The sequence below is a fragment of the Streptomyces filamentosus genome (assembly GCF_014654895.1).
GTDB lineage: Bacteria > Actinomycetota > Actinomycetes > Streptomycetales > Streptomycetaceae > Streptomyces > Streptomyces filamentosus.
On the sequence record NZ_BNBE01000001.1, the window covers coordinates 2,905,925 to 3,020,068 of the forward strand.

At 74.2% G+C, this 114,144-nt stretch carries 101 protein-coding genes and 2 tRNA genes (2 of these 103 only partly in view); 69 read left to right on the plus strand and 34 right to left on the minus strand.

What is annotated here, in order from left to right:
• Both clpB and IE326_RS13205 read left to right on the plus strand, forming a co-directional pair.
• Positions 1-2,530, plus strand: partial view of an ATP-dependent chaperone ClpB gene (clpB, locus tag IE326_RS13200; protein ID WP_150229295.1) — the 3' portion only. 56 nt of this gene lie to the left of the window's left edge; 2,530 of the gene's 2,586 nt are visible here — the last part of the coding sequence; the start codon falls outside the window, past its left edge; the stop codon is at positions 2,528-2,530.
• 106 nt (positions 2,531-2,636) lie between these two features.
• On the plus strand, positions 2,637-3,173 hold the full coding sequence (locus IE326_RS13205; RefSeq protein ID WP_150229293.1) for a YbjN domain-containing protein: 537 nt from the start codon (positions 2,637-2,639) through the stop codon (positions 3,171-3,173).
• A gap of 61 nt (positions 3,174-3,234) precedes the next feature.
• Here the strand turns inward: IE326_RS13205 and IE326_RS13210 are convergent, their stop codons facing one another.
• Positions 3,235-4,422: a pyridoxal phosphate-dependent aminotransferase gene (locus IE326_RS13210; protein WP_190041596.1), complete on the minus strand. Its 1,188-nt coding sequence runs from the start codon at positions 4,420-4,422 to the stop codon at positions 3,235-3,237.
• Between the two features lie 641 nt (positions 4,423-5,063).
• Between IE326_RS13210 and IE326_RS13215 the strand changes: the two genes are divergently transcribed.
• From IE326_RS13215 to IE326_RS13290, 16 genes are all read left to right on the plus strand, one after another.
• Positions 5,064-5,582 (plus strand): DUF2617 family protein, encoded by a 519-nt coding sequence (locus IE326_RS13215; protein WP_150229287.1) that lies wholly within the window; start codon positions 5,064-5,066, stop codon positions 5,580-5,582.
• Positions 5,583-5,657: 75 nt separating this feature from the next.
• Complete coding sequence (locus IE326_RS13220; RefSeq protein WP_229915317.1) at positions 5,658-7,451, plus strand: spermidine synthase; 1,794 nt, start codon at positions 5,658-5,660, stop codon at positions 7,449-7,451.
• Between the two features lie 74 nt (positions 7,452-7,525).
• Positions 7,526-8,407: an SRPBCC family protein gene (locus tag IE326_RS13225; protein WP_190041597.1), complete on the plus strand. Its 882-nt coding sequence runs from the start codon at positions 7,526-7,528 to the stop codon at positions 8,405-8,407.
• Positions 8,408-8,461: 54 nt separating this feature from the next.
• Positions 8,462-9,253, plus strand: a complete 792-nt coding sequence (locus tag IE326_RS13230) for an aldose epimerase family protein (RefSeq protein WP_190041598.1) — start codon at positions 8,462-8,464, stop codon at positions 9,251-9,253.
• A gap of 25 nt (positions 9,254-9,278) precedes the next feature.
• Positions 9,279-9,827: an orotate phosphoribosyltransferase gene (gene pyrE / locus IE326_RS13235; RefSeq protein WP_190041599.1), complete on the plus strand. Its 549-nt coding sequence runs from the start codon at positions 9,279-9,281 to the stop codon at positions 9,825-9,827.
• A gap of 347 nt (positions 9,828-10,174) precedes the next feature.
• Positions 10,175-11,197, plus strand: a complete 1,023-nt coding sequence (fbaA, locus tag IE326_RS13240) for a class II fructose-bisphosphate aldolase (RefSeq protein WP_150229279.1) — start codon at positions 10,175-10,177, stop codon at positions 11,195-11,197.
• 90 nt (positions 11,198-11,287) lie between these two features.
• The gene (locus IE326_RS13245) at positions 11,288-12,463 is read left to right on the plus strand and encodes a MalY/PatB family protein (RefSeq protein WP_190041600.1); all 1,176 of its coding nucleotides are present in this window, start codon (positions 11,288-11,290) and stop codon (positions 12,461-12,463) included.
• 37 nt (positions 12,464-12,500) lie between these two features.
• A complete protein-coding gene (locus IE326_RS13250; RefSeq protein WP_150229274.1) occupies positions 12,501-13,994 on the plus strand; it encodes an MFS transporter in 1,494 nt (497 codons plus the stop codon).
• A complete protein-coding gene (locus IE326_RS13255; RefSeq protein ID WP_190041601.1) occupies positions 13,981-14,451 on the plus strand; it encodes a DUF3151 domain-containing protein in 471 nt (156 codons plus the stop codon). Before IE326_RS13250 ends, IE326_RS13255 begins: the two co-directional genes overlap by 14 nt.
• A 95-nt stretch (positions 14,452-14,546) precedes the next feature.
• Entirely contained in the window at positions 14,547-15,377 is an 831-nt protein-coding gene (locus tag IE326_RS13260) for a DUF3152 domain-containing protein (RefSeq protein WP_229915318.1), read from the plus strand.
• Positions 15,378-15,498: 121 nt separating this feature from the next.
• Positions 15,499-16,359, plus strand: coding sequence for a tryptophan 2,3-dioxygenase family protein (locus IE326_RS13265; protein ID WP_030747537.1), 861 nt, complete (start codon positions 15,499-15,501; stop codon positions 16,357-16,359).
• On the plus strand, positions 16,352-17,620 hold the full coding sequence (kynU, locus tag IE326_RS13270; protein ID WP_190041603.1) for a kynureninase: 1,269 nt from the start codon (positions 16,352-16,354) through the stop codon (positions 17,618-17,620). Before IE326_RS13265 ends, kynU begins: the two co-directional genes overlap by 8 nt.
• 128 nt (positions 17,621-17,748) lie before the next feature.
• Positions 17,749-18,618, plus strand: a complete 870-nt coding sequence (locus IE326_RS13275; protein ID WP_190041604.1) for an alpha/beta hydrolase family protein — start codon at positions 17,749-17,751, stop codon at positions 18,616-18,618.
• Between the two features lie 151 nt (positions 18,619-18,769).
• Complete coding sequence (locus IE326_RS13280; RefSeq protein ID WP_190042234.1) at positions 18,770-20,032, plus strand: sensor histidine kinase; 1,263 nt, start codon at positions 18,770-18,772, stop codon at positions 20,030-20,032.
• Entirely contained in the window at positions 20,029-20,691 is a 663-nt protein-coding gene (locus IE326_RS13285; RefSeq protein ID WP_150229264.1) for a response regulator, read from the plus strand. Before IE326_RS13280 ends, IE326_RS13285 begins: the two co-directional genes overlap by 4 nt.
• A 28-nt stretch (positions 20,692-20,719) precedes the next feature.
• On the plus strand, positions 20,720-21,925 hold the full coding sequence (locus tag IE326_RS13290; protein WP_190041605.1) for a cytochrome P450: 1,206 nt from the start codon (positions 20,720-20,722) through the stop codon (positions 21,923-21,925).
• A 6-nt stretch (positions 21,926-21,931) separates the two neighbouring features.
• On the opposite strand, the gene IE326_RS13295 is transcribed toward IE326_RS13290, so the two are convergent.
• Together IE326_RS13295 and IE326_RS13300 are read right to left on the minus strand one after the other, a co-directional pair.
• Positions 21,932-23,500: an ABC transporter permease gene (locus IE326_RS13295; protein ID WP_190041606.1), complete on the minus strand. Its 1,569-nt coding sequence runs from the start codon at positions 23,498-23,500 to the stop codon at positions 21,932-21,934.
• On the minus strand, positions 23,497-24,396 hold the full coding sequence (locus IE326_RS13300; RefSeq protein ID WP_190041607.1) for an ABC transporter ATP-binding protein: 900 nt from the start codon (positions 24,394-24,396) through the stop codon (positions 23,497-23,499). Before IE326_RS13300 ends, IE326_RS13295 begins: the two co-directional genes overlap by 4 nt.
• 102 nt (positions 24,397-24,498) lie before the next feature.
• Here IE326_RS13300 and IE326_RS13305 point away from each other — a divergent pair, with 102 nt between their 5' ends.
• Entirely contained in the window at positions 24,499-24,981 is a 483-nt protein-coding gene (locus IE326_RS13305; protein ID WP_190041608.1) for a GbsR/MarR family transcriptional regulator, read from the plus strand.
• Here IE326_RS13305 and IE326_RS13310 read toward each other — a convergent pair.
• Positions 24,972-26,306: a hypothetical protein gene (locus IE326_RS13310; protein ID WP_190041609.1), complete on the minus strand. Its 1,335-nt coding sequence runs from the start codon at positions 26,304-26,306 to the stop codon at positions 24,972-24,974. The genes IE326_RS13305 and IE326_RS13310 overlap by 10 nt on opposite strands.
• Positions 26,307-26,437: 131 nt before the next feature.
• Complete coding sequence (locus IE326_RS13315) at positions 26,438-27,253, minus strand: diacylglycerol kinase family protein (protein WP_190041610.1); 816 nt, start codon at positions 27,251-27,253, stop codon at positions 26,438-26,440.
• Positions 27,254-27,395: 142 nt separating this feature from the next.
• Here IE326_RS13315 and IE326_RS13320 point away from each other — a divergent pair, with 142 nt between their 5' ends.
• From IE326_RS13320 to IE326_RS13330, 3 genes are all read left to right on the plus strand, one after another.
• A complete protein-coding gene (locus IE326_RS13320; RefSeq protein ID WP_030747509.1) occupies positions 27,396-28,679 on the plus strand; it encodes an adenylosuccinate synthase in 1,284 nt (427 codons plus the stop codon).
• A 166-nt stretch (positions 28,680-28,845) separates the two neighbouring features.
• A complete protein-coding gene (locus IE326_RS13325) occupies positions 28,846-29,616 on the plus strand; it encodes a DUF6232 family protein (RefSeq protein ID WP_229915319.1) in 771 nt (256 codons plus the stop codon).
• Entirely contained in the window at positions 29,613-29,951 is a 339-nt protein-coding gene (locus IE326_RS13330; protein ID WP_170313834.1) for a DUF5955 family protein, read from the plus strand. Before IE326_RS13325 ends, IE326_RS13330 begins: the two co-directional genes overlap by 4 nt.
• 36 nt (positions 29,952-29,987) lie before the next feature.
• Here the strand turns inward: IE326_RS13330 and IE326_RS13335 are convergent, their stop codons facing one another.
• Both IE326_RS13335 and IE326_RS13340 read right to left on the minus strand, forming a co-directional pair.
• On the minus strand, positions 29,988-31,895 hold the full coding sequence (locus tag IE326_RS13335) for a serine/threonine-protein kinase (protein WP_190041611.1): 1,908 nt from the start codon (positions 31,893-31,895) through the stop codon (positions 29,988-29,990).
• Positions 31,896-31,942: 47 nt separating this feature from the next.
• Positions 31,943-33,520, minus strand: coding sequence for a PstS family phosphate ABC transporter substrate-binding protein (locus IE326_RS13340; RefSeq protein ID WP_190041612.1), 1,578 nt, complete (start codon positions 33,518-33,520; stop codon positions 31,943-31,945).
• A 239-nt stretch (positions 33,521-33,759) separates the two neighbouring features.
• Between IE326_RS13340 and IE326_RS13345 the strand changes: the two genes are divergently transcribed.
• From IE326_RS13345 to IE326_RS13355, 3 genes are all read left to right on the plus strand, one after another.
• Positions 33,760-34,701: an NADP-dependent oxidoreductase gene (locus IE326_RS13345; protein WP_150229245.1), complete on the plus strand. Its 942-nt coding sequence runs from the start codon at positions 33,760-33,762 to the stop codon at positions 34,699-34,701.
• Between the two features lie 65 nt (positions 34,702-34,766).
• Positions 34,767-35,639, plus strand: coding sequence for an FG-GAP repeat domain-containing protein (locus tag IE326_RS13350; protein ID WP_190041613.1), 873 nt, complete (start codon positions 34,767-34,769; stop codon positions 35,637-35,639).
• Positions 35,640-35,764: 125 nt separating this feature from the next.
• On the plus strand, positions 35,765-36,649 hold the full coding sequence (locus IE326_RS13355) for a glycoside hydrolase family 19 protein (protein ID WP_190041614.1): 885 nt from the start codon (positions 35,765-35,767) through the stop codon (positions 36,647-36,649).
• Positions 36,650-36,665: 16 nt separating this feature from the next.
• Here IE326_RS13355 and IE326_RS13360 read toward each other — a convergent pair whose 3' ends face one another.
• From IE326_RS13360 to IE326_RS13370, 3 genes are read right to left on the minus strand one after another with little or no spacing between them, the layout of a single operon-like run.
• Positions 36,666-37,577, minus strand: coding sequence for a hypothetical protein (locus tag IE326_RS13360; protein WP_190041615.1), 912 nt, complete (start codon positions 37,575-37,577; stop codon positions 36,666-36,668).
• A gap of 35 nt (positions 37,578-37,612) precedes the next feature.
• Complete coding sequence (locus tag IE326_RS13365; protein WP_190041616.1) at positions 37,613-38,077, minus strand: MarR family winged helix-turn-helix transcriptional regulator; 465 nt, start codon at positions 38,075-38,077, stop codon at positions 37,613-37,615.
• A complete protein-coding gene (locus IE326_RS13370) occupies positions 38,074-38,667 on the minus strand; it encodes a DJ-1/PfpI family protein (RefSeq protein ID WP_190041617.1) in 594 nt (197 codons plus the stop codon). The genes IE326_RS13365 and IE326_RS13370 overlap by 4 nt, the downstream gene beginning before the upstream one ends.
• A 167-nt stretch (positions 38,668-38,834) precedes the next feature.
• Between IE326_RS13370 and IE326_RS13375 the strand changes: the two genes are divergently transcribed.
• The 3 genes from IE326_RS13375 to IE326_RS13385 all read left to right on the plus strand — a co-directional run bounded on the left by IE326_RS13375 (position 38,835) and on the right by IE326_RS13385 (position 41,829).
• Complete coding sequence (locus tag IE326_RS13375; RefSeq protein WP_150229233.1) at positions 38,835-40,196, plus strand: aspartate aminotransferase family protein; 1,362 nt, start codon at positions 38,835-38,837, stop codon at positions 40,194-40,196.
• Between the two features lie 166 nt (positions 40,197-40,362).
• The gene (locus IE326_RS13380) at positions 40,363-41,082 is read left to right on the plus strand and encodes a GntR family transcriptional regulator (protein WP_150229231.1); all 720 of its coding nucleotides are present in this window, start codon (positions 40,363-40,365) and stop codon (positions 41,080-41,082) included.
• A gap of 96 nt (positions 41,083-41,178) precedes the next feature.
• Entirely contained in the window at positions 41,179-41,829 is a 651-nt protein-coding gene (locus IE326_RS13385; protein WP_150229229.1) for a putative DNA-mimic protein, read from the plus strand.
• A 34-nt stretch (positions 41,830-41,863) separates the two neighbouring features.
• On the opposite strand, the gene IE326_RS13390 is transcribed toward IE326_RS13385, so the two are convergent.
• Complete coding sequence (locus tag IE326_RS13390) at positions 41,864-42,568, minus strand: SLATT domain-containing protein (RefSeq protein ID WP_229915457.1); 705 nt, start codon at positions 42,566-42,568, stop codon at positions 41,864-41,866.
• Positions 42,569-42,857: 289 nt separating this feature from the next.
• Here IE326_RS13390 and IE326_RS13395 point away from each other — a divergent pair, with 289 nt between their 5' ends.
• The 6 genes from IE326_RS13395 (at position 42,858) to IE326_RS13420 (ending at position 48,311) form a co-directional block, all read left to right on the plus strand.
• Complete coding sequence (locus tag IE326_RS13395) at positions 42,858-43,193, plus strand: YbaB/EbfC family nucleoid-associated protein (protein WP_150229225.1); 336 nt, start codon at positions 42,858-42,860, stop codon at positions 43,191-43,193.
• Positions 43,194-43,250: 57 nt separating this feature from the next.
• Positions 43,251-43,850: a recombination mediator RecR gene (gene recR / locus IE326_RS13400; protein ID WP_030747474.1), complete on the plus strand. Its 600-nt coding sequence runs from the start codon at positions 43,251-43,253 to the stop codon at positions 43,848-43,850.
• A gap of 35 nt (positions 43,851-43,885) precedes the next feature.
• Complete coding sequence (locus IE326_RS13405) at positions 43,886-44,542, plus strand: DUF5063 domain-containing protein (RefSeq protein WP_030747470.1); 657 nt, start codon at positions 43,886-43,888, stop codon at positions 44,540-44,542.
• A 147-nt stretch (positions 44,543-44,689) separates the two neighbouring features.
• The gene (locus tag IE326_RS13410) at positions 44,690-45,958 is read left to right on the plus strand and encodes an aspartate kinase (RefSeq protein ID WP_030747467.1); all 1,269 of its coding nucleotides are present in this window, start codon (positions 44,690-44,692) and stop codon (positions 45,956-45,958) included.
• 551 nt (positions 45,959-46,509) lie between these two features.
• Positions 46,510-47,043, plus strand: a complete 534-nt coding sequence (locus IE326_RS13415; RefSeq protein WP_373310230.1) for a SigE family RNA polymerase sigma factor — start codon at positions 46,510-46,512, stop codon at positions 47,041-47,043.
• Entirely contained in the window at positions 47,040-48,311 is a 1,272-nt protein-coding gene (locus IE326_RS13420) for a hypothetical protein (RefSeq protein ID WP_229915488.1), read from the plus strand. The genes IE326_RS13415 and IE326_RS13420 overlap by 4 nt, the downstream gene beginning before the upstream one ends.
• A gap of 91 nt (positions 48,312-48,402) precedes the next feature.
• Here the strand turns inward: IE326_RS13420 and IE326_RS13425 are convergent, their stop codons facing one another.
• Positions 48,403-49,152 (minus strand): SURF1 family protein, encoded by a 750-nt coding sequence (locus IE326_RS13425; protein ID WP_150229223.1) that lies wholly within the window; start codon positions 49,150-49,152, stop codon positions 48,403-48,405.
• A gap of 279 nt (positions 49,153-49,431) precedes the next feature.
• The gene (locus IE326_RS13430; protein ID WP_190041619.1) at positions 49,432-49,731 is read right to left on the minus strand and encodes a DUF6191 domain-containing protein; all 300 of its coding nucleotides are present in this window, start codon (positions 49,729-49,731) and stop codon (positions 49,432-49,434) included.
• A gap of 317 nt (positions 49,732-50,048) precedes the next feature.
• On the opposite strand from IE326_RS13430, the gene IE326_RS13435 reads away from it, so the two are divergent.
• The 3 genes from IE326_RS13435 to IE326_RS13445 all read left to right on the plus strand — a co-directional run bounded on the left by IE326_RS13435 (position 50,049) and on the right by IE326_RS13445 (position 53,135).
• Positions 50,049-51,434 (plus strand): tetratricopeptide repeat protein, encoded by a 1,386-nt coding sequence (locus IE326_RS13435; RefSeq protein ID WP_229915320.1) that lies wholly within the window; start codon positions 50,049-50,051, stop codon positions 51,432-51,434.
• 271 nt (positions 51,435-51,705) lie between these two features.
• Positions 51,706-52,719 carry a YdcF family protein gene (locus tag IE326_RS13440; RefSeq protein WP_150229217.1) on the plus strand — a complete coding sequence of 338 codons (1,014 nt, stop codon included), beginning with the start codon at positions 51,706-51,708 and terminating at the stop codon, positions 52,717-52,719.
• Between the two features lie 134 nt (positions 52,720-52,853).
• On the plus strand, positions 52,854-53,135 hold the full coding sequence (locus tag IE326_RS13445) for a hypothetical protein (protein WP_150229215.1): 282 nt from the start codon (positions 52,854-52,856) through the stop codon (positions 53,133-53,135).
• A 28-nt stretch (positions 53,136-53,163) separates the two neighbouring features.
• On the opposite strand, the gene IE326_RS13450 is transcribed toward IE326_RS13445, so the two are convergent.
• A complete protein-coding gene (locus tag IE326_RS13450) occupies positions 53,164-54,327 on the minus strand; it encodes a serine/threonine-protein kinase (RefSeq protein ID WP_150232833.1) in 1,164 nt (387 codons plus the stop codon).
• 410 nt (positions 54,328-54,737) lie between these two features.
• Here IE326_RS13450 and IE326_RS13455 point away from each other — a divergent pair, with 410 nt between their 5' ends.
• On the plus strand, positions 54,738-55,616 hold the full coding sequence (locus IE326_RS13455; RefSeq protein ID WP_150229214.1) for a glycosyltransferase family 2 protein: 879 nt from the start codon (positions 54,738-54,740) through the stop codon (positions 55,614-55,616).
• A gap of 42 nt (positions 55,617-55,658) precedes the next feature.
• Here the strand turns inward: IE326_RS13455 and IE326_RS13460 are convergent, their stop codons facing one another.
• The 7 genes from IE326_RS13460 to IE326_RS13490 form a co-directional block, all read right to left on the minus strand.
• Entirely contained in the window at positions 55,659-56,393 is a 735-nt protein-coding gene (locus tag IE326_RS13460) for an alpha/beta fold hydrolase (RefSeq protein WP_190041620.1), read from the minus strand.
• Positions 56,394-56,478: 85 nt separating this feature from the next.
• On the minus strand, positions 56,479-58,020 hold the full coding sequence (locus IE326_RS13465) for an SPFH domain-containing protein (RefSeq protein WP_150229209.1): 1,542 nt from the start codon (positions 58,018-58,020) through the stop codon (positions 56,479-56,481).
• Between the two features lie 59 nt (positions 58,021-58,079).
• A complete protein-coding gene (locus tag IE326_RS13470) occupies positions 58,080-58,583 on the minus strand; it encodes an NfeD C-terminal domain-containing protein (protein WP_150229207.1) in 504 nt (167 codons plus the stop codon).
• 140 nt (positions 58,584-58,723) lie between these two features.
• Entirely contained in the window at positions 58,724-59,740 is a 1,017-nt protein-coding gene (locus tag IE326_RS13475) for a PucR family transcriptional regulator (RefSeq protein WP_150232827.1), read from the minus strand.
• A 128-nt stretch (positions 59,741-59,868) separates the two neighbouring features.
• A tRNA-Pro gene (locus IE326_RS13480) sits at positions 59,869-59,942 on the minus strand.
• Positions 59,943-59,980: 38 nt separating this feature from the next.
• A complete protein-coding gene (locus IE326_RS13485; protein WP_190041621.1) occupies positions 59,981-60,664 on the minus strand; it encodes a Pr6Pr family membrane protein in 684 nt (227 codons plus the stop codon).
• Between the two features lie 89 nt (positions 60,665-60,753).
• On the minus strand, positions 60,754-61,692 hold the full coding sequence (locus IE326_RS13490; RefSeq protein WP_150229203.1) for a metallophosphoesterase: 939 nt from the start codon (positions 61,690-61,692) through the stop codon (positions 60,754-60,756).
• 74 nt (positions 61,693-61,766) lie between these two features.
• Here IE326_RS13490 and IE326_RS13495 point away from each other — a divergent pair, with 74 nt between their 5' ends.
• Positions 61,767-62,231, plus strand: coding sequence for a GatB/YqeY domain-containing protein (locus IE326_RS13495; protein ID WP_150229201.1), 465 nt, complete (start codon positions 61,767-61,769; stop codon positions 62,229-62,231).
• Positions 62,232-62,302: 71 nt separating this feature from the next.
• Here the strand turns inward: IE326_RS13495 and IE326_RS13500 are convergent, their stop codons facing one another.
• Positions 62,303-64,534 (minus strand): transglycosylase domain-containing protein, encoded by a 2,232-nt coding sequence (locus tag IE326_RS13500; protein ID WP_150229199.1) that lies wholly within the window; start codon positions 64,532-64,534, stop codon positions 62,303-62,305.
• 385 nt (positions 64,535-64,919) lie between these two features.
• On the opposite strand from IE326_RS13500, the gene IE326_RS13505 reads away from it, so the two are divergent.
• Positions 64,920-65,264, plus strand: coding sequence for a WhiB family transcriptional regulator (locus tag IE326_RS13505; protein WP_030749207.1), 345 nt, complete (start codon positions 64,920-64,922; stop codon positions 65,262-65,264).
• A gap of 27 nt (positions 65,265-65,291) precedes the next feature.
• Here IE326_RS13505 and bagB read toward each other — a convergent pair whose 3' ends face one another.
• Positions 65,292-66,746, minus strand: a complete 1,455-nt coding sequence (gene bagB, locus IE326_RS13510) for an ATPase BagB (RefSeq protein ID WP_190042236.1) — start codon at positions 66,744-66,746, stop codon at positions 65,292-65,294.
• A gap of 68 nt (positions 66,747-66,814) precedes the next feature.
• On the minus strand, positions 66,815-67,780 hold the full coding sequence (gene bagA / locus IE326_RS13515; RefSeq protein ID WP_190041622.1) for an ATPase BagA: 966 nt from the start codon (positions 67,778-67,780) through the stop codon (positions 66,815-66,817).
• A gap of 123 nt (positions 67,781-67,903) precedes the next feature.
• On the opposite strand from bagA, the gene sp36 reads away from it, so the two are divergent.
• The 5 genes from sp36 (at position 67,904) to IE326_RS13540 (ending at position 71,595) form a co-directional block, all read left to right on the plus strand.
• The gene (gene sp36, locus IE326_RS13520; protein ID WP_150229191.1) at positions 67,904-68,059 is read left to right on the plus strand and encodes a Sp36 family protein; all 156 of its coding nucleotides are present in this window, start codon (positions 67,904-67,906) and stop codon (positions 68,057-68,059) included.
• Positions 68,056-68,523 (plus strand): RidA family protein, encoded by a 468-nt coding sequence (locus tag IE326_RS13525; protein ID WP_150229190.1) that lies wholly within the window; start codon positions 68,056-68,058, stop codon positions 68,521-68,523. Before sp36 ends, IE326_RS13525 begins: the two co-directional genes overlap by 4 nt.
• 280 nt (positions 68,524-68,803) lie before the next feature.
• The gene (locus IE326_RS13530; protein WP_150229188.1) at positions 68,804-69,688 is read left to right on the plus strand and encodes an NUDIX hydrolase; all 885 of its coding nucleotides are present in this window, start codon (positions 68,804-68,806) and stop codon (positions 69,686-69,688) included.
• Positions 69,685-70,515: an MBL fold metallo-hydrolase gene (locus IE326_RS13535; protein ID WP_150229186.1), complete on the plus strand. Its 831-nt coding sequence runs from the start codon at positions 69,685-69,687 to the stop codon at positions 70,513-70,515. The genes IE326_RS13530 and IE326_RS13535 overlap by 4 nt, the downstream gene beginning before the upstream one ends.
• 192 nt (positions 70,516-70,707) lie before the next feature.
• On the plus strand, positions 70,708-71,595 hold the full coding sequence (locus IE326_RS13540) for a prohibitin family protein (protein WP_150229184.1): 888 nt from the start codon (positions 70,708-70,710) through the stop codon (positions 71,593-71,595).
• A 77-nt stretch (positions 71,596-71,672) separates the two neighbouring features.
• Here the strand turns inward: IE326_RS13540 and IE326_RS13545 are convergent, their stop codons facing one another.
• Positions 71,673-72,347: a Crp/Fnr family transcriptional regulator gene (locus IE326_RS13545; protein WP_030495802.1), complete on the minus strand. Its 675-nt coding sequence runs from the start codon at positions 72,345-72,347 to the stop codon at positions 71,673-71,675.
• A gap of 270 nt (positions 72,348-72,617) precedes the next feature.
• On the opposite strand from IE326_RS13545, the gene nth reads away from it, so the two are divergent.
• From nth to IE326_RS13560, 3 genes are all read left to right on the plus strand, one after another.
• Positions 72,618-73,700: an endonuclease III gene (gene nth, locus IE326_RS13550; RefSeq protein ID WP_190042237.1), complete on the plus strand. Its 1,083-nt coding sequence runs from the start codon at positions 72,618-72,620 to the stop codon at positions 73,698-73,700.
• A 136-nt stretch (positions 73,701-73,836) separates the two neighbouring features.
• Entirely contained in the window at positions 73,837-74,541 is a 705-nt protein-coding gene (locus IE326_RS13555; RefSeq protein WP_150229182.1) for an NUDIX hydrolase, read from the plus strand.
• Between the two features lie 72 nt (positions 74,542-74,613).
• Positions 74,614-75,813, plus strand: a complete 1,200-nt coding sequence (locus IE326_RS13560) for a MarP family serine protease (RefSeq protein ID WP_150229180.1) — start codon at positions 74,614-74,616, stop codon at positions 75,811-75,813.
• Positions 75,814-75,869: 56 nt separating this feature from the next.
• Here IE326_RS13560 and IE326_RS40630 read toward each other — a convergent pair whose 3' ends face one another.
• The 6 genes from IE326_RS40630 to IE326_RS13585 form a co-directional block, all read right to left on the minus strand.
• Complete coding sequence (locus IE326_RS40630) at positions 75,870-76,061, minus strand: hypothetical protein (RefSeq protein WP_150229178.1); 192 nt, start codon at positions 76,059-76,061, stop codon at positions 75,870-75,872.
• A gap of 119 nt (positions 76,062-76,180) precedes the next feature.
• Positions 76,181-77,116: an alpha/beta fold hydrolase gene (locus IE326_RS13565; RefSeq protein WP_150229176.1), complete on the minus strand. Its 936-nt coding sequence runs from the start codon at positions 77,114-77,116 to the stop codon at positions 76,181-76,183.
• A complete protein-coding gene (locus IE326_RS13570; RefSeq protein ID WP_150229174.1) occupies positions 77,113-77,610 on the minus strand; it encodes a phage holin family protein in 498 nt (165 codons plus the stop codon). Before IE326_RS13570 ends, IE326_RS13565 begins: the two co-directional genes overlap by 4 nt.
• A gap of 54 nt (positions 77,611-77,664) precedes the next feature.
• Positions 77,665-79,047 (minus strand): Na+/H+ antiporter NhaA, encoded by a 1,383-nt coding sequence (gene nhaA, locus IE326_RS13575; protein ID WP_229915322.1) that lies wholly within the window; start codon positions 79,045-79,047, stop codon positions 77,665-77,667.
• 310 nt (positions 79,048-79,357) lie between these two features.
• Entirely contained in the window at positions 79,358-81,370 is a 2,013-nt protein-coding gene (acs, locus tag IE326_RS13580; protein WP_190041624.1) for an acetate--CoA ligase, read from the minus strand.
• A 138-nt stretch (positions 81,371-81,508) separates the two neighbouring features.
• Positions 81,509-83,929 (minus strand): bifunctional SulP family inorganic anion transporter/carbonic anhydrase, encoded by a 2,421-nt coding sequence (locus IE326_RS13585; protein WP_190041625.1) that lies wholly within the window; start codon positions 83,927-83,929, stop codon positions 81,509-81,511.
• A gap of 258 nt (positions 83,930-84,187) precedes the next feature.
• Between IE326_RS13585 and IE326_RS13590 the strand changes: the two genes are divergently transcribed.
• Positions 84,188-85,510, plus strand: a complete 1,323-nt coding sequence (locus tag IE326_RS13590; RefSeq protein ID WP_150229167.1) for a polysaccharide deacetylase family protein — start codon at positions 84,188-84,190, stop codon at positions 85,508-85,510.
• A gap of 335 nt (positions 85,511-85,845) precedes the next feature.
• Here IE326_RS13590 and IE326_RS13595 read toward each other — a convergent pair whose 3' ends face one another.
• Positions 85,846-86,829, minus strand: coding sequence for an ATP-binding protein (locus IE326_RS13595; protein ID WP_150229165.1), 984 nt, complete (start codon positions 86,827-86,829; stop codon positions 85,846-85,848).
• Positions 86,830-86,931: 102 nt separating this feature from the next.
• On the opposite strand from IE326_RS13595, the gene IE326_RS13600 reads away from it, so the two are divergent.
• On the plus strand, positions 86,932-87,750 hold the full coding sequence (locus IE326_RS13600) for a Fic family protein (protein WP_150229163.1): 819 nt from the start codon (positions 86,932-86,934) through the stop codon (positions 87,748-87,750).
• A 332-nt stretch (positions 87,751-88,082) separates the two neighbouring features.
• Here IE326_RS13600 and IE326_RS13605 read toward each other — a convergent pair whose 3' ends face one another.
• Positions 88,083-88,940 (minus strand): HAD family hydrolase, encoded by an 858-nt coding sequence (locus tag IE326_RS13605; protein ID WP_150229161.1) that lies wholly within the window; start codon positions 88,938-88,940, stop codon positions 88,083-88,085.
• 447 nt (positions 88,941-89,387) lie between these two features.
• Here IE326_RS13605 and ssd point away from each other — a divergent pair, with 447 nt between their 5' ends.
• From ssd to IE326_RS13640, 7 genes are all read left to right on the plus strand, one after another.
• Positions 89,388-90,518: a septum site-determining protein Ssd gene (gene ssd, locus IE326_RS13610; RefSeq protein ID WP_190041626.1), complete on the plus strand. Its 1,131-nt coding sequence runs from the start codon at positions 89,388-89,390 to the stop codon at positions 90,516-90,518.
• Positions 90,515-91,711 carry a TadA family conjugal transfer-associated ATPase gene (locus IE326_RS13615; protein WP_229915323.1) on the plus strand — a complete coding sequence of 399 codons (1,197 nt, stop codon included), beginning with the start codon at positions 90,515-90,517 and terminating at the stop codon, positions 91,709-91,711. Before ssd ends, IE326_RS13615 begins: the two co-directional genes overlap by 4 nt.
• On the plus strand, positions 91,708-92,577 hold the full coding sequence (locus IE326_RS13620; RefSeq protein WP_229915324.1) for a type II secretion system F family protein: 870 nt from the start codon (positions 91,708-91,710) through the stop codon (positions 92,575-92,577). Before IE326_RS13615 ends, IE326_RS13620 begins: the two co-directional genes overlap by 4 nt.
• Positions 92,567-93,415: a type II secretion system F family protein gene (locus tag IE326_RS13625; RefSeq protein WP_373310189.1), complete on the plus strand. Its 849-nt coding sequence runs from the start codon at positions 92,567-92,569 to the stop codon at positions 93,413-93,415. Before IE326_RS13620 ends, IE326_RS13625 begins: the two co-directional genes overlap by 11 nt.
• A 116-nt stretch (positions 93,416-93,531) precedes the next feature.
• On the plus strand, positions 93,532-93,765 hold the full coding sequence (locus IE326_RS13630) for a DUF4244 domain-containing protein (RefSeq protein WP_150229157.1): 234 nt from the start codon (positions 93,532-93,534) through the stop codon (positions 93,763-93,765).
• On the plus strand, positions 93,752-94,351 hold the full coding sequence (locus IE326_RS41860; protein WP_190041627.1) for a TadE family type IV pilus minor pilin: 600 nt from the start codon (positions 93,752-93,754) through the stop codon (positions 94,349-94,351). Before IE326_RS13630 ends, IE326_RS41860 begins: the two co-directional genes overlap by 14 nt.
• Positions 94,352-94,400: 49 nt before the next feature.
• Positions 94,401-94,784 (plus strand): Rv3654c family TadE-like protein, encoded by a 384-nt coding sequence (locus IE326_RS13640; RefSeq protein ID WP_373310231.1) that lies wholly within the window; start codon positions 94,401-94,403, stop codon positions 94,782-94,784.
• Here the strand turns inward: IE326_RS13640 and sftH are convergent.
• Entirely contained in the window at positions 94,675-97,203 is a 2,529-nt protein-coding gene (sftH, locus tag IE326_RS13645; RefSeq protein ID WP_229915325.1) for a DEAD/DEAH box helicase, read from the minus strand. The genes IE326_RS13640 and sftH overlap by 110 nt on opposite strands.
• An 80-nt stretch (positions 97,204-97,283) precedes the next feature.
• Between sftH and IE326_RS13650 the strand changes: the two genes are divergently transcribed.
• The 12 genes from IE326_RS13650 to IE326_RS13705 form a co-directional block, all read left to right on the plus strand.
• Positions 97,284-97,637, plus strand: a complete 354-nt coding sequence (locus IE326_RS13650) for an STAS domain-containing protein (protein ID WP_030749286.1) — start codon at positions 97,284-97,286, stop codon at positions 97,635-97,637.
• Between the two features lie 12 nt (positions 97,638-97,649).
• Entirely contained in the window at positions 97,650-98,114 is a 465-nt protein-coding gene (locus tag IE326_RS13655) for an ATP-binding protein (protein WP_190041629.1), read from the plus strand.
• A gap of 227 nt (positions 98,115-98,341) precedes the next feature.
• Complete coding sequence (locus tag IE326_RS13660; RefSeq protein WP_190041630.1) at positions 98,342-100,678, plus strand: sodium-translocating pyrophosphatase; 2,337 nt, start codon at positions 98,342-98,344, stop codon at positions 100,676-100,678.
• Between the two features lie 162 nt (positions 100,679-100,840).
• Entirely contained in the window at positions 100,841-101,488 is a 648-nt protein-coding gene (locus IE326_RS13665; RefSeq protein ID WP_190041631.1) for a small secreted protein, read from the plus strand.
• Positions 101,489-101,671: 183 nt separating this feature from the next.
• Positions 101,672-103,219 (plus strand): DUF7059 domain-containing protein, encoded by a 1,548-nt coding sequence (locus IE326_RS13670; RefSeq protein ID WP_190041632.1) that lies wholly within the window; start codon positions 101,672-101,674, stop codon positions 103,217-103,219.
• Between the two features lie 201 nt (positions 103,220-103,420).
• Positions 103,421-103,618 (plus strand): hypothetical protein, encoded by a 198-nt coding sequence (locus IE326_RS13675; protein ID WP_150229145.1) that lies wholly within the window; start codon positions 103,421-103,423, stop codon positions 103,616-103,618.
• A gap of 312 nt (positions 103,619-103,930) precedes the next feature.
• Positions 103,931-106,774, plus strand: coding sequence for a type I DNA topoisomerase (gene topA, locus IE326_RS13680; RefSeq protein ID WP_190041633.1), 2,844 nt, complete (start codon positions 103,931-103,933; stop codon positions 106,772-106,774).
• A 109-nt stretch (positions 106,775-106,883) separates the two neighbouring features.
• Positions 106,884-110,264 (plus strand): dTMP kinase, encoded by a 3,381-nt coding sequence (gene tmk, locus IE326_RS13685; protein WP_190041634.1) that lies wholly within the window; start codon positions 106,884-106,886, stop codon positions 110,262-110,264.
• A 191-nt stretch (positions 110,265-110,455) separates the two neighbouring features.
• On the plus strand, positions 110,456-111,655 hold the full coding sequence (locus tag IE326_RS13690) for a DNA polymerase III subunit delta' (protein ID WP_150229138.1): 1,200 nt from the start codon (positions 110,456-110,458) through the stop codon (positions 111,653-111,655).
• 74 nt (positions 111,656-111,729) lie between these two features.
• A complete protein-coding gene (locus IE326_RS13695) occupies positions 111,730-113,289 on the plus strand; it encodes an alpha/beta hydrolase (protein WP_190041635.1) in 1,560 nt (519 codons plus the stop codon).
• A 96-nt stretch (positions 113,290-113,385) separates the two neighbouring features.
• Positions 113,386-113,459 (plus strand) — tRNA-Thr (locus IE326_RS13700).
• 80 nt (positions 113,460-113,539) lie between these two features.
• Positions 113,540-114,144, plus strand: partial view of a pyridoxamine 5'-phosphate oxidase family protein gene (locus tag IE326_RS13705; RefSeq protein WP_150229134.1) — the 5' portion only. It continues 82 nt past the right edge of the window; the window shows 605 of its 687 coding nt (coding positions 1-605); it begins with the start codon at positions 113,540-113,542; its stop codon lies off the right edge, out of view.

A 114,144-nucleotide genomic window follows, 5' to 3' on the forward strand; every position in this document is an offset into this window, starting at 1 on the left:
CGCCGTGTCCCAGGGGCACGCCGATCTGACCCCCGCGCACCTTCTCCTCGCGCTGCTGGAGGGTCAGGACAACGAGAACATCACCGACCTGCTCGCCGCCGTCGAGGCCGACCAGGCCGCCGTCCGCGCCGACGCGGAGCGGCTGCTCGCCGCCCTGCCCAGCGTGACCGGCTCCACCGTCGCCCCGCCGCAGCCGAACCGCGAGCTGCTCGCCGTCATCGCCGACGCCGCCGAGCGCGCGAAGAAGCTCGGCGACGAGTTCCTGTCCACGGAGCACCTGCTCATCGGCACCGCCGCCAAGGGCGGCCGGGCCGGCCAGGTCCTGGACCAGCAGGGCGCGACCGCCCGCCGGCTCCAGGACGCCTTCGAGAAGGCCCGGGGAGGCCGCCGCGTGACCACCGCAGACCCGGAGGGCTCGTACAAGGCCCTGGAGAAGTTCGGCACCGACTTCACCGCCGCCGCCCGCGAGGGCAGGCTCGACCCGGTGATCGGCCGCGACCACGAGATCCGGCGGGTCGTCCAGGTCCTCTCCCGGCGCACCAAGAACAACCCGGTCCTCATCGGCGAGCCCGGCGTCGGCAAGACCGCCGTCGTCGAGGGCCTCGCCCAGCGGATCGTGAAGGGCGACGTCCCCGAGTCGCTGCGGAACAAGCGGCTCGTCTCGCTGGACCTCGGCGCGATGGTCGCCGGCGCGAAGTACCGCGGCGAGTTCGAGGAGCGGCTCAAGACCGTCCTCTCCGAGATCAAGGAGAGCGACGGCCAGATCATCACCTTCATCGACGAGCTGCACACCGTCGTCGGCGCGGGCGCGGGCGGCGACTCCGCCATGGACGCCGGCAACATGCTGAAGCCCATGCTGGCCCGCGGCGAGCTCCGGATGGTCGGCGCCACCACCCTCGACGAGTACCGCGAGCGGATCGAGAAGGACCCCGCCCTGGAGCGCCGCTTCCAGCAGGTCCTGGTCGCCGAGCCGTCCGTCGAGGACACCGTCGCCATCCTCCGCGGCCTCAAGGGCCGGTACGAGGCCCACCACAAGGTGCAGATCAACGACTCCGCGCTGGTGGCCGCCGCGACCCTCTCCGACCGGTACATCACCTCCCGCTTCCTCCCCGACAAGGCCATCGACCTCGTCGACGAGGCCGCCTCCCGGCTCCGCATGGAGATCGACTCCTCCCCGGTCGAGATCGACGAGCTCCAGCGCTCCGTCGACCGGCTCCGCATGGAGGAGCTGGCCCTCGCCAAGGAGACCGACGCGGCGAGCCTCCAGCGCCTGGAGAAGCTCCGCCGCGACCTCGCCGACCGCGAGGAGGAGCTGCGCGGCCTCACCGCCCGCTGGGAGAAGGAGAAGCAGTCCCTCAACCGCGTCGGCGAGCTGAAGGAGCGCCTGGACGAGACCCGGGGCCGCGCCGAGCGCGCCCAGCGCGACGGCGACTTCGACACCGCCTCCAAGCTGCTCTACGGCGAGATCCCCACCCTGGAGCGCGAGCTGGCGGAGGCCACCGAGGCCGAGCGCGAGGTCCAGAAGGACACCATGGTCAAGGAGGAGGTCGGCCCCGACGACATCGCCGACGTCGTGGGCGCCTGGACCGGCATCCCCGCCGGCCGCCTCCTGGAGGGCGAGACGCAGAAGCTGCTCCGCATGGAGGACGAGCTGGGCCGCCGGCTCATCGGCCAGACCGAGGCCGTCCGCGCCGTCTCCGACGCCGTGCGCCGCACCCGCGCCGGGATCGCCGACCCCGACCGGCCCACCGGCTCCTTCCTCTTCCTCGGCCCCACCGGCGTCGGCAAGACGGAGCTGGCGAAGGCGCTCGCGGACTTCCTCTTCGACGACGAGCGGGCCATGGTCCGCATCGACATGTCGGAGTACTCCGAGAAGCACTCGGTGGCCCGGCTCGTCGGCGCGCCCCCCGGCTACGTCGGCTACGAGGAGGGCGGCCAGCTCACCGAGGCCGTCCGCCGCCGCCCGTACAGCGTCGTGCTCCTCGACGAGGTGGAGAAGGCGCACCCGGAGGTCTTCGACATCCTGCTCCAGGTCCTCGACGACGGCCGCCTCACCGACGGCCAGGGCCGGACGGTCGACTTCCGCAACACCATCCTGATCCTCACCTCGAACCTGGGCAGCCAGTACCTGGTCGAGCCGCTGACCAGCGACGAGGAGAAGAAGCAGCAGGTCCTGGAGGTCGTCCGGGCGAGCTTCAAGCCCGAGTTCCTGAACCGGCTCGACGACCTGGTGGTCTTCTCCGCGCTCGACCGCGCCGAGCTGGGCCGCATCGCCCGGCTCCAGATCGACCGCCTCGCCAGGCGGCTCGCCGACCGCCGGCTCACCCTGGACGTCACCCCGGAGGCCCTGGAGTGGCTGGCCGAGGAGGGCAACGACCCGGCGTACGGCGCCCGGCCGCTGCGCCGCCTCATCCAGACGGCCATCGGCGACCGGCTGGCCCGGGAGATCCTGGCCGGAGAGGTCCGCGACGGCGACACCGTCCGGGTGGACCGCGTCGGGGACGGCCTGATCGTGGGCGCGGCGCAGTAGGCGTGTCAGCCCGCAGCGGATCCCGCCGGTTCACACCCGGCGGGGCTTGCCACGGACCGGCCGGGATGGGGGAGGATGGCAACATCCGTACGAAGGGAAATACACGGTGAGCATCGACCCGTCCTCGATTCCGAATTTCGGGGGACAGCCCCAGCCGCAGGCAGGACCGGCGGGCCCCGTCGTCCCCGACCAGGACCTCGTCAAGCAGCTTCTGGAGCAGATGGAGCTGAAGTACGTCGTCGACGACGAGGGTGACCTCGCGGCGCCGTGGGAGGAATTCCGCACGTACTTCATGTTCCGCGGAGAGAACGAGCAGCAGGTGTTCTCCGTGCGCACGTTCTACGACCGTCCGCACTCCGCCGACGACCGCTCGAAGATCCTCGACGCGATCGACGACTGGAACCGCCGCACCCTGTGGCCCAAGGTCTACACCCACCTGCACGAGGAGGAGGACGGCTCCGCCACCCTCCGCCTCATCGGTGAGGCGCAGATGCTGATCGGCACCGGCGTCGCCCTGGAGCACTTCGTCTCCTCCACGGTGAGCTGGGTCCGCGCCTCCATCGAGTTCGACAAGTGGATCGTCGAGCAGTTCGGCCTCCAGTCCCCCGAGGACAAGGCCGAGGGCGAGGCCGACGAGGCCTGAGCCCCGTCCCGCACCGCGCGGAAGCCGGGCCCCCGCGACGGGGGCCCGGCTTCCGGCGTTCTCAGCCCAGCCGCTTGAGGCGGTCCACCGCCTCCTGGAGCACGTCGGTCCGCTTGCAGAAGGCGAAGCGGACGAAGGGGGCCCCGGCCTCGCGGTGGTCGTAGAAGACGGCGTTCGGGATGGCGACGACCCCGGCCCGCTCGGGCAGCGAGCGGCAGAAGGCGAAGCCGTCGCCGGAGCCGAGGGGGCGGATGTCGGTGGTGACGAAGTAGGTCCCCTGCGGACGGTAGACCTCGAAGCCGGCCTGGGCGAGGCCCTCGCCCAGCAGGTCCCGCTTGGCCTGGAGGTCGGCGCGCAGCCCCTCGTAGTAGGCGTCGGGGAGGCGCAGGGCCTCGGCGATCGCGTACTGGAAGGGGCCCGAGGAGACGTAGGTGAGGAACTGCTTCGCCGAGCGGACCGCCGCGGTCAGCTCCGGGCTCGCGGTGGTCCAGCCGACCTTCCAGCCGGTGAAGGAGTACGTCTTGCCGGCCGAGCCGATGGTGACGGTCCGCTCCCGCATGCCGGGGAGGGACGCGATCGGCACGTGCTCGGCGCCGTCGAAGACCAGGTGCTCGTAGACCTCGTCGGAGACGACGAGGAGGTCCCGCTCGACGGCCAGTTCGGCGATCGCGGTCAGTTCGGCGCGGCTGAGGACGGTGCCGGTGGGGTTGTGGGGGGTGTTGAGGAGGATGAGGCGGGTGCGGGGGGTGACGGCGGCGCGGAGCTCGTCGAGGTCGAGGACGTAGCGTCCGCCTCCGCCGCGGGGGTCCCGCTGCGGACGGAGGGTGACCGGCACGCGGGTGCCGCCGGCCATCGCCACGCAGGCGGCGTACGAGTCGTAGTACGGCTCCAGGGCGATCACCTCGTCGCCGGGCTCGACCAGCGCCAGCAGGCTCGCCGCGATGGCCTCGGTGGCGCCGGCCGTCACCAGGACCTCGGTGTCGGGGTCGTGGTCCAGGCCGTAGCGGGCGCGCTGGTGGTCGGCGATCGCGGTGCGCAGCTCGGGGACGCCGGGCCCGGGCGGGTACTGGTTGCCGCGGCCCTCGCGCAGGGCCCGCTCCGCCGCCTCGCGCACCTCCAGGGGGCCGTCGGTGTCGGGGAAGCCCTGGCCGAGGTTGATCGATCCGGTGCTGGTGGCGAGCGCGGACATCTCGGCGAAGATCGTCGTGCCGAACTCGGCCAGCCGGCGGTTGAGCGGTGTCCTGGTCATGACGGCCATCCTGGGGCGAAGCTCTGGACTTGCTCAAGTGCGCTTTGGCGGCGGAGCGGGCCGGGAATCCCCCGGGCAGAGGCGGCAGGAAGCCGCCGGACGGGGGGGAAAGACGATGGAAGCCCTGATCACCGTGGTCATCGCCGTCGCGTTCCTGGGCGTGTTCGTGGGCGTGGTCGTGTCGGCCGCCCGGCACGCCTCGGACGGCGGGAGCCGGCGGCGCCGGAGGGGCCGGCGGCGCGGCGGCTGGTCGGACGGCGGGAGCTCCTGCGGGTCGACGAGCTCCTGCGGATCGGCGAGCTCCTGTGGTTCCAGTTGCGGGGGCGGCTGCGGGGGCGGGGGTGACTAGCGGGTCAACGGGCCGGTGACGGTGCGGGATTGATGCTCTCTGGGGCGACTCTGTTCGCTCGGCGATCGATTCCGCTTGAACAAGTGAACTGTTGGGTCCCCGAAGGGGATGGAAACTACGGCAAGTTGGGTAAAAACGCTGCGAGTCGTCCGGCGCACGTGGTTCTCTCGCTCCTGTCAGAGACAGCCCTCGGACCGTGTGTGGACCCGAGCCGGCGATTCCCCACCCCCGTGGAAACCCTCTCCGGGGCGCCCCCGGCCCACCCGCCAAACCGTGTTTGCGGAGCCGACCCATGCTCACCACCCTGAAGACCTCCTACACCGACACGCGCGCGGCCGACCTGGCCTGGGCGCTGGGCCGCGAGCCGCTGCCCGCGCTCGCCGTGCTCGACCTCGAACTCTCGGGAGCCAAACTCCAGTTGCGGCTGCTCGGCGCCTCCCACCAGGTGATCCTGGAGGAGGGGGGCCGCAGTTGCTCCGAGACCGTCGCCTGCATGCCGGGCAGCAGCACCCCGCTGCCGCTCGGCGTCTCCAAGCGCTTCGACGAATGGGAATACGAATTCGCGGCGCGCGTCGAGACGCTCACGCAGGGCTCCTTCGCGGGCCGCGCGCAGGAGTTGCTCGCGCTGGTCGCCGACCATCCCCACGGCCTGGCCGGCACCTTCCCCGGCTCGCCGCACGCCTTCACGGCGATGCTGGCGCAGCGTCACGAGGGCCAGGTGCGCTGGCGGACCTGGCACGCCTACCCGCAGGAGGGCCAGCTCGTGGTCACCCGCACCAGGATCGGCGCCCGTATGCCCGCCGCGCTCTGACGCGACTCCCTTCCGCCCCAGGTGCACTCGTGTGGGTGACAAGGGGCGAGGGGGTCGTGACGTAGCGTTACGGGCATGATCGAGCCGACCGTGACCCTGCCACCCACGAGGGTGCGACGCCGGCCGCCGCCGCGGTCGCGCGACACGGTGCGGTGGCCGGTCCTCGCCGTCGTCTTCGTCTGCGCCGCCTGCGGTCTCGTCTACGAACTCGAACTCGTCGCCCTCGCCTCGTACTTGATCGGGGACTCGGTCACCCAGGCGTCCGTCGTGCTGTCCGTGATGGTCTTCGCGATGGGCCTGGGCTCGCTCCTCGCCAAGCGGCTGCGCTGCCGTGCCGCCGTGGGCTTCGGCCTGCTCGAAGGAGCGCTCGCGCTCATCGGCGGCACCTCGGCCCTGGTGCTGTACGCCTGCTTCGCCTGGCTGGGCGAGTCCCGCTGGGTCCTCGTGGCCTTCTCGCTCGCCGTCGGGGTGCTCATCGGCGCGGAGATCCCCCTGCTGATGTCGCTCATACAGCGGGCGCCCCGGCGGGTCGTCGCCGCGGGCGGGGGCGCCTCCCTCGACGGGGGCGGCGCCCTCGGTGGGGGAGGATCCACCGGCCCGGGGGCCTCCCTCGGCGCGGGCGGCAAAGGGGCGGGCGGCGTCGCCGCGGGCCGCCCCGGCCGGCCGGGACGGACGGTCCCGGCCGGCGACCCCGAGGACGCGGCCGGCACGGTCGCCGACCTCTTCGCCGCCGACTACGTGGGCGCGCTCGTCGGCGGCCTCGCCTTCCCCTTCCTGCTGCTGCCCTGGCTGGGCCAGCTGACCGGCGCCCTCGTCACCGGCGCGGTGAACGCGGTGGCGGGCGCCGTCCTCGTCCTGTGGTTCTTCCGCCGCGACCTCACGGCCCGTACCCGCGCCCTCGTCATCGGCGTCAACCTCGCCGTCCTCGGGGTGCTCGCCACCGCGACCGTCCTCGTCGACGACTTCGAGGAGGCCGCCCGCCGGGCCGTGTACGGGGAGCGGGTCCGGGTCGCCGTGCACACCGACCTCCAGGAGGTGGTGGTCACCGGCGGCGAGGAGGAGCCGCCCGACCTCTACCTCGACGGCCGGCTGCGGGTCTCCGGCGCGGACGAGTACCGCTACCACGAGGCGCTCGTCCACCCCGCGATGAACGGCCCGCACGCCCGCGTCCTCATCGTCGGCGGCGGCGACGGGCTCGCCGCCCGCGAGGCGCTGCGCTACGGGGACGTCCGCTCCGTCACCGTCGTCGAGCTCGACCCCGGCGTCGTCCGGCTCGCCCGCACCGACCCGGCGCTCGCGGAGCTCAACGGACAGGCGTTCCGCGACCCGCGCGTCCGGATCGTCCACGCCGACGCCTTCAACTGGCTGAGGGGCGTCGTCGACCAGGTGCAGGAACGGTACGACGTGGTGATCTCCGACCTGCCCGACCCCGGCATCACCTCCAGCACCAAGCTGTACGCACAGGAGTTCTACGGCCTCGCGGCCCGCGTCCTCGCCCCCGGAGGCCGGCTCGTCGTGCACGCGGGGCCCGCCACCGACCGGCCCCGCGCCTACTGGACCGCCGACGCCACCCTGCGCGCCGCCGGCTACGCCACCCGGCCCTACAGCGCCGAGGGCCGCGCCCCCGGCTTCGCCGCCGGACCGGACCGCGCCGACCGGGACAGCGGCACCCGCCACGAGCCCGACGACTGGGGCTTCCTGCTCGCCGTCCGCGGCGACCGGCCGCCCCTCCTCGGGCTCGCCGCCGACGTGCCCCGGCTCCGCTCCCTCGGCCGCCGCGACCTGGCCGCCGCCGCCCGCCGCGCCGAGCGCACCCGGATCCCGGGACTGCCGCCGTCGACGCTGGTCCACCCCCGGTACGGCGACTGAGCGGGCGATCCGGCGCGCGGTTCCCGTCGCGGACCGGGCGACGGAGGGCGCCCCGCTGAGTAGGCTCGGATCCCATGGAGCATGAGGTGTTCGTCCCGGTCCCGGCCGAGTCCCTGCGCGCCGTCCTCACCGACCCGGACCGGGTGGCGCGCTGCGTGCCCGGCCTCCAGCGCGACGCCGCCGGGGCGGGCGCGGGGGAGGACCTCGCCGGACGCCTCCGGCTCCGGGTCGGCGGCCACACCATCACGTACCGGGGCGGTCTGCGGATCGTCGAGCGGGACGGGGCCATCACCTACGAGGGCGAGGGCACCGAGGCCCGCGGCAAGGGCGCCGTCGAGGTCTCCCTGACCGTCGTCCTCACCCCGGCGGCCGAAGGCACCGGTCTCGGCTTCACCGGAGCCCTCACCGCCACCGGCCGGCTCGCCGAGGAGCCGGGCGAGGCCAGGGAGGTCGCCCGCGTCCGGCTCCTGGACGCCTTCGTGGAGGCCGCCGCCGGCCTCGCGGCGGATGCGGTGGAGGCGGAGGGGACCACCGGGGCCGGGACCGGGGTCGGGACCGACGCCGATGCCGGGGGCGCGGAGATCACCGGCGCGGACGACGCGGACGACGCGGACGGCACGGACGGCGCCGTCGGCACGAGCGGCGCGGACGGCACCGACCCTGCGAGCGGTGCGGACGGTGCGGAGCTCTGCGGGGACGAGGTCTTCCGCGAGGCCCCCGCGCCCGTGGAGCTGCCCTCCCCGCAGCCCGCCGCCGAGGCCGCCCACGCGCGCCGGACGATGATCGGCCGGAGCGCCGAGGAGGTCGACCACGCGCCGCCGCGCGGCCGGTACGCCCCCGTGCCCGCGCCCGAGCCGAGCGGCGCGGGCGCCACCCTCCGCTGGGTCGCCCCGGCCGCCGCCCTCGCCCTCGCCTCCGCGGTCATCGTCGGCCGGGCCCTGCGCCGCCGCCGCTGAACCCGCGGGTTGAAACGGTCCAATCCACCGGGCCCCAGGACTTAGGGTCGGGGCGTGAGCAACCTGACGCGACTGACGGCGGGCGACGCCGAGCTGATCATCAACCCCGGGCACGGCGGCCGGATCGAGAGCCTGCGCATCGCCGGCACCGAGGTCCTGAAGCAGGGCGAGCGCTACGGCAGCTTCCCGATGGTGCCGTGGTGCGGCCGGACCGCGTACGGCCGGTTCCGCGACGGGGCCGTCACCCACGAGCTGCCGGTCAACGCCGCCCCCCACGCCATCCACGGCACCGTCCGCGACCGGGCCTGGACGGTGGCCCGGGTCTCCGCCACCGAGGCCGTCCTCACCTGCGAGCTGGACGACCCGTGGCCGTACAAGGGCCGGGTCACCCAGGTCCTCGAACTGGCCGAGGACCGGCTGACGCTCAAGTTCGGGGTGGAGGCGTACGACGACTCCTTCCCGGCGCAGGCCGGCTGGCACCCCTGGTTCACGCGGAACCTCGGGCGGGGCGGCGAGGACGTCCGCATCGGCTTCGCGCCCGAGTGGCAGGAGGAGCGCGGCGACGACCACATGCCCACCGGCCGCCGGATCGCCCCCCTCCCCGGCCCCTGGGACGACTGCTTCGGCATGCCGGGGGGCGTCGACGTCACCCTCACCTGGCCGGGCGAGCTGGAGCTGAAGGTGACCAGCCGCGCCGAGTGGGTGGTGGTCTACGACGAGCCGGAGGACGCGGTCTGCGTCGAGCCCCAGTCCGGCCCGCCGAACGGCCTCAACACCCATCCGCGCCTGGTCACGCCCATCGACCCGCTGGAGGTCGAGAGCGTCTGGGCCTGGCGGCGGCCGTGACCTCCGCGCCCTTAAGCTCGGGGGCATGACTGACGTACGCGCTGAACTGCTCCAGCAGATCAAGGACAAGGCCGTGGTGCACGGCAAGGTGACCCTCTCCTCGGGTCTGGAAGCCGACTACTACGTGGACCTGCGCCGGATCACGCTGGACGGAGCGGCGTCGCCGCTGGTCGGCCGGGTCATGCTCGACCTGACCAAGGACCTCGACTTCGACGCGGTCGGCGGCCTCACCCTGGGCGCCGACCCGGTCGCCACCGCGATGCTGCACGCCTCCGCCGCGGACGGCGGGCGCCTGGACGCCTTCGTGGTCCGCAAGGCCGCGAAGGCCCACGGCATGCAGCGCCAGGTCGAGGGCCCGGACATCAAGGGCCGCCGGGTCCTGATCGTCGAGGACACCTCCACCACCGGCGGCTCCCCGCTGACCGCCGTCGAGGCGGCCCGCGCGGCCGGTGCCGAGGTCGTCGCCGTCGCCACGATCGTGGACCGCGCCACCGGCGCCGGCGAGAAGATCAGCGGCACGGCGGGCGTCCCGTACCTCTACGCCTACGCGCTCGACGAGCTCGGCCTGGCCTGAGGCCCGAAGCCCGAAGCCCGAGGCCCGGCTCCCGGGCCGCGGCGCCCGGTGCCCGGGGCCCGAGGTCCAGGGCCGGGTCGCGGGACCCGGGACGAGGGGCCCCGGGCGGGTCGAAACCGGGCTAACCGCCGCGAAGTCGTGACTTAGGTCCCGGACCTCGGTGGATACGGCTCTGACCTGGGCTTTTCCCGAAGGGCGGGGTGTTTCACGTGAAACACCCCGCCCTTCGGCGTGCCGTGCCCGTGGGAGCCCGCACAAGAGTCTGGAAAGATGGCACCGACGATGACGTCGCCCCTAGGTCAGGGACATAGCAACGCCCACACCCGCACATCACAAGGAGCGGACGAATGCCCATCGCAACCCCCGAGGTCTACGCCGAGATGCTGGACCGGGCGAAGGCCGGCAAGTTCGCCTACCCGGCCATCAACGTGACCTCGTCCCAGACCCTCCACGCGGCGCTGCGCGGGTTCGCCGAGGCCCAGAGCGACGGCATCATCCAGATCTCGACCGGTGGCGCCGAGTTCCTGGGCGGCCAGTACAGCAAGGACATGGTCACGGGCGCCGTCGCCCTGGCCGAGTTCGCGCACATCGTCGCCGCGAAGTACGACGTCACCGTCGCGCTGCACACGGACCACTGCCCGAAGGACAAGCTGGACGGCTACGTCCGCCCGCTGCTCGACGTCTCCGCCGAGCGCGTCGCCCGCGGCGAGAACCCGCTGTTCCAGTCCCACATGTGGGACGGCTCCGCCGAGACCCTCGCGGACAACCTGGCCATCGCCCAGGAGCTGCTCGCGAAGGCCCACGCCGCCAAGATCATCCTTGAGGTCGAGATCACCCCGACCGGCGGCGAGGAGGACGGCGTCAGCCACGAGATCAACGACGAGCTGTACACCACCGTCGAGGACGCGATCCGCACCGCCGAGGCCCTGGGCCTGGGCGAGAAGGGCCGCTACCTGCTCGCCGCCTCCTTCGGCAACGTGCACGGCGTCTACAAGCCGGGCAACGTCGTCCTGCGCCCGGAGCTCCTCAAGGACCTCCAGGCCGGCGTCGGCGAGAAGTTCGGCCAGGCGTCCCCGTTCGACTTCGTCTTCCACGGCGGCTCCGGCTCGACCGCCGAGGAGATCGCCACCGCCCTGGAGAACGGCGTGGTGAAGATGAACCTCGACACCGACACCCAGTACGCCTTCACCCGCCCGGTCGTGGACCACATGTTCCGCAACTACGACGGCGTCCTGAAGGTCGACGGCGAGGTCGGCACCAAGTCCACCTACGACCCGCGCACCTGGGGCAAGCTCGCCGAGGCGGGCATGGCCAAGCGCGTCACCGAGGCGTGCGAGGCGCTGCGCTCGGCCGGCAAGAAGCTGAAGTAACAGCCGCACGAGGGCTGACGTAGAGCACTGGGGAGGGCCCGGCACCCGCTGAGGGTGCCGGGCCCTTCGCGTACCCGGAGGAGAGTGGAGATGTACGACTTCGACGAGGTGAGGGACCGGCGGGGCACCTGGTCGGTCCAGTGGGACGGGATCGCGGACCGCTTCGGCGTCTCCGACCTGCTCCCCTTCACCATCTCCGACATGGACTTCGCCTCCCCTCCGGAGGTCCTCGACGCGCTGCGCGACCGGGTCGGGCACGGCGTCTTCGGCTACACCGACTGGCGGCTCGGCGGCGACGGCGGCTTCCGGGAGGCGATACGCCACTGGTACGCGACCCGGCACGGCACCGCGATCGACACCGACGCCCTGGTGTACGCCCCCTCGGTGCTCAACCAGCTCTCCCAGCTGCTCCGGATGTGGACGGAGCCCGGCGACGGCGTCGTCGTCCACACCCCCACCTACGACGGCTTCCGCAAGGCCGTCACCGGGCTCGGGCGCGAGCTGCGCGGGGTCCCGGTCGGGGACGCGGAGGCGCTGGAGCGGGAGCTGGCCCGTCCCGGCAGCCGGATGCTGCTGCTGTGCTCCCCGCACAACCCGACCGGCCGGGTGTGGACGGAGGCGGAGCTGACGGAGTTCGGCCGGCTCGCCCGCCGCCACGGCGTGCCCGTCGTCAGCGACGAGATCCACGCCGACCTGACCGCCGAGGGCCACCGGCACGTGCCGTGGATCCGGATCGCCGAGGCGGCCGGCGACCGGCGCTGGGCGCTCCTCACCTCCGGCACCAAGACCTTCAACTTCCCCGCGCTCTCCGGTTCGTACGGCATCGTCGGCGACCCCGGCGACCGCGCCGCGTTCGTGCGGCGGATGGAGACCGGCGAGGGGCTCGCCTCCCCGGCCGTCCTCTCGCTCACCGCGCACGTCGCCGCCTACCGCCGCGGCGCCCCCTGGCTCGACGCCCTGCGCGGCTACCTCGCGGGCACCATGGCGATGGTCGAGGAGCGGATCGCCGGGGGCCTGCCCGGCGTGGAGTGGCGGCCGCCGCAGGCCGGCTACCTCGCCTGGATCGACCTGCGGCCGCTCGGCATCGACGAGGACCGGCTCCAGGAGGAGCTGGTCGGCACCGAGAAGGTCGCGATCATGCCCGGCGGGACGTACGGCACCCCCGGCTTCGTCCGGCTCAACGTGGGCTGCCCCCGGGCCAAGGCCGAGCGGGGCGTGGACGCGCTGGTCAGGGCGGCCGGGCGGCTGCGGACCGACCGGGCCTGAGGAGGCGGCCCGCGCCCGGCCGGGGGACCATGCAGGCATGGCTGCGACCGGACCCGCGGTGCGGATGGACTCGGGCACCGGACGGTGGATCGTCCTCACGACCGTCCTCGGCTCGGGGATGGCCCTGCTCGACTCCACCGTCGTCAACGTCGCGCTGCCGCACATCGGCGAGGACCTCGGCGCCGACCTCGCCGTCCTCCAGTGGACCGTCAACGCCTACATGCTGACGCTGGCCGGGCTGATCCTGCTCGGCGGCTCCCTCGGCGACCGCTACGGCCGCCGGCGGGTCTTCGTCGTCGGCGTGGTGTGGTTCGCGCTCGCCTCGCTGCTGTGCGGGCTCGCGCCGAACGCCGGGGTGCTGGTCGCCGCCCGCGCCCTCCAGGGCGTCGGCGGGGCGCTGCTCACCCCCGGCTCCCTCGCCCTCATCCAGGCGAGCTTCCACCCGGACGACCGGGCCAGGGCGGTCGGCCTGTGGTCCGGCTTCGGCGGGGTCGGGGCGGCGGTCGGGCCGTTCGTCGGCGGCTGGCTGGTGGACGGGCCGGGCTGGCGCTGGGTCTTCCTGCTGAACGTGCCGCTGGCCGCGCTCTGCGTGCCGGTGGCGCTGCGGCACGTCCCCGAGTCCCGGGACGGGGCCGCGCGCGGACGCCGCTTCGACGTGCTCGGGGCGGTGCTCGGCGCGGCGGCCCTCGGCCTCGTCACGTACGCGCTGATCGGCGCCGTGTGGTGGGCGGGGGCGGCCGGCGTCCTGGCGGGGGCCGTCTTCGCGCGGGTGGAGCGGCGGCGCGGGGAGGCGGCGATGGTGCCGCCGTCGATCTTCCGCTCGCGGCTCTTCACGGCGGTGAACCTGGTGACGCTGTGCGTGTACGCGGCCTTCGGCGGCTTCTTCTTCCTCGCCGCGCTCCAGCTCCAGGTGGTCTCCGGCTACTCGGCGCTCGCCGCCGGCACGGCCCTGCTGCCGACGACCGTCCTGATGCTGCTGCTCTCGGCGCGCGCCGGCGAGCTGGGGGAGCGGATCGGGCCGCGGATCCCGCTGACCGTCGGCCCGCTGCTGTGCGCCGCGGGGATGCTGCTGATGCTGCGGGTCGGCGAGGACGCCCCGTACGTCCGGGACGTGCTGCCGGCGCTGCTGGTGCTTGGGCTCGGCATGGCCGCCCTGGTGGCCCCGCTGACCGCGACCGTCCTCGCCTCCGTCGACGTCTCCCGCGCCGGGCTGGCCAGCGGCGTCAACAACGCGGCGGCGCGGGCGGCCGGGCTGGTCGCGGTGGCGGCGCTGCCGCTGCTGACGGGCATGGGGCCGGAGGCGTACCGCTCGGCGGCGGAGTTCGACGCGACGTTCGGGCGGGCGATGCCGATCTGCGCGGGGGTGCTGGTGGCGGGCGCCGTCCTCGCCTGGACGACGATGCGGCCCCCGGCGGAGCCGGCCCGCCGGCCGGAGTGCGTCCGCCACTGCGCGGTGGCCGCCCCGCCCCTGGACCCGGGCACCGGTGGCGCCGCCCCGGGTGGGGCAGACTGGGGGGATGGCCATGCATGAGAACCTGCTGGGCGGTCCCGCGCCCACCCTGCTGCCCGACGACCCCGAGCCGCGCGAGCTGCTCGCGCAGGGCACCGCCCCGGCGGACGTCGCGGCGAAGTACCCGACGTCCTCGCTCGCCTGGGCGCAGCTCGCGGACGACGCATTCGAGGCGGGGCGGGTGGTGGAGTCGTACGCCTACGCCCGCACCGGCTACCACCGGGCGCTGGACGCGCTGCGCCGCAACGGCTGGAAGGGCCACGGCCCGGTGCCGTGGGAGCACGAGCCGAACCGCGGCTTCCTGCGGGCCCTGCACGCGCTGGCGCGGGCGGCGGGGGAGATCGGCGAGCAGGCCGAGTACGAGCGCTGCACGACCTTCCTGAGGGACTCCTCGGAGACGGCCGCCGAGACGCTGGGGCTGACCGCGGGCTCCCGGGCCCGGCGACCCCCGGCCGGTACGATCCCCGGACCGGCCTGAAACAGGGGGGAACTGTCGTGGGCTATCGGGGGGCGTCCGACCGGCGCCGTCGGACGCGGGGAGAACGAACCGGCGGGAGGGGCCGCCGCGAGCGGGTGCGGATCACCCGCCGGGGGCGGCTCCTCCTGACGTCGCTGGTCCTGGCGACGGTCTCGGTGGGCGGGGGCGCGGCCGTCGCCCACTTCCGGGGCGACGGCGGGGCGGCCCCCGCCGCCCGTGCCCCGGCGGCGCAGGCCCCGCCGGCGCCGGAACGGACGCCACGGCGGGAACCGGCGCCCACGGCGAAACCGAAGCCGGGACCCACGGCGAAGCCGAAGCCGGAACCGAAGCCCGGTGCGACCCGGAGGCCCGCCGCCGTGCCGCGGTCGGGCCCGGGCACCTTCACCACCGCCACCGGCACCGGCGAGGTCACCGGCACCGGCGGCACGCTGCGCCGCTACCGGGTGCAGATCGAGGAGGGGACCGGCCTCCCGGGCCGGGAGACCGCCGAGGAGATCGAGGCGATCCTCGCCCATCCGCGCAGCTGGGCCGCGCACGGCCGGGGCCGCTTCCAGCAGGTGGCCTCCGGCGCCGACTTCGTGATCCGGATCGCCACCCCCGACACCGCGGACGCGCTCTGCGCCCGGCAGGGCTTCGACACCCACGGCGAGCTGAACTGCGAGACCGCCGAGGGGGTCGTGGTGAACCTCAGGCGGTGGACGCTGGGCTCCCCGACCTTCGCGGGGCCGCCGGAGGAGTACCGGCACCTGATCATCAACCACGAGGTCGGGCACGAGATCGGGCTCCGGCGGCACCTGGGCTGCGGCGGGCCGGGGAAGGCCGCGCCCGCGATGATGCAGCAGATCAAGGGCCTCGACGGATGTCGTTCGAACGCTTTTCCGTACAGCGAAGAGGGGATCTACATCACCGGTCCGATCGTGTCATGATGCGCATGGGACGCGTGCGAGGAAGCACGCCTCCCGAGGGGACCGGAGCTCCCGTGGCACGCCGCAGAGCGCGCACGGTGGAGCGGACCGCTACCCGGTAGCCCGTACCGAGGAGACAGCAATGTCATCCACCCCTGTTTCCGCCGGCGCCTCCGGAGCAGGCCCGGCCGTGGACGCCCCGAACCTCGACTTCGCGGGCACGACGCCGTACGAGGACTACGTCCAGGCGGACGTCCTCACCCACCTCCAGCACCTCCGCTCGGACGACCCCGGCGAGATGGTCTTCCTGGTCACCACCCAGGTCATGGAGCTGTGGTTCACGGTCATCGTGCACGAGTGGGAGACCGCGGGCCGCGCCCTGCGCGAGGACCGCCTGCCCGTCGCCGTCGACGCCCTCAAGCGCTCCGTGCGCGAGCTGGAGGCGCTCAACCACTCCTGGCGGCCGCTGTCCCAGCTGACCCCCGCCCAGTTCAACTCCTACCGGGGCGCCCTCGGCGAGGGCTCCGGCTTCCAGTCGGCGATGTACCGCCGCATGGAGTTCCTGCTCGGCGAGAAGTCGGCGTCCATGCTCGTCCCGCACCGGGGCGCGCCCCGCGTCCACGCCGAGCTGGAGAAGGCCCTCCACGAGCCGAGCCTCTACGACGAGGTCCTCGCCCTCCTCGGCCGGCGCGGCCTGCCCGTGCCGCCGTCCGTCCTCGCCCGCGACCTCACCCAGCGCTACGAGCCCTCCCCGCAGGTCGAGGCCGTGTGGGCGGCGCTCTACGCGGCGCCCGAGGAGAACCCGGAGCTGGTCCGCCTCGGCGAGGCCCTCAGCGACGTCGCCGAACTGGTCTGGCGCTGGCGCAACGACCACCTGGTCGCCACCCGGCGCGCCATGGGCTCCAAGACCGGCACCGGCGGCTCGGCCGGCGTGGCCTGGCTGGAGAAGCGCGCCCAGAAGAACGTCTTCCCCGAGCTCTGGACGGCCCGCAGCCATGTCTGACACGTACGAGCGGGCCCAGGCGCCCGCCCCCGCCCTTCCCGGGGACGCCGGGCGCCCCGCCGCGTCCGCGCTCCGCGAGGAGGCCGCGCGCCTCGACGCCGCCGACCCGCTCGCCGGCCACCGCGCGAAGTTCGCCCTCGACGACGCCACCGTCTACCTCGACGGCAACTCCCTCGGCGCGCTCCCCGCGCACGTCCCCGCCCGCATGGCCGACGTCATCGGCCGCGAGTGGGGCGAGCTGCGGATCCGCTCCTGGGACGAGTCGGGCTGGTGGACCGCCCCCGAGCGGATCGGCGACCGGATCGCCCCCCTCGTCGGCGCCGCCGCGGGGCAGATCGTCGCCGGCGACTCCACCAGCGTCAACGTCTTCAAGGCGGTCGTCGCCGCGACCCGGCTCGCGGGGGAGGGACGCGACGAGATCCTCGTGGACGCGTCGACCTTTCCCACGGACGGGTACATCGCCGAGTCCGCCGCCCGGATGACCGGTCACCGGATCGTGGCCCTCGACCCGGCCGACGTCCCCGGCGCCGCGAACGACCGGACGGCCCTCGCGCTCGTCAACCACGTCGACTACCGCACCGGCCGGCTCCACGACCTGCCCGGCACCACCGCCGCCCTCCACGCGGCGGGCGCGCTGGCCGTCTGGGACCTGTGCCACAGCGCGGGCGCCCTGCCCGTGGGCCTCGACGCGCACGGCGTCGACCTGGCCGTCGGCTGCACCTACAAGTACCTGAACGGCGGCCCCGGTTCGCCCGCGTACCTGTACGTCGCCGAGCGCCACCAGGACCGCTTCGACTCGCCGCTGCCCGGCTGGACCTCGCACGCCGCGCCCTTCGGCATGGAGCCCGGCTACCGGGCCGCCGACGGCGCCGTCCGGGGCCGCGTCGGCACCCCGGACATCCTGTCCATGCTGGCCCTGGAGGCGGCGCTCGACGTGTGGGACGGGGTCGGGATCGAGGCCGTCCGCGCCAAGTCCCTCGCCCTCACGGACTTCTTCCTGGAGTGCGTGGCGGCGTACGTCCCCGCGGGCCGGGTCACCCCGATCACCCCCGCCGCGCACGCCGAACGCGGCAGCCAGGTCGCCCTGGCCTGCGAGGACGCGCCCGACGTCATGCCCGAGCTGATCCGGCGCGGGGTCGTCGGCGACCTCCGTCCCGGCCTGCTCCGCTTCGGCTTCACCCCGCTCTACGTCGGCTTCTCCGACGCCGAGCGGGCGGCCCGGGTCCTCGCCGACGTGCTGGCCGGACGGCCGTCCGACTGACCTGCCCGCAGCGGCCGGTGACCGGTCGTCAGGTCGGATCTTCACCTGAACTGCGGGGGCCGGGACCCTGATACGGTCCCCGCAGGTCAGGCCGATCAGGCCCCGTCACCGAGAGGTTGGAACACCCCATGCCGGACCCCGCCGCGCGCGACGCCGCCGAAGAGGCATCGGCCTTCTCGCACCCGGCCGTCCCTCCCGACGCCACCGCGGCGTACGGCGAACACCCGGACCAGATCGTCGACTTCCACGCCCCCCGGACCGGCGACGGGCGCGCCCCGCTCGTCGTCGTCCTGCACGGCGGCGCCTGGCGGGCGCCCTACGACCGCCTCCACATCAGCCCCTTCGCCGGCTTCCTCGCCCGCCGGGGATTCGCCGTCGCCAGCGTCGAGTACCGGCGCGGCCCCGGCCTGCCCCACCAGGGCGCCGCCGCCCCCGTCGCGGGCCGCTGGCCGGAGACCTTCGACGACGTCGCCGCCGCCCTCGACGCCCTGCCGGACCTCGCCGCCGCGCACCTGCCCCGCGCCGACCCGCACCGCACGGTCCTCACCGGGCACTCGGCCGGCGGCCAGCTCGCCCTCTGGGCCGCCGCCCGGCACGTGCTGCCCGCCGGCTCCCCCTGGCGGCTGCCCGCCCCGCCCCCGCTGCGCGGCGTCGTCGCCCTCGCCCCCATCGGCCACTTCGACCGGGCCCGCGAGCTCGACGTGTGCGGCGGGGCGGTGACGCAGCTCCTCGGCGGCGAGGCGGCGTACGAGGAGCGGGCCGCCGCCACCGACCCCGCCCGGCTGCTGCCCACCGGCATCGCCACCGCCCTCGTCCAGGGCCGCGCCGACCTCACCGTCCCCGCCGGGGTCGCGGACGCCTTCGTGGAGGCGGCGGCGAAGGCCGGCGAGACGGTCGGCCTGACGCTCCTGGAGGACGTCGGCCACTTCCCCCTGATCGACCCGGCGGCCGACGCGTGCGCGGTGGTCGCGGAGGAGATCGCCCAGCTCGCGTTCTGAGGGGGCCGGGCCCCCGTAGTACTCAAGGGGGACGGGCCGGGATCCGCATCCAGCGGGACGCGGGCTCCCGGCCCGGGTCCGTACCGTGTTCGACGTGAACCCGACACAGACCCCCGACACGGACAGCCGCAGTCCCGAGCTCCGCGTGACGATGGACGCGCTCGGCGGTCTGCGCGCCGACCTCCTGGACGACGCCTTCGCCTACCGTCCGCTGCCCGCCCTCGCGGCGGACAGCGCGGCCCTCCGCTTCCTGCCGAGGCGGCTGCGCCCGCGCGCCGGGCTGCTGCCGCACGCGGTGGTGGGCTTCTGGGCGCTGGTGACCTTCCTCCTCGGCTTCGAGTACGTCACGAGCGGCGCGGGTCCGGTCGCCCTCGTCTACTGCGCCGTCCCGGCCGCCGCCGTCCTGCTCACCCTGCTCCGGCCGGTGCTCGCCTTCTGGGTCTCGCTCGGCTCGACGCCGTTCATCGCCTACCTCGGCGGCTACGACGGCTGGCCCTGGTCGCCGAACTCCTTCCTCGCCCACCTCGTGGTGCTGGTGGTCGTCGCCCTGCGCACCCGGCCGCGCACCGCCGCCTGGATGTGGCTGCTCACCGCCGGATACGCGGGCTTCACCGCCTTCTTCCTCGGCATGGGGACCGGGTACGGCTTCAACGGCGCCGGACTGCTCTTCGTCTCCGCCCTCCTCCTGCTCGCCGTGGCGATCCTCCAGATCCGCCGCCAGGCGGCCCGGGACGTCACCGCCCAGCAGACCGTCACCGCCGTCGAACGCTCCCGGCGGACCCTCCTGGAGGAGCGGACGACCATCGCGCGCGAGCTGCACGACGTCGTCGCGCACCACATGTCGGTGGTCGCCATCCAGGCGGAGGCCGCGCCCTACCGGGTGGAGAACCCGCCGCCGGAGCTGGAGCAGGCCTTCCGCACCATCCGGGAGAACGCGGTCGCCGCGCTCACCGAGCTGCGCCGCATCCTCGGGGTCGTACGGGCCGAGGACTACGAGGCGCCCGACGCCCCGCAGCCCACCCTCGCCGACCTCGACGGGCTCGTCGGCAACGTCCGGGAGGCCGGCCTCGACGTGACCCTGACGGTCACCGGCGCGGTGCGGGAGCTGCCGCAGGGCGTGGAGCTGTCGGCGTACCGGATCGTGCAGGAGGCGCTGTCGAACGTGCTGCGGCACGCGCCCGGCGCCGGCGCGAAGGTCGAGCTCGGGTACGTGCTCGGCGGGCTCGGGCTCCGGATCGCCAACGGCCCGGCACGCGGCCTGGTCAAGCCGTCGCCGGGGGCGGGGCACGGTCTCACCGGCATGCGGGAGCGTGTCACGATGCTCGGCGGGGAGATGACGGCCGAGGTGGCCGGCGACGGCGGCTACGAGGTCACCGTCTTCGTCCCCGTCCAGCGCGAGGGGACCGACCAGTGATCAGGGTGCTGATCGTCGACGACCAGATCATGGTCCGCGAGGGCTTCTCCGTGCTGCTCGGCGCGATGCCCGATATCGAGGTCGTCGGCGAGGCCGTCAACGGCCGGGAGGCGGTCGCGCAGGTCGCGGCGCTCCGCCCCGACGTCGTCCTCATGGACATCCGGATGCCCGAGCTGAACGGCATCGACGCCACCCGGGAGATCGTCGCCGCCGACGCGGACGCGAAGGTGCTCGTCCTGACCACCTTCGACCTCGACGAGTACGTCTACCAGGCGCTGCGCGCCGGCGCCTCCGGCTTCCTCCTCAAGGACGCCTCGGCCCGGCAGCTCGCCGACGGCGTCCGGATCGTCGCGGCCGGGGAGGCGCTGCTCGCGCCGACCGTGACGAAGCGGCTCATCACCGAGTTCGCGAAGTCCGCCGACACCGCCCCCCGCCCGCCCGCGGTCGACCGGGTCGGCGACCTGACCGAACGCGAGACGGAGGTCCTCGTCCTCATCGCGCAGGGCCTGTCCAACCAGGAGATCGCCGACCACCTGGTCGTCGCCGAGTCCACCATCAAGACCCATGTCAGCCGCATCCTCGTCAAACTGGGCCTCCGCGACCGCACCCAGGCCGCGGTCTTCGCCTACGAGGCGCGCCTGGTGCAGGTCGGCCGCTAGACGGCCCGGCGGCGGTAGCGTCCGTGGCATGGACGCCGTCGCCGCTTTCGATCCCTCGTCCCCGGACTTCGTCGCCGACCCCTACCCGGTGTACGCCGCGCTGCGGGAGGCGGGGCGGGCGCACTGGTGCGGGCCGACCCGGCAGTGGCTGGTGCCGCACCACGCGGACGTGTCGGCGCTGCTGCGGGACCGGCGGCTGGGGCGGACGTACACGCACCGCTTCGGGCACGCCGAGTTCGGGCGGGAGGCGCCGGACCCGCTGCACGAGCCCTTCCACACGCTCAACGACCACGGGCTGCTCGACCTGGAGGGCGCCGACCACGCGCGGATCCGGCGGCTGGTGTCGAAGGCGTTCACGCCGAGGACGGTGGAGCGGCTCGCGCCGACGGTGCGGGGGCTGGCGGCCCGCCTGGTCGACGGGCTGGTCGGGGCGGGCGGCGGGGACCTCCAGGCGCTGGTCGCCGAACCCCTGCCGGTCGCGGTCATCGCGGAGATGCTGGGCGTTCCGGAGGGGGACGAGGAGCGGGCGATGCTGCGGCCCTGGTCGGCGGCGATCTGCGGCATGTTCGAGCTGAACCCCTCGGAGGAGACGGCCCGGCTCGCGGTCCGGGCGTCGATCGAGTTCTCCGGATACCTCCGGGAGCTGATCGCCCGCCGGCGGGCCGAGCCCGGCGACGACCTGGTCTCCGCGCTGGTCGCCGTCGAGGAGCTGACCGAGCAGGAGGTGGTCTCCACCTGCGTGCTGCTGCTGAACGCGGGGCACGAGGCGACCGTGAACACCACGGTCGGCGGGGTGTGGACCCTGCTGCGGCACGGGGCGTGGGGCGACGTGCCGGCGGATCCCGGGAAGTTGTCCACAGCTGTGGACGAACTCCTGCGGTACGACACCCCGCTCCAGATGTTCGAGCGCTGGGTGCTCGACGACATCGAGATCGGCGGCACGGTGATCCCCCGCGGCTCGGAGGTCGCCCTCCTCTTCGGCTCCGCCAACCGGGACCCGGCCCGCTTCGGCCCCACCGCCGACGTCCTCGACCTCGCCCGCGCGGACAACCCGCACGTCACCTTCGGCGCGGGCGTCCACTACTGCCTGGGCGCGCCGCTGGCCCGGCTCGAACTCGCCGCCGTCTTCGGCGAGCTGCGCCGCCGGGCCCCGGGCCTGCGGCTCGCCGCGGACCCCGTCCGGAGACCCGGGTACGTGATCCGCGGCTTCGAGTCCCTCCTCGTGGAGGTGTGAACCCCGTCAGAGCTGCGCGTCCCGGCGCCGCAGGGCCGTCAGGCCCGCCGCGGTCAGGGCGGCGGCCAGGGCCGTGAGGAGGAGGAGCGGGGTCCGGGCGACGTCGCCGCCGGGGAGCCTGGGGAGGTGGGCGTAGGGGGAGAGGTCCAGTACGGCCCGGGGGAGGTCCAGGGCGGGGCCGATCCAGCCGAGGGCCAGGCAGAGGCCCGCCGCGCCCCAGGCGGCTCCGGCGGCCCGGGGGACGGCGCCCCACAGCAGCACCGCCACCGAGGCGAGGGTCCAGACGGCGGGCAGCTGGGCGAGCGAGGCGCCCAGGACCGCGCCGGCGTCGTGGCCGTACGAGAGGGCGAGGCCGAGGCCGCTCAGGGCGAGGATCGCGGCGGAGCCGGCGAACGCGGGCACGAGGTGTCCGGCGGCCCACCGCAGCCGTCCGAGGGAGGCGGCGAGGAGGGGTTCGGCGCGGCCCGAGGTCTCCTCGGCGTGCGCCCGCAGCACCGCCCCGACCGCGTACAGCGCGGCGAGCATCCCGAAGAGGGAGACCATCGTGGCGAGGAAGGCGTCGGTCAGTGCTTCCTGGCCGCCCATCCGCTCGAAGATCTCGCGGGCCTTCGCGTTGTCGCCGACCAGGTCCGCCGCGCCCTCGACCATGCCGCCGAAGACGAGGCCGCCGAGGAGGAAGCCGAGCCCCCAGCCGAGCAGCGAGCCGCGCTGGAGCCGCCACGCCAGGGCCCCGGCTCCCGTGAGGCGGCCGGCGGCCGGTCCCGGCCGGGTGGCGAGGAAGGACGCGCCGACGTCGCGGCGGGCGGTGAGGGCGTACGCGAGGAGGGTCTGGGCGAGGACGGCGGCGGCGATCAGCAGCAGCACCCACCAGCGTTCGCCCGCGAAGGCGCGGACGTTCTCGGCCCAGCCGACGGGGGAGAGCCAGGTGAGGACGGAGTCCCCGGAGGCGTCCCCGGAGTCCCCGGCGGCGCGCAGCACGAAGGCGAGGCCGAGGACGCCGGCGGCGATGCCCCGGACGAGCCGGGCGCTCTCGGTGAGCTGGGCGGCGAGCGCGGTGACGGTCGCGAAGACCATGCCGGTGCCGCCGATCGCGAGGGCGAGGGCGAGCGCCCCGGCGAGGCCCTGCCCGGCGAGGCCGGCGAGGACGAGGAGCGCGGCGGCGGCGTTGACGGCGAGTGCGGCGAGGAGCGCGGCGGTGAGTGGCGCGCGGCGGCCCACCGCCCCGGCGGACAGCATTTCCTGACGGCCGGTCTCCTCCTCCTCGCGGGTGTGCCGGACGACGACGATCAGGCTCGCGACGGCGGCGAGGACGGCGCCGAAGGTGCCGAAGCGCCAGGCGACGAGCCCGCCGAGGGAGTCGGAGAAGACCGGTCCGTAGAGGGAGCGCATGGAGCTGTTGGCGGTCATGGAGGCGGCGAGTTCGGCGCGCGCGGCGGCGGTGTCGTACAGCCCGCCGAGGGAGCCGGGGCCGGAGGCGACGAGGCCGCCGGTGACGAGCGCCCACAGGGGGATGGCCAGCCGGTCGCGGCGGAGCGCGAGCCGGGTGAGGGTGCCGGTGCCGGCGAGGGCGGTCATGACGCCACCTCGGTGTCCGCGTAGTGGCGGAGGAAGAGCTCCTCCAGGGTGGGCGGGGTGCTGGTGAGCGAGCGGACGCCGGCCGCGAGGAGCGCGGCGAGGACCGGTTCGAGCTTGTCGGTGTCGACCTGGAGGCGGACCTTGGGGCCTTCGGCGCGCAGGCCGTGGACGCCGGGGAGGCGGTCGAGGCCCCCGGGCGTCCCGGCCAGTTCGGCGCTGACGCTGGTGCGGGTGAGGTGGCGCAGTTCGGCGAGCGAACCGGACTCCACGGTGCGGCCCTTGCGGACGATGCTGACCCGGTCGCAGAGGGTCTCGACCTCGCCGAGGATGTGGCTGGAGAGCAGCACGGTCCGGCCCCGGTCGCGGGCCTCGCGGACGCAGTCCCGGAAGACCTCCTCCATCAGCGGGTCGAGGCCGCTGGTGGGTTCGTCGAGGACGAGGAGTTCGGCGTCGGAGGCGAAGGCGGCGACGAGGGCGACCTTCTGCCGGTTGCCCTTGGAGTAGGTGCGGCCCTTCTTGGTGGGGTCGAGCTCGAAGCGCTCGATCAGCTCCGCGCGGCGGGCCGGGTCGGGGCCGGTGCCGCGCAGCCGCCCGTACAGGTCGATGACCTCGCCGCCGGAGAGGTTGCGCCAGAGGGTGACGTCGCCGGGGACGTAGGCGAGGCGGCGGTGGAGGGCGACGGCGTCGGCCCAGGGGTCGCCGCCGAGCAGCCGGACGGTGCCGGAGTCGGCGCGCAGCAGCCCGAGGAGGACGCGGATGGCGGTCGACTTCCCGGCGCCGTTGGGGCCGAGGAAGCCGTGGACCTCGCCGGTGGCGACGGTCAGGTCGAGTCCGTCGAGTGCGTGGGTGCGGCCGAAGGACTTGTGGAGTCCGGTGACGGCGAGAGCGTTCGTCATGCTTCGGAACGTACGCTCATTTCACAAACTTGTGAAGTTAAGGAAGCGTATAAAGTTGTCGGGACGGCGCGGAGGCGCCCGAGCGAGGGAGACGATGACGCCATGACCAGGAGCGACGAGGAAGCGGTGTCCCGGTTCGTGGAGCGCTTCGCCGCCGAGATGACCGAGGCCGGGATGCAGCGGATGGCCGCCCGCGTCTTCGCGGCGCTGCTCGCCTCCGAGAACGCCTCGCTGACCTCGGCGGAGCTCGCCGAACAGCTCGTGATCAGCCCCGCCGCCGTCTCCGGCGCGATCCGCTACCTCACCCAGGTCGGCATGGTCGCCCGCGAGCGCGAACCGGGCACCCGGCGCGAGCGGTACGTGCTCCACAACGAGATCTGGTACGAGACCTTCACCCGCCGCGACCAGATCCTGACCCGCTGGGAGAAGGTCCTGCGCGAGGGCGCCGACACCCTCGGCCCGGACACGGCGGCCGGCGCCCGCACCGCCGAGACCGCCGACTTCTTCGCCTTCCTCCAGGACGAGATGACCTCGATGCTGGACCGCTGGCGGGAGCGGAAGGAAGCCCGCGGGGCTCAGTCCTGAGCGGTGGGCTCCGGCGCGGGCTCGGCCTCCAGCAGGTCGGCCAGGGCCTCCAGGAGCGCCGCGCCGTCCGCCGAACCGGCCTCCAGGTACGGCCCCGAGGGCCACAGCGGCCGCCCGTCGCACCAGGCCACCACCACGGGGGCGCCGTCCGCGTCGCCGTCCTCCGCGTCCCGGTCCAGCCAGCCGCGCAGCTCCACCGTGCCGGTCGGACCCACCGGCCGGTCCGGCGGCAGCAGCGGCAGCACCGCCTCGGGCCGGTCGTCCGGGCCGCCGTGCGCGGGGAAGACCACCAGCGCGGTCCCCTCGCCGACCGGCGCGGGCACCAGCGCGTACCGCCGCTCGACGGGTACGGGGGCGAGCGCGGCCCGCACCAGGACCCGCACGACGGGCAGCCCCCGGTTCCACACCTGGAAGGAGGCCCAGAGGGTCCAGGCCGCGGCGGCCGTCAGCAGGAGCAGGGAGCCCGTGGGCACGCCGCCCTCCGCGCCCTCCTCCGGCCAGAGCACGTCCGTCGCCGTCAGGGCGCCGTAGAGCACGAGGACGGTCAGGCCGCCCCACACCTGCGCGAGCCCCGCCGTCCCCCGCAGCGCCCGCACCCGCCACCACGGCACCGCCCGCACGTCCGGCTCGGGGCGGCGCGGCCGCTTCCGGCGCCGGGGCGTCACCGCCCAGGACTCGGCGTGGGCGGCGAAGCGCGCGTAGGACGGGACGGAGACGGACGAAGGAGCGTGGGGGACGCCGGGCCCCGCCTGCGGCTGGGCCGGCACCGGAAGCCCCGCCAGACGCGCCTCCTCGGCGACGGCCAGCAGCCGCCGCCGCGCGGCCGTGCCCCGCACGGGCCTGGCCCGGAAGAGCGGGCCGCCGCCGGGCGCCGCGAGCACCCCGCCCCCGCGGGAGTCGCCGCACCACCACAGCACCCCGGTCGGGGCGGGCCGGGCCTCCTGCCAGCGCGCCCGGCTCGCGATCACCCGCAGCGGCAGCAGGCCCCCGCCGTCCACCGCCGCCAGGACGACGGCCTCGCCGCTCCAGTGGCGCGACACGACCGTCGCGGGGTGCGCCGACCAGGGACCGGAGGCGAGGATCCGCCGGAACCGGCGGACGTTCGGCAGCCGGACGAGGCCGAAGGCGCAGGCCGTCGCCCCGCCGACGCAGGCGAAACCGGCCAGGTCCTCCGCCCACGGGGGGTCTTCGGGGAGGAAGCCGAAGCAGACGAGGGCGAGGACCGCGAGCGCGAACCCTCCCGCCGCCAGCCGCAGCCCGCCGCGCCGGTACCGCTCCAGCTCCTCGGCCGTTCCCGGCAGATCCAGCGCCCGCGTCCCGCTCACTCCAGGCCCCCCGGCCACGCCACCACCCCTTGCCCCTCCGACGACAGGGGTGACCGTAGCCGCGCGGACCGCCCTTGACCAGGGCCGGAGGACCCCGAGGCCGGGGGAGGGGAGGAGGGGAGGGGGAGGGCTCAGACCGGAGGCACCGCCTCCCTGGGCAGCGTCAGCCCCCACGCCCCGGCCCGGACGGTCCAGGTGCGGCGGCGGACCGGACCCGCGATCCGGCCGTCCGCGCGGTAGCGGAAGTCCGGGCCGGAGACGGTGAGGCTGCCCGCGACGGCCCGCCGGGGCGGGTCGGCGGCGGCCGGATGCACGACCACCTCCGCCGTACCGACGCCGCCCTCTCTGGGCCGTGCCGTCACCGCGGCCACCGGCGCGTCCACGTCGGCCAGCAGCACCCCGTCCGCCTCCACCCGCAGCCGGTGCGTCCGGACCCCGGGCACCACCGGCGCGGGCCGCACCAGCGTGCGCACCAGGGAGCGGCAGGTCCCCCACACGGAGGGGGCCGTCCCGGCGGCGGGCACGGGCGCGGCCGGCACCCGCAGGTCGCCGAGGACCACCCCGTCGCTGTCGTCCACCAGCAGGTCCAGGCTCCGCACCGCCCCGTCCAGGACGGTCCGGGCGGCGGCCACGGCGCCGCGCGGCACGCCGAGGCCGTACGCGATCTCCAGGGCGCCCGGCGGGCCGATCGGGACCAGCGCGAGCGCCGCCCGGTCCCGCTGCAGCAGGGTCACCGCGCGCAGCAGCGACCGGTCGTCGCCGAGGACGACGGGGCGGCGGGAGCCGCGCCGGGACAGGGCCCGGGAGAATTCCTCGGGACAGTCCGGCAGGCAGATCTTCGCCTCCGCGCCCGCGGACAGCACATCCTTCGCGATCCGTACGGACTCGCCGTCGCTTCGGCGGGCGACCGGGTCGACGATGACCAGCAGCTGGTCGTGATCCGACACCTCGGTCCTTCCTCGGGTAGTCTCTTTGTGCAAGAGCCCCTTGCGCTATTGCGCCAGGGGCTTCGTCTATTCCGGGGCACACCGGTGAGGCGGCGTAGGCCCCCTGACCTTGGAATGCCCCCTCCGGAAGGGGTGTACGCCTGTGCCCGCACTTGTGCTGCTCGGTGCTCAGTGGGGTGACGAGGGCAAGGGGAAGGCCACCGACCTCCTCGGTGGATCCGTGGACTACGTGGTGCGCTACCAGGGCGGCAACAACGCCGGCCACACGGTCGTCGTCGGCGACCAGAAGTACGCGCTCCACCTGCTCCCCTCCGGCATCCTCTCGCCGGGGTGCACCCCGGTCATCGGCAACGGCGTCGTCGTCGACCCGGCGGTCCTGCTCTCCGAGCTGAGCGGGCTGAACGACCGCGGTGTCGACACGTCCAAGCTGCTGATCAGCGGCAACGCGCACCTGATCACCCCGTACAACGTCACCCTCGACAAGGTGACGGAACGGTTCCTCGGCAAGCGCAAGATCGGCACCACCGGTCGCGGCATCGGCCCCACCTACGCCGACAAGATCAACCGCACCGGCATCCGGGTCCAGGACCTCTACGACGAGTCGATCCTCACCCAGAAGGTCGAAGCCGCCCTGGAGCAGAAGAACCAGCTCCTCGCGAAGGTCTTCAACCGCCGCGCGATCGAGTCCGGCCGGATCGTCGAGGAGATGCTCCAGTACGCGGACCAGATCAAGCCGTTCGTCGCCGACACCACCCTGATCCTCAACAACGCCATCGACGAGGGCAAGGTCGTCCTCTTCGAGGGCGGCCAGGGCACCCTCCTGGACGTGGACCACGGCACGTACCCCTTCGTCACCTCCTCGAACCCGACCGCCGGCGGTGCCTGCACCGGCGCGGGCGTCGGCCCGACGAAGATCAACCGCGTCATCGGCATCCTCAAGGCGTACACCACCCGCGTCGGCGCCGGCCCGTTCCCGACCGAGCTCTTCGACGCGGACGGCGAGGCCCTGCGCCGCATCGGCGGCGAGCGCGGCGTCACCACCGGCCGTGACCGCCGCTGCGGCTGGTTCGACGCGGTCATCGCCCGCTACGCCACCCGCGTCAACGGCCTGACCGACTTCTTCCTCACCAAGCTGGACGTGCTGACCGGCTGGGAGGAGATCCCGGTCTGCGTCGCGTACGAGATCGACGGCAAGCGCGTCGAGGAACTCCCCTACTCCCAGACCGACTTCCACCACGCGAAGCCGATCTACGAGACCCTCCCCGGCTGGTCCGAGGACATCACGAAGGCCAAGACCTTCGCGGACCTCCCGAAGAACGCGCAGAACTACGTGAAGGCGCTGGAGGAGATGTCCGGCGCCCCGATCTCCGCCATCGGCGTCGGCCCCGGCCGCACCGAGACCATCGAGATCAACTCCTTCCTGTAGGACGCGCCCGCAGGGCACGACGAAGGGCCCGCGCCCCCTCGGGGGTGCGGGCCCTTCCTCGCGTCCGGCGGTCAGGAAGTCCTGAACTCGCCTTACGCGCAAGGCGAGTCGGACCGCTAATGGGTCTCTCCGCGCGCTCGCGTGCCGCCGCGTCACAGGGGGAGCCATGGACCAGAACGTTCCACCGACACCACCTGCCCCGCCACCGACACCACCGTCCGGGTCGTCCGGGCCGTCCGGGCCGGCCCCCGGTCCGCCGCCGACCCCGCCGCCCGGTCCGCCGTCCGCCCCGGCCTCCGGGCCGTCGCCCGACCGGCCGTGGAGGGCGGCGCCGTCCGCGCGGCCGGAGAAGGCCGCCCCCACCCACCTCCAGGGCAGCAGCCCCCTCGACCTGCGCGTGGACCGGAGGGTCCTCTGGGTCGGCGGGGCGGCCTATCCGCTGGAGAACATCGTCCGCGTCTACACCTTCGTCCTCCGGCCCCGCCGCGCCGACGCCGTGACGCGCTTCGGCAAGCGCCTCTCCTGGTTCGTGCTGGCCTTCCTCCTCCTCACCGTGGTCGACGAGCTGACCGGGTCCTCCCGCGGGTCCGACCCCTACGGGGGCGGCGGCTCGGACGCCGGCGTGCTGTTCGGCCTGATCCGGGGCGGTCTGGTCATCGCCCTGATCTACTTCTTCGCCGAGATGCTCGGGGTCGTCACCGCCCGCTCCCACCTCACCCTGGCCGTCGAGACGAACGGCCGCTCCACCGCGCTCGTGACGGGCCCGCCGGAGCTCCTCCACCGCCTCGTCCACGACATCGCCCACGCCATCGAGAACACGGACGCGGAGCTCCACGCACGCGTGGCCTCGCTGGCGATCGGCAACCCCGGCAACTACTACTTCGGCGACGTCGTGAACATGTACGGCGGCTCCGGGAACACGGGAGTCCTGAAATGAGCGGGGACCACCACCACTACTTCGGCGACGTCGTCAACATGCGCGACGGCCAGGGGAACCAGGGCATCGTGCACCACCACGCCCCCGCCGTCCCGGTCACCCGGGAACAGGCCCTCAGGGCCGTGCGGGAACTGGCCGAGGCGCTGCGGACGGAGCTGCCCGAGCCGGACCGGCAGGCGCTGGACGAGGAGCTCGCCGAACTCGGCGGGCCCGGCGAGGGCACCCCGCGGCGCCGGACCCTCCTCGCGATCGCCGGGATCGCGGCGAGCGTCGGCGCGCTCGGGCAGCCGCTGCTCGACTCGGTGCGGGCGGCCCTGGAGCTGCTGGGGTCCTGACACCCCCGTCGGTCCTCCGGGCTCCCGGGCCCCGCGTCAGTCCTCCCGGTGGTACTCGGCCGGTTCCGTGTCGACCATCGGGTACACCTGGAGGAGTTCCTCGCCCTTGTACGTGGTCAGCACGAGGTAGCTGCCGACGTCGTCGAGGACGCACTCCGGGTCCGCGCCGGGTTCGAGGGACATGGGACCGAGGACGTACGGGGGCGTGGTGCCGGCGAGGATGGCCGTCCAGGTGCAGTTGACGGCGTCGTTGAGGGTGTTGCCCTGCTCGTCGGTGCGGGGGTAGACGCTCAGGGAGCGCAGGACGGGGGAGCCGACGGCGCCCTGGGTGAGGGTGACCTCCTCGGTGTAGCGGTCGGCGTCGGGGCCCTCGACGAGCGGGTCCGCCTTCCAGCGGCCGAGGTACTTCGCGGGCAGGACCGCCGGGCCGGTGCGGGCCTTGTGGAAGGTGGCCTTCGCGGCGCCCGAGGTCCAGGCGAGGACCTCGGGGGAGCGCAGGGTGAGCGTCTGGTGGGCGGCGGCCATGCACCGCTGGGCGGGCACGCTGGTGGTGACGTCGGACTCGCCGAGGACGACCTTGTCCTCGTCGGCGGAGACGAGCCGCGAGCGGCCCATGCACAGCCGGCCGTCGCCGACGTGCGTGTAGACGGCGGTCTTGGTGCCGAGCGGGCCCTGCACGAGTTCGATGCGGACGGTCTCGCGCGGGTGCTCCCCGGTGCCCTGGAGGACGCCCTCCCAGGCGCCGAGGAAGGCGGCGGGCACGTCCCCGGCGGGCGCGGCGGAGGCGGAACCGGTCCGCTTCCCGTCGCCGCCGGGGACGCCGGAGCCGCCGTCGCCGCCGAGCGGCCAGAAGGCGTAGCCGGCGCCCGCCGCGGCGGCGACGGCGGCGGTCGCGAGCGCGGCGGCCGGCACCCGCCGCCGGGAGCGGGAGCGGGCCCGCACGGGCTCCGGCTCGGGCGCGGGACCGGCCGTGGGGTCGCCGGCCGCCGAGCCGCCCGCGGTGCCCGTGCCCTGTTCCGGGGCCCTCGCGCCCTCCGGGCCCTCCGGGCCCCCCTCCCCCTCCGCCTCCAGGAGCCGGGCCGCGTGCCGGCTGAGCCGGACCAGGACGTCGGCGGGCAGCCACGGGTCGGCGTCCGGCAGCGTCTCGGCGAGTTCGGCGGCGGTGGGCCGGGCCGCCGGGTCCTTGGCGAGGCAGGCCCGGATGAGGCCGGTCAGCTCGGGCGCCACGTCCGTCAGGTCCGGGTCGTCGTGGGCGATCCGGAACATCAGCGCGTGGACGCCGCTGTCGGAGGTGCCGAAGGGGGAGCGGCCGGTCGCCGCGTAGGCGAGGACGGAGCCCAGGCAGAAGACGTCGGAGGCGGGGCCGAGCTTCTCGCCGCGGACCTGCTCGGGCGACATGAAGCCGGGGGAGCCGACGACGGCGCCGGTGCTGGTGAGGCCGCCGTCGGTGACGGTGTCGACGGCGCGGGCGATGCCGAAGTCGATGATCCGGGGCCCGTCGACGGTCAGCAGCACGTTGGAGGGCTTGAGGTCGCGGTGGACGAGCCCGGCCCGGTGGACGTGGTCGAGGGCCCGGCCGAGCCCGGCGCCCAGCGCCCGGACGGTGGCGGGCGGCAGCGGCCCGTACTCGTCGCCGACGACGGTCCGCAGGGAGGGGCCCGGCACGTAGCCGATGGCCACCCAGGGGGCGGCGGCGGTGGTGTCGGAGCCGAGGACGGGTGCGGTGCCGGCGCCGCCGACCCGTTCCAGCGCCTCGACCTCGCGGGCGAAGCGCCGCCGGAACTCGTCCTGGGCGGCCAGTTCGGCGTGCACCACCTTGACGGCGACGGTCCGCCCGCCGGCCGAACGCGCGAGGAACACCCGGCCCATGCCGCCGACCCCGAGACGGCCGATGAGTCGGAACGGGCCGATGGCGACCGGGTCTTCCGCGTTCAATGGCTCCACGTCGCAAGAGGATGCCAGACCGGCGCGGGGCCCGGTCGCGGTGCGGGTCACGGTCCGGTGTCGGCGTCCCCGCAGATCCGCAGCCCCTTCGGGGTGGAGCAGGGCAGGTGGCCGTGGGCGCGGACGACGTCCTGGCCCCGGCCCCGGGCGAGGTAGGCGAGGAAGCTCGCGGTGAGGGAGTCGCTCGCGGGATCGCCCCAGGTGTAGGCGTACTCGATCTCCCGGTACGGGTACGGGGAGTGGCCGAGTTCCTCCAGGACCGGTTCGCGGCCGTCGAGGGCGACGCGGTGCACGCCCCGCGCGCCCGTGGCGGCGCCGAGTTCGGCGTAGCCGATGGCGCCGGGGAGGCGGGCGACGGTGGCCAGGACCTGGGCGGTGGAGTCGAGTTCGCAGCGGACGACCTTCGCCTCCGGATCGTCGACGACGGAGCAGTCGCGGGAGGAGTTGGCGGGTTCGTTGCGGCCGAGGACGCGGCGCTGGAAGACCTCCCGGCTGCCGGAGTCGGCGTCCCGGCTGACGAGGAGGACGGCCCGGTCGGGCAGGTCCGGGGGCAGTCCGGGGCCCTCCAGGCGGTTCCAGCGGGCGAGGTCGCCCCGGTAGAGGGAGCGGAGCTGGCCGAGGGTGAGGGAGCGGACGGGCACGGAGTCGTGGACGACGACGGTGAAGAGGGAGACGGCCACCATGTGCTCGCGCAGCTGGGGGTGGCCGCCGGGGCCGTGTCCGTCGGAGAGGGCGATGACGGCGGGGGAGCCCTCGGAGCGGGGGGTGCGGACGCCGGTGTCGGCGAGGTCGCGGACCCCGGCGGTGGAGCCGTCGGCGTCGACGGTGATGGTGGCGCCCGGGCAGTCCTTCTCGTACGCCTCCGCGACCGCCCGCACGACGGGGGCGAAGGCGGTGGAGCCGGTGACGGTGAGGCTGCCGCGGGCGCAGCCGATGGGCGGCGGGGTCCGCTCGCGGACGATGATCGCGGCGAGCGCGACCACGCAGGCGGTGAGGACGACGGTGACGGTCCGGGCGGCGGGGCTGAAGCGGCCGGCCTGGTCGTCGGGGGTGGTGGAGCGGTTGCGCCGGATGGAGCCGCCGGCGAGGGTGCCGTGGACCTTGATGTCGCGGTCGGCGACGGGGCCGGAGAGCTGGACGAGGAGCTTGAAGTACCGGCCGGTGTCGAGGGCGACCCGGGGGACGAGGACGGCGTTGCCCGCGCGGCCGAGTTTGGGGGCGCCGTCGAGGTCGTCGCGGACGGAGCTCCAGCCGGCCGGGACGGTGGCGACGACGCCCCGGACGGTCACCGCGGGGGTGCCGAAGGTGATGCGCAGGGCGTGTTCGGCGGGGGCGACGCCGTAGTCGTCGATGCTGATGTCGAGGTCGCGGTCGTTCTCGATGCGGAGCAGGACGAGGGTGGCGCCGGCGGCGGCGCTGTCGAGGACCTCGCCGTCGTGGAGGGTCATCACCCCGCCGTCCTGGTCGTCGGCCTCCTCGTGGAGCGGGGTGTTGAGCTGGACGCGGTAGCCGAGGCGCTTGCGCTGGGGCTTGAAGCGGTCGATCCAGACGGCGCCGAGCGAGACGAGGACGCCGAGGAGGGCCGTGGCGACGGCGATGACGTTCTCGGCGGTTATCCACTCCATGGCCGGGACGGTACGGACGGGTGTGCGAGTGCGGGGGTGGCGTAGCGGGCCGACACCCGGAGTTCGCCGTTCGTTCAGGGGCCCCGGGGAGGGGCGGGGGGCGGCTCCGGGAAGGGGCGGGGGCGGCCCCGGGGAGGGGTCCCGGCGGGGGGTCGTCCGGGTGGCCCGGCAGAGGTTGCCCGGGGCGGACGGCCGTGGGTGTAATGGCCACGAGGGGGCCCTTCCGGAGGAGGAACCCCATGCGTGTCGTCGAAGTGACCGCCTACGGCGGACCCGAGGTGCTCTGCTCCGCCCGCCGCCCCGAGCCCGATCCCGCGGACGCCCCGGGGCGGGTCCGCGTCCGGCTCAAGGCGGCCGGGGTCAACCAGACCGACCTCAAGATCCGCTCCGGCCGGTTCGCCGCCCTGCTCGGCGAGCTGGCGCCCCCCTTCGTGCTCGGCTACGACTTCGCGGGGACCCTGCTGGACCCGGCGCCGGGCCTGCCGGTGGGCACCCGGGTGGCCGGTTTCATTCCCTGGGTGCGGGAGGGGAGGGGGCAGGGCACCTACGCCGAGCTGGTCCTGGTGGACCCGGAGTGGCTGGCCCCGGTCCCGGACGAGGTGGACTTCACGGCGGCGGCCTCGCTGCCGCTGTCGGCGCTGACGGCGGCCCAGGCGCTGGACCTGATGGCGCTGCCGGAGGGCTCGACGCTGCTGGTCACGGGGGCGAGCGGGGTGGTCGGCCGGTTCGCGGTGCAGCTGGCGGCGCGGGCGGGCCACCGGGTGATCGCCCTCGGCGACGCCGACGACGCGAACGAGCTGCGGCTCCTCGGGGCGCACGGGGTGGTGCCGCGCGGCGCGCCGGAGGACGTGATCACCGGGGTCCTCGGCTTCGCGCCGGAGCGGGTGGACGGCGTCTTCGACGCGGCCCTGATCTCGGACCCGCTGCTGCCCGTGGTCAAGGACGGCGGGGTCTTCGTCCCGGCCTCGGGCGAGCGGATGCCGGTGGCCGAGCGGGACGTGCGGGTAGAGATGGTGGTGGGCCGCCCGGACGCGGCCCGGCTGAAGGAGCTGCTGGAGCTGGTCGGCAAGGGCGCCCTCGCGACCCGGGTGGCCGACGTGCTGCCGCTGGAGGCGGCGGCGGAGGCCCACCGGCGCGCGGAGGCGGGCCACCGGCCCGGCCGGATCGTGCTGATGATCTGAGGCAACCCTCCGGGGGTGCCGGCGGTCCAAGACGCGAGACCGCAACGACACGAGGGGGGCTCTCGATGGGGTTCGCACGACACGGGCGCGGGCCGGGGAGGGCGCTGGCCGCCGCCGTCGCGGTGGGCACGGCGGTGCTCGGCCTGCCCGGCACGGCCGCCGCCGCGCCGGGGGACGCCTCGGGGGCCGCCGCGACGGTGGCCCCCCGCTTCAACCTGTACGGCGTCCACAAGCGGACCCACGTGCTGTGGGAGTGGTACCACGACGGGCCGTACCTGGGCATCGACGCGCCCACGCCGGAGGACCGCTCGGACCTCGCCGACATCATCACCGTGGACAACAACGGCAACGGCTACGGCGAGGGCGCGTGGACCCTCCACAAGAACGGCCGGCTCGACTACGCGGGCAGCGTCGACGGCCGCCGGCAGACGGTGGGCCCCGTCGGCAAGGGCTGGAACATCTACGCCGAGGTCCTGTCGCCCGGCTCCCTCGGCGGGGCGAAGGAGGCCGATCTGATCGGCCGCGACACGGCCGGCGTGCTGTGGAGCTACCTGAGCCACCCGGACGGCCGCCTCACCCCCCGGATGCGGGTCGGCGGCGGCTGGGGCCGGTACGACCAGCTCGCGGGCCAGGGCGACCTGACCGGCGACGGCAGGCCCGACATCGTCGCCCGCGACCGGACCGGTGTCCTGTGGCTGTACCGGGGCACGGGCGACTACAAGGCGCCGTTCGCGAGCCGCACGCGGGTCGGCGGCGGGTGGAACGCGTACGACCGGCTGCTGTCGCTCGGCGACGACGACGGGGACGGCCGGGTGGACCTGCTGGCCCGGAAGCCCACGGGCCAGCTGCTCCGCTACCCGGGGACCGGCGACGCGGCGAAGCCGTTCAAGCCGCCGGTGGCGTACGCGAGCGGCATGGACAGGTTCAACCTCCTCTGACCCCGCGGGACTTCGTGACGGGGCTCCGGAACGGGCGTTTCCGTCACGAGTCCTGGTCTAGACCTTGACAGGTACAGACCAGTGCCGCTTCGCTGGCCTTCCCCCCACCGGAAGGACGACAGCGCATGCGACGTCTTATCGCCCTGTTCGCGGCCCTCTGTACGGCAGTCGGGCTCGCGATCCTCCTCCCCGCCACCGCCGGAGCGGCCCCCGCCTGCGTCGGCGCCTGGAACTCGGGCCAGGTCTACACCGGCGGCATGACCGCCTCGTACAACGGCCACAACTGGTACGCGAAGTGGTGGACGCAGAACGAGCGTCCCGGCTCCAGCGACGTCTGGCGCGACGAGGGCGCCTGCGGCACGGGCGGCGGCGGAGGCACCCCCGACCCCTCTGGATTCGTCGTCACCGAGGCCCAGTTCAACCAGATGTTCCCGAACCGGAACCCCTTCTACACGTACGCGGGCCTGGTCGCCGCCGCCAAGAAGTACCCGGCCTTCGCGGGCACCGGCAGCGACACCGTGAAGAAGCAGGAGGCCGCGGCCTTCCTCGCCAACGTCTCCCACGAGACCGGCGGCCTCTACTACATCGTCGAGCAGAACACCGCCAACTACCCCCACTACTGCGACGCGAACCAGCCCTACGGCTGCCCGGCCGGCCAGGCCGCCTACTACGGCCGCGGCCCGATCCAGCTCTCCTGGAACTTCAACTACAAGGCCGCCGGCGACGCCCTCGGCATCGACCTCCTGAACAACCCCTGGCGCGTCGAGCAGGACCCGGCCGTCGCCATGATGACGGGCCTCTGGTACTGGAACACCCAGAACGGCCCCGGCACCATGACCGCCCACAACGCCATGGTCAACGGCGCCGGCTTCGGCCAGACCATCTGGGCGATCAACGGCTCCCTGGAGTGCAACGGCGGCAACCCCGCCCAGGTCCAGAGCCGCGTCACCAAGTACCAGCAGTTCACCCAGATCCTCGGCGTCCCCGCCGGATCCAACCTCTCCTGCTGATCCCGCACCGCCCTCCTCAGCTCGCCCTGACCACCCAGGTCAGGGCGAGCGCGGGGGTGAACGAGGCGAGAAAGGCGGGCAGCTGGTCGTAGCCCGCCACCTGGAACCCCAGCGCCACCGGCAGCAGCAGCACGAGCCCGGCGAACAGGATCCCGAGCGCGGGCAGATGGACCGCAGGCCGGAAGCGGCGCAGCCAGTGCAGGTCGGGCGCCTCCATCTGCGACTTCAGGATCACCCCGGCGATGATCACCCACGGCCACACCCAGACGCCCAGGTCGACGCTGAGGAACAGCGCGCCCTCCTCCACCTGGTCGTGCTCGGTCACCGGCTCGTCCGGGAGCGCCGGCGCGTAGTACACCGCCACCTCCGCGCCCGGCGCGAGCGGCTCGGCCGCGGAGTACATCTCCTCCACCAGGACCTCGCGGGGCCCGGCGGAGAAGGGCACCCGCACCACGACGTCGGTGAGGTAGTACGCGTCGTTGTCCTGGCTCTGGGGCACGAACTCCGGCTCCCCGGAGACCCGTACGACCGGCACCTCGAACTCCCCGTACCCGGCGGCCAGCATCCGCTCCTCCCACTGCCCCCGGGCGGTGCTCGGCGTGAAGACCACCAGGAACGCGGCGACGGTGGCCAGCGCGATCCCGAAGCCGAAGACGTACGGCAGCGCCGGGTTGGGCCCACCGGACCCACGGCGCGCGCGGGGCTTGCGCGGCCGGTCGCCGAAGTGGTCCGGTTCCTCCGGCTTCCGGCACGAGGCCACCGCCCAGGCGACGGCGAAGAGCGCCGAGGCCCCCGCGAGCCCCACCTCCCACACCAGCGGCGGGTACGGCGAGACCCCGGCCAGCGAACACCCCACCGCCGCGCCCGCGCTGACGACCATCCCCCACCCGCAGATCCTGGTGGCGGCACTTCCCCCCGACGTGTACATGGCGCGCAGCATAGGCCGCCCGGGTGGCCGGAGGGCTACCCCTCGCGGTCGGCCGCCGCCTCGACGGCCTCCAGCGCCGCCGAGAGCCGGTCGAGGACCCGCACGGTCTCCTCGAAGGCGTCGGGGCCGCCGAGTTCGGCCGTCAGCCGGGCGGCCAGCTCCGCGTGCCCCGGGTCGATCCGGGCGATCGCCGCCCGGCCCGCCCCGGTGGGGGCGAGCAGCTTGGCGCGGCGGTGCGCCGGGTTCGGGGCGTAGACGGCCAGGCCGTCGCGGACCAGCAGGTCGGCGATCCGCTGGACGCTCTGCCGGGTGATGCCCATGACCCGGGCGATCCCCGCCACCGGCAGCGGCTCGGGCAGCACCGCCCCGAGCACCTGCCACCAGGCGGCGGTCAGCCCGGCGGGCTCGGCCAGCTTCTCCGCGACGGAGAGGAACTGCCCGTTGAGCCGGAAGACGCCGAGCGCGGTCCGGCTCAGGGCGTCCTGCTGGACCCGGCTCATCCGTTGAGCTCGGCGAAGGCCGCCGGGTCGGAGTCGTGGAAGAGCCGGTACCAGGCGTCCCGCTTCCCCTCGTACGCGCCGAGCCGGGCGAAGATCTCGCGGGCGAAGGCGACCGGCTCGGTCGGGCCCGCCGTGATCAGGTCCCCGTCGGTGACGGCGTCGGCCTCCACGTACCGCTCCGCGCCCGCGTAGCCGGTCGCGGCGAGGTAGAAGGAGACGGCAGAGGTGTGCGCCCGGTCGTCGAGCAGCCCCTCCCGGGCGAGCCCGGCGGTGGCCCCGCAGATGGCGGCGACCGGCACCCCGGCGTCGAGGAAGGTCCGCGCGGCGGCGGTGAAGGGGGCGAGCTCGTCGCCCTCGTCGTACTTCTCGGCCCCGGGCAGGATCAGCAGGGCGCTGTCCTCCGGGCGCAGCTCGTCCAGCGCGAGCTCGGGCACGATCCGGATCCCGGCGATCGTGGTGACGGGCTTCCCGGCCTCGGTCCCCACGGTCCGCACGGTGAACCCGGCGCGGGCGAGCCACGCGGTGGCGTGCCCCGTCTCCCAGTCGGCGAGGGTGTCGTACACGGCGAGGTGAACGGTCTTCGAGGTCATGACAGCAGACTGTCAAAACGACAGGATGCTGTCAATTGGAACTTCTCCGGAGCCCGCGACGAAATCCGCAGCGGCCCGCCCGGCAGAGCACAGTGTCGCGTCCGGCGCGTTCTCGGTGGACAAGATGGTGATGGCCGCCCCACCTGGGGTTCCTTACCCTTCGGTGCATGACCCCTCATGTCGTACCCGACCCCCAGGCCGGCGCCGCCGTCAAGGCCGCGGACCGCGCGCACGTCTTCCACAGCTGGTCCGCCCAGGGCCTGATCGACCCGCTCGCCGTGGCCGGCGCGGAGGGGTCGTACTTCTGGGACTACGACGGCAACCGCTACCTCGACTTCACCAGCGGCCTCGTCTACACCAACATCGGCTACCAGCACCCCAAGGTGGTCGCCGCCATCCAGGAGCAGGCCGCGAAGCTCGCCACCTTCGCGCCCGCCTTCGCCGTCGACGTCCGCTCCGAGGCCGCACGCCTCATCGCCGAGCGGACCCCCGGCGACCTGGACAAGATCTTCTTCACCAACGGCGGCGCCGAGGCCGTCGAGAACGCCGTCCGGATGGCCCGGCTGCACACCGGCCGCCACAAGGTGCTCTCCGCCTTCCGCTCGTACCACGGCGCCACCTCCACCGCGATCAACCTCACCGGCGACCCCCGCCGCTGGGCCTCCGACACCGGCTCGGCCGGCGTCGTGCGCTTCTGGGCGCCGTTCCTCTACCGCTCGCCCTTCTACGCGGAGACTGAGCAGCAGGAGTGCGAGCGGGCCCTCGCGCACCTGGAGGACACCATCGCCTTCGAGGGGCCCGGCACCATCGCCGCGATCATCCTGGAGACGATCCCCGGCACCGCCGGCATCATGACCCCGCCGCCCGGCTACCTCACCGGCGTCCGCGAGATCTGCGACAAGTACGGCATCGTCTTCGTCCTCGACGAGGTCATGGCCGGCTTCGGCCGCACCGGCAAGTGGTTCGCCGCCGAGCACTTCGACGTCGTCCCCGACCTGATGACCTTCGCCAAGGGCGTCAACTCCGGCTACGTGCCGCTCGGCGGCGTCGCCATCAGCGAGAGGATCGCGGCCACCTTCGAGACCCGCCCCTACCCCGGCGGCCTCACCTACTCCGGCCACCCGCTGGCCTGCGCCGCCGCCGTCGCCACCATCCAGGTGATGGAGGACGAGAAGGTCGTCGAGAACGCCGCCCGCATCGGCGAGACCGTCCTCGGCCCCGGCCTGCGCGAGCTCGCCGAGCGCCACCCGTCCGTCGGCGAGGTCCGCGGCACGGGCGTCTTCTGGGCGCTCGACCTGGTCAGGAACAAGGAGACGCGCGAGCCGCTCGTCCCGTACAACGCGGCCGGCGAGGCCAACGCCCCCATGGCCGCCTTCGGCGCCGCGGCCAAGAAGAACGGCCTGTGGCCCTTCGTCAACATGAACCGCACCCACGCCGTCCCGGCGTGCAACGTCACCGACGACGAGGTCAAGGAGGGCCTGGCGGCCCTCGACGCGGCCCTCACCGTCGCCGACGAGCACACGGTCTGAACCGGTCCGCGGCCGGGCCCCGGCCCGCGCCGCGCACCGCCGCACACGGTCCGGCGCCGTCCGCCGACGGCACGGCACGGCGTCACCCGGTGTGACGGGCGCCTCCTCCGGGAAACCGGGTCTCGACTAGAGTCTCCCGGAACCTCATGGAGGGGGCCCCGCCCGCATGCCCGGCACGTCCGCGAACAGCGCCGTCACCCGCAGCACCCTCAGCCGGCAGATCGCGGACGCGCTCCGTGACGAAGTCCTCGCGGGGCGTCTCCGGCCCGGGCAGGAGTTCACCGTCAAGCAGATCGCGGAGCAGTACGGCGTCTCCGCCACCCCGGTCCGCGAGGCCCTCGTCGACCTCTGCGCCCAGGGGCTGCTCGACGCCGACCAGCACCGCGGCTACCGGGTCCACGGCTTCACGCTCGCCGACTACCGGGACATGGCCGAGGCCCGGATGCTCGTCGTCGACGGCCTCTTCCGCCGCCACGCCCTGCGGGCCGCGGCCCCGCCGCCCGAGCCGGACCCCCACATCGGGGTCGTCCTGGTGTCGATACGCCGCCGGGCCGAGGCCGCGGCCCGCGCCGCCCGGACCGGCGACCTCGACGTCCTCATCGGCTACGACCTCCGCTACTGGCACGAGCTGGCCCGGCTGGTCGCCCGCAACGACCACCTCGCCGCCTTCCTGCACCGCCTCCGCGTCCAGAGCTGGGCCTTCTCCGTGCCCCACCTGCGGGCCGCGCGGGACCTCTCCGGCGGGCTCTGGGGCGGGCACGTGGAACTGGTCGACGCCGTCACCCGGGGCGACGCGGAGGCCGCCGCCGGAGTCGTACGGGACCACCACGCGCACTGCCTGGCGTGGGCCGACCGCCTGGAGGCGGGTGCCCGCCCGGCGGGTTGAGGCCCCGCTTCCCGGGGCAGGTCCTCCACGGGTGGGCGTCGTCGGCCCCGCCGACTACCCTGGCCCTCCCCGAAACTGACGGAGAGCGAGCCTCCCTTGGCCTGTGACCTGTGGCTGGTCCCCCTCGTCGACGTGCTGTGCCACAGCCCCGACAACCCCTTCGCCGAAGACCTCGCCGCCTACGACGCCGTGCTCAGCGCCTCGGGCCTGCCGACCGTGCCCGTGTACGCGTACATGCCGGGGCTCTCCGGCGACGTCGCGCCGGTCGCCGGCTTCGACTACGAGGCCCTGCACTTCCTGCGCCGCGCCTACCTGCTCGCGGTCTGCGGCCTGCCGGTCGAGCCGGTCGGCGAGCTCGGCGGGGACTACGAGCAGCTCCTGGAGATGTTCGAGGCCACCGCCCAGCAGTCGCACCTGGTCTGGCACTACGACCACGCGGGCGCCTACGTGCCGGTGGACTTCCCCGTGCCGCTCTCCAGCGACCGGCTCCTGGAAGGGGGCGGCCCGCTCGGCTCCTCGTACGGACTGCTGCGGGAGCTTGAATTCGTGGCCCCCGCCCTCGGCATCGACCCGATGAACCCCCCGGCCCCGCCCGCCCCGCCCGCCCGGCCCACCGAGCTGGAGGAGCCGGCCGCCCCCGTCCCGCACGACGACGGCCCCTTCGCCCGGGAGCGGCACGTCTGGCTGGGCCTCCACGCGGCGGCGACCCGCAGCCTCGCCCAGGGCTCGATGATCATGCTCAGCTGACCCCCGTCCCCGCCGCGGCGGCCCCGGAAGGCCCTCAGCGGGTCTCCGGGGGCCGCTGGCGCGGCATGTTCGGGCGGGTGCCCGGCGGCAGCGGGAAGCGGCCGGACGGGTACGCCGCCTCCTGCCTGGCCGGTACGACCCCGACCGACTGGAGCGCCAGCGGCGCCGGGCCCGAGCGGAACTCCACCATCCAGTCCGCCGTCTCCGCCCGCACCAGCTCCGTCACGTCCTCCGAGAAGCGCCGCAGCACCCCCAGGCACCGCTCGGCGGCCTCGCTGGCGGTGCCCTCCGTGGGCCCGAGGACCTCCCGCACGCTCTCCGAGGCCCAGTCGAACTGGAGGGCCTGGAGCCGCCGCTGCACGGCCTGGGCGGTGGCCACGTCCCTTATCCAGCCCGACGTCAGCCCGAAGTAGCGGTCGCAGGCCATGCAGGCCGCGCCCAGCAGCAGCGACAGATAGCCCCAGCCGGCCGTGCCCGCGGCGACCCCGGTCAGGTCGAGCAGCGGCAGCGCCGCCCCGGCGATCACGCCGAGCGCGGTCCCGACCCGCAGCACGCGGGCGGAGCGCCGCTTCCAGACCCGGTCCGAGAGGTACCACTCCGCGGTGCGCAGGGCGCCGGCCTCCACCCACCGGTAGAGCTCGTCGAGGCGCTCCGCGGGCTCGCCCCAGTCGCCCAGGGGGAAGGGCTTCCCCGTCAGATCTCCGTGGACGTCTTCCCCGGGCTGCCCCGGCGGCTGCATCTCCGGCTGGTGGCTCACCGGGGGACTCCTCTGTTCAGCCCAGCGTTCGTGTCGCTCGTGTCCTTCTGTGACGTGCGGTGCACGTGGTGCCTGCCCTTCCTACCGCCGAATGGTGGGCGGCGGGCCCGGAATCCCGGGATCTCCGCCCGCAAGAGGGTGTTGATCAGGTAGAGGAGCCCGCAGTTTCTCACCCGAAAGAGTTGTCGCGGCAGGGCGCTCCACGACCACGTAGGCTCGGAACACCGGCACCAGACGTGGCGGACCGAACCTTCAACCACGAGGAGTGACCGTGATCCCCGGTGGCGGCCAGCCCAACATGCAGCAGATCCTCCAGCAGGCCCAGAAGATGCAGCAGGACCTCGCCCGCGCCCAGCAGGAGCTCGCGGCGACCGAGGTCGACGGCCAGGCGGGCGGCGGCCTGGTGAAGGCCACCGTGACCGGCTCGGGCGAGCTGCGCGGCCTGGTCATCGACCCGAAGGCCGTGGACCCGGAGGACACCGAGACCCTGGCCGACCTGATCGTGGCCGCCGTGCAGGCCGCGAACGACAACGCGCAGCAGCTCCAGCAGGCCAAGCTGGGCCCGCTGGCGCAGGGCCTGGGCGGGATGCCGGGCCTGGGCTTCTGAGCGGGCCCCCAGCCACTAACGTAAGAAGACAAGAGCACTCCCCGGAAGGGCGTTCCGTTGTACGAAGGCGTGGTCCAGGACCTGATCGACGAGCTGGGCAGGCTGCCCGGCGTCGGTCCCAAGAGCGCGCAGCGGATCGCCTTCCACGTCCTCCAGGCGGAGCCGACGGACGTGCGGCGCCTCGCCCACGCGCTCCTGGAGGTCAAGGAGAAGGTCCGGTTCTGCGCGGTCTGCGGGAACGTGGCGCAGCAGGAGCAGTGCAACATCTGCCGCGACCCGCGCCGGGACCTGACCGTCATCTGCGTGGTCGAGGAGCCGAAGGACGTCGTCGCGATCGAGCGGACCCGCGAGTTCCGGGGGCGGTACCACGTCCTCGGCGGCGCGATCAGCCCGATCGAGGGCGTCGGCCCGGACGACCTGCGGATCCGGGAGCTGCTCGCCCGCCTCGCGGACGGGACGGTCACCGAGCTGATCCTGGCGACCGACCCCAACCTGGAGGGCGAGGCCACGGCCACCTACCTGGCGCGGATGATCAAGCCCATGGGGCTGAAGGTCACCCGGCTCGCGAGCGGTCTGCCGGTCGGCGGCGACCTGGAGTACGCCGACGAGGTGACGCTCGGCCGTGCCTTCGAGGGGCGGAGGCTGCTAGATGTATGACGACCGGGCCGGCGCGCTCCCAGGGAGGCTCCTCGATGTCTGACCCCACGCTGCACTCCATCACGCAGAGCCCCGACGACTTCGCGGTGCAGATCGCCGACTCCGTCGAGAGCTTCATCGTCGCCACGACCGAGGTCGCCAAGGGCGACGAGCCGGACAGCGCGGTGCCGTTCCTGCTCCTGGAGGTCTCCCAGCTGCTGCTGGCCGGCGGCCGGCTGGGCGCGCACGAGGACATCGTCCCGGACGAGCGGTACGAGCCGGACACGGGCCCGGAGCCGGACGTGGACGAGCTGCGGGAGCGGTTCGCCGTCATGCTGGACCCGGTCGACGTCTTCTCCGAGGTCTTCGACCCGTACGAGCCCCGCAAGGCGCCCGTCCCGGCCCGCATCTCGGACAGCCTCGCGGACATCGTCACCGACCTCCGGCACGGCCTCGCCCACTACCGCGCGGGCCGGGTCTCCGAGGCCCTGTGGTGGTGGCAGTTCTCCTACTTCTCCAACTGGGGCCCCACCGCCTCCGCCACCCTCCGCGCCCTCCAGTCCCTCGTCGCCCACGTCCGCCTCGACCAGCCCCTGGCCGCCCTCGACGGCCTCGACACGGACGAGGACCTGACCGAGGACGACCTCGCCGAGGAGGCGGGCCGGGTGATGGTCCAGGAGATCGCGGGACCGCTGGGGATGAAGGGGCGCTAGCCCCGCCCCGGACGTGCCGGGACCCGCTTTGATCATTACGTGAGCACGTCGTCTCACCATCCGGTACCACCCTGGCGTTTTCCGGCCGCTCGTTAGACTGAACCGACCGCAGCGCGGGCTGCGGCACCGACCGAGCGAGGAGCGCACGTGGGCCTTGTCGTGCAGAAGTACGGAGGCTCCTCCGTTGCCGATGCCGAGGGCATCAAGCGCGTCGCCAAGCGGATCGTGGAAGCCAAGAAGAACGGCCACCAGGTGGTCGTCGTGGTTTCCGCGATGGGCGACACGACGGACGAGCTGATCGATCTCGCCGAGCAGGTGTCTCCGATGCCTGCCGGACGCGAGTTCGACATGCTGCTGACCGCCGGGGAGCGGATCTCCATGGCCCTGCTGGCCATGGCGATCAAAAACCTGGGCCACGAGGCCCAGTCGTTCACCGGCAGCCAGGCGGGTGTCATCACCGACTCGGTCCACAACAAAGCGCGCATCATCGATGTCACGCCGGGCCGCATCCGCACCGCCCTCGACGAGGGCAACATCGCCATCGTCGCGGGCTTCCAGGGCGTGTCCCAGGACAAGAAGGACATCACCACGCTGGGCCGCGGCGGCTCGGACACGACGGCCGTGGCGCTCGCCGCCGCGCTCGACGCCGAGGTGTGCGAGATCTACACCGACGTGGACGGCGTCTTCACCGCCGACCCGCGCGTGGTGAAGAAGGCGAAGAAGATCGACTGGATCTCCTTCGAGGACATGCTGGAGCTCGCCGCCTCCGGCTCCAAGGTGCTGCTGCACCGCTGCGTGGAGTACGCGCGCCGCTACAACATCCCGATCCACGTCCGCTCGTCCTTCTCCGGACTCCAGGGCACGTGGGTCAGCAACGAACCGACAGGGGACAAGGTGGAGCAGGCCATCATCTCCGGTGTCGCCCACGACACCTCCGAGGCGAAGATCACCGTCGTCGGCGTCCCGGACAAGCCGGGCGAGGCCGCGGCCATCTTCCGTGCCGTCGCGGACGCCGAGATCAACATCGACATGATCGTGCAGAACGTGTCGGCGGCCTCCACCGGCCTCACCGACATCTCCTTCACCCTCCCCAAGGCCGAGGGCCGCAAGGCCATCGACGCCCTGGAGAAGGCGAAGGGCGACATCGGCTTCGACTCGCTGCGCTACGACGACCAGATCGGCAAGATCTCCCTCGTCGGCGCAGGCATGAAGACCAACCCCGGCGTGACCGCGGACTTCTTCCGCGCCCTGTCGGACGCGGGCGTCAACATCGAGCTCATCTCGACCTCCGAGATCCGCATCTCGGTCGTCACCCGCGCCGACGACGTCAACGAGGCCGTGCGCGCCGTCCACTCCGCCTTCGGCCTGGACAGCGACTCGGACGAGGCCGTCGTCTACGGCGGCACCGGGCGCTGACCCGCCCCGCCCCACCCGCTCCACCGCCCGCGCCCGGCCGTTCCCCACGGCCGGGCGCGGTCGTCGTATCCGATTGTGGTGGCTTCGTAGCATCTGTGAACATCCTGTGAGCAATTCGGCGGCGAATCCCCCTTGAACTGGGCTGATGCGGTGTCGGACGATGCTCTTCCCCCTTGCTGCAACTAGTGGTTGGACGGGGCGCGTCTCCGCGTTCACCCACGGACGTGACGTGGAGCTCGCGAGGGAACGGGCAATGGGGGAGAACGGTTACGGATGAGGACGATCTGCGCGACGCGGGGAACGGCGGGACACCCGTACAACCATTCCGGGGGAACACGAGTCCAACAGGCGTGGCAGACGTACTCGACATTCCCGCGCTCTCCCCGCTCCGCGGGGCACGCACGGCCGTGCTCCCCCTGCGGAGCCCCGGTGCCGTCGCCGTGCCCGGACGCGGCGCCGCGGTCCGCCCGCTCGGACGTCCGCGCTCCCTCGACGGCCCGCCGGTGAGCACCGTCGTGCCCACCGAATCCCGCACGCGCGGAGTCAGCGGCATCCCCGCCCCGCGCAGGACCGCAGAGGACACGGCCGGCGCCGGCACCACCGTCGACCACCTCACCGAGACCTACCGCGTCCACTACCGGTCGCTCCTCGGCCTCGCCGCGCTCCTCCTCGACGACACCGCGTCCTGCGAGGACGTCGTCCAGGAGGCGTTCATCCGCGTCCACTCGGCCCGCCGGCGCGTCCGCGAGCCCGAGAAGACCCTCGCCTACCTGCGCCAGACCGTGGTCAACCTCTCCCGGTCCGCGCTGCGCCGCCGCATCCTCGGCCTCAAGCTGCTGTCCAAGCCGATGCCGGACATGGCCAGCGCCGAGGAGGGGGCGTACGACCAGCTGGAGCGCGACGCCCTCATCAAGGCGATGAAGGGCCTCCAGCGCCGCCAGCGCGAGGTCCTCGTGCTGCGCTACTTCGCCGACATGACGGAGGCCCAGGTCGCCGAGACCCTCGGGATCTCCCTCGGCTCCGTGAAGGCGTACGGTTCCCGGGGCATCGCGGCCCTGCGCGTCGTCATGGAGGCCAAGGCGTGAGCCCCCGACGGGAGGACGAGGAGAAGAAGCGGGACGAGCGCGCCGGGGACGAGGGGCGCCACGACCCCGACGAACGCAGCGGACGCGTCGCGGAGCAGGGACGCGTCGGACGTGACGATCTGACGGGACGACTGATGACGGACTTCGAGCGCACCCCCGGCGAGGACGACGGGGAGGACGAGCTCGCGCTGCGGCGGCTGCTCCACGGCGCCGTCGCGGGGCTCGAACCCTCCACGGACGCCCTCGACCACCTGAGGCACGCCGTCCCCGCCCGCCGCGCACGCAAGCGGCAGGCCCTCGTCGGCGCCGCCGCCGCGGCGGTCCTCGTCGGCACCGCCGTCCCCGCCCTCGTCCACGTCGCGGGCTCCCCGGGGGTCACCGCCGCCCACCCGGTCAACGCCGTCCACGGACAGCAGGCCCAGGGCGGCACCGGCTCCGAGGCGGAGGCGGGCGGCCCCGCCGCCACCAAGGCGCCCGCCGACACGGTCTCTCCCACCAACGGCCCCACCCAGGGTCCCGGGGACAAGGACGGCACCGGGCCCGGCCCCTCCGCCGGCCGCCCCGAGAAGGACCCCGGCACCGGCTCCGGCACGGCCGCGCGGTGCGCCGCGGACGTGCTCCGGTCGGCCGGGGCGTACAACAGCGGCCCCGACGCCACCGGCGTCGTCTACGGCGGTTTCACCGTCGTCAACGGCTCCGCCGCCGGCTGCCTGGTCGACGGCGACGGCCTGGTCTCCGTCTCCACCCGCGGCGCCGCCGACCCGGGCCGGATCGGCGTGGTGCGGCACAGCAACGGCGACCCGGCGACCGGCCTGCCCGACCCCTCGGCGGAGTCCTCCTCGGTGTTCCTCGCCCCCGGCGGCTCGTACCAGGTGAAGTTCGCCTGGGTGCCGAGCGAGACCTGCCCGTCCTTCAAGCCCCCCGTGGCGCCGGTCATCCCGACCACGCCGACCCCGACGCCGACCCCGCCGACGCCGACGGACACGGCCACCCCGACGCCCACCCCCACCGGGGACGGCGGCGGCGCGGTGGAGCCCACCCAGCCCACCCAGCCCACCGAGCCCACGACCACCGCCAACCCCGAGACCGGCACCGACACCGGCACGGGCACCGACAGCGGCGTGGCCGCCCAGCTCCTGCACGCCGGACCGGCCAAGGGCAGCGTCTCCGTCAGCCACACCGCGGAGCCCGGCGGCCCCACCCTGACCACGCTGATCCCCGACGCCTGCGCCGGGACGGTCTACCGGACGGGCCTCCTCCAGGGCTGAGCCTTCGCCCGGGGCGTGTGCGTACGGCTGAGGGGCCGCGGATCTCCGGAGATCCGCGGCCCCTCAGCCGTACGCACACGCCCCGGGGCGGTCAGCGCTCCGTCAGGCCCAGCGCCTCGTCGCGGGCGGCCTCCGCCTCCCGGCGCACCAGCCGGAACCACATGAAGACGACGAAGCCCGCGAAGACGAACCACTCCGCCGTGTAGCCGAGGTTCTGGAACGCCTTCGCGTCCAGGCCCGTGCCCGCCGCCGCGACCGCCGGCACCGGCGTGAGGCCGGCGGGCGAGTCGGTGAGGGTGATCCACGCGTCGTAGACGTCGTCGTCCACCAGGTTCACCAGCGAGGCCGCGCTGATCATGCCGAGCTGCCCCTCGGGCAGGCCGCCCGCCGTGTGGACGCCCTTCGTGCCCTGGTTCTCCGACGCCTGGAGCGCGCCCACCGCCGTGACCTCGCCGGACGGCGGGGCCGGGGCCTCCGCGCCCGCCGGGAGCCAGCCCCGTACGACCGGCAGCGACCGGCCGCCGTCCGTCCGCAGCAGCGTCAGCACGTACGCGCCCGACTCGCCGTCCAGCGTGCGGTCCGGCACCAGGAACTGCTCCCCGTACCGCCCCCGGGCCTCGGCGACCCGGCCGGAGGTCTCCTTGTCCACCGGCAGCAGCGAGGCCAGCGGCGTGGCCCGCTGCGCGCTCGCGGCCGGCTTCCGCTCGGCCTCCTCGTGGGAGTCGACGCGATCCTCGAACTTGCCCAGCTGCCAGGTCCCCATGAAGACGCAGAAGGGGATGGCCAGCAGGACGAAGAGATTGATCCCCCACCAACGGGGGGTCCTCAGGAACCGGTACACGCCCCCCACGGTACGGTGCCGGGCCCCGGGCCCCGCCGGGAGGGGCCGGAACGTCCCCCGGGGCGCCCGGGGGCTTCGACCCGGCGGGGGCGTGCCGCGCCCCGGCTCGGGGGCGGTGTGCCGGACGCCGGGGCGTGCGCCGGGCGGTCAGGGCGTGGGCCGGGCCTCAGGGCGTGGGCCGGGCGGGTCAGGGCTCAGGGGCGTGCGCCGGGCGTCGGGGACGTGCCCCGCGCCTCAGGGGCGTGGGCCGCACTTCAGGGGTGTGTGCCGGGCATCGGCTCAGGCGCGCGCGTCGGGTCTCAGGCGGATCACCGCGCGCCCGCCCGCCAGGTCCACCGTGGTCCGGCGCGGCGGCGCCCCGTCCTCCTCGTCGTCACGGAGCAGGAGGGCGCTCTGCCGCTCCTTCAGCTCGCTCTGCTTGCCGGGCGAGAAGGTGGCGTGCAGCTGCTCGAAGCCGGTCGAGGAGACCGTGCCCCGGCGCTTCCCGCGCCCGGTCATGCGCAGGAACTGGTCGGCGAAGGCGATCGCGGTGAGCAGGATCACCAGACCGGGCAGCGTCACGAACACGGCGAACCCCATGCCCCCAGGAGAACACGCCGCACCGACGGGGCGGAAGGGACGGAGGGCCGGGACCGCCCGGACCTCCGGGCGCACGTGGACCGGCGACACGGCCGCCTCGCCCGGGACGGATGCCCCGGTGCTCGTTCCCCTCCTCGGCGGATCACCGGAAAACCTTGGTGATGGCCGCCGGAGCACCCCAGGATGTGGACCCAGGGCATGTGCCTTCACGCCGCCCTGGCACCGAATGACGGGGAGATCGGCCAGACGTCACCGCGCCCGGCGGCGGGTGGCGTCCGGGGAGCGGGAGACGTACGGGGATGAGGACCATGGGGCGAGTGGCGGGGGAGCCACCCGAGGACGAGGTGCTGTGGGGCGAGCCGGTCGGCGCCGGGCAGCTCGCCGCCGCCGAGGAGGGGTACCAGGCCGCCGGGCCCGCCGAACGGCTGCTGTGGGAGCGGCTGTCGGTCTTCGAGGGCGCCTTCGACCGGCGGGCGGCGGAGGAGGTCTGCGGGTACGGGGCGCTGGCCGGTGCCGTCGGGCCGGTCCTGGACCGGCTGGCGTCCCTGGCGCTGCTGCCGGTGGACGACCTCTTCGACGGGGAGGACGGCGGCCCGCGCTTCTGGATGCCGCACGCCGTGCGGGCCGTCGGCGCCCGGCGGCTCACCGCGCGGGGCGACCGCTGGGCCGTGGTCCTGCGGCACCGCGGGTGGTGCGTGCGGGTCGCCCGGCGGGCCGCCGAGTGGTGGCAGCGGGGCCGGCAGCTGGACGCCCGCGACCTGGCCCTGCGCGAACTCCCCGACCTGGCCGCCGGGATGGACCCGACGACGGCCCCGCTCTCGCCTTCCGACGAGACCGGCACGGCCCTGGAGATCGCGGTCTCGCTGTGGTTCCTGTGGGTGGCCTGCGGGCGGCTCGTCGAGGGCAGGACCCGGCTGCGGCACATCCTCTCCCTGCACCAGGGGCCGCCCCCCGCCCGGGCGCTGTGGCTCGCCGCCTTCCTGGAGCTGGAGATGGGCCGCCCGGAAGCCGCCGACCCGCTGCTCGTCCAGGCGTGGGCGGGCGCCGTGCGGGACGGCGACGACCACTGCCTGGGGCTCCTCGCCCATCTGCGCGGCGCCGTCGCCCTCTACCAGGGGCGGCCCCGGGCGGCGGCGGCCGAGTTCCGGGAGGCGCTGCGGCAGATCGGGGACGTGCCCGACTTCGGCCCCACCAGGGAGGCGTGCTGGGCGTCCCTTGCGCTCTGCTTCAGCCGCACCGACCCGGAGGCCGCGCAGGAGGCGCTGGACCGGCTGGAGCTGGAGGGGGCGGGGCGGCGGACCTGGGCGGGCCGCGACCTGTACGCCGACGCGTGGGCGCACCACGCCCGCGCCGAACTCCTCGCCTGGGACGGGGAACGGGCCCGCGCCGCCGAGCACGCCCGCCGGGCGCTCCGCGAGCACCTGCGGCTCGGCTCCGCGGTCGGCGCCGCCTGCGCGGCCGAACTCCTCGCCCAGATGCGGCTGCTCGACGGCCGCGCCGACCGGGCGGCCCATCTCCTGGGCGCCGTCGACCTGTTGCGCACCTCCGTCTTCGACACCTCCTACCGGCCGGGCAAGTACTGCACCGTGGCCCGGGCCCGCAGCGAGGAGGCGCTGCGGGAGCTGCTGGACGACCCGAAGCTGCGGGAGGCGTACGAAGAGGGCGCGCGGATCGGGCTGTTCGCGCTCTCGCGGGAGCGGTGACGGCGTGACGGCGCGACGGCTCCCGCGAGGGCGCGATGACGGCGTGACGGCGTGACGGCGTGACGGCGTGACGGCGGGTCGGCGGGTCGGCGTGACACCGCGACGACGGTGACAGCGATGACGACGGTGACGACGGTGACGACGGTGACGACGGGGTCCGGTCCGGGCCGCGTCACCCGTCCGGGGTGGGGAGGGACGGGCCGGGGGAGAGTTGTCCACAGCTTCGTCCGCGGGCCGTCCGGGGCCGGGGACGGATGCCTACGATGACGGCATGATCGCTTTCGGGGTGTCCGCCCTCTTCCTCCTGCTCTTCGGGGTCGGCCTGCTGCGCGACCGCCGCCGCTTCGGGAACGCGGTGTACCTCGGCCTCGCCGTCACCTTCCTCGGCCTCGGCCTGCTCTCGGCCGTCGACACCCTGCCGCCCGGCCTGACCGAGACGGTCCTCGTCCTCATCCTGCTGGTGCTGGGCCTGGGCCCGCTGGTCCTCGCCGGGCTGCTCTGCGCCAACGGCGTCAAGATGGTCCGCAAGGAGGGCAGACGCCCGGCCAACCTGCTGTCGCTGCTCGCCGGCCTCGGCATACTCGGCGTGTTCGCGCTGACGGTGGTCGCCGTCCTCCTGCGCTCCCGGGTGCTCGGCGTCGTCTCCGTCACCCTGCTCCTCGTCCTGGGCTACGTCTCCTTCCTCTTCGTCTGCTTCGTCGGGTACGCCTTCCTGTACGGCCGGATGCGGCTGCGCCGGGACGCGGACTTCGTGGTGGTCCTCGGCTCCGGCCTGATCGGCGGCCGGCGGGTGCCGCCGCTGCTCGCGAGCCGGCTCGACCGGGGCCGGCAGGTGTACGAGCGGCTGGCCGCGCGCGGCGGGGGCGCGCCGCCGCTCCTCGTCGCCTCCGGCGGCCAGGGGCCGGACGAGGAGCTGCCGGAGTCCCACGCCATGGCCGCGTACCTGGTCGAGCGGGGCTTCCCCGAGGAGCGGATCCGCCGCGAGGACCGCTCCCGCACCACCGAGGAGAACCTGCTGTTCAGCAAGGAGCTGATGGAGGCGGAGCGGCCGGGTGCCCACTGCGTGATCGTCACCAACAACTTCCACGCCTTCCGGGCCGCGCTGATGGCCCGGAAGGCGGGCGTGGACGGTCAGGTGGTGGGCTCGCCGACCGCCGCCTACTTCTGGCCGAGCGCCACGATCCGCGAGTTCGCCGCGGTCTTCCTGGAGTACCGCGCGGTCAACCTCACGGTCTGCGCGGTGCTCGTGGCCATCGGCTGCCTCGGCCTCGCCGTCACCGGGTGACGGCCGGGGAGCCCCCGGACCGGGGCGGCCGCGCTTCCGGGCCGCCCGCCGGGCGGGCAGGCCCTACGCTGGAGGGACGGAGGTGCCCGAAGGCGCCGGCGGAGGCGCCCGGAGGCATCCGCGGAGGTGACCCCATGAGGCGACGCCACCACTTCCACATCGACTACCGGGGCCATTCGGTCTCGGCGACCGTGGAGACCGGTCTGCGGCCCGTGGTCGAGGTCCTGGTCGACGGCAAGGAGACCGGGCACGCGACGACCCGGGACGATCGGCCGGTGGCGGTCCCGATCGAGCTGCCGACGGACCCGCCGACCCCCGCGACCGTGCGCGCCACCCCGGGCCCGGGGGTGCCCCGCTGCCTCCTGCTCGCCGAGGACGGCGCGGACCCGCACGTCATGCCGCCCCGCCTCTACTGAGGGCCCCGGGCCGGCGCGGGCGCCCGGCTCAGGAGAGCCAGGCCATGCCGATGAAGAGGAAGACGACGAAGGCGACGACTCCGGCGACGGCGGCCGTCTTGCGCGGCCTGCGGCGGGACAGCTCGGCGAGCGCGCCCCCGGTGGACGGGCCCCCGGAGCGCGGCTCGGGCGCCCGCCGCCGCCCCGCCCCGCCCGCCGGGGCGGCCACCGAGGTGGGCGCGGAGGGAGGCCCGGGGACCGGCGCGGCCATCGGGCCCGACCCGGGGCCGCGCGGCGCGGAGGAGGGCGCGGGGGCGCCGGGCCCGTGGCCGCCGGGCCGGAGTCCGCCGGCCGGGGGCGCGGAGGCCGGGGGCATGGCGGCCGCGGCGGGCCGGGGCGCGTACTCCCGCCAGGCTCCGGAACCGAACCAGTCGGCGATGGCCTGCGCGGGCGGGCGCTGCTCGGGCTGCTTGGCCAGCAGGCTCAGCAGGTACGCCTCGAAGGCGGGCGTGAGGACCACCCCGAGGCGGCTCGGCGGGGTCGGCGCGCTGTCGATGTGCTGGTACAGCAGGGCGGTGGCGGTGTCCGCGCGGAACGGCGGGTGCCCGGTGAGCAGCTGGTAGAGGACGCAGCCCAGCGAGTACACGTCGGAGGCGGGGGAGGCGGGCTTGCCGAGGGCCCGCTCCGGCGCCAGGTAGAGGCCGGTGCCGACGATCTGGCCGGTCGTCGTCAGTCCGGCGGACGGGTCGTCGACGAAGCGGGCGATGCCGAAGTCGGCCAGCTTGACCGTGCCCTCGGCGTCCATGAGCAGGTTGCCCGGCTTGATGTCGCGGTGGACCACGCCCTGCCGGTGGGCCGCGGCGAGCCCGGCGGCGGCGTGCGCGGCGACCACGGCGACCCGCTCGGCGGGCAGCACGAGGGGCTGGGCGGGGGAGGAGGCGAGGCTGTCGCCCTCGACCAGCTCCATCACCAGGAAGAGCTTGCCGTCCCAGGTGCCGAAGTCGAAGACGCCGACGACGTGCGGGTGGCTGAGCCGGGCGGCGGTCTGCGCCTCCAGCCGGAAGCGGTCGGCGCCGGAGGGGTCGGTGGACTGCGCGAGCATCAGCTTCACGGCGACGGCCCGGCCGAGCACCTCGTCGGTGGCCTGCCACACCTCGCCCATGCCGCCACGGCCGATACACCCGTGAAGCCGATATCGGTCCGCGACCAGCACCAGGAGACGCCCTTTCGACAATCGATCACTTGACGGCAGAGGACCAGGGTAGAGCCGCCACGCCTGCGTCCTCGCCGCGCTCCCCCCGAAGCGGAACCCCGAGCGGACGCCGAGCGGAACCCCGGCACGGTCACGGCACGACCACGCCGTGACCGCGAACCGGCCACGGCACGACCACGCCACGACCGCGAACCGGTCACGGCACGTCCGCGACGCAACCGCCGCCGTACGCACGGACGTCCGGGAGGCCCCCGGGGGTTCCGGATCCGGTGGCCCCGCCTTCCGGGCCCCCGCCCTTTCCCCTTCCGGGTTCCGCCAGGGTTCCGGGAGGGTGAACAATGGGTGGCGCGGGGCCGGTGGGAAACCGGCCCGTACGCGAGACCCGACCCCGACCTGGAACGGAGTGGACCGTGGCGCGACCGAGAGTGGGCGTGGCGGTACTGACGATGGGCACCCGCCCCGCGGAGCTGGGCGCGCTGCTCGACTCGGTGGCGATGCAGGACGAGCCCGCCGCCCGGATCGTCGTGGTCGGCAACGGCGCCGGCTCGCTGCCCGCGCTCCCCGAGGGCGTCACGGGCGTGGAGCTGGCCGAGAACCGCGGGGTGACCGGCGGCCGGAACGTGGCCATCGACACCCTCCGCTCCTTCGGCGACGTCGACGTCCTGGTCGACCTCGACGACGACGGCCTGCTGGTCGACCGGGACGTCTTCCGCCGCCTGGCCGACCTGTACGAGACGGAGCCGAAGCTCGGCGTCGTCTCCTTCCGGATCGCCGACGAGACGGGCGAGACCCAGCGGCGGCACGTCCCCCGGCTGGGCGCCAAGGACCCGATGCGCGGCGGCGAGGTCACCACCTTCCTCGGCGGCGGGCACGGACTGTCGATGCCGATGCTCGACCGGATCGGCGGCTGGCCGGAGGACTTCTTCTTCGCGCACGAGGAGACGGACCTGGCCTGGCGGGCGCTCGACGCGGGCTGGCGGATCCGGTACGCGCCGGAGCTGCTGCTCCAGCACCCGAAGACCAGCCCGGCCCGGCACGACGTCTACTACCGGATGACCGCCCGCAACCGCGTGTGGCTGGCCAAGCGGAACCTCCCGGCCCCCCTGGTCCCGCTCTACCTGCTGGTCTGGGTCCTCCTGACGGTCGCCCGCACCCGCTCGGTCCGGGGCCTGCGCTCCTGGTTCGCGGGCTTCGGCGAGGGCCTGCGGGCCCCGGCGGGCCCCCGCCGCCCGATGAGCTGGTCCACGGTGCTGCGCATGACGAAGCTGGGCCGCCCGCCGATCATCTGACCCGCCGGTCGCCGGGCCCGCCGGACCCCTCGGCCCCGCCGGTCACCCGGTCTTCGCGCCGAGGACGCCCCGCTCCGCCAGGAAGTCCTCGACGAGGTCCGCCCAGACCTCCGGCTCCTCCCAGAACGGCATGTGCCCGGTGGCGAGTTCGGCGGTCCGGGCGCCGGGGACGGCGGCGGCGAGCGCCCGCTGGGCGGCGGGTGCGACGAGCGGGTCCTCGGTGGTGACGACGACGAGCGCCGGCACCGCGAGCCGCCCGAGGTCCTCCCGTACGTCGACGAGCCCGGCGAGCTCCAGATGGGCCGGGGTCCCGGCGGGCGGGGCGGGCGCGAAGCCCAGCGAGAGCCGCAGCAGCTCGGGATCGACCGCCTCCAGGAACGACGTGCCGAGCCCGGTCAGCGCCAGGTGCTCGGCGAGCAGCCGGTGCTGCCCGCTCTCGTACAGCCCCCGCCAGAGGGAGGTCCCCAGCCGCATCCGGTGGTCGAGGCGCGGGAACGGCGCGGTCAGCACGAGGGCGGTGACCCGCTCCGGGTGCCGGACCGCGAGCCGTACGGCCAGCGGGGCGCCGAGCGAGTAGCCGCAGACGGCGAAGGACGGGACCCCGGCGGCGTCCGCTCGCGCCACGAAGCCGTCCACGACCTCGTCGACCCCGAGCCCGCCCCGTTCCGGCAACTCCCCCGGCACGCAGGTGATCCGGTCGCCCAGCCGTCCGGTCAGCCCCCCGAAGTGGCTCTCGACGTTCCCCCCGGCCCCGTGCACCAGCAGCAGCCCCGTCACTCCAACCCCCTCCGGTCACCGGACGATTCGGCCCCGCCCCTGCCTATCACGGAGGGACGGGGCCGCGGTGGGGCGGGTGGCCGGCTCAGCCGGTGATCTCCACCTTGCCGTCGGCCGGGGAGGCCGGGCCCGCGGGGGAGGCCGCCGGGGCCGGGACGGCCGCCTTCGCGGTGAACCCCTGGAGGAGGGAGGCGAGGTCGACGCCCGTGGTGGAGGAGAGCAGTTCCATGCCCTGGGCGACGTTGTCGGTGACCGTGCGGGTCAGCCGGCTGGCGCCGTCCGTGGAGACGACGGTCAGCTTGTCGACGGCGGCGAGCGGTTCGGCGGCCTTGCCGACGACCTGCGGCAGGACCTCGACGAGCATCTGGAGCACGGCCGCGTCGCCGTACCGCTCGAAGGCGTCGGCCCGCTTGTGCATGGCCTCGGCCTCGGCGGCGCCCTTCGCCGCGATGGCGCCTGCCTCCGCGTCGCCCTCCAGCCGGACGGCCTCCGCGATGGCGGCGCGCCGGGCCCGCTCGGCCTCGCCGCGCTTGGCGCCCTCGATGGCCTCCGCCTCGGCGAGGGCCTGACGGCGCTGCTTCTCGCCCTCACCGGTGAGCCGGGCCCGCTCGGCCTCGGCCTCGGCCGCCGCGATGGCCGCCATCCGCTCGGCCTCGGCCTGCTTCACGCGGGCGGTGCGCTGCGCCTCGGCCTGCTGCTCGGCCTCGTACCGCTTGGCATCGGCGGGCTTGCGGACCTGGGTGTCGAGCTGGCGGTCGGTCAGCGCGGCCTGCCGGGCGGCGACCTTCTCCTGCTCGGCGAGGATGTCCTGCTGGCGGGCGGCCTCGGCGAGCGGTCCCGCGGCGTTGGCCTGGGCGGCGGCCTCGTCGGTCTGCGCCTTGATCTCGGCCTGCTTCAGGTACAGGGTCCGCTGGGCGACCGCGATCTCCTCCTCGGCCTTCAGCCGGGCCTGCTCGGCCGCGCGCCGGGCCTCGGCCTCGGCGATGTCGGCCTCCTGCTTGGCGCGGGCGGCCTCGGGCCGGCCCAGGTCCTCCAGGTAGGAGCCCTCGGTGGTGATGTCCTGGATCTGGAAGGCGTCGAGGACGAGGCCCTGCCCGGAGAGGCTGGCCTCGGCCTCCTCGGCGACCTGCCCGGCGAAGGCGGCCCGGTCGCGGATGATGTCCTCGACCGACATCCGGCCGACGATGGACCGCAGCGCGCCGGACAGCACCTCCTGGGTGAAGCCGACGATGCCGTCCTGCTGCATCAGGAACCGCTGGGCGGCGGCGCGGATGGAGTCCTCGGTGCCGCCGACCTTGACGATGGCGACGCCCTCCAGGTTGGCCTTCACGCCGCGCAGGGTGACGGCGCCGCGGACGGCGATGGGGATGTGCCGGCTGGAGAGGTCGAGGGAGAACTTCTGCTGCACGAACGGCACGACGAAGACCCCGCCGCCGACCACGACCTTCTGGCCGCTGTTGTCCGTGTAGACGCGGCCGGTCGCCGGATCGGTGGCCTGCTTGCCGCGCCGGCCCGTGATGATGAACGCCTCGCTGGGGCCCGCGACCTTGTAGCGGGTGACGACGGCGAGGGCGAGCAGGACGACGAGGACGACGATGCCCACCACGGCGATGAGGACAGGGCTCATGACGAACCCCCTTCGTTCGGTTCCGACAGAGGGAAGGCGGGGGAGGGGAGGGACGGCGGTCAGCGGTCGACGGGGCGCACGAGGACGGAGGTGGCCGACAGGACCGCCTCGACCCACACCTCGGTGCCGCGCGGGACCGGCCGGTCCGCCCTGGCCGCGTACTTCACGGGCTGGCCGCCCAGGTGGAGCAGCACCTCGCCGTAGCCGTCCGCCGGCACGGCGGTGACCACGGAGCCGGAGGTGCCGGTCAGGTCCTCGCCGCGCGGTGCGGGTGCGGTCGCGTCACGCAGCAGGATCCGGCTGAACTTCCAGGTCAGCCAGCCCGCTCCGGTTCCCGCGACCGCCCCCGCACCGGTGGCGACCCCCGTTCCCGCCCCGCTCGCGCCGAGCACGAGCGCCCCCGTGAAGCCGAGTGCCGAAAGGAACCCGGCGACCACCGGCAGCGACAGGACCCCGTCCAGCCCCCCGAAGCCGTCGAGGAGTCCTTCCAGGACCCCGTCGAAGACCAGGCTCAGGACGAGCAGCAGCAGACCGCCGATGCCGAGACCGAGAAACCAGACCATGTCCCCGCTCCTTCGGCCGCCGTGCCCTGTCCGCCGTCCAGAGGATCGTTTCACCGCACAGGCATCCGCCGCATTGCCGGTGACCGGCAATCTTTACGCGTTCTTGATGCCGTCCCGAAACGGACGGGCCGCCCGGGGGCTCACAGCTCCTCCTCGGGCCAGCCGAGCAGCCGGGCCCCGATCGCGGCCGTCTGGAGCGTGTACCGCTGCGTCGGATCGCCGGGGTCCGCGCCGGTGAGCCGGTGGATGCGGTCCAGCCGGTACGTGACGGCCCGCACGCTCAGCGCGAGCCGGCGGGCGGCCTCGGTGGTGACGCAGCCCGCGTCGAAGTAGGCGTGCAGGGTGTCGAGCAGCGGCCGCGCCCCGCCCCGGGCGCCGGCGAGCGGCCCGAGCACGGTCCCGACGAGGTCGGCCATGGCCTGCCGGTCCCGCCCGAGGACCGGGTAGACCAGCAGGTCGGCGGCGTACAGCACCGGCCCGTCGAGCCCCATCCGGTCGGCGAGGTCCAGGGCGCCGAGCGCCTCCTCGTACGAGTGGACGACGCCGCCCGCGCCCGGGTGGGGGCGGCCGATCGCGACCAGCGCCTCGCCGTCGGCGGCGTACGCCCGCTTGGCGAAGTGGGTGAGGACCTCGGGTTCGTCGGCGGGGGCGACGCAGATCAGCCGCCCGTCCTTGGTGGTGAGCAGGATCCGGCGGGTGCCGAAGCGGGCGAGCAGCGAGGACTCCACGCTCCGCGAGACGGCCGCCCCGTCGCCGAAGGGCTCGGGCGCCTGCGCGACGGCCACCGCGTGGGCGTGCGAGAGCAGCAGCCCGAAGCGCTCGGCGCGCTCGGCGAGCCGCCCGAGGTCGCTGCGCCCGTACAGCAGGTCGTCCACGAACTCCCGCCGCGCGGCCTCCTCCTGGCGCACCGCCAGCCTCTGGGCCCGCTCGTGGCCCTCGGCGAAGGCGTCGACGGCCTGCTCGACCGCGCCGAGCAGCAGGTCGGGGTCGGTCCCCCGGGGCAGTCCGGCCCGCACGGTCCGCGCCGCCGCGAGATGCGCCCGGACCATCGCGCGCAGCCCGATCCCGGCCTCCGCGGCCCGCTCCCCGCGCTCCCGCAGCCCCTCCAGCTCGTCCCGCCCCAGCCGCCGCCCGGTGGCGCACACCCCCGCCAGCATCCCGGCGTACCCGTCGAGGTACGGCTCGTACGCCTCCCGCTCGCTCACGGTCCTCCCGCCCCCTGCTCCCTCGGAAACGACTCAGGGCCCGACCCGCTTCCGCGGATCAGGCCCTGAGTTCCTGGCTGTCGGGGTGGCGGGATTTGAACCCACGACCTCTTCGTCCCGAACGAAGCGCGCTGCCAAGCTGCGCTACACCCCGATGTCGCTGCTCTGATCTTCTCGTCGCGGCGACATCGATTACTCTAGCCCACCCGCGCCCAGAGACGAAATCCGGTTACGGCACCCCGCCACCGCAGGTCGGAAGCGGTCGGCGAGGACGAGGAGGAGGCCGAGGGCGTAGAAGGCGAGGCCGAGGACGAGGGCGTTGACCAGGACGCCGCCGTAGCCGTGGGCGGCGACGTCGACGAAGGGGTACGTGTACCGGGTGGGGTGGCCGGCGGGGAGCAGGGCGCCGCGGACCAGGGCGAAGACCAGGTAGGCGGCGGGGGCGGCGAGCCAGAGGGCCGCGAAGCGGGGGCGGAGGGCGCCGGGCCGGGTGAGCAGCAGCCAGTCCAGGACGACGCCGAGGGGGGTGACGGTGTGCAGGAGCTGGTTGGAGACGGCCCGGCCGCCGGTGAGGGCGTCGACGGCGGCGGCCTGGTTGAAGGAGCTCGACGGGTTGTCGAGGACCAGGTGGAAGACGAGCCCGACGACGCAGATGCAGAGCAGCACCCCGCCGGTGAGGACGGCGGGGAGCGGCGGCCGGCCGGTCCACGCCCTGGCCGCGCCGAGGCCGAGGACGACGGCGACGGCGGTGTTGGACCAGATGGTGAAGAAGCTGAAGGCGACGAGGGGGTCGCCCAGGGCGCAGTCGATCGTGATGCCGGTCGCCGCGGCGAGCGCGACCAGGGCACGGACGACGGCGGCGAAACGGTTCGGCATGGTCGTCACCGTACGGGGACGGGAGCGGTCCCGTCCCCGTACGGGCCCGGCGGCGTGCCGTTCCGGGCCGGGCGCGGCCGCCCCCGGCCTCAGCCGCGGGCCGTCAGCGTGAGCAGCGTCGCCTCGGGCGGGCAGGCGAAGCGGACCGGGGTGAAGCGGTTGGCGCCGCAGCCGGCCGACACGTGCAGGTAGGAGGTGTGGCCGCCGGCGGTGTGGGTGGAGAGGCCCTTCACGCGGTCGGTGTCCAGGTCGCAGTTGGTGACCAGCGCCCCGTAGAAGGGGACGCACAGCTGCCCGCCGTGGGTGTGCCCGGCGAGCAGCAGCTCGTAGCCGTCGGCGGTGAAGGCGTCCAGGGCCCGCAGGTAGGGGGCGTGGACGATGCCCAGCGAGAAGTCCGCCGACGCCTCGGGGCCGCCGGCCACCCGCTCGTACCGGTCCCGCTTGATGTGCGGGTCGTCGAGGCCGGTGAAGGCCAGGTCGGCCTGGGGCAGCTTGAGCCGGCCGCGGGTGTTGGTGAGGTCCACCCAGCCGGCCGCGTCGAAGGCGTCCTTGATGCCCTCCCACGGGTTGTGCACGGCGCCGACGACCGGCTTGTTGCCGTTGAGCCCGTGCCGGCCCTGCACCTTCTCCAGGAGGTAGCGGCCGGGGTTGCGGAAGCGGGGGCCGTAGTAGTCGTTGGAGCCGAAGACGTACACGCCGGGGAACTCCATCAGCGGGCCCAGCGCGTCGAGGAGCTCCGGCACGGCGTCGGTGTCGGAGAGGTTGTCGCCGGTGTTCACGACGAAGTCGGGGCGGAGCCCGGCGAGCTTCTGGAGCCAGGCCCGCTTCTTGTTCTGCCCGCACACCATGTGGATGTCGGAGACCTGGAGGACCCGCAGGTCGGCCATGCCCGGCGGGAGGACGGGGACCGTGACCCGGCGGAGCCGGAACGAGCGGGCCTCGAACCCGGCCGCGTAGACGACTCCCGCCGCGGCCGTCGCCGCGACGCCTGCCGTGACCTTCAGGGGGATCCCGTACCGTGCGCGCATCCTCCCATCGTTCCAGACGCGCGGCGCGGAAATGGACGGGCGGTCCCCGGCGGGCACCTGCCACACTTGATGCCATGACCACGCTCAAGGCACGACTGAAGGACGACCTCAACGCCGCGATCAAGGACCGCGACGAACTGCGCTCCTCGACCCTGCGGCTGACCATCGCCGCCATCACCAAGGAGGAGGTCGCGGGCAAGACCAAGCGCGAGCTCACCGAGGACGAGGTGCAGAAGGTGATCGCCAAGGAGGCGAAGAAGCGGCGCGAGGCCGCGGACGCCTTCGAGCAGGGCGGTCGCACCGAGTCGGCCGAGCGCGAGCGGGCGGAGGGCGTCCTGCTCGACGCGTACCTGCCGAAGCAGCTCTCCGACGAGGAGCTGGACGGCATCGTCGCCGAGGCGGTCGAGGAGGCCCGCGCCGCCGGCGCCGAGGGCCCGCGCGCCATGGGCGCCGTCATGAAGATCGTGAACCCGAAGGTGGCGGGTCTCGCCGAGGGCGGCCGCGTCGCCGCCGCGGTGAAGAAGCACCTGGCGGGCTGAGCCCGGGGACCCATGAGGAAGGGCCCCACCGGAGACCGGTGGGGCCCTTCCTCGTGCCGTGCCGTCGTGCGTCAGCGGTTGCCGCGGCCGTGGCCCGGCCGGGAGTCCCCGCCGCCGGTCAGGTCCGGCAGCGTGATGCCCGGGAGCGGGGAGACCGGCTTGTCGGCCGGCTTGTCGTCCCCGCGGGGCTTGTCGTCGGCGTCGGGCTTGTCCTTCTTCGGGTCCTTGGGCTTCTCCGCCCGCGGGACCTTGACGTCGACGAAGGACGGGGCGTCGTCGCCGAGCGCGCCGGTCATCGCGATCCGCCAGATCGGGCCGGGGAGGCAGCCGCCGCAGACCTTCTCGTAGTACTCGCCGCCGATGGTGATGTCGTACATCTCGTCGCGCTTGCCGACGTCGTCGCCGACCCAGACGGCGGTCGACAGGTCCGGGGTGTAGCCGACGAACCAGGCGTCCTTGCGGCCCTCGGTGGTACCGGTCTTGCCCGCGTTGTCCCGGTCGCTCAGACCGGCCCGGGTACCGGTGCCGTCCTCGACCACGCCCTTCAGCATCTGGTTGATGGTGTCGGCGGTGCGGTCGGACATCGCGCGGGTGCACTTGGTCTGCGGCACGTTCAGCTTGTCGCCGTTGGCGGCCTTGACCGAGTCGATGACGACCGGGACGCAGTAGATGCCGCGGTTGGCGAAGGTCGCGTACACGTTGGCCATGTCGAGCGGGGTGCTCTCCAGGGACCCGAGGGTGGCGGACGGGCTCTGCCGGATCGGCTTGCCCAGCTCGCGCTCGTAGCCGACCTTCTTCGCCATCGTCAGCGTCTCGCACAGGCCGGCCATCTGCTCCAGCTTGGCGAAGTACGTGTTGATGGATTTGCCGAGGGCGCTCGTCATGTCGAACGCGCCCTTCTCGGACTTGAGCTCGTTCTGCACCGACCACTCGGCGTAGCCGGACGGCTTGCCGTCGCAGCGGGTGAAGTCGCTCTCCTTCATGGAGATCTTCCACGGCGTGTCGAAGCTCTGCGCCGGGCTCAGGCCCTTCTCCAGGGCCGCCGCCGCCGTGATCGGCTTGAAGGTCGAGCCGACCGGGAAGCCGTACGTCGTGCCGCCCATCTTGCTGCCGACGGCGAGGTTGAGCGTGGTCTGGTGCTGCTTCTGGTCCAGGCCGTAGGGACGGGACTGGCTCATCGACAGGATCCGGCCGGTGCCCGGCTTGACCTGGACGACGGCGGTCGCGACCCCGTCGTCCTTGTTGACCTTGGCGACGGCGGCCTCGTTCGCCGCGGCCTGGGCCTTCGGGTCGAGCGTGGTCCGGATGGTCAGGCCGCCCAGGTTCCAGAGCTTCTGCCGCTCCTCGGAGGTCTTGCCGAAGACCGGGTCGTTGAGGACCGTCTTGCGGACGTAGTCGCAGAAGAAGCCGGCGCCGTCGACGGCGGTGATGCAGCCGTTCTTCGGCGTCTTCACCTTCAGCTTGATCTTGGTGGCCTTGGCCTCGTCGGCCTCCTGCTGGCTGATGTCGCCGACGTCGGCCATGCGCTGGAGGACCACGTTGCGCCGCTTGGTGGCCTCCTCGATGTCGTTGATGGGGTCGTAGCGGCTGGGCGACTGCACCAGGCCGGCCATCATCGCGGACTCGGGAAGGGTGAGCTTCGAGGCGGGCTTGGAGAAGTAGCGCTGCGCGGCGGCCTCGATGCCGTACGCCTGCTGCCCGAAGAACGTGATGTTGAGGTAGTTCTCCAGGATCTTCTTCTTGCCCAGCTCCTCCTCGACCTGGATCGCGTACTTCAGCTCGCGGACCTTGCGGCCGATCGTCTGCTGGGTGGCCTGCGCGACCTTCTCCGGGTCGTCACCGGCCTCCTCGACGAAGACGTTCTTCACGTACTGCTGGGTCAGCGTGGAGGCACCCTCCGAGACCCCGCCGGACTGCGCGTTCTTGTTGATCGCGCGCAGCACGCCCTTGAGGTCGATGGCCCCGTGCTCGTAGAAGCGTGCGTCCTCGATCGCGACGAGGGCCTTCTGCACGTAGGGGGAGATCTTGTCCAGCGGGACCACCTTGCGGTCCCGCGAGTAGACGGTGGCGATCAGCCCGCCCTCGGAGTCCAGGATGGTGGTGCGCTGACTGAGCGGCGGGGTCTTCAGGTTCGAGGGGATCTCGTCGAACCCCTCCACCGTCCCCTTCGCCGCCAGACCCAGCGCGCCGGCCGCGGGCAGGGCGATGCCCGCCAGCACGGCTCCGGAGAGCACGCTGACACCGAGGAACTTGGCGGCCTGCTGGGTCCCGGTCAGACCACCGCCCGAGCGCTTCTTTGCCATGGGGGCAGCCTACGTTCTCAATCGCCGGACACACGTATATGCCTTGGCCTAAGCTGCTCCCAACTGTCACAGGAGTGCGGTCCCGCATCAACCCCTCTGCGTGACATTCGCCTGATTTCCGGCACGAGTTCCGCGTCCCCGAATCCGCGGAGACCTCCTGTCCGATTCCGGTGCGTGTGTCAGGGGGTGTCCTTTAGCACACGCATGTCCTCCGCTCACTCCCCTGGGTGATCTGACGCATACGCATAGTCCGTTCGGACCATTCAAGATTGGGCCCGAAGGGGGTGTTGCGCTGTCCCCGCCTTCCGTAACGTCCCAACTGGCAGCGGTGAATATGCCGCTGCCGCCGTGGGGGAGCCTCGATTCGGGAGAGGACGGCGCCGGTATGGGCTGGGTAGCTGACTGGAGTGCGCAGGCGGCCTGCCGCACTACGGATCCGGATGAACTTTTCGTCCAGGGAGCGGCACAGAACAGGGCGAAGGCGGTGTGCACCGGCTGCCCGGTGCGCACCGAGTGCCTTGCCGATGCCCTGGACAACCGCGTGGAGTTCGGTGTGTGGGGCGGCATGACGGAGCGCGAGCGCCGTGCCCTGTTGCGCCGGCGTCCCACGGTCACTTCGTGGCGGCGGCTCCTGGAGACCGCGCGCACGGAGTACGAGCGCGGCGCGGGCCTGCTGCCCGTCGCCATGCAGGACGACGCGACGTACGAGGAGTACGCCGCGGTCGGATAGGCCCCGGCCGCCCCGCCTGAGGTCCCGTCAGGACCGGTCGCGCGGGGAGGAGAGGCGTTCACCGACGGCCCGCAGCCCGGCGAGGTCATGCACATCGCCGGGCAGGGCGGCCACCTCGGTCACCGGCACCTCCGGGTGGAGGGCCGTGAAGCGGTCCCGCGTGCGCTGCTCGCGCGCGAGCACCCGCATCCGCTCCGCATGCAGCCGGAGCAGCCCGGCCGTGAGCCGCGCGACGTCCGCCTCGGTGACGTCGGCGCCGGGCGCGGGGGATGCGCCGGACGTACCTGACGTGTCGAGCGCGCCGGAAGCCCCCGACGTGCCGGACGTGCGGGGCACACCGGAAGCGCCGGTCGCGCTGGAGGTGTGGTCGTTCTCGCTGTCGCTGTCGCTCGTGGTGCGCTCGTCGGTCGCTTCGGCCGTGGGGGCGGCCGGGGATGCGGCGGTGTCCGCGGAGGCGGGGCGTGCGGAAGGGGAGTCGGCGGCGGTGGCGGGGCGGGACGGCCCGGACGACGCGGCCGGGACGTCACTGCGTCCAGTCTTCCCGGCCCCCTGATCCACCATGCGGCCCTCGTCAAGATTTTCCGCGGCGGCCCGCGCCCGCTCGGCCGAGAGGCCCTCCGCGCCGCTGCCGTGCACCCGGTTGAGCACCAGCCCCGCGAGCGGCATGCCCTCGGCGGCCAGCCGCTCCACGAAGTACGCCGCCTCCCGCAGCGCGTCCCGCTCCGGCGCCGCGACCACCAGGAAGGCCGTGCCCGGGGCCTGGAGCAGCCGGTACGTGGCGTCCGCCCGTGTCCGGAAGCCGCCGAACATCGTGTCCATCGCGGCCACGAAGGTCTGCACGTCCCCCAGGAACTGGCCGCCGAGCAGCTTCCCCAGCGTCCCCGTCATCATCGACATGCCGACGTTGAGGAACTTCATCCCGGCCCGGCCGCCCACCTTCGCCGGCGCCATCAGCAGCTTGATGAACTTCCCGTCCAGGAAGGACCCCAGGCGCTTCGGCGCGTCCAGGAAGTCCAGCGCCGACCGGGACGGCGGGGTGTCGACGACGATCAGGTCCCACTCGTCCCGGGCCCGCAGCTGGCCCAGCTTCTCCATCGCCATGTACTCCTGCGTACCGGCGAAACCCGCCGACAGGGACTGGTAGAAGGGGTTCTCCAGGATCGCCCGCGCCCGCGCGGGCTCCGCGTGCGCCTCGACGATCTCGTCGAAGGTCCGCTTCATGTCCAGCATCATGGCGTGCAGTTCGCCGCCGTCGGGGCCTTTGACGCCGTCCACCCTGCGCGGGGTGTTGTCGAGCGCGTCGATGCCCATCGACTGGGCCAGCCGCCGGGCCGGGTCGATGGTGAGGACCACCACCCGCCGGCCCCGCTCGGCCGCCCGCACGCCCAGCGCCGCCGCCGTGGTCGTCTTGCCGACCCCGCCCGAGCCGCAGCAGACGATGATCCGGGTCCCCCGGTCGTCGAGGATCGGGTCGATCTCCAGGGCGGGCCCGGCGTCGAGCCCGCCCGCGGCGCCGTCCGGGGCCTTCTCCGGCCCGGGGATCCGCTCCGTCACGCCGCACCCACCCCTTGCCTCCGCAGTTCCCTCGCCAGGCGGTAGAGCCCCGCGATGTCCGCCCCCTCGCCCAGGTACGGCAGTTCGTACACGGGCAGGCCGACGCCGTCCAGGACGGCCCGCTGGGCGCGCTCCAGCTCCACCCGGCGGGCGTGCTCCGCCGCCTCGTCGAGCAGCGGCTCGACCAGCGCCCCGCCCCCCGGGACCCCGGCGGACACCAGCGCCCGCGCGATCGCCTCCCGGTGGTCGCCGGAGGCGGCCCGTACCGCCGCCTCGTCCAGGACCTGCGGACGGACCATGTTCACCACCACCCGGCCCACCGGCAGCCCCGCCGCGCGCAGCTCGGCGACGCCGTCCGCCGTCTCCTGGACCGGCATCTCCTCCAGCAGGGTCACCAGGTGCACCGCCGTCTCGGGGGACTTGAGGACCCCCATCACCGCCTGCGCCTGGTTGTGTATCGGGCCGATCCTGGCCAGCCCGGCCACCTCGTCGTTCACGTTGAGGAAGCGGGTGATGCGGCCGGTCGGCGGGGCGTCCATCACCACGTGGTCGTAGACCGGGCGGCCGTCGCGCTCCCGCCGCCGGACCGCCTCGCACGCCTTCCCGGTCAGCAGGACGTCCCGCACCCCCGGCGCGATCGTCGTCGCGAAGTCGATCGCCCCGAGCTTCTTCAGGGCCCGCCCCGCGCCGCCCAGTTTGTAGAACATCTGGAGGTAGTCGAGGAGGGCGCGCTCGGCGTCGATCGCCAGCGCGTACACCTCGCCGCCGCCCGGAGCCACGGCGATCTTGCGCTCCTCGTAGGGAAGCGCTTCCGTCTCGAAGAGCTGTGCGATGCCCTGTCTGCCTTCGACCTCGACGAGGAGCGTGCGCTTCCCCTCCGTCGCGAGGGCGAGGGCGAGGGCGGCGGCGACCGTCGTCTTACCGGTACCGCCCTTGCCGCTGACGACCTGGAGCCTGCTCACGCTGTCGAGCCTAACCACTGGCGGCCCCGCGCAATCAGGGGACCGCCCCGGAGAAGCCCCGGAGCCCGGACCCCAGGGGGAGCCTCGCCGGACCGCTCCGCCGCAGCGGCTACAGTCGGGCCCATGACCAAGTGGGAGTACGTCACGGTGCCGCTTCTGGTGCACGCGACCAAGCAGATTCTCGACAACTGGGGCCAGGACGGCTGGGAGCTCGTCCAGGTCGTGCCCGGGCCCAACCCGGAGCAGCTGGTGGCCTACATGAAGCGGCCGCAGCCGTGAGCGCCGTCGAGGCTCGGATCGCCGAGCTGGGCCTGAAGCTGCCCGAGGTCGTCCCGCCGCTCGCCGCGTACCAGCCGGCCGTGCAGTCCGGCGTGTACGTCTACACCTCGGGCCAGCTCCCGATGGTCGGCGGCGAGCTCCCGCTGACCGGCAAGGTCGGCGCCGAGGTGACCGCCGAGGAGGCCAAGAAGCTCGCCGCCACCTGCGCGCTGAACGCCCTCGCGGCCGTGAAGTCCGTCGCCGGTGACCTCGACCGGATCAAGCGCGTCGTGAAGGTCGTCGGCTTCGTCGCCTCCGCCGCCGACTTCACCGGCCAGCCCGGCGTCGTCAACGGCGCCAGCGAGCTGCTCGGCGAGATCCTCGGCGACAAGGGCGTCCACGCCCGCAGCGCCGTCGGCGTCACCGTCCTCCCCCTCGACGCCCCCGTCGAGGTCGAGGTCCAGGTCGAGCTGACCGGGGCCTGAGCCGCCCGTACGGCATCGGTCCGTCCCGTACGGCATCGGGCCGTCCCGGACGGCGGGCCGCGCCGCGTACGGCGTGAAGCCGCCTCGTACGGCGGGCCGTGCCTCGTACGCCGGGCCGCCGCTCGGTAGGGCGTGAAGCCGCCCCTTACGCCGGGCCGCGCCCCGTACGGCGGGCCGCCGCCCGGTACGGCGTCGAGCCGCCCCGTACGGCAGAGCCGGCCGCCCCCGCACGGGGCGGCCGGCTCTCGTGCATTCCGGTCGTTGCGCATAGCATCCGCCCATGTCGAATGGTCAGTGGTACCCGCCGGAATGGCCCGACCGCATCCGCGCCCTCGCCGCCGGCGAGCTGGTGCCGGTGACGCCCCGGCGCGCCGCCACCGTGCTCCTGCTGCGCGACGCGGACACCGGCCCCGAGGTCCACATGCTGCGCCGCCGCGCCTCCATGGCCTTCGCGGGCGGCGCGTACGCCTATCCCGGCGGCGGCGTCGACCCGCGCGACGAGCAGCCGGTGCGCTGGGCCGGGCCCCCGCTGGAGGAGTGGGCGGCGCGGCTCGGGCTCGACGAGCCCGCGCAGGCCCAGGCCGTGGTCTGCGCCGCCGTCCGCGAGACCTTCGAGGAGGCGGGCGTGCTGCTCGCCGGCGAGACCGCCGGCACCGTCGTCGGGGACACCACCGGCGAGGACTGGGAGCGGGACCGGCGGGCGCTGGTCGCCCACGAGCTGTCCTTCGCGGACTTCCTCGACCGCCGCGGGCTCGTGCTCCGCTCCGACCTGCTCGGCGCGTGGGCCCGCTGGATCACCCCCGCGTTCGAACAGCGGCGGTACGACACCTGGTTCTTCGTGGCCGCGCTGCCCGCCGGGCAGCGCACCCGGGACGTCTCCGGCGAGGCCGACCGCACGGTGTGGACGCGCCCGGCCGACGCCGCCGCCGGCTACGACCGGGGCGAGCTGACGATGATGCCGCCGACGATCGCGACCCTGCGCGCCCTCCAGCCCTGCGGCACCGCCGCGGAGGCCCTCGCGGCGGCCGGGAAGCAGGACCTGGCGCCGGTGCTCGCGCAGGCCCGGATGGAGGGCGACACGCTGGTCCTCAGCTGGCCGGGGCACGACGAGTTCACCAAGCGCGTGGGGAACGCCGCGGGCGACGGGACCGGGAGCGCCTCGTGACCGATGCCGCCGCCCTGCCCGGACAGCCGCGCGGGGTCGTCGCCTCCGGGCCGGCCACCGCCCGCGCCGTGAACGTGCTCGCGCCCAACCCGTCCGCGATGACCCTGGACGGCACCAACACCTGGCTGCTCTCCGAGCCGGACTCGGACCTGGCCGTCGTCGTCGACCCGGGCCCGCTCGACGAGGGCCACCTGCGGCACGTCGTCGCCACCGCCGAGAAGCTGGGCAAGCGGGTCGCGCTGACCCTGCTGACCCACGGTCACCCGGACCACGCCGAGGGCGCGGGCCGCTTCGCCGAGCTGACCGGGACGGCCGTCCGCGCGCTCGACCCGGCGCTCCGCCTCGGCGACGAGGGCCTCGGCGAGGGCGACGCGGTGACGGTCGGCGGCCTGGAGCTGCGGGTGGTGGCGACGCCCGGCCACACCTCCGACTCGCTCTCCTTCCACCTCCCCGCCGACCGCGCGGTGCTCACCGGGGACACGGTCCTCGGGCGCGGCACGACGATGGTGGCGCATCCGGACGGGCGCCTCGGCGACTACCTGGACTCGCTGCGGCGGCTGCGCTCGCTGACCGTCGACGACGGCGTGCACACCGTCCTGCCGGGCCACGGCCCGGTCCTGGAGGACGCCCAGGGGGCCGTGGACTTCTACCTGCGGCACCGGGCGGACCGGCTCGCGCAGGTGGAGGCTGCGGTCGCGCGCGGCCGGCGGACGGCGCCGGAGGTCGTGGCGGACGTCTACGCGGACGTGCACCGCTCGCTGTGGCCGGCCGCCGAGCTGTCGGTCCGGGCGCAGCTGGAGTACCTGCGGGAGCGCGGCGCGATCTGACCACGCGCCCGGCCCCGGCCCCGGACCCGGCGCCGATCCCCCTCCGGACCGCGACTCCGACCGTGATTCCGACCGTGATTCCGACCACGGTCCGGTCACGGTTCGGTCCGGTGCCCGTTCCGGGAACCCTCCGGCCTCCCCGCGTGTCTTACGCTCCGCTTACATCAGACCGCAGCTCTCGGGGGGAAGCCCGTGTTCGTCATAGCCATCCTGCTGGTCATCGCCGCGGTGGTGCTCTACTTCGTCGGCCGGTCGCAGGACTCGACCGGCTGGAAGCTGGGCGCCGTCGGCGCGCTGCTGGCCGGCGTCTTCTCGCTGATCGTGAGCATGACGTACGTGATCAGCGCGTACGAGGTCGGCGTCCCGGTCGCCTTCGGCAAGGTCGGTACGCCGATGACCTCCGGCATGCACGTGAAGTCGCCGTTCACCGACGTCACCACCTTCTCCACCCGCCCCGTCGACCTCAACCTCTCCGACAAGGACGTGGTCGAGGTCCGCTCCTCGCAGGGCGGCGTCATGTACGCCGAGGTCACGGTGAAGTGGGCCGTGGTCCCCGCCAAGGCCGTCGAGCTCTACAAGCTCGCGGGCAGCGAGGACGCCATCCAGCAGCGGCTGGTCTACCCGGACAGCCGTGAGATCGTCCGGAACGTCTTCGCCCGCTACAGCAGCGAGCAGGGGTACGCCTCCGACCGCGAGAAGATCAACGCCGAGATCGCCGAGCTCATCACGGAGCGCCTGGAGCCGCGCGGCATCGTCGTCACCACGGTCAACCTGCGGAACGTGAAGCCCTCCGACGCGCTCCAGGGCCAGATCGACCGCAAGATCCAGCAGCAGCAGGCCACCGAGCGCGCCCTGGAGGCCGCCCGCACCGCCAAGGCCGAGTCGGACCGGCGCCGGATCGAGGCGGAGGGCATCGCCCGCGCCAACAAGATCCTCAACGACTCGCTGACCGACAAGGTCCTGGCGAACCAGTGCATCGACGCCTTCAAGGAGGCCGCGGCCAAGAACCCGGTCTACGCGGTGCCCTGCGGCTCCGGCGGCGGCTCCGCCCCGGTGATCGTGGACGGCACGAAGCGCTAGGCCGCGCCTTCCGGTACGCGAGAGGGGGCTGCCCGGTCGACCGGGCGGCCCCCTTCCGCGTGTCTGCGCGGGCGTGGTCAGCGCGAGCGCTTCGCGAGGCGCTCCACGTCCAGCAGGATCACGGCGCGGGCCTCCAGGCGCAGCCAGCCGCGCTGGGCGAAGTCGGCGAGGGCCTTGTTCACGGTCTCGCGGGAGGCGCCGACGAGCTGGGCCAGCTCCTCCTGGGTGAGGTCGTGGACGACGTGGATGCCCTCCTCCGACTGCACGCCGAAGCGGCGCGACAGGTCGAGGAGCGCGCGGGCGACACGGCCCGGCACGTCGGAGAAGACCAGGTCGGACATCTGGTCGTTGGTCTTGCGCAGCCGGCGGGCGACGGCCCGCAGCAGGGCGCCGGCCACCTCGGGCCGGGCGTTCAGCCAGGGCTGGAGGTCGCCGTGGCCGAGGCCGAGCAGCTTGACCTCGGTCAGCGCCGTCGCGGTCGCGGTGCGCGGGCCCGGGTCGAAGAGGGACAGCTCGCCGATGAGCTCGCCGGGGCCGAGGACCGCCAGCATGTTCTCGCGGCCGTCGGGGGAGGTGCGGTGCAGCTTCACCTTGCCCTCGGTGACCACGTACAGGCGGTCACCGGGGTCGCCCTCGTGGAAGAGCGCGTCGCCACGGGCGAGCGTCACCTCACTCATCGAGGCGCGCAGCTCGGCGGCCTGCTCGTCATCGAGCGCCGCGAAGAGCGGGGCGCGCCGCAGAACGTCGTCCACGAGTTCACTCCTACTGTCGACCTGCTCACGGGAACCTGCCTCCCATGATGCCGGACGTGCAAAACAGTGCGATCAATCACAACAAGTTTGACGCACCGGACGCCATTGCCGAACGTCAGGGGCCCGATCGGGGTCCGATCGGTGGCGGGCGGGGCGGATGTCGGCCGCGGCCCCTAGGCTGGTCGGGTGTCCAACTCGCCGGTGAGAACGCAGGCCAAGGGGGCTGTAAGAGTGTCGGCCGAAGGTAATTCCGCTGTGGGCGAACGCGGCGTGTCGAAACGGTCGAAAGCCGCTGATCGGGATGATTCGCCCCCGGTCGAGCGCGCCGCGAAGACCCCTGCGGCGAAGAAGACCCCCGCGGCGAAGAAGACCCCCGCGGCGAAGAAGGCCACCGCCCGGAAGAAGGCCGTGGTCCCGGCGGAGACCGCCGCCCCGAGGAAGGCCGCCGAGGCGAGGAAGGCCGCCGCCCCCAAGAGGACGGCTTCCGCGGCGAAGAGGACGGCCGCCCCGAAGAAGGCCGTGGCGACCGTCGCGCCCGCCGGGGCCCGCAAGGCCGAGTCGCGGCTCGGCATGGTGCGGAGGGCCCGGCGGATCAACCGGGAGCTCGCGGAGGTGTACCCGTACGCCCATCCCGAGCTGGACTTCCGCAACCCCTTCGAGCTGCTGGTCGCGACGGTCCTCTCCGCGCAGACCACCGACCTGAGGGTGAACCAGACGACGCCCGCCCTCTTCGCGCGGTACCCGACCCCCGAGGACCTGGCCGCCGCCGTCCCCGAGGAGGTCGAGGAGCTGATCCGCCCGACCGGCTTCTTCCGTGCCAAGACCAAGTCGATCATGGGTCTGGCCGCCGCCCTCCGGGACGACTTCGGCGGCGAGGTCCCCGGCCGCCTGGAGGACCTGGTCAAGCTCCCCGGCGTCGGCCGCAAGACCGCCTTCGTCGTCCTCGGGAACGTCTTCGGCGTCCCCGGGATCACCGTCGACACCCACTTCATGCGCCTCGCCCGCCGCTTCGGCTGGACGGAGTCCGACGACCCGGTCAAGATCGAGGCCGAGGTCGCGGAGATCTTCCCGAAGAGCGACTGGACCATGCTCTCGCACCGGGTGATCTTCCACGGCCGCCGCATCTGCCACGCCCGCAAGCCCGCCTGCGGCGCCTGTCCGATCACCCCCCTCTGCCCCGCCTACGGCGAGGGCGAGACGGACCCGGAGAAGGCCCGCAAGCTGCTCAAGTACGAGAAGGGCGGCTTCCCCGGCCAGCGGCTCAACCCGCCCGCGGACTACCCCGGCCGCCCCGCGCCGCCCGCGCCCGGCGTGGCCCCCGGCGCCGCCCGGAACGACACGGGGGCCGCGTGAGCACCACAGGGACCACGGGCCTCGTGGGCACCGCCAGGATCACGGGTCTCCCGAGCACCATCAGGACCACGGACCTCGTGGGCGCCGGCGGGAACGGCCGGGCGGGGCGACGGCGTTGGACGACAGGGGGGTGCCCATGACGCGCACGGACGAAGAGACCCACGACCCCGGCACCGGCGGCCTGCTGGACCGGACCGGGCTGCCCGGCTGGCTCGCGCCGGTCGACCGGGCCGCGCGCACCGTCGCGCCCGAGCAGCTGAGCCGCTTCCTGCCGCCCGAGAGCGGCGCCGGCCGCCAGTCCGCCGTGCTCGTGCTCTTCGGCGAGGGCGAGCGCGGACCCGAGCTGCTGCTCATGGAGCGGGCCGGCAGCCTCCGCTCGCACGCCGGGCAGCCCTCCTTCCCCGGCGGCGCCCTCGACCCCGAGGACGGCGACCCGGCCGACGGAGGGCTGCTGCGGGCCGCCCTGCGCGAGGCCGAGGAGGAGACCGGCCTCGACCCGGCCGGCGTCCAGCTCTTCGGCGTCCTGCCCCGGCTCTACATCCCGGTCAGCGGCTTCGTCGTCACCCCAGTCCTCGGCTGGTGGCGCGAGCCGAGCCCGGTCGGGGTCGTCGACCCCGCCGAGACGGCCCGGGTCTTCACGGTCCCCGTGGCGGATCTCACGGACCCGGCGAACCGCGCCACGGCCGTCCACCCGGCCGGCCACGCGGGCCCCGCCTTCCTCGTCGCGTCCGCCCTGGTCTGGGGTTTCACCGCCGGAGTGATCGACCGGCTGCTGCACTTCGCGGGCTGGGAGCGGCCCTGGGATTCCGGCCGGCAGGTCCCGATCGACTGGCGGTCATGACAGGCTGATCCCTCCGGGACGACCGGACCGACCGCCGGGACGACCGGAAAAGGAACTGCGAGGCTGACGACGGTGAACGTGCTGGACATCCTGCTGCTGCTCGCTGCCGTGTGGTTCGCGATCATCGGTTACCGCCAGGGCTTCGTGGTCGGCATCCTCTCGGTGACCGGCTTCCTCGGCGGCGGACTCGTCGCCATGTGGCTGCTGCCGGTCCTGTGGGACCAGCTCACCGACAAGAGCGAGGTCTCCACCTCGGTGACCGTGATCTTCGTGATGGCGGTCATCGTCTGCGCCTCCGTCGGCCAGGCGTTCACCACCCACCTCGGCAACAAGCTCCGCCGCCACATCACCTGGTCGCCGGCCCGCGCCCTCGACGCCACCGGCGGCGCCCTGGTCAACGTCGTCGCGATGCTCCTGGTGGCCTGGCTGATCGGCTCGGCGCTCGCCGGCACCTCGCTGCCCACCCTGGGCAAGGAGGTGCGCGGCTCCCGCGTGCTCCAGGGCGTCTCGCGCGTGATGCCCGATCAGGTGGGCGTCTGGTTCGCCGACTTCAGCTCCACCCTGGCCCGCAGCGGCTTCCCGCAGGTCTTCAGCCCCTTCGCCAACGAGCCCATCACCGAGGTCCTCCCGCCCGACCCGGCGCTCGCCGGCAGCCCCGTCGCGACCCTCGCCCAGCGCTCCATCGTCAAGGTCGTCGGCACGGCCCCGAGCTGCGGCAAGGTCCTGGAGGGCACCGGCTTCGTCTTCTCCGACCGGCGCGTGATGACCAACGCGCACGTGGTCGGCGGCGTCGACGAGCCCACCGTGCAGATCGGCGGCGAGGGACGGCTGTACGACGCGAAGGTCGTGCTCTACGACTGGCGCCGCGACATCGCCGTCCTCGACGTGCCGGACCTCCGGGTCACCCCGCTGCGCTTCACCGACGAGGAGGCGCGCAGCGGGGACGACGCCATCGTCGCCGGATTCCCCGAGAACGGCTCGTACGACGTCCGCTCGGCCCGCGTCCGGGGCCGGATCAGCGCCGACGGACCCGACATCTACCACCGGGGCGAGGTGCGCAGGGAGGTCTACTCGCTGTACACGACGGTCCGTCAGGGCAACTCCGGCGGTCCGCTGCTCACCGAGGACGGCAAGGTCTCCGGAGTGATCTTCGCCCGCTCCCGGGACGACGCCGACACCGGCTACGCGCTGACGGTCGAGGAGATCCGCGAGGACATCGAGCTCGGCCGGGCGGCGAACCAGCAGGTGGACACCGAGGGCTGCGCCCTCTGACCCCGGCGGGGGCTAGGCCGTGCCTTCCGGATCGGGCCGGGCCGGGGAGCCGCGGCTCAAGCCGTGTCGCGGGGGTGCCGCAGCCGGGCCGAGACCCAGCGGGCCCGCCGCCTGAGGATGCGGGAGATCCCGACCTGTCCGCCGGGAGCGCGGCCCTGGTCCGGCGGACCTCCCCGCTCGCGGGAGCCCGGCCCGGAGGCGGAGCGGCGGTCGCGTGCCGTGTCACCGTAGTCGTACGTCCAGCCCATACCGGGACGTCTGCCCGGGGGCCGGGGCCCGTAACCGCCCGGGGGCCCGCCAATCGGAGTATGCGCCGGGCACATGGCCGTTCGCCGCACGCCCGTGCGGCCGCGGTCGCGCCCCGTGTTCAGCGGTCGGGCTCGGGGTCCTTCAGCCAGTTGACGAGCTCCGCCGTGAAGGCGGCCGGGTCCTCCTCGTGCGGGAAGTGCCCGAGGCCGTCGAAGAGCCGCCAGCGGTACGGCGCCTCCACGTACTCGCCCGAACCGGCCGCGCTGCGGGTGCGCATCACCGGGTCCAGCGACCCGTGCAGGTGCAGCGTCGGCACCCGGACCGGCCGCTTCATGCGCCGGTTGAACTGCACGCCGTCGGGGCGGGCCAGCGAGCGGACCAGCCAGCGGTACGGCTCGATCGAGCAGTGCGCCGTGGACGGCACGAGCATCGCCCGCCGGTACGCGTCGACCGCCTCCTCCTCCACGGGGCGCGGGCCCGACCAGTCCCGGATCAGACGCCCCACCAGCTCGGCGTCTTCGGCGACCAGCTGACGCTCCGGCAGCCACGGCCGCTGGAAGCCCCAGATGTGCGAGCCGGCCCGGGACTGGGCGAAGTCGGAGAGCATCGCCGAGCGCCAGCGGCGCGGGTGCGGCATCGAGGAGACCACGAGCCGGCGGACCAGTTTGGGCCGCATGACCGCGGCCGTCCAGGCGAGGTAGCCGCCCAGGTCGTGGCCGACGAGCGCGGCGTCCGGCTCGCCGAGCGAGCGGACCACGCCGGTGATGTCGAGGGCCAGGTTGGCGGGGTCGTAGCCCCGGGGGGTGCGGTCGCTGCCGCCGACCCCGCGCAGGTCCATCGCGACCGCCCGGAAGCCGGCCTCGGCGAGCGCCGGCAGCTGGTGGCGCCAGGTCCACCAGAACTGCGGGAAGCCGTGCAGCAGCAGCACCAGGGGGCCGTCGCCCATCTCGGCGATGTGGAAGCGGGCGCCGTTGGCCGCGACGTCACGGTGGGTCCACGGACCGTCGAGGCGTACGGGCCCGCCGCCGGGGGTGCTGCTCTCGGGGAGGGTCATACGGACGAGCGTGCCACAGTCTGGGCCTTCGCCATCGTCGCGTCGGCGGCGGAGATGCCCTCCGGGCGGGGGTGCGGCTTGACGTTCTGCATGATCGCCGCGGTCTGCTTCGCGGAGGCGATGGACTTCTCCGGGGGCTTGACCTTCTTGAACTTCGAGACGGCGATCGCGCCGAGGAGACCGGCGACGATCACGTTGAAGGTGAAGGACAGCAGGAAGCACCAGACCATGTTCCAGCCGCCGTTGCCGTTGTGGCCGCCGGTCCAGGTGTTGATGGCGTAGGCGAGCGCGAAGCTCAGCAGCGGCAGCGAGAACAGCAGCACGACGGCGGCGGCGATGCCCGCGGCCCCGCCGATCGCCCCGCGCTTGACGTCCTGCCGGAGCTCGGCCTTGGCCAGCGCGATCTCGTCGTGCACCAGTGCGGACATCTCGGCGGTCGCCGAGGCGACCAGCTGGCCGAGGCTGCGCTCGGTTCCGTCGAACGGGTCGCTCATCGCTCTCCCTCTCCTCTTGTACGGTCCGAGACTCTTTGTACGGTCCGCCTCAGATCATGCCGGACGGTCGGCCCCGTCGCGCGGTGCCCCCGCCAGTCGGGCGCGCTCGCGGTGCTCCGCGGCCTTGCGCTCCAGGATCTCCGCCATCCGGAGGTGGTACGCCTCGGTGCCCTCCTCGTACACGTCGGGGATGCCGTCCTCGTCCTCGTCCCGGTCCTCCTCGGTGACGAGCAGCTGGTACTTCCGGACCCGCAGCTTGAGGAGCAGGGTGGCGAAGGCGGCGGCGATCAGCGAGCCCATGAGGACGGCGGCCTTCACCTCGTCGGCGAGGGCGGGGTCGTCGGCGAAGGCGAGCTCGCCGATGAGCAGGGAGACGGTGAAGCCGATGCCGGCGAGGGAGGCGACGGCGAAGACGTCCGCCCAGGCCAGCTGGGGGTTGAGCTCGGCCCGGGTGAAGCGGGCCGTCAGCCAGGTGCCGCCGAAGATGCCGACCGCCTTGCCGACGACCAGGCCGAGGACGACGCCGAGGGTGACGGGCTGGGTGAAGACGTCGCGGAGCGCCTCGCCGGAGAGGGTCACCCCGGCGGAGAACAGCGCGAAGAGGGGCACGGCGAGCCCGGCGGAGAGCGGCCTGACCAGGTGCTCGATGTGCTCGCCGGGGGAGTGCTCCTCGCCCTCGCGGGTGGTGCAGCGGAGCATCAGGCCCATGGCGACGCCCGCGATGGTGGCGTGGACGCCGCTGTTGTACATGAGGGCCCAGATCGCCAGCGCCAGCGGCACGTACACGTACCAGCCGCGGACCTCCCTGCGGAGCAGGAACCAGAAGAGGGCCAGGCCGGCGAAGGCGCCGCCGAGGGCGGCGAAGTTCAGGTCGCTGGTGAAGAAGACCGCGATGATCAGGATCGCGAAGAGGTCGTCGACCACGGCGAGGGTGAGCAGGAAGGCGCGCAGGGCCGAGGGCAGCGAGGTGCCGATGACGGCGAGGACGGCGAGCGCGAAGGCGATGTCGGTGGCGGTGGGCACGGCCCAGCCGTCCATCGAGCCGCCGCCCGCGGCGTTGACCACGACGTAGACGAGGGCCGGGGTGATCATGCCGCAGAGCGCCGCGACGACGGGGAGGGCGGCGGCCCTGGGGTCGCGGAGCTCGCCGGCGACCAGTTCGCGCTTGAGCTCGATGCCGGCGACGAAGAAGAAGACCGCGAGGAGGCCGTCGGCGGCCCAGTGCTCGACCGAGAGGTCGAGGCCGAGGGCGGCGGGGCCTATGTGGAAGCCGGAGACCGCCTCGTAGCTGCCGTGGAAGACGTTGGCCCAGACGAGGGCGGCGACGGCGGCGAGGAGGAGCAGCACGCCGCCGACGGTCTCGGTGCGCAGGGCGTCGGTGAGGTGGCGGCGCTCGGGGAGCGAGAGCCGTCCGAGGAAGGTGCGGTGGTCGGACACGAGGGGCCTCCGGTCGGGTGGGCAGCACACAGCACATGCCGACCAGACTTCCCGGCGCACCTAGGTCTTTCTGTCGCGTTCCTGACGCGTTCTTTACTTTACCTAACGAGCTCGGGGCGTGTCCGGCGAGGATCACTTTAGGAAGGTATGCGGCTTTCGTCGCGCCGGAGTGGAGCCGGGTGGAGGCCGGTGGAGGCCGGTGGAGTCGGGTGGAGACGCGGCGGGGGCGCGGCGGGGCGGGGACGCGGGAAGGCCCGCCCCGGCGGTGCCGGGGCGGGCCTTCCGTGCGTGCTCACACGTGCCGGAGCGCTCAGTCCTCGCTGGAGGAGGAGGGCAGCTGCGTCTGGATGAGCGACATGACCGAGGAGTCGGCCAGGGTGGTGACGTCGCCCACCTCGCGGTTCTCGGCGACGTCGCGCAGCAGACGCCGCATGATCTTGCCGGAACGGGTCTTCGGCAGCTCCGCCACCGGCAGGATCCGCTTGGGCTTGGCGATCGGGCCGAGGGTGGCGCCCACGTGGTTGCGCAGTTCGGCGACGAGCGCCTCGTCCTGGCTGGCGGTGCCGCGCAGGATCACGAACGCGACGATCGCCTGGCCGGTGGTCTCGTCGGCGGCGCCGACGACGGCCGCCTCGGCCACCGCCGGGTGGGAGACGAGCGCGGACTCGACCTCGGTGGTCGAGATGTTGTGGCCGGAGACGAGCATGACGTCGTCGACGCGGCCGAGCAGCCAGATGTCGCCGTCGTCGTCCTTCTTGGCGCCGTCACCGGCGAAGTACTTGCCCTCGAAGCGGGACCAGTAGGTGTCGATGAAGCGCTGGTCGTCGCCCCAGATGGTGCGGAGCATCGACGGCCACGGCTCGGTGAGCACCAGGTAGCCCCCGCCGCCGTTCGGCACCTCGTTCGCCTCGTCGTCGACGACGGTGGCGGAGATGCCCGGCAGCGGGCGCTGGGCGGAGCCCGGCTTGGTCTCGGTGACGCCCGGCAGGGGGCTGATCATCATCGCGCCGGTCTCGGTCTGCCACCAGGTGTCCACGATCGGGCACCGGTCGGCGCCGATGTGCTTGCGGTACCAGACCCACGCCTCGGGGTTGATCGGCTCGCCGACCGAGCCCAGCACGCGGAGGCTGGTCAGGTCGAACTTGGCGGGGATGTCGTCGCCCCACTTCATGAACGTGCGGATCAGCGTCGGCGCCGTGTAGAGGATGGTGACGCCGTACTTCTGCACGATCTCGAAGACGCGGCCCTGGTGCGGGGTGTCCGGGGTGCCCTCGTACATGACCTGCGTCGCGCCGTTGGCCAGCGGGCCGTAGACGATGTACGAGTGGCCGGTGACCCAGCCGATGTCGGCCGTGCACCAGTAGACGTCGGTCTCCGGCTTGAGGTCGAAGACGGCGTGGTGGGTGTACGCGGCCTGGGTGAGGTAGCCGCCCGAGGTGTGCAGGATGCCCTTGGGCTTACCCGTCGTGCCCGAGGTGTACAGGATGAAGAGCGGCTGCTCGGCCGGGAACGCCTCGGGGGCGTGCTCGGCGGACTGGCGCTCGACGACGTCGTGCCACCAGACGTCCCGGCCCTCGGTGAAGGCGGTGTCCTGGCCCGTGCGGCGGACCACGAGGACGTGCTCGACCGTCGGACACTTGGCGACGGCCTCGTCGATGGCCGGCTTCAGGGCGGACGGCTTGCCGCGGCGGTAGCCGCCGTCGGCGGTCACGACCACCTTGGCGTCGGCGTCCTGGATGCGGGAGGCCACGGCGTCGGCGGAGAAGCCACCGAAGACGACCGAGTGGGCGGCGCCGACGCGGGCGCAGGCCAGCATCGTGATCGCGGCCTCGGGGATCATCGGCAGGTAGACGGCGACCCGGTCGCCCTTGCCGACGCCCAGCTCGGCCAGGGCGTTGGCGGCCTTGGAGACCTCGTCCTTGAGCTCGGCGTAGGTGATCGCGCGGCTGTCGCCCGGCTCGCCCTCGAAGTGGATGGCGACGCGGTCGCCGTGACCGGCCTCGACGTGCCGGTCGACGCAGTTGTACGCCACGTTGAGCTCGCCGTCGGCGAACCACTTGGCGAACGGCGGGTTCGACCAGTCGAGGGTCTCGGTCGGCTCGGTGGCCCAGGTCAGGCGCTTGGCCTGCTCGGCCCAGAAGCCCAGCCTGTCCGCCTCGGCCTGCTCGTACGCCTCCGCCGTCACGTTGGCGTGCGCGGCCAGCTCGGCGGGCGGCGCGAAGCGGCGCTCTTCCCGGAGCAGATTGGCCAGGCTCTCGTTGCTCACGACATCTCCCTTTCCCAGGGCGTCCTCTGTGCGTATGTGTCCCGCGTCATACCTCATCAGCCCGAGGCCCCGGGTGACAAGAGCCTCCGGGGAATTGGTTTAGACCTGTGAGCGTCTTGACGGACGGGAGCCCCTCCGTCCCGAGCGGAGGGACGGAGGGGCCACACACTCTCACGGACGCGCGCCGCGAAGGGTTCAGGACGCGCGGGCCGCCAGCACCGCGGGCGGGACGCTGTCGAAGACGTCGTCGTACCCCCGGACCTCGTCCGCGTCCGACAGCAGGTACGCCTGCGCCTCGCCCACGTGGAAGTACATCCCGTGCAGGGTGAGGCTGCCGTCGGCGAGCCGTCTCGCCACCGACTCGTACGCACGCAGGTGCTCCAGCTGCTGCACCACGTTGGTGATCGACAGCTGCTCGACCGCGTCCGCCGGCAGCCGGCCGGAGATCCGCGCCCACGCGTGACGGCGGCTCGCCATCCGCTCCAGGCTCGGCCGTCCGTGCCGCAGCCAGCGGCGCAGCGGGGTCGCCGGGTCCTCGGGACCGGCGCCGAGCAGGGCCTGCATGGCGCCGCAGCCGGAGTGGCCGCAGACCGTGATGGACCGCACCCGCAGCACGTCCACCGCGTACTCGATCGCCGCGGCCACCGAGTCGTCCCCGCTCTCCTCGCCGGGCAGCGGCACCAGATTGCCGACGTTGCGCACGGTGAAGAGGTCGCCGGGACCGCTGGAGGTGATCATGCTGGTGACCAGCCGGGAGTCGGAGCAGGTGAGGAAGAGCTGGGCGGGGGTCTGCCCCTCCCGGGCCAGCCGGGCCAGCTCGTCGCGGACCAGCGGGGCCGTGTTCCGCTGGAACTTGCCGATGCCGTGCACCAGCTGATGCGCCGTCGGCAGCGGCGCGGACGGCTCCGCCACGGGCTCCTCGAAGGACTCCGGGGCGGGCGGCGCGGGCGGCTCGGCGCACTGGTGGTTGTGCCAGGGGGTCCAGGGGCGGCAGCAGGCGTGCGGCGAGGCACCCGGGGAGGCGTCCGCCCCGGCGTCCGCGCCCGGCTCGGTGCCGGCGGCGCGGTCGGCGGGCGCCCCGGCGATACGGCCTCCGGCGGGGCCGGTCAGCTCGACCGTGCCCCCGTGGGCCAGGTGCCCGGCCCTCCAGTCGTTCAGCGTCTCGTACGCCGCGTGGTCCATGAACGACCCGTCGAGCTCCACGGTCACCTCCGAACCCGCGGGGATCTGGTGCAGGACCCGGCTCAGCCGGGGCACCGCGAGGAAGGTCAACTGGCCGCGCACGCGCACCGACTGGTGGCCCTCGCGCTCCTCCCGGGTGATCCGGGTGCGGGCCAGCCGGTGCATCGCGACCGCGACCGCGACGGCGATGCCGAGGGCGACGCCCTCCAGGATGCCGACCAGGACCACCCCGGTCAGCGTCACCGCGTACACCACGGCCTCGCGGTGGCGGGTGACCGTGCGGATGCGGGTGATGCTCACCATCTGGATGCCGACCACCATGACGAGGGCGGCGAGCGCGGCGAGCGGGATCAGGTCGATCGCGGGCACCAGCAGCAGCGCGGCGAGCACGATCCACAGGCCGTGCAGCATGGTGGAGGCGCGGCTCACCGCGCCCGCCGACACGTTGGCCACGCTGCGGACCGCGACCCCGGCGACGGGGAGGCCGCCGAGCGCCCCGGAGACCACGTTGGCCATGCCCTGACCGGCCAGTTCACGGTCCAGGTCGGAGCGCGGGACGCCCCGGCCCCGGTCCGGGCGGGCGGCGACGAGCTTGTCGACGGCGACCGCGGAGAGCAGCGACTGCACGCTGGTCACCAGGGTGATCGTCAGGACGCCCGCGGCGATGCCGAGGACCGGCCCCTCGGGCAGCCCCGGCAGTGCGTGGCTGCTCCAGGAGGGCAGGTCCACGCGGGGCACGGTGAGCCCGGCGCCCACCGCGAGCGCGGTCGCGCCGGCGACGGCGACCAGCGCGGCCGGCGCCTTCCGGGCCGCCCGGCCCGCGCGGCCCGGCAGATGGGGCCAGCCGAGCAGGACGACGACGGTCAGCGCGCTGATGGCGAGCGCGGCGGGTCTGGCGTCCGCCAACTGGGCGGGCAGACCGAGGACGTTGGCCACCGCGGAGCTCTGCGGGGTGCCGCCGAGGACGATGTGCAGCTGGGCCAGGGCGATGGTGACGCCGATGCCGGCCAGCATGCCGTGCACGATCGCGGGCGAGACCGCGAGCGCCGAGCGGGCCACCTTCAGTGCGGCCAGGGCGAGTTGGGCGAGCCCGGCGAGGGCCGTGATGGCGCAGGTGGTGCGCCAGCCGTACCGCTGGATCAGCTCGGCGGTGACGACGGTGAGCCCGGCGGCGGGCCCGCTCACCTGGAGCGGAGAGCCGCCGAACCGGCCGGCGACCAGGCCGCCGACGGCGGCGGCGACCAGACCGGCCTGGAGCGGGGCTCCGGTGGCGAGGGCGATGCCGAGCGAGAGCGGCAGCGCGATCAGGAAGACGGCGAGCGACGCGGAGACGTCCACGCCGGCGGGGCGGAAGCGGCCCGTGCGGCCCGGCGGGCTGTGGGGCCGCTGGACGCGTGGGCGGTTGGGGGTGCGGTTGGGGGTGCAGAGGGTCATCCGGTCTCCTCAAGGCCGAACGGGTACCTCAACTCTCAGTAAACGAATCGTAATGGAGAGTAAAGTCTCCGGCATTATTTTCGGGGCAAACAGGGCAATGGTTCACCGGTTCCGGTGAATGGGCCGCACATTGCCGCTTGTCGTTTCATCGCTCCGGCGGGGCGGGTGCGAGGTTGACGCCGCCCGGTCGTCGGTCGGAGAAGGACCGCCGCGGAAGGGCGCCGCAGAAGGTCCCGTCGGAGATGGAGAGGTGGGCGGATGCCGACCGCTGTGCGAGGAAGAACGTTCCGGAGGAAGGCGCTGGCCGCCGGTGCCCTCACCGTCGCCCTGGTCGGCGGCCTGGCCGGCTGCTCGGAGCCGGCCCCCTCCGGCCCGGCCGCCGAGGGCGCGTCCGGCGCCGGGGCGGGCGGCGGGACGGCCGTCGGGGCGAGCGGCGGCAAGAAGCCCGCCGCCGCGCCGGAGAGCGCCGTCCGGCTCATCGGCGACGGCTCCACCGCGTACACCGGGGCCCAGCCCCACCAGCCCGTCTGGAAGAAACTGAAGCCCGGCGAGGCCCCGCCGCAGTTCGTGGTCTTCTCCTGGGACGGCGCCGGCGAGGACAGCCAGAAGCTCTTCTCCCACTTCCGCGGCGTCGGCAAGAAGTACGACGCGACCATGACGTACTTCCTCAGCGGCGTGTACCTCCTGCCGGAGGAGAAGCGGGCGATGTACGACCCGCCGCAGCACTCCGCGGGCCGCTCCGACATCGGCTTCAACGACACCGAGGGCATCCGTGCCACCGTCCGCGAACTGCGCGGCGCGTGGCTGGAGGGCAACGAGATCGGCACCCACTTCAACGGGCACTTCTGCGGCGCCGACGGCGGCGTCGGCACCTGGTCCGTGGAGGAGTGGAAGAGCGAGATCCGGCAGGCCAAGTCCTTCGTCAAGAACTGGAAGAGCAACGCCGGACTGCGCGCCGAGCAGCCGCTGCCCTTCGACTACGACAAGGAGCTCGTCGGCGCCCGCACCCCCTGCCTGGAGGGCCGCGCCAACTTCGTGAAGGCCGCCTCCGAGCTCGGCTTCCGCTACGACACCAGCGGGGTCAACGACCAGATCTGGCCGAAGAAGGACGAGGGCCTCTGGGACCTGTCCATGCACCTGGTCCCGGTCCCGGGCCGCGCCTTCCAGACCCTGTCCATGGACTACAACTTCATGGTCAACCAGTCGCCCGGCACCACCCAGGGCGACCCCGGCATGCACCGCTACTGGGGCGACCAGATGCGCGACGGCCTCGTCCAGGCCTTCGAGCGCTCCTACCGGGGCAACCGCGCGCCGGTCATCATCGGCAACCACTTCGAGTCCTGGAACGGCGGCACCTACATGCGCGCCATCGAGGAGACCATCGCCACGGTCTGCGTCCAGAAGGACGTCAAGTGCGTCTCCTTCCGCCAGCTCGCGGACTGGCTCGACGCCCAGGACCCGTCGGTCATCGCCAAGATGCGCACCCTCCAGGTCGGCGAGGCCCCGGCCGGCGGCTGGTCCGCCTTCCTAGCCCCCCACCCGGCCGCCGCCCCCGCCCCGAAGCAGCCGGCACGCGGCTGACCCCCCCGCCGGCCCCCCTCGGCGCCCCCGCCGGTGGGGGCGCCGGCCGCCGACCGCCGGGCGGCCTCGGTGGGTCGGTGGGTCGGTGGGCCGCAGTCCTGGCGAGCCGGCCGGCCACGGCCCCTGCGCGTCAGTGGGCGGTGGCCCCTGCGGGTCAGCGTGCCGCGGCCGTGGCGGGTTCGCCGAGGACGAAGTCGGAGTCGACCTGCGCCGCCAGGTCGGCCCCGGTCTCTTCTTTTCTTTCGCCCCCGCTCGCGCGGCTCGGCGCGGGGGCGCCTCCCGGGCTTCGGGGGGCTGTGCCGGACTCCGTCCGGCGGTGGTTCCCCGGTCCGTGGTCAGCGAGCCAAGGCCGTGGCGGGTTCGCCGAGGACGAAGTCGGGGTCGACCTGCGCCGCCAGGTCGGCCCCGGTCTTCGCGTTGCCCCAGCTCTCCGCGTTGCGGAGGTGGAAGTGGACCATCTGGCTGGTGTAGCGGGCCCAGTCGCGGCGGGCGTACGAGGCGTCCGCCGCCTCCCGCAGGGTGCGCAGGGCGCGGTGGTTCTCCGGCTCCAGCCGGTCGAAGCTCGGCGGGCGGCCCTTCTCCATCGCGCGGACCCAGTCCGAGTGGCCCACCGTGACCAGCAGGTCCTCGCCGACCTCCTGGCGCAGGAAGTCCAGGTCGTCGGGGCCCTGCACCTTGTTGCCGACGACCTTCAGCGCGACGCCGAAGTCCCGGGCGTACTCCTTGTACTGGCGGTACACCGACACGCCCTTGCGGGTCGGCTCGGCGACCAGGAAGGTCATGTCGAAGCGGGTGAACATGCCGGACGCGAAGGAGTCCGAGCCCGCCGTCATGTCGACGACCACGTACTCCCCGGCCCCGTCCACCAGGTGGTTCAGGCACAGCTCCACCGCGCCGACCTTCGAGTGGTAGCAGGCCACCCCGAGGTCCGCCTCGGTGAACGGGCCGGTCGCCATGAGCCGGACCTCGCCGGGATCGAGCCGGACCGTCCGGGCGCACGCCTCGTACACCGGGTTCTCCTCGCGGACCCGCAGCAGCCGCGAACCCTCCCCGGGTGGCGTCGTCTTGATCATCGTCTCGGCCGAGACGATCCGCGGATTGCTGCCGCGCAGGTACTCCTTGATGAGCGGCAGGTGCGCCCCCATCGCGGGCAGCGCGGCCGCCTCCGTCTCGGTGAGGCCGAGCGCGGCCCCCAGGTGCTGGTTGATGTCCGCGTCGACGGCGACGACCGGCGAATCGGTGGCGGCGAGGTGGCGGACGAAGAGCGAGGACAGCGTGGTCTTGCCGCTGCCGCCCTTCCCGACGAAAGCGATCTTCATGTTCACCTAGCGTAGTGGCACGGCTGCACATCGTGGTCAAGGTCTATGAAGAAGACCACTCCAACGTGGGGCGGGCCGCCCGGGCGCGTAGCCTCCCTACTTATGAGTACGCACGCCTCTGACCCCTTGGCCGCCCTCGCCACCCTGCCGGGCGTCGCCGATGCGGTGGACTCCGTACGCAAGGCCGTCGACCGGGTCTACGGCCACCGCGTGATGCGCCGCCGCAGCAACGAGATCGCTCACGAGGCCGCCCTCCGGGGCGCCCGCGGCTCGGCCGCCCTGGCCGGTGCCGACTGGGCCCTGGAAGAGGTCCGGCGCCGGACCGACTTCAGCGCCGACCCCGAGGCCCGCACCGTCGGCGCCGCCCTGCGCCTGAGCGCCGAGGCGGGCGAACTGCTCTCCATCTGGCGGCAGTCGCCGCTCCGCGTGCTGGCCCGTCTGCACCTGGTCGCCGCGGGTGAGCACGTGGATTCGACGGGCCGCCCCCGGCAGGCCGGCGAGACCGTGACCGAGCCGCTGATCGAGGCCCCCCTCCCCGGCCCGGACGAGGTCGCCGCCCGTCTCGACGGCCTCGCGGAGCTGGTCGTCAGGGGCAGCGAGGCCCCGGCGCTGGTCCTCTCCGCCGTGGTCCACGGCGAACTGCTCGCCCTGCGCCCCTTCACCTCCCACAACGGCCTGGTCGCCCGGACCGCCGAGCGGATCGTGCTGGAGGGCAGCGGTCTCGACCCGAAGGGCATCTGCCCGGCCGAGGTCGGCCACGCGGAGCAGGGCCGGGCCGCCTACGCGGCCGCTTTCGAGGGGTATCTGTCCGGCACCCCGGACGGCGTCGGCGCCTGGATCGCGCACTGCGGGCGCGCCCTGGAACTCGGCGTCCGCGAGTCGACGGCGGTCTGTGAGGCGCTCCAGCGCGGCGCGGCCTGAAAGGCCCCGGACATGGGTTGCGGCGGTACCGAGAATCAGTACCGCCGCTGGCACGTCCACCCAGTTACCAAGCGTCCTCGATATGTGCCCATCAGGCGGGGTGCTTTGCCCTTCGCCTGGTGCGGCTGGCCCGTAATCGACGGGTCGACGTCGCGTGGGTGCCAGGTTTTTGTGCGTCAGGTCCGTGGGGCCATGATGCTCAACAGGTGATCCTCTCGGATGTCCCAGGTCTCGCGGGCCTGATTCCTTTCTACTCCTGTCCGCCGGTAAGCGAAAGTGCTGGCTCCGCTTCCTTGCGCTCTTTCCGGATCGCCCGGAAGCGGGACAAGCGGTCAGCGTTCGGCGAGGACCGCCGCGGCAGCCGCCCGGTGGCGCCGCCGGGAGGCGTACCAGACGAGCCCGGCCGTGGCCGCCGCCGCACCCACGGCCGCCGCCGCCATCAGCGTCGGCCGGGGCGGCATCCGGAACTCCGGCAGCCGCTGCTTGAGCCGCACCGGCCGGTTGAACACCAGCACCGGCCACTCCCGGGCGACCGCCTCGCGGCGCAGCGTCCGGTCCGGGTTGACCGCGTACGGATGCCCGACCGCCTCCAGCATGGGAAGGTCGGTCGCCGAGTCGCTGTAGGCGTAGCAGCGGGAGAGGTCGTACCCCTCCGACTTCGCCAGCTCGCGGACCGCCTCGGCCTTCGTCGGCCCGTAGGCGTAGTACTCCACCTCGCCGGTGAAGCAGCCGTCCTCGCCGACCACCATCCGGGTGGCGACGACCCGGTCCGCCCCGAGCATCTCCCCGATCGGCTCGACCACCTCGGCGCCGGAGGTGGACACGATCACGACGTCGCGGCCGGCGGCGTGGTGCTCCTCGATGAGGGAGGCCGCCTCGTCGTAGATGATCGGGTCGATCAGGTCGTGCAGGGTCTCGGCGACGAGTTCCCTGACCTGGGCCACGTTCCAGCCTTTGCAGAGCGCGGAAAGATATTCGCGCATCCGCTCCATCTGGTCGTGGTCGGCCCCGCCGACGAGGAACACGAACTGGATGTAGGCCGTCCGCAGGGCGGCGCGGCGGCTGATCAGTCCGCCCCGGTAGAAGGACTTGCTGAAGGTCAGCGTCGAGGACTTCGCAATGACCGTCTTGTCCAGGTCAAAGAAGGCGGCTGTGCGCGGCAAGGAGTGGTTTTCCACAACGCTGAGCATAGGTGCCCGCCATTCGGCGTACGCTGGGGCGCGTGGGTTTGCCTGAGGAGGCTCTCGGGTACACCATGGAAGTCACGGATCGTTCGCGACCGTGCATACCCGGCCCGGCTCCTCCCCCCCCGAGTCGGCCGGAAAGACGACCCCCGCTCTCCCCCCCGGCGGGGGTCGTCGCATGTCCGGAGCCGTTTTCCTCCGTTGAGCCATCGCTCGCTCCCTTTCTCTCGCGCCGCCGTGCACCACCCGCCCGCAGCCCGGCGATCCCCTGACTTGTGACTCAGAGTAGTCGCGGGGCTGCGTTCCGGGGAGTCCCCGGACGGGTGGTCGAGATATTCACAGGCGGTGGATTGTCCACAGTTTTTCGGTGGTCTCCGCACGATTTCTCCGGCGGCCCCACCGTGATTCCCGTCGCGAAGTTCGCGGCCACGGGAATCACGAGAGGGGTGCGCGATGCAGGAGCCGACGGCTTCCCGCACGGGCGGGGCGGAACACGGGGGGACCCGGCACGGCGGGGAAGGGGTGCGCGGCCCGGGGCCGCTGATCCTCACCGAGGACGTCGCCCTCCTCGACGACCTGCTGCGGCTGTGCGCCGCGGCCGGCGTCGAGCCGGAGGTGCACCACCGGGTGCCCGAGCGGCGGACGAGCTGGACCGATCCCCCGCTCGTCCTGGTCGGGGAGGACGTGGCCGCCCGCTGCCGGGGCGCCGCCCGCCGGCCCGGGGTCGTCCTCGTCGGACGGGCGCAGGACGACCCGGCGGCGTGGCGGCTCGCCGTCGAGATCGGCGCGGACAGCGTGCTGCGGCTGCCCGACGCCGAGTCCCTGCTCGTCGACCGGCTCGCCGACGCCGCCGAGGGCGCGGGCAGGACGGCGCTGACCGTGGGGATCGTCGGCGGGCGGGGCGGCGCGGGAGCCTCCACCCTCGCCTGCGGACTCGCCCTCGCCGCCGCCCGCACCGGCCGCCGGACCCTGCTCGTCGACGCCGACCCGCTCGGCGGAGGGCTCGACGTGCTCCTCGGCGCCGAGCGGGAGAAGGGCCACCGGTGGGGCGACTTCGCCGCGTCGAGGGGCCGGCTGGCCGGCGGCGCCCTGGAGGAGTCCCTGCCCGCCGCCCACGGGGTGCGGGTACTCAGCTGGGGCCGGGAGCCCACCGGCGCCGTGCCGCCCGGCGCCGTCCGGTCCGTGCTCGCCGCGGCCCGCCGCCGGGGCGGGGTCGTCGTGGTCGACCTGCCGCGCTCCGTCGACGGGGCCGGGGCCGAGGTCCTGGCCCAGCTCGACCTCGGCCTCCTCGTCGTCCCCGGCGAACTGCGGGCGGTCGCCGCCGCCCACCGGATCACCACCGCCCTCGCCACGGCCGTGCGCGACCTGCGGGCCGTGGTCCGCGGGCCGTACGCGGCGGGCCTCGACGAGTGCCGGGTCGCGGACGCGCTGCGCCTCCCGCTCGCCGGCGAGATGCCCTACGACCCCGGCATCGCCGCCGACCAGGACGAGGGCGCACCGCCGGGCGCCGACCGCAAGGGCCCGCTCGGCCGCTTCTGCGCCGCCTTCTGGGAGTGCGCGCTGCCCACCGGGGGTGCGGCGTGACGGGGACGGTGGCGCCGCCCCGCGCCGACGGGGCGGCGGGGGCGGGCGGGGCCGGACTGCTCGACGCCGTGCGGCAGCGGCTCGCGGCGAGCGGCGCCGAGCCGACCCCGGCCCGGGTGGCGGCCGCCCTGCGCGCCCAGGGACGGCTCCTCGGCGACGCCGAGGTGCTGGGTGCCGCTGAGGAGCTGCGCTGCGAGCTGACCGGCGCCGGGCCGCTGGAGCCCCTGCTGGCCGACCCCGACGTCACCGACGTGCTGGTCTCGGCGCCCGACCGGGTGTGGGTCGACCGGGGCGCCGGTCTGGAGCGGGCGCCCGTCGTCTTCCCCGACGCCGCCGCCGTCCGGCGGCTCGCCCAGCGGCTCGCGGCCGTGGCCGGGCGCCGCCTCGACGACGCCCGCCCCTGGGTGGACGCCCGGCTCCCCGACGGCACCCGCATGCACGCCGTGCTGCCGCCGGTCGCCGTCGGCTCCACCTGCCTCTCGCTGCGGGTGGTGCGCCCCCGCGCCTTCACCCTGGAGGAGCTGACCGCTGCCGGGACGGTGCCGCCGGGCGGCGACCGGATCCTCCGCGCGCTCCTCGACGCCCGGGTGTCGTACCTGGTCAGCGGGGGCACCGGCACGGGCAAGACGACGCTCCTCGCGGCCCTGCTCGGCCTGGTCGGCGCGCGGGAGCGGATCGTCCTCGCCGAGGACTCGGCGGAACTGCGGCCGGACCACCCCCACGTGGTGCGGCTGGAGGCCCGTCCGCCGAACCAGGAGGGCGCCGGGCTCGTCACCCTCAGGGACCTGGTCCGCCAGGCCCTGCGGATGCGGCCCGACCGCCTGGTGGTCGGCGAGGTCCGCGGCGGCGAGGCCGTCGACCTCCTGGCGGCCCTCAACACCGGCCACGAAGGCGGATCGGGCACGCTCCACGCCAACACGGCCGCCGACGTCCCCGCCCGCCTCGAAGCCCTCGGCACGGCCGCCGGTCTCGACAGGGCCGCCCTCCACAGCCAGCTGGGCGCCGGCCTGTCCGCCGTCCTCCACCTCGTGCGGGACCCCGACGGGCGCCGCCGGATCGCCGAGGTCCACGTCCTGGAGCGGGACCGGGACGGCCTGGTGCGGACCGTCCCCGCGCTCCGCTGGGCCCCCGACGGCTTCGCGCACGACCGGGGCTGGCCCCGGCTCCGCTCGCTCCTCGGCGGTGCCCCGTGACGGCCGCCCGCCTCCTGGCGGAGCTCTGCCTCTGCGCGGGCGCCCTGCTCGCCCTCCGGCAGGCGGCCGGCCGGCGCCGGGCGGTCCGGCGGACCCGGTCCCTGCTCCTCGGCCCGGCGGCGCCCCCGGACGGAGCCGCCGGCCGGGACGCCCTGGCGCGGTGGTGGGCGGCGGCCAGGGCACGGCCCGAGTGGCTGTGCCTGCCCGCGGCCGGGCTGGTCGCCCTCCTGGGGGAATCGCCGCTGCCGCTGGCCGCCGGCGCCGCCGCCGTGCCGCTCGTACGGCGCGGGCTGCGGGCGCGGGCCCGGCGGGAGGAGCGGGAGGCGCTGTCCGGCAAGGTGGCGGCCTTGTGCGGGGCCGCCGCCGGGGAGCTGAGGGCCGGCTGGCAGCCCGGCCGCGCCCTCGCCTACGCGGCCCGCCACACCGGCGCCCTCGGCCCCGAGGAGCCGCGGGTGCTCGCCGCGGCCGGCTTCGGCGGCGACGTCCCGGAGGCGCTGCGGACGGCGGCCCGCCGGGAGGGCGCCGAAGGACTCGCCGGGCTCGCGGCCTGCTGGCAGGTGGCCGTGGACGGCGGCGCGGGACTGACCGCGGGCCTCGACCGGCTGGAGGCGGCCCTGCGCGAGCAGCACGAGCGGCGCGAGGCGCTGCGGGCCGAACTGGCCGGGGCCTGGGCGACGGTGGCCGTCCTCGCGGCCCTCCCGGTGGCCGGGATCGGGCTGGGCGCGGCCCTGGGAGCCGAGCCGCTGCGGGTGCTGCTGCACACCCCCGCCGGAGGGGCGTGCCTGCTGCTCGGCGGCGCCCTGGAGGCGGCCGGCCTGTGGTGGGCCGCGCGGATCGTACGGAACGGGGGCGGCGGTGCGGAGTGAGCTGACGCGGACGGCCGCGGGGCTGGTCCTGGCCTGCTGGCCGCTCGGCAGGGCTTGGCTCCTCCTGGTGCGGACCCGCCGGGACCGGGCCGTCCGGCGGCGGCTCGGCGCCCTGTTCGGGACCGGCGCGGGACCGGCGCCCCGGAGGACCGGCGCCGTCCGGCGGGCGCGGGGCGACGGGAAGCCGCGTCGGGGACCGCACCGGGTCGTGGCGCGCGGGGCGGCGGTGCTGCGGGACCTGCCGGTACCGGTCCGGGTCTCCGTCGTCGCGGGAGTGCTGTGCGCGGGGGTGTTCCTCGGGCCGGTGGCGGTGCTGCCGGCGGGCGCGGCCGGGGCGTTCGGCGCCCGGTGGTGGCTGCGGCGGGCCGAGGCCGACCGGGCGTCCGCCGAGGACCGGCGGGCGGCGGCCCGGCTCCCGCTGGCCGCCGACCTCCTGGCGGCCTGCGCCTCGGCCGGGGCCGGGCCGGGCGAGGCGGCGGAGGCCGTGGGTCGGTCGCTGGGCGGCCCCCTCGGCGAGCGGCTGCTCCGCACGGCCGCCGAGCTGCGGCTCGGCGGAGAACCGGCCGAGGTGTGGGGGAGGTTCGGCGCGATACCGGGCGCCGAGGGTCTTGCCCGCTGCATGGAGCGGGCCGGTGCCTCCGGGGCGCCCGCCGCCGAGGCGATCGCCCGGCACGCGGCCGCGCTGCGGGCCGCAGCCGCCCGCACCGCCACCGCCCGGGCCCGCCGCGCCCAGGTGCTGATCAGCGCCCCCGTGGGGCTGTGCTTCCTGCCCGCGTTCCTCGCGGTCGGGGTGGCCCCGGTGGTCATCGGCCTGGCGTCGGGCCTGCTCGGCCCCTGAGGCCGGGGCACGGGCGTGAGCACGCACGCGGACACACGACCGCGGACACACGACCGCGGACACACGGACGCGGACACGCACACGAAAACGGACGACTGAGCGAAGGGAAAAGGAAGATGGGAAAGAAGACGGGAAAGACGTACGCACGGGCGCGGAAGGCGCTGGGCGAGTTCTGGGCGACCCGGAGGAGCGGGCTGCGGACCGACCGGGGGATGAGCACCGTCGAGTACGCGATGGGGCTGCTCACGGCGGCCGGCGTCGCCGCCCTGTTCTACAAGGTCATGACGAGCGGGCCCGTCTCGGGAGCCCTGGAGGCACTGGTCGGGAAGGCCCTCGATGCGCCGTTCTGAGCGGGCGCGGGGTCCGGGCTCCGACCGGGGCTCGGTGACCGTGGAGGCGGCGGTCGTGCTGCCGGTGCTCGCGCTCTTCGCGATGGCGCTGCTGTGGGCGCTGGCCGCGTCCGCCGCGCAGATCAGGTGCGTGGACGCGGCCAGGGCCGGGGCGCGGGCCGCCGCCCGGGCGGAGTCCCCGGGCGCCGTGACCGCCGTCGCCCGGGCCGCCGCGCCCGAGGGCGCCCGGGTGACGGTGACCCGGCAGGGCGAGCTGTGGCGGGTGACCGTGGAGGCCGCGGCCCCGGGCCCCGCCGACCTGGGCGTGACCCTGCGGGCCGGGGCGGCGGCGCTCGCCGAGGACACGGTCGGGGCCGCGGTCGGGGTCGGGAGCGGAACTGGGGTCGGAACCGGCGTCGGGGGCGTGGGCGCGATCGCGGTCGGCCCCGGCCCCGGGGCCGGCACCGAAGCCGGGGCCGCGAACAGGATCGCGGACGGATCTGCTGCCGGGATCGCCGGGATCGCAGAGATCGCCGGGATCGGGGGCGCCGGGAGCGTCGGTAGGTCGGGGAAGGAGGTGGAGCGTCGTGAGGCGGGGGCGGGGTGACCGGGGCGCGGCGACCGTGTGGACGGCGGTGGCGGCCTGCGCGCTGTGTGTGGTCTTCGGGTGCGTGCTGGCGCTCGGGCAGGCGGTGGCCGCCCGGCACCGGGCGGGCGGCGCGGCCGACCTCGCGGCCCTCGCCGCCGCCGACCGGGCTCTGTGGGGCGAGGCGGAGGCGTGTGCGGCGGCCTCGCGGGTGGCCGCGGCCCAGGGCGCCGAGCTGGCCCTGTGCCGGGTGACCGGCGCGGAGGCCGAGGTGACGGCACGGGTGGTCCGAGGGGTGTTCGCCCCGGCGGTCAGGTCCCGCGCGGGCCCCGGCCGGGGCCCCCTCACCCTGCCTCTTCCTGCCCCTCCCGCTCTTCCTGCCCCTCCTGCCCCTCCTGCCCCTCCCGCTCTTCCCGCTCGTTCGGGTGGGGGGCCTCCCGGAGGAGTTCCGTGAGGAGGCGGACGGCTCCGCGCTTGTGGAGGGGGTCGTTGCCGTTGCCGCACTTGGGGGACTGGATGCAGGAGGGGCAGCCCGCCTCGCACTCGCAGGAGGCGATCGCCTCCCGGGTGGCGGTGAGCCAGGCGCGGGCGGTGTGGAAGGCGCGCTCGGCGAACCCCGCGCCGCCCGGGTGGCCGTCGTACACGAAGACGGTCGGCAGCAGGGTGTCCGGGTGGAGCGGGACGGAGACGCCGCCGATGTCCCAGCGGTCGCAGGTCGCGAAGAGCGGCAGCATGCCGATGGAGGCGTGCTCGGCGGCGTGCAGGGCGCCGCCGAGGATCTCCGGCGTGATCCGGGCGGCGTCGAGCTGGTCCTCGGTGACCGTCCACCAGACGGCCCGGGTGCGCAGGGTGCGGGGCGGCAGGTCGAGCTTGGTCTCGCCCAGCACCTCGCCCGTGATCAGTCGGCGGCGCAGGAAGGAGACGACCTGGTTGGTGACCTCGACGGAGCCGTAGCAGAGGCGGCCGGAGCCCCACGGGATCTCGGTGTCGGTCTCCAGGACGGCGATGGAGGTGGTGTCGCGGGCGGTGGTCGAGTAGGGCGGCACGGCCTCCTCGACGAGGGCGACGGAGTCCTCCAGGTCCAGTTTCCGCACCAGGTAGGTGCGGCCCTGGTGGAGGTGGACGGCGCCTTCGTGGACGGAGGTGTGGGAGGCGGCCTCGTCGACCGTGCCCAGGAGCCGGCCGGTGCCCTCCTCCACGATCCGGACGGGGCTGCCGCCGCCGCCCCGGATGTCGGCGAGGTCGGCGGCCCGCTCGCGCCGGGTCCAGTACCAGCCGCCGGTGCGGCGGCGCAGCAGGCCGGCCGCCTCCAGCTGGGGCATGAGGCCGGGCGCGGCCGGGCCGAAGAGCGCGAGGTCGGGCTCGGTGAGCGGGAGCTCGGCGGCCGCGGCGCACAGATGGGGGGCGAGGACGTAGGGGTTGTCGGGGTCCAGGACGGTCGACTCGACCGGCTGGTCGAAGATCGCCTCGGGGTGGTGGACGAGGAAGGTGTCCAGCGGGTCGTCGCGGGCGACCAGGACGGCGAGGGCGCCCTCGCCGGAGCGGCCCGCCCGGCCGGCCTGCTGCCACAGCGAGGCCCGGGTGCCGGGGTAGCCGGCGATGAGGACGGCGTCGAGGCCGGAGACGTCCACGCCCAGTTCCAAGGCGGTGGTGGCGGCGAGGCCGAGGAGTTCCCCGGAGTGCAGGGCCCGCTCCAGGGCGCGCCGCTCCTCGGGCAGGTAGCCGCCCCGGTAGGCGGCGACCCGCCGGGCGAGGTCCCGGTCGGTCTCGGCGAGCCGTTCCTGGGCGATCACCGAGATCAGTTCGGCGCCGCGCCGGGAGCGGACGAAGGCGACCGTGCGGACGCCCTGCCGGGTGAGGCCGGTGAGCAGGTCGGCGGTCTCGGCGGTGGCGGTGCGGCGGACCGGGGCGCCGCGCTCGCCGTGGAGTTCGGTGAGGGGCGGCTCCCACAGGGCGAAGACCAGTTCGCCGCGCGGGGAGGCGTCGTCGGAGACCTCGGTGACGGGCAGGCCGGTGAGCCGGCCGGCGGCGCGGGCCGGGTCGGCGGAGGTGGCGGAGGCGAGGAGGAAGACGGGATCGGAGCCGTACCGGGCGCAGACCCGGCGCAGCCGGCGCAGTACCTGGGCGACGTGGGAGCCGAAGACGCCCCGGTAGGTGTGGCACTCGTCGATGACGACGTAGCGCAGCGAGCGCAGGAAGGAGGACCACCGGGCGTGGGAGGGGAGGATGCTCCGGTGCAGCATGTCGGGGTTGGTGAGCACGTAGTTCGCGTACTGCCGGATCCACTCCCGTTCCTCGATCGGGGTGTCGCCGTCGTGGACGGCGGGCCGGATCCGGTTGCCGAGCGGGGCGGCGAGCTCCCGCACGGCGCGCCGCTGGTCGGCGGCGAGGGCCTTGGTGGGGGAGAGGTAGAGGGCGGTCGTCCCGCGGCCGTTCGCGGCCTCCGCGCCGTCGAGCAGGGTGGAGAGGACGGGGGCGAGGTAGGCGAGCGACTTGCCCGAGGCGGTGCCTGTGGCGATCACCACGGACTCGCCGTCGAGGGCGTGCTCGGCGGCCTCGGCCTGATGCGCCCAGGGGTGCTCGATCCCGGCGGCCTGGACGGCGGCGATCACCTCGGGACGGATGCGGTCCGGCCAGACGGCATGACGGCCCTCCCGGGCGGGCATGTGCTCCATATGAGTGATGCGCGCGGCCCGGCTCTCGCCCGAGGAGAGCCGTTCGAGGACCTGCCGCGGAGAGGGGCGGCTTCCCCTGTCTCCGGCGGGTCGAGCGGTGCGTTGATTCTTGGCCATCGGCACCGAGTGTGTCACCGGCGTGACGGACAATGCTTCCAAGGCGTCGTGCATGGCTGCTGGTAAGTGATTGAATGCCATCGCGGCTGGCGATTCGTTCTCCGACTCCGTCCGGGAGATCCGAGGGGGCGAACGCCCGATAGCAAGGTGCTGGAGGATCCGTGGACCTGTCCCTGTCGACTCGCACTGTGCCCGGAGCTGGCGGCGACCGTACGGTCGTCGAGGTCGGTGGCGAGATTGATGTTTATACCGCGCCCAAGCTGCGCGAGCAGTTGGTCGAGTTGGTGAACGACGGCAGTTACCACCTGGTCGTCGACATGGAGGGCGTGGACTTCCTCGACTCCACCGGCCTCGGTGTGCTCGTGGGTGGCCTCAAGCGCGTCCGTGCGCACGAGGGTTCGCTGCGCCTGGTCTGCAACCAGGAGCGCATTCTGAAGATCTTCCGGATCACGGGCCTCACCAAGGTCTTCCCGATCCACACGTCGGTCGACGAGGCCGTCAACGCGGTCGACTGACCGGGGGATCCCATGGCCACCGTTGAACTCCGCTTCAGCGCCCAGCCCGAGCACGTCCGCACGGCCCGCCTGGTGGCGGCCGCGGTCGCCCGCCGGGCCGGGGTGGACGAGGCGGTTCTCGACGAGGTGCGCCTCGCCGTCGGCGAGGCGTGTTCCCGCGCGGTCGGGCTGCACCGCGGCAACGGCGTCGTCACGCCCATCCGGGTCGTGCTGACCGAGGGGGAGAAGACGTTCTCCATCGAGGTCGGCGACGAGGTGCCCGGTGCGGGCGCGGAGGTCGGCGGCGGGGTTCCCGGCGCGCGCGCCGAGGCACCGGCCGGGGATCCCGACGACGTCGACGGCGAGGACGAGATGGGCCTCGCGGTGATCCGCGGGCTCGTCGACGACGTCGAGGTGACCGTCGGCGAGGACGGCGGCACCATCCGGATGAGCTGGCCCATCGCATCCGTGGAGGCGGACGCGGACATCCTGTCCTGATCCCGCGCCCCGGAACGTACGGAAAGAGGCCCCGCCCCCGTGGCGGGGCCTCTTTCCGTGTGCCCGCCCCCGGCAGTACCTCATCGCAGCCCCCGTAGCCCGGCCGCTCCCCCCAGTCGGTCCCTCTCCGTGCCACCGGTCCCCGGGAGGGGCAATCGATGGATTCCTCCGGAGCGGCGTCTCAGGGAGGCGTTTCGCCCCGTTTCGCATCCCTATGATCCGCTTCTATGCACCCGGAAACGGAACTGGCCCAGGAGGCCCCCGCCGCCCTCGCCGCGGCGGTGCTCACCAGCGGGAACCGGACGATCGTCTTCGTCGTCGCCGGTGTCGCCCTCGCCGCCCTGGTCACCGCCCGGCTCTTCGGCCGCCAGGTGCTCAGGGCGGCCGAGGGCACCCCGACGATGCGGAGGATCGCCGCGGCGGTGCAGGAGGGCGCCAACGCCTACCTCGCCCGCCAGCTGCGCACCATCGGCCCGTTCGCCGTCGTCGTCTTCCTGCTGCTCCTGGCGCTGCCCGCCGACTCCTGGTCGCAGCGGGCCGGACGCTCGCTGTTCTTCCTGGTCGGGGCGTTGTTCTCGGCGGTCACCGGCTACGTCGGCATGCGGCTCGCGGTCCGGGCCAACGTCCGGGTCGCCGCCGCCGCCCGGGAGGCGGCCCCGGCCCCCGGCGAGCCGGGCCTGGAGCCCGCGGAGGCCGCCCGCCGGGCTATGCGGATCGCCTTCCGCACCGGCGGCGTCGTCGGCATGTCCACGGTCGGCCTCGGACTGCTCGGCGCCGCCTGCGTCGTCCTCGTCTACGCCGCCGACGCGCCCAAGGTCCTGGAGGGCTTCGGCCTCGGCGCCGCCCTCATCGCCATGTTCATGAGGGTCGGCGGCGGCATCTTCACCAAGGCCGCCGACGTCGGCGCCGACCTCGTCGGCAAGGTCGAGCAGGGCATCCCCGAGGACGACCCGCGCAACGCCGCCACCATCGCCGACAACGTGGGCGACAACGTCGGCGACTGCGCGGGCATGGCCGCCGACCTCTTCGAGTCGTACGCCGTCACCCTGGTCGCCGCCCTCATCCTCGGCAAGGCCGCCTTCGGCGACCACGGCCTGGTCTTCCCGCTGATCGTGCCCGCGATCGGGGTCCTCACCGCCGTCGTCGGCATCCTCGCCGTCGCGCCCCGGCGCTCCGACCGGGGCGGGATGCGCGCCGTCGACCGCGGCTTCTTCGTCTCCGCGGCCGTCTCCCTCGTCCTGGTCGCCGTCGCCGCCTTCGTCTACCTGCCCTCGTCGTACGCCGGGCTGGCCGGGGTCACCGAGCCGGGGCTGACCGCGCACGACGGCGACCCCCGGGTCCTCGCGCTGGTCGCGGTCGCCCTCGGGATCGTGCTCGCCGCGCTCATCCAGCGGCTCACCGGCTACTTCACCGAGACCGACCGCCGGCCCGTCCAGGACATCGGTCGTTCCGCGCTCACCGGACCCGCCACCGTCGTCCTCGCGGGCGTCGCCATCGGCCTGGAGTCCGCCGTGTACGCCGCGCTGCTCATCGCCCTCGCCGTCTACGGGGCGTTCCTGCTCGGCGGCGCCTCCGTGATGCTGGCGCTGTTCGCGGTCGCGCTCGCCGGGACCGGGCTGCTCACCACGGTCGGCGTGATCGTCGCCATGGACACCTTCGGCCCGGTCGCCGACAACGCGCAGGGCATCGCCGAGATGTCCGGGGAGGTCAGGGGCGCCGGGGCGCAGGTCCTCACCGAGCTGGACGCCGTGGGCAACACCACCAAGGCGATCACCAAGGGCATCGCGATCGCGACCGCCGTCCTCGCCGCCGCCGCGCTCTTCGGCTCCTACCGCGACGCCATCGCCGGCGCGGTCGCCGAGGTCGGCGCGAGGACCGGCGAGCTCAGCCTCTCCATGGACATCTCCCAGCCCAACAACCTCGTCGGGCTGATCCTCGGCGCGGCCGTCGTCTTCCTCTTCTCCGGACTGGCCGTCAACGCGGTGTCCCGGTCGGCCGGTTCGGTGGTGTACGAGGTGCGGCGGCAGTTCCGCGAACACCCCGGGATCATGGACGGCAGCGAGACCCCCGAGTACGGGCGGGTCGTGGACATCTGCACCAGGGACGCGCTGCGCGAGCTCGCCACGCCCGGGCTGCTCGCCGTCACCGCGCCCGTCGCGGTCGGCTTCGCGCTGGGGGTCGGGCCGCTGGGGGCGTACCTCGCCGGGGCGATCGGCACCGGTGCGCTGATGGCGGTCTTCCTGGCGAACTCCGGTGGCGCCTGGGACAACGCGAAGAAGCTGGTCGAGGACGGCGCGCACGGCGGCAAGGGCAGTGCGGCGCACGAGGCGACGGTGATCGGCGACACGGTCGGCGACCCGTTCAAGGACACGGCGGGGCCGGCGATCAACCCGCTGCTGAAGGTGATGAACCTGGTGGCGCTGCTGATCGCCCCGACGGTGGTCCGCTTCGGCTACGGAGCGGACGCCGACGCGTGGGCGCGGGCCGGGATCGCGGCCCTGGCGCTGCTCGTGGTGGTCGTCGCGGTGTACGTCTCCAAGCGGCGCAGGGTGGCCGTCTCCTGACGTGTCGTCCGTCTCATTTCCGGGGTGCGCGAACCGTCCGCAGGCCGGTCACCGCTTGGGTCAAACGGATTCAACACGGGAGGAATCCATCGTACGAAAGGTGGAAGTCGTCCGCGCGGCGTGTATGTTCCGGGGCCGGGAGTCTTGGAAGGGACCGATCCGGTGAACAAGAAGCTTGCGGCGGCGCTGTCCGGCAGTGCGGTACTGATGCTCGTGCTGTCCGGTTGCAGCGAGGACGAGGGCGACAAGGTCAACGACTGGGCCAAGTCGTTCTGCGACCAGGCGAAGCCGCAGATCCAGAAGCGGGCCGACGCCCACCAGATCATCATCTCGACCGCGGCGGACAGCCGTCCGGCGGAGATCCAGGCCGCCGACTCCAAGGCGTTCAAGGACATCGCGGACGCCGACCGGGCGCTGGCCAAGGCCGTCGAGACGGCGGGCGTCCCGCCGATCGAGAACGGCGAGAAGGTCCAGAAGGACGTCATCGCCGAGCTCAACGCGACCGCCGTCGCCTACGACGGGCTGAAGAAGCAGGTCGACGCGCTCGACCCGACGAACCAGCAGAAGTTCGCCGAGGGTCTGAAGACCGTCGCGGACGGCCTCACCAAGATCGAGAAGATGGACCAGAACGCGCTGGCCAACCTGGAGAACGGCGAGCTGGGCCAGGCCATGGCCAAGCAGCCGGGCTGCCAGAAGCCGACGCCGGCGATGCCGAAGACGCCGTCCGGATCCGCGTCCCCGAAGGCGGGCGCCACGCCCACCACCTCCGCCTCGCCGAAGGCCAAGGCGTCCGCCTCGTCGGAGTCGTGACCCCGACCCGCCCCGGGGCCACCACCCCGGCCCGATCCGGAGTCGTGGCTCTGGCCTGACCCGGGCCCGGCGCGAAGAAGCTCGGTACGCGCGACGTGTGTGTGCCGAGCCCCTTCGCGCCGGGCCCGGGCCCTCGGACTGTCGGTGGGCCGGTTGTCGGCGGCGGCCGTCACAATGGAGTGCGTGAGTACGACCAGCCTGACCACCAGCCTTCCGGTGCCCGCGCACGCCGCCCTCCTGCGCGAGGCCCTGCTCGCCGCGGACTTCACCGCCGACGGCCTGCTCGACCTGCTCGGCGCCCCCGCCTACGCGGCGCTCGCCCGCAGCGAGACCGTGCCCGCCCTGCGCGCCACCCGCGGCGACTCCCCGCTGGAGACCCTCGTCCGGCTCTTCCTGCTCCAGGAGGCCGTCGAGCCCGCCCGGGCCGCCGCCGCCCTCCCGCTGGACGAGGCGCTGGCCGACGGCTGGGCGGTCCGGGAGGACGACGCCGTACGGGCGACGGTCGACGTGCGGCCGTACGGCGGTCCGGACGGCGAGGACTGGTTCATCGTCTCCGACCTGGGCTGCGCGGTCGGCGGGGCCGGCGGCATCGGGAGGAAGGACGAGGGGGTCGTCCTCGGCGTCGGCGGCGCCTCCACCACCCTCGCCGGGATCACGGTCCGCACCCCGGTCGCCGCCGCGCTCGACCTCGGCACCGGCTCCGGCATCCAGGCCCTGCACGCGGCCCGGCACGCCACCCTGGTCACCGCCACCGACCTCAACCCGCGGGCGCTGGACTTCACCCGGCTGACGCTCGCCCTCTCCGGGGCCCGGGAGGCCGAGCTGCTGGAGGGCTCGCTGTACGACCCGGTCGACGGCGACACGTACGACCTGATCGTGTCGAACCCGCCGTTCGTGATCTCCCCCGGCGCCGGCCTCACCTACCGGGACGGCGGGATGAGCGGCGACGACCTGTGCCGCACCCTCGTCCGGCAGGCCGGCGAGCGGCTGAACGACGGCGGGTACGCCCAGTTCCTCGCCAACTGGCAGCACGTCGAGGGCGAGGACTGGCAGGACCGGCTGCGCTCCTGGGTGCCGCGGGGCTGCGACGCCTGGATCGTCCAGCGCGAGGTGCAGGACGTCACCCAGTACGCCGAGTTGTGGCTGCGCGACAGCGGCGACCACCGCGGCGACCCCGAGGCGTACCGCGCGGCGTACGACCGCTGGCTGGACTCCTTCGAGGAGAGCGGCACCCGGGCGATCGGCTTCGGCTGGATCACCCTGCGGCGCGACCCCACGGTGGCCGCCGGGACGGCCGAGCCGTCGATCGTCGTCGAGGAGTGGCCGCACCCCGTGGAGCAGCCGCTCGGCCCGTACGTCCGCGCCCACTTCGAGCGCCAGGACTACCTGCGCACCCACGACGACGCCGCCCTCCTGGAGGACAGCTTCACCCTCGCCCCCGAGGTGGTCCAGGAGCAGGTCGGGCTGCCCGGTGCCGAGGACCCCGAGCACGTCGTCCTGCGGCAGAACCGGGGCATGCGCCGCGCCACCCGGGTCGACCACGTGGGCGCCGGCTTCGCGGGCGTCTGCGACGGCACGCTCAGCGCCGGCCGGATCCTCGACGCGATCGCCCAGCTGATGGGCGAGGACCCGGTGCTGCTGCGGGACCGCACCCCGCAGTCGATCCGGCTCCTCGTCGAGGAGGGCTTCCTCGTCCCGGAGTCCCTGCTTCCGGCGGAGGGGGAGGAGTGAGGAGGGGGACGGAGTAGTGGGGCGGTACCGGCCATCTTCGTGAAACCGCGCGCCCCGGCCCGCGTCGTTCACCCGGAATTCGCGTCCTTGACGCCGTGAGGTGTCAGCCTCCCTTCCAGGACGCCCCGGCTCCCTTCCGGGACGCCTCCGGGGGAGACACACCGCGCGGACACGGCGCGGACACGGGAAGCGGGTACGGGCATGGAGAGCGGGCCGGCGATCTTCGCGGGGACGGCGTTCGCGCTGTTCGGGGGCGCGCTGCTGCTGTGGACCACGGTCCGCGTCCGGCAGGGCGAGCCCGTCGCGCTCGGCGCCGCCCCCCGCGCCGCCGCCGTCCTCGCGGGCCTCGCCGGGGCGCTCTCGCTCGCCCTCGGCGTCTGGTGCTTCGGCCGCCTCTGAGCCGCCGCCCGCGCGCCGCGCTGAGACGCGCTCCACACCCGGCCGCCCCGCCGGTCCGGCAGTCCGGGCGGCAGGAAGGGCAGGAGTCGGGTTACCGTTCGAGTGGCCGTTGCGGGCTTTCGCCGTTTGACACGGGGGCGGGTTGTACCGTCACACTCCGCAGCGACGGGAGCGTCACCGTCCGTGGCGCTGTCGTGCGCGCCCAGCGTCGTACCGGCGCTGAGGTGGCGCTGCCAGCGCCGTACAGGCCAGGCCCTGGCCCGCACGGGCCCGTACGGGCCTGGAGAGTGTCGACCGGAGAGAAGAGCGAAGTTGTCCCCGACCAGCGAGACCGCACACGGCGGCCGCCGACTCGTCATCGTCGAGTCGCCTGCCAAGGCGAAGACGATCAAGGGCTACCTCGGCCCCGGCTACGTCGTCGAGGCGAGCGTCGGGCACATCCGTGACCTCCCCAGCGGCGCCGCCGAGGTGCCGGAGAAGTACACCGGCGAGGTGCGCCGCCTCGGCGTCGACGTCGAGCACGACTTCCAGCCCATCTACGTCGTCAACGCGGACAAGCGGGCGCAGGTCAAGAAGCTCAAGGACCTGCTGGCCGAGTCCGACGAGCTCTTCCTCGCCACCGATGAGGACCGCGAGGGCGAGGCCATCGCGTGGCACCTCCAGGAAGTCCTCAAGCCCAAGGTCCCCGTCCACCGGATGGTCTTCCACGAGATCACCAAGGACGCCATCCAGGCCGCCGTCGCCAACCCGCGCGAGCTGAACAAGCGGATGGTCGACGCCCAGGAGACCCGCCGCATCCTCGACCGCCTCTACGGCTACGAGGTCTCGCCGGTCCTGTGGAAGAAGGTCATGCGCGGCCTCTCCGCCGGCCGCGTGCAGTCCGTCGCCACCCGGCTCGTCGTCGAGCGCGAGCGCGAGCGCATCGCCTTCCGCTCCGCCGAGTACTGGGACCTCACCGGCACCTTCTCCACCGGCCGCGCCGGCGACCCGAGCGACCCCTCCTCCCTCACCGCCCGCCTCGCCGCGGTCGACGGCAAGCGCGTCGCGCAGGGCCGCGACTTCGGCGCCGACGGCCGGCTGAAGAGCGAGGCCGTGCTCCACCTCGACGAGGCGAACGCCCGCGCGCTCGCGGCCTCCCTCGCCGACACCCGCTTCGCCGTCCGCTCGGTCGAGTCGAAGCCGTACCGCCGCTCCCCGTACGCCCCCTTCCGCACCACCACCCTCCAGCAGGAGGCCAGCCGCAAGCTCGGCTTCGGCGCGAAGGCGACCATGCAGGTGGCGCAGAAGCTGTACGAGAACGGCTTCATCACCTACATGCGTACGGACTCCACCGTGCTCTCCGACACCGCCGTGGCCGCCGCGCGCGCCCAGGTGACGCAGCTGTACGGCGCCGACTACCTGCCGGAGAAGCCGCGCGTCTACGCGGGCAAGGTCAAGAACGCCCAGGAGGCGCACGAGGCGATCCGGCCTTCGGGTGATCGTTTCCGCACCCCGGCGGAGACCGGTCTGACCGGCGACCAGTTCAAGCTGTACGAGCTCATCTGGAAGCGGACCGTCGCCTCCCAGATGAAGGACGCCACCGGCAACTCGGTCACCGTCAAGATCGGCGGCACCTCCGCCGACGGCCGCGACGCCGAGTTCTCGGCCTCCGGCAAGACCATCACCTTCCACGGCTTCATGAAGGCGTACGTCGAGGGCGCCGACGACCCGAACGCGGAGCTCGACGACCGCGAGCGGCGCCTGCCGCAGGTCGCCGAGGGCGACGCGCTCGCCGCCGAGGAGATCACCGCCGACGGCCACGCCACCAAGCCGCCCGCCCGCTACACCGAGGCCACCCTGGTCAAGGAGCTGGAAGAGCGCGAGATCGGCCGCCCGTCGACGTACGCCTCGATCATCGGCACCATCCTCGACCGCGGCTACGTCTTCAAGAAGGGCACGGCCCTCGTGCCGTCCTTCCTCTCCTTCGCCGTGGTCAACCTGCTGGAGAAGCACTTCGGCCGGCTCGTCGACTACGACTTCACCGCCAGGATGGAGGACGACCTCGACCGCATCGCCCGCGGCGAGGCCCAGTCCGTGCCGTGGCTGAGGCGCTTCTACTTCGGCGAGGGCGAGGGGGCCGCGACCGGCGGCGCCGCCGACGCCGGGAACGGCGACGGCGACCACCTCGGCGGCCTCAAGGAACTCGTCACCGACCTCGGCGCCATCGACGCCCGCGAGATCTCCTCCTTCCCCGTCGGCGACGGCATCGTGCTCCGCGTCGGCCGCTACGGCGCCTACGTCGAGCGCGGCGAGCGGGAGCAGGAGGGCTACCAGAAGGCCGACGTCCCCGAGGACCTCGCGCCCGACGAGCTCACCGTGGAGTACGCCGAGGAGCTGCTCGCCAAGCCGAGCGGCGACTTCGAGCTGGGCACCGACCCGGTCAGCGGCCACCAGATCGTCGCCAAGGCCGGCCGGTACGGCCCGTACGTCACCGAGATCCTCCCCGAGGACACCCCGAAGACCGGCAAGAACGCGGTCAAGCCGCGCACCGCCTCCCTCTTCAAGACGATGTCCCTGGACACCGTCACCCTGGAGGAGGCCCTCCAGCTCATGTCGCTGCCGCGCGTGGTCGGCACCGACGCCGAGGGCGTCGAGATCACCGCGCAGAACGGCCGCTACGGCCCGTACCTCAAGAAGGGCACCGACTCCCGGTCCCTGACCAGCGAGGACCAGCTCTTCAGCATCACGCTGGAGGAGGCCCTCGCGATCTACGCCCAGCCCAAGCAGCGGGGCCGGGCCGCCGCCAAGCCGCCGCTGAAGGAGCTCGGCACCGACCCCGTCAGCGAGAAGCCCGTGGTCGTCAAGGACGGCCGCTTCGGCCCGTACGTGACGGACGGCGAGACCAACGCGACCCTGCGCACCGGCGACAGCGTCGAGACGATCACGCCCGAGCGCGGCTACGAGCTGCTGGCCGAGAAGCGCGCCAAGGCCCCGGCGAAGAAGACCGCCAAGAAGGCCCCGGCGAAGAAGACCGCGGCCAAGAAGACGGCGGCGAAGAAGACGGCCGCGAAGACCACCGCGGCCAAGAAGACGGCCGCCAAGAAGACCACGACGGCGGCCAGGAAGACCACCGCCGCCACCGCTGCCAAGAAGGCCGCGTCGGCGAAGCCGGAGTAGTCCCGGCCGCACGGGGCAGCGGGGAAGGGCAGGGGCGGACGCTCCTGCCCTTCCCACGTTTGTTCGGCTGTGGACCCGGTGGGCAGGGCCGTCCGGATAGGGTGGACGGATGACGCGAGCAGAGCAGCCAGAGCTTCTGGGCGACTCCCAAGCCGCACCCGCCCCCGGCGCCGCCCCCGTCTTCGACGCGGCCCTCGTCGCGGATTCCCGGGAGCGCGCCGTGAAGGCCCTCGTACGCCACCAGCCGCTGCGCCGGCTGTGGAGCGCACAGGTCGTCGGCGGCGTCGGCGACGCCCTCGCCCTCCTCGTCCTCGTCCTCCTCGGCCTCCAGGCCGCGACGGGCACGGACGCCTTCGGCGGCGGCTCCCGCGGCCTCGCCTTCACCGTGGCCGCCGTCGTCGGCGCCCGGCTGCTCGCCACCGTCCTCTTCGGCGCCGTCCTGCTCGGCCCGCTCACCGTCCTCACCGCGCCCGGCGCCGCCCTCGACCGGCGGTGGACCATGATCGGCGCCGACGGGCTGCGGATCGCGCTCCTCGTCGTCGCCCCCCTGTGGATCGACTGGGTCCCCGGCAGCGCCCTGTGGTTCGTGCTCGGCACCGTCTTCCTGACCGGTGCCGCCGAGCGCCTCTGGACGGTCTGCCGCGACGGCGCCGCGCCCGCGCTGCTGCCCGCCGCGCCCGTCGAGGGCGACGCGGTCCGGCCGCTCCCCGACCACCTCGGCGCCCTGCGCACCCTCACCCAGCGCACCGCCTTCCTCGCCGTCCCGGCCGCCGCCGCCGTCCTGCTCGCCGCCACCCTGGTCGGCAACCTGCTGGGCTCCGGCATCGACTGGTTCTCGCTCCACCAGGCCGCCCTCGGCTCGTACGCCGCCGCCGGCCTCTTCGCCGCCTCCGTCAGCGTCCTCGCCCCGATGACGCTGCCCGGCGGCCGGACCCCGCGCCCCCGCTCGCCGCTGGAGGGGCTGCGCCGCCCCGCCGGCGACAAGGGCCGCACCGGAGCCGTACCGCTGCTCGTCCTGGCCTGCGCCACCGTCGCCGGCGCCGTCGCCGCGGCCGCCTCGCTCGCCGCGCTGCACGCCTTCGACCTCGGCGGCGGGCCCGTCACCTACGCGCTGCTCGTCCTCGCGCTCGCCGGGACCACCGCCCTCGGCATCCGCACGGCCCGCTCCGTCCTCCCGGTGCTCTCCCGGCGCCGGCTGCTCGCCCTCGCCGTCGCCGTCACCGGCGTCGCCCTGATCGCCGTCGGCCTCGTGCCCGACACCGCGACGGTGCTGCTGCTCGCCGCCCTCGCCGGATACGCGGCGGGCGTCGCCGCCAACACCGGTCACGTCCTGATCGACCAGGAGACCGAGGAGCCGGGCCGGGAGCGCACCACCGCCCACCTCCAGGCCACCGCGCGCGTGGGCATCGCCGTGGGCGCGCTCGCCGCCCCGCTGCTCGCCGCCCTGATCGGCCCGCACCGGCTCGTCTCCGACTCCGGGGCCTTCGTCTTCGACCACGGCGGCGCCGCCTTCACCCTCGCCCTCGTCGGCGCCCTGCTGCTGCCCGTCGCCGCGCTCGTCCTCGCGAAGACCGACGACCGCGCGGGCGTGCCGCTCCGCCGCGACCTGCGCGACGCGCTGCGCGGCGCCGACCCGGCCCAGGCCCCGTCCGCGACCGGTTTCTTCATCGCCCTGGAGGGCGGCGACGGCGCCGGCAAGTCCACTCAGGTCCAGGCGCTCGCCGACTGGATCCGCGCCAAGGGCCACGAGGTCGTCGTCACCCGCGAGCCCGGCGCCACCCCCATCGGCAAGCGGCTCCGCTCGATCCTGCTCGACGTCTCCTCGGCCGGGCTCTCGAACCGCGCCGAGGCGCTGCTGTACGCCGCCGACCGCGCCGAGCACGTCGACTCCCTGGTCCGGCCCGCCCTGGAGCGGGGCGCCATCGTCATCTCCGACCGGTACATCGACTCGTCCGTCGCCTACCAGGGCGCGGGCCGCGACCTGTCGCCGACCGAGATCGCCCGCATCTCCCGCTGGGCCACCGGCGGCCTCGTGCCGAACCTGACCGTCCTCCTCGACGTCTCCCCGGAGACCGCCCGGGAGCGGTTCACCGAGGCGCCGGACCGGCTGGAGTCGGAGCCCCCGGAGTTCCACGCACGCGTGCGGGCCGGATTCCTCGCCCTCGCCGCCGCCGACCCCTCGCGCTACCTCGTCGTCGACGCCGGGCAGGAGCCCGAGGCCGTCACCACCGTCGTGCGCCACCGGCTCGACCGGATGCTGCCGCTCTCCGAGGCCGAGGTGAAGGCCGCGGAGGAGGCCCGCCGGAGGATCGAGGAGGAGGCGCGGCGCAAGGCCGAGGAGGAGGCCGCCCGCAAGGCCGAGGAGGAGCGCCTGGAGGCCGAGCGCCAGGCCCAGCTCGCCAAGCTGCGCGCCGAGGAGGAGGAGCGCAAGCGGCGCGAGGAGGAGGAAGCGCGCCGTCTGGAGGCCGAGCGGCAGGCGGAGGAGGCCCGGCGGAAGGCCGAGGAGGCCCGGATCGCCGCAGAGGAGAAGGCCCGCCGCGAGGAGCAGGAACGACTCCGCAAGCAGGCCGAGGAGGAGGCCCGGCTCCGCGCCGAGGCCGAGGCGCTCCGCCAGGAGAAGCAGCGGAAGGCCGAGGAGGCCCTGCTCCGCGCGGAGGAGGCCCGCCGGCTCGCGGAGGCCGCGGCCGCGGCGAAGGCGGCCGAGGAGGCCGCGGCGGCGGCGGAGAAGCTGGCCGCCGAGCAGGCCGCGAAGGCCGCCGCGGAGAAGGCCGCGGCCGAGGCCGCGTCGCGGGAGGCGGCCCGGCGCGCCGCCGCCGAGAAGCGGGCCGCGGAGGAGCGTGCCGAGGCCGAGAAGCGGGCCGCGGCCGCGCGCAGGGCCGCGGAGGAGTCCGCCAATGAGGTCACGGTCCAGACGCCGATCGTGAAGCTGGACAAGGACGCGGGCGGATCCGCCGGCGGCTCTTCGGGCACGGGGGCGGGAACGGACTCCGGTACGGGGAGGGGTGCTGGTACGGGTTCCGGTACGGCCACGGGCAGGGGCGCGGGCGCCTCGGGCGTCTCGCCGAACGAGGTCACCGTGCCGACGCCGGTCGTCCGTCCGGAGGACCCGCGGCCCGAGGCCGAGACCGCGGTCCTGCCGCAGGTGACCGACCGCGCGGCGGACGAGACCGCCGTGCTGCCGCCCGTCCGGGACACCGCTGCGGACGAGACGGCGGTGCTGCCGGCCGTGCGGGACGAGCGTCCCGGGGCGCGGCGGACCGACCCGGTGGACCGGGTGCCGCAGGACTTCTTCCGGGACGAGGCCGGTGCGCGGGGGGCGAACGACGTCACCCGCGAGCTGCCCCAGCTCGACGAGGAGGGCAGGCCGCGCCGCCGCTCGGACTGGGCCGAGGAGACCCCCCTGGACGACCTGCCGACGCTCGCGGACGAGCTGTTCGGCGGGTACGAAGGGGACGACGAGGACGGGGACGGCCGCCGAGGGCGCCGCTGACCGTCCGGGCGCCTCCGAGGCCCGTCGGCGCTCCGGATCCGACGCTCGGGCCGAAGGCCCGGTGCCACCCCGTCTCGGGCGGTGCCGGGCCTTCGGCGTACCGTCCCTGCGCAGCCGGTCCCCGGAGACGCCGGGACGGGTTGTCAGTCGGCTGCCCCACAATGGAGGACGTACCTTCAGGAGGGGCAGACATGGCCGTATGGGACGACCTGGTCGGGCAGGCGCGGGTCGAGGAGCAGCTCGCCGCCGCCGCGCGGGACGCCGACGCGCTCGTCACCGCCCAGGCCGAGGGCGGGCCGGGGCCCGAGGCGTCGAAGATGACGCACGCCTGGCTCTTCACGGGCCCGCCCGGCGCGGGGCGGGTCGACGCCGCCCGGGCGTTCGCGGCGGCCCTCCAGTGCGTGAGCCCCGACCGGGCGCTCGGCGGGGCGCCGGGCTGCGGCTTCTGCACCGGCTGCCACACCACGCTGGTCGGCACCCACGCCGACGTGACCGCGATCGCCGCCGTGGGCACCCAGATCCTCGTCGAGGACATGCGGGACACGGTCCGCAAGTCCTTCACCTCCCCGGCCAACGGCCGCTGGCAGGTCATCCTCGTCACCGACGCCGAGCGGCTGAACGAGAAGTCGGCCAACGCCGTCCTGAAGGCCGTCGAGGAGCCCGCCCCGCGCACGGTCTGGCTGCTCTGCGCCCCCTCGGTCGAGGACGTGCTGCCGACGATCCGCTCCCGCTGCCGGCACCTGAGCCTGCGGACCCCGCCGGTGGAGGCCGTCGCCGACGTGCTGATCCGGCGCGACGGCATCGAGCCGGAGGTCGCCCACGCGGCGGCCCGCGCCACCCAGGGGCACGTCGACCGGGCCCGCCGGCTCGCCACCGACGAGCGGGCCCGCGCCCGCCGCGCCGTCGTCCTCAAGCTGCCGGTGCGGGTCGCGGACATCGGCGGCTGCTTCAAGGCCGCCCAGGAGCTGGTGGACGCGGCGGCGGAGGACGCGAAGCAGGTCGCCGAGGAGGTCGACGTCAAGGAGACCGAGGAGCTGAAGGCGGCCCTCGGCGCCGTGCAGGGCGGCCGGATGCCGCGCGGCACCGCCGGGATGATGAAGGAGCTGGAGGACAAGCAGAAGCGCCGGGGCCGCCGGACCCAGCTGGACAGCCTGGACCTCGCCCTCACCGACCTGACCGGCTTCTACCGGGACGTGCTCGCCCTCCAGCTGGGCGCCCGCACCCCGCTGGCCAACGAGGACGTACGGGACACGATCGAGCGGATCGCCCGCGACACCACCCCCGAGCGCACCCTGCGCCGGGTGGAGGCCGTCCTCGCCTGCCGCACGGCCCTGGGGCGCAACGTGGCGCCCCTGCTCGCGGTGGAGGCGATGACGATGGCGCTCCGCTGACGCCCCCGGGGGGGCCGGATCCGGCACCGGTGGCGATTGGACACGTTCCGTACCCGGCCGGATACGCTCCGGGGATGGACTCCAGGCGTCTCCTCCGCACCTCCGCCACGGCCCTCGCCGCCGCCGGGCTGATCCTCTCCGGCTGCACGGGCGGCAGCGACGCGGCCGCTCCGGCGGACCCGGGGACCACCCGGGCGCGGGCGGCGGACCGGCCGTCGCCCGCGCCGGAGGCGCTGAAGGAGTTCTACGGCCAGAAGCTCGCCTGGCGGGACTGCGGCACCGCCGGTTTCCAGTGCGCGACCCTGCGGGCCCCGCTCGACTACGCGAAGCCGGCCGGGCCCGAGATCCGGCTCGCCGTCTCCCGGGTGCGGGCGAGCGGTCCCGGCACGCGGATCGGCTCCCTCCTGGTGAACCCGGGCGGGCCGGGCGGCTCGGCCGTCGACTACCTCCAGGGCTACGCGGGCGTCGGCTACCCGGAGCCGGTCAGGGCCCGCTACGACATGGTGGCCGTCGACCCGCGCGGCGTCGCCCGCAGCGAGCCGGTCGAGTGCCTGACGGGCCCCGAGATGGACGCGTACACGCAGGTCGACCAGACCCCGGACGACCAGGCGGAGACGAAGGCGCTGGTCGCCTCGTTCCAGCGGTTCGCGGAGGGCTGCGAGAAGCGCACGGACGAGGTCCTGCCGCACGTCTCCACGGTGGAGACGGCCCGGGACATGGACATCCTGCGGGCGGTCCTCGGCGACGAGCGGCTGCACTACGTGGGCGCCTCCTACGGCACCTTCCTCGGCGCCACCTACGCCGAGCTGTTCCCCGGCCGGGTCGGCCGGCTCGTCCTCGACGGGGCGATGGACCCGTCCCTCTCCGCCCTCGACCTCAACCGCGACCAGACGGCCGGCTTCGAGACCGCGTTCGGGGCCTTCGCCGCCGACTGCGTCGCCCGGCCCGACTGCCCGCTCGGCACCGGGACCCCCGAGTCGGCGGGCGAGGCCCTGAAGAAGTTCTTCCGCGCCGCCGACGCCGCCCCCGTCCCCACCGGCGAGAGCCGCCTCCTCGGCGAGTCGCTGGCCACCACCGGCGTCATCGCGGCCATGTACGACGAGAGCGCCTGGCCGCAGCTGCGCGAGGCCCTGACCCGGGCCATCGGCGGCGAGGGCTCGGCCCTCCTGGCCCTCGCCGACAGCTACTACGAGCGGGAGCCGGACGGCTCGTACACGAACCTCATGTTCGCCAACGCCGCCGTGAACTGCCTCGACCTGCCCCCCGCCTACCAGGGCCCCGCCGACGCCGAGAAGGCCGTCCCCTCCTTCGAGAAGGCGTCCCCGGTCTTCGGCGCCGGCCTCGCCTGGGCCGCCCTCAACTGCACCTACTGGCCCGCCGAGGCCACCGGCCGCCCGCACCGCATCACCGCCGAGGGCGCCGCCCCGATCCTCGTCGTCGGCACCACCCGCGACCCCGCCACCCCCTACCGCTGGGCCGAGTCCCTCGCCGACCAGCTCTCCTCCGGCACCCTCCTCACCTACGAGGGCGACGGCCACACCGCCTACGGCCGGGGCAGCGACTGCGTCGACACCGCCATCAACACCTACCTCCTCGAAGGCACCCCGCCCCCCGCCGGCAAGCGCTGCTCCTGACCCCCGCCCCCACCCGCTCCGCCCCTGGTCGGAGCACCCCCGGAAACTGTGTAGACTTGGCGACGCTGCTGCACCAATCATGGTGACGCGCAGCGCGCCGCCTTAGCTCAGTTGGCCAGAGCAACGCACTCGTAATGCGTAGGTCTCGGGTTCGAATCCCGAAGGCGGCTCACTTGGAACCCCAGGTCGGATCTCATCTGACCTGGGGTTTCGTGGTTCTCGGGATGGTTTCAGGGGAGCAGGGGGAAGCATGGGCGGGGACGGGCCGGGCGTGACGGAGCGGACGCGGTTGCGGCGGATGCGGGAGAAGGGGTCGCACCGGCGGGAGGATCTGGACGCGGTGCTGGCGGCGGGGTGGCTGTGCCATCTCGGGGTGACCGTGGACGGGGTGCCGATGGTGGTGCCGACGGCGTACGGGGTCGAGGGGGACCGGCTGTACGTGCACGGGTCGGTGGCCAGCCGGAGCCTGGTGCGGGCGCCGGGGAGCACGGTGTGCGTGACGGTGACGCACGTCGACGGGCTGGTGCTGGCGCGGTCGGTGTTCGAGCACGGGGTGAACTACCGGTGCGCCATGGTCTACGGGGTTCCCGAGGTGGTGACCGACCCGGAGGAGAAGCTGCGGGGGCTGCGGGCGCTGACCGAGCAGAGCAGTCCGGGGCAGTGGGAGTACGTGCGCAAGCCCAGCCGGAAGGAGCTGGCGGCCACCGCGCTGCTCGCGCTGGACCTCACCGAGGCGTCGGTGAAGACGCGGAGCGGCCCGCCGGACGACGGGGACTCCGAGGACGCGGAGCTGGGGCTGTGGGCCGGGGTGCTGCCGGTGGTGACCGCCTTCGGCACGCCGGTGCCGGATCCCGC

Coding starts and splice junctions, on each gene's coding strand:
- IE326_RS13210 (WP_190041596.1), bottom strand. CDS start 4,422: ATGACCAGGACACCGCTCAACCGCCGGCTGGCCGAGTTCGGCACGACG.
- IE326_RS13215 (WP_150229287.1), top strand. CDS start 5,064: ATGCTCACCACCCTGAAGACCTCCTACACCGACACGCGCGCGGCCGAC.
- IE326_RS13220 (WP_229915317.1), top strand. CDS start 5,658: ATGATCGAGCCGACCGTGACCCTGCCACCCACGAGGGTGCGACGCCGG.
- IE326_RS13225 (WP_190041597.1), top strand. CDS start 7,526: ATGGAGCATGAGGTGTTCGTCCCGGTCCCGGCCGAGTCCCTGCGCGCC.
- pyrE (WP_190041599.1), top strand. CDS start 9,279: ATGACTGACGTACGCGCTGAACTGCTCCAGCAGATCAAGGACAAGGCC.
- fbaA (WP_150229279.1), top strand. CDS start 10,175: ATGCCCATCGCAACCCCCGAGGTCTACGCCGAGATGCTGGACCGGGCG.
- IE326_RS13245 (WP_190041600.1), top strand. CDS start 11,288: ATGTACGACTTCGACGAGGTGAGGGACCGGCGGGGCACCTGGTCGGTC.
- IE326_RS13250 (WP_150229274.1), top strand. CDS start 12,501: ATGGCTGCGACCGGACCCGCGGTGCGGATGGACTCGGGCACCGGACGG.
- IE326_RS13255 (WP_190041601.1), top strand. CDS start 13,981: ATGGCCATGCATGAGAACCTGCTGGGCGGTCCCGCGCCCACCCTGCTG.
- IE326_RS13265 (WP_030747537.1), top strand. CDS start 15,499: ATGTCATCCACCCCTGTTTCCGCCGGCGCCTCCGGAGCAGGCCCGGCC.
- kynU (WP_190041603.1), top strand. CDS start 16,352: ATGTCTGACACGTACGAGCGGGCCCAGGCGCCCGCCCCCGCCCTTCCC.
- IE326_RS13275 (WP_190041604.1), top strand. CDS start 17,749: ATGCCGGACCCCGCCGCGCGCGACGCCGCCGAAGAGGCATCGGCCTTC.
- IE326_RS13280 (WP_190042234.1), top strand. CDS start 18,770: ATGGACGCGCTCGGCGGTCTGCGCGCCGACCTCCTGGACGACGCCTTC.
- IE326_RS13290 (WP_190041605.1), top strand. CDS start 20,720: ATGGACGCCGTCGCCGCTTTCGATCCCTCGTCCCCGGACTTCGTCGCC.
- IE326_RS13295 (WP_190041606.1), bottom strand. CDS start 23,500: ATGACCGCCCTCGCCGGCACCGGCACCCTCACCCGGCTCGCGCTCCGC.
- IE326_RS13300 (WP_190041607.1), bottom strand. CDS start 24,396: ATGACGAACGCTCTCGCCGTCACCGGACTCCACAAGTCCTTCGGCCGC.
- IE326_RS13305 (WP_190041608.1), top strand. CDS start 24,499: ATGACCAGGAGCGACGAGGAAGCGGTGTCCCGGTTCGTGGAGCGCTTC.
- IE326_RS13325 (WP_229915319.1), top strand. CDS start 28,846: ATGGACCAGAACGTTCCACCGACACCACCTGCCCCGCCACCGACACCA.
- IE326_RS13330 (WP_170313834.1), top strand. CDS start 29,613: ATGAGCGGGGACCACCACCACTACTTCGGCGACGTCGTCAACATGCGC.
- IE326_RS13340 (WP_190041612.1), bottom strand. CDS start 33,520: ATGGAGTGGATAACCGCCGAGAACGTCATCGCCGTCGCCACGGCCCTC.
- IE326_RS13345 (WP_150229245.1), top strand. CDS start 33,760: ATGCGTGTCGTCGAAGTGACCGCCTACGGCGGACCCGAGGTGCTCTGC.
- IE326_RS13350 (WP_190041613.1), top strand. CDS start 34,767: ATGGGGTTCGCACGACACGGGCGCGGGCCGGGGAGGGCGCTGGCCGCC.
- IE326_RS13355 (WP_190041614.1), top strand. CDS start 35,765: ATGCGACGTCTTATCGCCCTGTTCGCGGCCCTCTGTACGGCAGTCGGG.
- IE326_RS13360 (WP_190041615.1), bottom strand. CDS start 37,577: ATGTACACGTCGGGGGGAAGTGCCGCCACCAGGATCTGCGGGTGGGGG.
- IE326_RS13365 (WP_190041616.1), bottom strand. CDS start 38,077: ATGAGCCGGGTCCAGCAGGACGCCCTGAGCCGGACCGCGCTCGGCGTC.
- IE326_RS13370 (WP_190041617.1), bottom strand. CDS start 38,667: ATGACCTCGAAGACCGTTCACCTCGCCGTGTACGACACCCTCGCCGAC.
- IE326_RS13375 (WP_150229233.1), top strand. CDS start 38,835: ATGACCCCTCATGTCGTACCCGACCCCCAGGCCGGCGCCGCCGTCAAG.
- IE326_RS13380 (WP_150229231.1), top strand. CDS start 40,363: ATGCCCGGCACGTCCGCGAACAGCGCCGTCACCCGCAGCACCCTCAGC.
- IE326_RS13390 (WP_229915457.1), bottom strand. CDS start 42,568: ATGCAGCCGCCGGGGCAGCCCGGGGAAGACGTCCACGGAGATCTGACG.
- IE326_RS13405 (WP_030747470.1), top strand. CDS start 43,886: ATGTCTGACCCCACGCTGCACTCCATCACGCAGAGCCCCGACGACTTC.
- IE326_RS13430 (WP_190041619.1), bottom strand. CDS start 49,731: ATGGGGTTCGCCGTGTTCGTGACGCTGCCCGGTCTGGTGATCCTGCTC.
- IE326_RS13440 (WP_150229217.1), top strand. CDS start 51,706: ATGATCGCTTTCGGGGTGTCCGCCCTCTTCCTCCTGCTCTTCGGGGTC.
- IE326_RS13445 (WP_150229215.1), top strand. CDS start 52,854: ATGAGGCGACGCCACCACTTCCACATCGACTACCGGGGCCATTCGGTC.
- IE326_RS13465 (WP_150229209.1), bottom strand. CDS start 58,020: ATGAGCCCTGTCCTCATCGCCGTGGTGGGCATCGTCGTCCTCGTCGTC.
- IE326_RS13470 (WP_150229207.1), bottom strand. CDS start 58,583: ATGGTCTGGTTTCTCGGTCTCGGCATCGGCGGTCTGCTGCTGCTCGTC.
- IE326_RS13475 (WP_150232827.1), bottom strand. CDS start 59,740: ATGCTGGCGGGGGTGTGCGCCACCGGGCGGCGGCTGGGGCGGGACGAG.
- IE326_RS13485 (WP_190041621.1), bottom strand. CDS start 60,664: ATGCCGAACCGTTTCGCCGCCGTCGTCCGTGCCCTGGTCGCGCTCGCC.
- IE326_RS13490 (WP_150229203.1), bottom strand. CDS start 61,692: ATGCGCGCACGGTACGGGATCCCCCTGAAGGTCACGGCAGGCGTCGCG.
- IE326_RS13495 (WP_150229201.1), top strand. CDS start 61,767: ATGACCACGCTCAAGGCACGACTGAAGGACGACCTCAACGCCGCGATC.
- IE326_RS13500 (WP_150229199.1), bottom strand. CDS start 64,534: ATGGCAAAGAAGCGCTCGGGCGGTGGTCTGACCGGGACCCAGCAGGCC.
- IE326_RS13505 (WP_030749207.1), top strand. CDS start 64,920: ATGGGCTGGGTAGCTGACTGGAGTGCGCAGGCGGCCTGCCGCACTACG.
- sp36 (WP_150229191.1), top strand. CDS start 67,904: ATGACCAAGTGGGAGTACGTCACGGTGCCGCTTCTGGTGCACGCGACC.
- IE326_RS13530 (WP_150229188.1), top strand. CDS start 68,804: ATGTCGAATGGTCAGTGGTACCCGCCGGAATGGCCCGACCGCATCCGC.
- IE326_RS13555 (WP_150229182.1), top strand. CDS start 73,837: ATGACGCGCACGGACGAAGAGACCCACGACCCCGGCACCGGCGGCCTG.
- IE326_RS40630 (WP_150229178.1), bottom strand. CDS start 76,061: ATGGGCTGGACGTACGACTACGGTGACACGGCACGCGACCGCCGCTCC.
- IE326_RS13565 (WP_150229176.1), bottom strand. CDS start 77,116: ATGACCCTCCCCGAGAGCAGCACCCCCGGCGGCGGGCCCGTACGCCTC.
- IE326_RS13570 (WP_150229174.1), bottom strand. CDS start 77,610: ATGAGCGACCCGTTCGACGGAACCGAGCGCAGCCTCGGCCAGCTGGTC.
- acs (WP_190041624.1), bottom strand. CDS start 81,370: ATGAGGTATGACGCGGGACACATACGCACAGAGGACGCCCTGGGAAAG.
- IE326_RS13585 (WP_190041625.1), bottom strand. CDS start 83,929: ATGACCCTCTGCACCCCCAACCGCACCCCCAACCGCCCACGCGTCCAG.
- IE326_RS13590 (WP_150229167.1), top strand. CDS start 84,188: ATGCCGACCGCTGTGCGAGGAAGAACGTTCCGGAGGAAGGCGCTGGCC.
- IE326_RS13595 (WP_150229165.1), bottom strand. CDS start 86,829: ATGAAGATCGCTTTCGTCGGGAAGGGCGGCAGCGGCAAGACCACGCTG.
- IE326_RS13600 (WP_150229163.1), top strand. CDS start 86,932: ATGAGTACGCACGCCTCTGACCCCTTGGCCGCCCTCGCCACCCTGCCG.
- IE326_RS13605 (WP_150229161.1), bottom strand. CDS start 88,940: ATGCTCAGCGTTGTGGAAAACCACTCCTTGCCGCGCACAGCCGCCTTC.
- ssd (WP_190041626.1), top strand. CDS start 89,388: ATGCAGGAGCCGACGGCTTCCCGCACGGGCGGGGCGGAACACGGGGGG.
- IE326_RS13630 (WP_150229157.1), top strand. CDS start 93,532: ATGGGAAAGAAGACGGGAAAGACGTACGCACGGGCGCGGAAGGCGCTG.
- IE326_RS41860 (WP_190041627.1), top strand. CDS start 93,752: ATGCGCCGTTCTGAGCGGGCGCGGGGTCCGGGCTCCGACCGGGGCTCG.
- sftH (WP_229915325.1), bottom strand. CDS start 97,203: ATGGCATTCAATCACTTACCAGCAGCCATGCACGACGCCTTGGAAGCA.
- IE326_RS13655 (WP_190041629.1), top strand. CDS start 97,650: ATGGCCACCGTTGAACTCCGCTTCAGCGCCCAGCCCGAGCACGTCCGC.
- IE326_RS13660 (WP_190041630.1), top strand. CDS start 98,342: ATGCACCCGGAAACGGAACTGGCCCAGGAGGCCCCCGCCGCCCTCGCC.
- IE326_RS13675 (WP_150229145.1), top strand. CDS start 103,421: ATGGAGAGCGGGCCGGCGATCTTCGCGGGGACGGCGTTCGCGCTGTTC.
- tmk (WP_190041634.1), top strand. CDS start 106,884: ATGACGCGAGCAGAGCAGCCAGAGCTTCTGGGCGACTCCCAAGCCGCA.
- IE326_RS13690 (WP_150229138.1), top strand. CDS start 110,456: ATGGCCGTATGGGACGACCTGGTCGGGCAGGCGCGGGTCGAGGAGCAG.
- IE326_RS13695 (WP_190041635.1), top strand. CDS start 111,730: ATGGACTCCAGGCGTCTCCTCCGCACCTCCGCCACGGCCCTCGCCGCC.